Origin of the sequence: Novosphingobium panipatense, from assembly GCF_900182875.1 — a bacterium.
Classification (GTDB): Bacteria; Pseudomonadota; Alphaproteobacteria; order Sphingomonadales; family Sphingomonadaceae; genus Novosphingobium; species Novosphingobium panipatense.
Genome location: NZ_FXUI01000013.1, coordinates 1 through 88,205, shown reverse-complemented (window position 1 = coordinate 88,205; position 88,205 = coordinate 1). Strand labels below are relative to the sequence as shown.

The 88,205-nt window shown below is 63.5% G+C and carries 94 protein-coding genes and 6 pseudogenes; 49 read left to right on the top strand and 51 right to left on the bottom strand.

Features of this window, described 5'->3' with window-relative positions:
* Nucleotides 1–444: 444 nt before the first annotated feature.
* Nucleotides 445–774, bottom strand: coding sequence for a hypothetical protein (locus tag QOL62_RS15945; protein WP_010336417.1), 330 nt, complete (start codon nt 772–774; stop codon nt 445–447).
* A 47-nt stretch (nt 775–821) separates the two neighbouring features.
* A complete protein-coding gene (locus tag QOL62_RS15940; RefSeq protein ID WP_010336418.1) occupies nt 822–1,025 on the bottom strand; it encodes a hypothetical protein in 204 nt (67 codons plus the stop codon).
* Between the two features lie 621 nt (nt 1,026–1,646).
* On the opposite strand from QOL62_RS15940, the gene QOL62_RS15930 reads away from it, so the two are divergent.
* A complete protein-coding gene (locus tag QOL62_RS15930; protein ID WP_138984418.1) occupies nt 1,647–2,036 on the top strand; it encodes a hypothetical protein in 390 nt (129 codons plus the stop codon).
* 494 nt (nt 2,037–2,530) lie between these two features.
* Here the strand turns inward: QOL62_RS15930 and QOL62_RS15925 are convergent, their stop codons facing one another.
* The 3 genes from QOL62_RS15925 to QOL62_RS15915 all read right to left on the bottom strand — a co-directional run bounded on the left by QOL62_RS15925 (nt 2,531) and on the right by QOL62_RS15915 (nt 3,822).
* The gene (locus QOL62_RS15925; protein ID WP_010336420.1) at nt 2,531–2,785 is read right to left on the bottom strand and encodes an acyl carrier protein; all 255 of its coding nucleotides are present in this window, start codon (nt 2,783–2,785) and stop codon (nt 2,531–2,533) included.
* A 240-nt stretch (nt 2,786–3,025) separates the two neighbouring features.
* Nucleotides 3,026–3,382, bottom strand: a complete 357-nt coding sequence (locus tag QOL62_RS15920) for a hypothetical protein (RefSeq protein WP_010336421.1) — start codon at nt 3,380–3,382, stop codon at nt 3,026–3,028.
* Nucleotides 3,383–3,651: 269 nt separating this feature from the next.
* The gene (locus tag QOL62_RS15915) at nt 3,652–3,822 is read right to left on the bottom strand and encodes a hypothetical protein (protein ID WP_170065827.1); all 171 of its coding nucleotides are present in this window, start codon (nt 3,820–3,822) and stop codon (nt 3,652–3,654) included.
* An 86-nt stretch (nt 3,823–3,908) separates the two neighbouring features.
* Between QOL62_RS15915 and QOL62_RS15910 the strand changes: the two genes are divergently transcribed.
* On the top strand, nt 3,909–4,409 hold the full coding sequence (locus QOL62_RS15910) for a hypothetical protein (protein ID WP_240511553.1): 501 nt from the start codon (nt 3,909–3,911) through the stop codon (nt 4,407–4,409).
* A gap of 8 nt (nt 4,410–4,417) precedes the next feature.
* On the opposite strand, the gene QOL62_RS15905 is transcribed toward QOL62_RS15910, so the two are convergent.
* From QOL62_RS15905 to QOL62_RS15805, 21 genes and pseudogenes are all read right to left on the bottom strand, one after another.
* Nucleotides 4,418–8,161 carry a conjugal transfer protein TraG N-terminal domain-containing protein gene (locus QOL62_RS15905; protein WP_086493916.1) on the bottom strand — a complete coding sequence of 1,248 codons (3,744 nt, stop codon included), beginning with the start codon at nt 8,159–8,161 and terminating at the stop codon, nt 4,418–4,420.
* An 8-nt stretch (nt 8,162–8,169) separates the two neighbouring features.
* Nucleotides 8,170–9,609 carry a conjugal transfer protein TraH gene (locus QOL62_RS15900; RefSeq protein ID WP_010336424.1) on the bottom strand — a complete coding sequence of 480 codons (1,440 nt, stop codon included), beginning with the start codon at nt 9,607–9,609 and terminating at the stop codon, nt 8,170–8,172.
* Nucleotides 9,610–9,655: 46 nt separating this feature from the next.
* Nucleotides 9,656–10,252 carry a hypothetical protein gene (locus QOL62_RS15895; protein ID WP_086493917.1) on the bottom strand — a complete coding sequence of 199 codons (597 nt, stop codon included), beginning with the start codon at nt 10,250–10,252 and terminating at the stop codon, nt 9,656–9,658.
* Nucleotides 10,249–11,145, bottom strand: a complete 897-nt coding sequence (locus QOL62_RS15890; RefSeq protein WP_010336426.1) for a conjugal transfer protein TraF — start codon at nt 11,143–11,145, stop codon at nt 10,249–10,251. Before QOL62_RS15890 ends, QOL62_RS15895 begins: the two co-directional genes overlap by 4 nt.
* Nucleotides 11,142–11,738 carry a S26 family signal peptidase gene (locus QOL62_RS15885; RefSeq protein ID WP_283406937.1) on the bottom strand — a complete coding sequence of 199 codons (597 nt, stop codon included), beginning with the start codon at nt 11,736–11,738 and terminating at the stop codon, nt 11,142–11,144. Before QOL62_RS15885 ends, QOL62_RS15890 begins: the two co-directional genes overlap by 4 nt.
* Entirely contained in the window at nt 11,710–12,558 is an 849-nt protein-coding gene (locus tag QOL62_RS15880; protein WP_249258584.1) for a type-F conjugative transfer system pilin assembly protein TrbC, read from the bottom strand. Before QOL62_RS15880 ends, QOL62_RS15885 begins: the two co-directional genes overlap by 29 nt.
* A 13-nt stretch (nt 12,559–12,571) precedes the next feature.
* Nucleotides 12,572–13,666 (bottom strand): conjugal transfer protein TraN, encoded by a 1,095-nt coding sequence (traN, locus tag QOL62_RS15875; protein ID WP_283406936.1) that lies wholly within the window; start codon nt 13,664–13,666, stop codon nt 12,572–12,574.
* Nucleotides 13,663–15,594 carry a hypothetical protein gene (locus tag QOL62_RS15870; protein WP_086493918.1) on the bottom strand — a complete coding sequence of 644 codons (1,932 nt, stop codon included), beginning with the start codon at nt 15,592–15,594 and terminating at the stop codon, nt 13,663–13,665. Before QOL62_RS15870 ends, traN begins: the two co-directional genes overlap by 4 nt.
* Nucleotides 15,591–15,920: a hypothetical protein gene (locus QOL62_RS15865; RefSeq protein ID WP_086493919.1), complete on the bottom strand. Its 330-nt coding sequence runs from the start codon at nt 15,918–15,920 to the stop codon at nt 15,591–15,593. Before QOL62_RS15865 ends, QOL62_RS15870 begins: the two co-directional genes overlap by 4 nt.
* Nucleotides 15,917–16,930 carry a TraU family protein gene (locus QOL62_RS15860; RefSeq protein ID WP_029547514.1) on the bottom strand — a complete coding sequence of 338 codons (1,014 nt, stop codon included), beginning with the start codon at nt 16,928–16,930 and terminating at the stop codon, nt 15,917–15,919. Before QOL62_RS15860 ends, QOL62_RS15865 begins: the two co-directional genes overlap by 4 nt.
* A complete protein-coding gene (locus tag QOL62_RS15855; protein WP_029547515.1) occupies nt 16,927–17,571 on the bottom strand; it encodes a hypothetical protein in 645 nt (214 codons plus the stop codon). The genes QOL62_RS15860 and QOL62_RS15855 overlap by 4 nt, the downstream gene beginning before the upstream one ends.
* Nucleotides 17,561–17,797: a hypothetical protein gene (locus tag QOL62_RS15850; protein ID WP_010336434.1), complete on the bottom strand. Its 237-nt coding sequence runs from the start codon at nt 17,795–17,797 to the stop codon at nt 17,561–17,563. The genes QOL62_RS15855 and QOL62_RS15850 overlap by 11 nt, the downstream gene beginning before the upstream one ends.
* Nucleotides 17,794–18,123: a hypothetical protein gene (locus QOL62_RS15845; RefSeq protein WP_283406935.1), complete on the bottom strand. Its 330-nt coding sequence runs from the start codon at nt 18,121–18,123 to the stop codon at nt 17,794–17,796. Before QOL62_RS15845 ends, QOL62_RS15850 begins: the two co-directional genes overlap by 4 nt.
* Nucleotides 18,120–20,666, bottom strand: a complete 2,547-nt coding sequence (locus QOL62_RS15840; RefSeq protein ID WP_283406934.1) for a TraC family protein — start codon at nt 20,664–20,666, stop codon at nt 18,120–18,122. The genes QOL62_RS15845 and QOL62_RS15840 overlap by 4 nt, the downstream gene beginning before the upstream one ends.
* On the bottom strand, nt 20,663–21,313 hold the full coding sequence (gene traV / locus QOL62_RS15835) for a type IV conjugative transfer system lipoprotein TraV (RefSeq protein ID WP_283406933.1): 651 nt from the start codon (nt 21,311–21,313) through the stop codon (nt 20,663–20,665). The genes QOL62_RS15840 and traV overlap by 4 nt, the downstream gene beginning before the upstream one ends.
* A gap of 24 nt (nt 21,314–21,337) precedes the next feature.
* A pseudogene (locus QOL62_RS15830) lies at nt 21,338–22,683 on the bottom strand (TraB/VirB10 family protein).
* The gene (locus QOL62_RS15825; RefSeq protein WP_010336441.1) at nt 22,680–23,462 is read right to left on the bottom strand and encodes a type-F conjugative transfer system secretin TraK; all 783 of its coding nucleotides are present in this window, start codon (nt 23,460–23,462) and stop codon (nt 22,680–22,682) included. The pseudogene QOL62_RS15830 and the gene QOL62_RS15825 overlap by 4 nt, the downstream one beginning before the upstream one ends.
* Nucleotides 23,446–24,081 carry a TraE/TraK family type IV conjugative transfer system protein gene (locus QOL62_RS15820; protein WP_283406932.1) on the bottom strand — a complete coding sequence of 212 codons (636 nt, stop codon included), beginning with the start codon at nt 24,079–24,081 and terminating at the stop codon, nt 23,446–23,448. The genes QOL62_RS15825 and QOL62_RS15820 overlap by 17 nt, the downstream gene beginning before the upstream one ends.
* A gap of 5 nt (nt 24,082–24,086) precedes the next feature.
* On the bottom strand, nt 24,087–24,353 hold the full coding sequence (locus QOL62_RS15815) for a type IV conjugative transfer system protein TraL (RefSeq protein ID WP_008827576.1): 267 nt from the start codon (nt 24,351–24,353) through the stop codon (nt 24,087–24,089).
* Between the two features lie 132 nt (nt 24,354–24,485).
* Entirely contained in the window at nt 24,486–24,800 is a 315-nt protein-coding gene (locus QOL62_RS15810) for a hypothetical protein (protein ID WP_029547519.1), read from the bottom strand.
* A gap of 196 nt (nt 24,801–24,996) precedes the next feature.
* The gene (locus QOL62_RS15805) at nt 24,997–25,785 is read right to left on the bottom strand and encodes a DsbC family protein (RefSeq protein WP_051125371.1); all 789 of its coding nucleotides are present in this window, start codon (nt 25,783–25,785) and stop codon (nt 24,997–24,999) included.
* On the opposite strand from QOL62_RS15805, the gene QOL62_RS15800 reads away from it, so the two are divergent.
* The 7 genes from QOL62_RS15800 to QOL62_RS15770 all read left to right on the top strand — a co-directional run bounded on the left by QOL62_RS15800 (nt 25,784) and on the right by QOL62_RS15770 (nt 30,580).
* On the top strand, nt 25,784–26,086 hold the full coding sequence (locus tag QOL62_RS15800) for a hypothetical protein (RefSeq protein ID WP_143840504.1): 303 nt from the start codon (nt 25,784–25,786) through the stop codon (nt 26,084–26,086). The two genes, QOL62_RS15805 and QOL62_RS15800, sit on opposite strands and share 2 nt — an antisense overlap.
* Before the next feature lie 168 nt (nt 26,087–26,254).
* Nucleotides 26,255–26,677 (top strand): hypothetical protein, encoded by a 423-nt coding sequence (locus QOL62_RS15795; RefSeq protein WP_086493922.1) that lies wholly within the window; start codon nt 26,255–26,257, stop codon nt 26,675–26,677.
* A 141-nt stretch (nt 26,678–26,818) separates the two neighbouring features.
* Nucleotides 26,819–27,229, top strand: coding sequence for a helix-turn-helix domain-containing protein (locus tag QOL62_RS15790; RefSeq protein WP_010336447.1), 411 nt, complete (start codon nt 26,819–26,821; stop codon nt 27,227–27,229).
* Nucleotides 27,230–27,232: 3 nt separating this feature from the next.
* A complete protein-coding gene (locus tag QOL62_RS15785) occupies nt 27,233–27,871 on the top strand; it encodes a GntR family transcriptional regulator (RefSeq protein ID WP_240511557.1) in 639 nt (212 codons plus the stop codon).
* Nucleotides 27,872–28,031: 160 nt separating this feature from the next.
* Entirely contained in the window at nt 28,032–28,166 is a 135-nt protein-coding gene (locus QOL62_RS15780; protein ID WP_143840505.1) for a benenodin family lasso peptide, read from the top strand.
* 60 nt (nt 28,167–28,226) lie between these two features.
* The gene (locus QOL62_RS15775; RefSeq protein WP_086493923.1) at nt 28,227–28,898 is read left to right on the top strand and encodes a lasso peptide biosynthesis B2 protein; all 672 of its coding nucleotides are present in this window, start codon (nt 28,227–28,229) and stop codon (nt 28,896–28,898) included.
* Nucleotides 28,895–30,580 carry an asparagine synthase-related protein gene (locus QOL62_RS15770; RefSeq protein WP_086493924.1) on the top strand — a complete coding sequence of 562 codons (1,686 nt, stop codon included), beginning with the start codon at nt 28,895–28,897 and terminating at the stop codon, nt 30,578–30,580. Before QOL62_RS15775 ends, QOL62_RS15770 begins: the two co-directional genes overlap by 4 nt.
* Nucleotides 30,581–30,594: 14 nt before the next feature.
* Here the strand turns inward: QOL62_RS15770 and QOL62_RS15765 are convergent, their stop codons facing one another.
* From QOL62_RS15765 to QOL62_RS15750, 4 genes are read right to left on the bottom strand one after another with little or no spacing between them, the layout of a single operon-like run.
* Complete coding sequence (locus QOL62_RS15765; RefSeq protein ID WP_283406931.1) at nt 30,595–32,658, bottom strand: Atxe2 family lasso peptide isopeptidase; 2,064 nt, start codon at nt 32,656–32,658, stop codon at nt 30,595–30,597.
* Between the two features lie 11 nt (nt 32,659–32,669).
* Nucleotides 32,670–35,267: a TonB-dependent receptor gene (locus QOL62_RS15760; RefSeq protein WP_240511518.1), complete on the bottom strand. Its 2,598-nt coding sequence runs from the start codon at nt 35,265–35,267 to the stop codon at nt 32,670–32,672.
* A 43-nt stretch (nt 35,268–35,310) separates the two neighbouring features.
* Entirely contained in the window at nt 35,311–36,411 is a 1,101-nt protein-coding gene (locus QOL62_RS15755) for a FecR family protein (RefSeq protein ID WP_283406930.1), read from the bottom strand.
* Nucleotides 36,345–36,902 (bottom strand): RNA polymerase sigma factor, encoded by a 558-nt coding sequence (locus tag QOL62_RS15750; protein WP_283406929.1) that lies wholly within the window; start codon nt 36,900–36,902, stop codon nt 36,345–36,347. Before QOL62_RS15750 ends, QOL62_RS15755 begins: the two co-directional genes overlap by 67 nt.
* Before the next feature lie 171 nt (nt 36,903–37,073).
* Here QOL62_RS15750 and QOL62_RS15745 point away from each other — a divergent pair, with 171 nt between their 5' ends.
* Nucleotides 37,074–37,334 (top strand): helix-turn-helix domain-containing protein, encoded by a 261-nt coding sequence (locus tag QOL62_RS15745; protein WP_086493685.1) that lies wholly within the window; start codon nt 37,074–37,076, stop codon nt 37,332–37,334.
* A gap of 21 nt (nt 37,335–37,355) precedes the next feature.
* Here QOL62_RS15745 and QOL62_RS15740 read toward each other — a convergent pair whose 3' ends face one another.
* From QOL62_RS15740 to QOL62_RS15725, 4 genes are all read right to left on the bottom strand, one after another.
* The gene (locus tag QOL62_RS15740) at nt 37,356–37,700 is read right to left on the bottom strand and encodes a MarR family transcriptional regulator (protein WP_086493686.1); all 345 of its coding nucleotides are present in this window, start codon (nt 37,698–37,700) and stop codon (nt 37,356–37,358) included.
* A 5-nt stretch (nt 37,701–37,705) separates the two neighbouring features.
* Nucleotides 37,706–38,620, bottom strand: coding sequence for a phytanoyl-CoA dioxygenase family protein (locus QOL62_RS15735; RefSeq protein ID WP_086493687.1), 915 nt, complete (start codon nt 38,618–38,620; stop codon nt 37,706–37,708).
* Between the two features lie 12 nt (nt 38,621–38,632).
* Nucleotides 38,633–39,259 carry an acyl-homoserine-lactone synthase gene (locus QOL62_RS15730; RefSeq protein ID WP_086493727.1) on the bottom strand — a complete coding sequence of 209 codons (627 nt, stop codon included), beginning with the start codon at nt 39,257–39,259 and terminating at the stop codon, nt 38,633–38,635.
* Nucleotides 39,260–39,346: 87 nt separating this feature from the next.
* Nucleotides 39,347–40,102 (bottom strand): helix-turn-helix transcriptional regulator, encoded by a 756-nt coding sequence (locus QOL62_RS15725; protein WP_086493688.1) that lies wholly within the window; start codon nt 40,100–40,102, stop codon nt 39,347–39,349.
* Between the two features lie 173 nt (nt 40,103–40,275).
* Here QOL62_RS15725 and QOL62_RS15720 point away from each other — a divergent pair, with 173 nt between their 5' ends.
* Complete coding sequence (locus tag QOL62_RS15720) at nt 40,276–40,554, top strand: hypothetical protein (protein WP_143840488.1); 279 nt, start codon at nt 40,276–40,278, stop codon at nt 40,552–40,554.
* 137 nt (nt 40,555–40,691) lie between these two features.
* On the opposite strand, the gene QOL62_RS15715 is transcribed toward QOL62_RS15720, so the two are convergent.
* The 4 genes from QOL62_RS15715 to QOL62_RS15700 form a co-directional block, all read right to left on the bottom strand.
* Nucleotides 40,692–41,324 (bottom strand): JAB domain-containing protein, encoded by a 633-nt coding sequence (locus QOL62_RS15715; RefSeq protein ID WP_283406928.1) that lies wholly within the window; start codon nt 41,322–41,324, stop codon nt 40,692–40,694.
* Complete coding sequence (locus QOL62_RS15710; RefSeq protein WP_086493691.1) at nt 41,267–41,707, bottom strand: hypothetical protein; 441 nt, start codon at nt 41,705–41,707, stop codon at nt 41,267–41,269. The genes QOL62_RS15715 and QOL62_RS15710 overlap by 58 nt, the downstream gene beginning before the upstream one ends.
* 52 nt (nt 41,708–41,759) lie before the next feature.
* Nucleotides 41,760–42,104 (bottom strand): hypothetical protein, encoded by a 345-nt coding sequence (locus QOL62_RS15705; RefSeq protein ID WP_283406927.1) that lies wholly within the window; start codon nt 42,102–42,104, stop codon nt 41,760–41,762.
* Between the two features lie 62 nt (nt 42,105–42,166).
* Nucleotides 42,167–42,736 (bottom strand): LuxR C-terminal-related transcriptional regulator, encoded by a 570-nt coding sequence (locus tag QOL62_RS15700; protein WP_283406926.1) that lies wholly within the window; start codon nt 42,734–42,736, stop codon nt 42,167–42,169.
* Between the two features lie 417 nt (nt 42,737–43,153).
* Between QOL62_RS15700 and QOL62_RS15695 the strand changes: the two genes are divergently transcribed.
* A complete protein-coding gene (locus tag QOL62_RS15695; protein WP_283406925.1) occupies nt 43,154–44,032 on the top strand; it encodes a DUF7146 domain-containing protein in 879 nt (292 codons plus the stop codon).
* A gap of 57 nt (nt 44,033–44,089) precedes the next feature.
* Here QOL62_RS15695 and QOL62_RS15690 read toward each other — a convergent pair whose 3' ends face one another.
* Complete coding sequence (locus QOL62_RS15690; protein WP_086493695.1) at nt 44,090–44,365, bottom strand: HU family DNA-binding protein; 276 nt, start codon at nt 44,363–44,365, stop codon at nt 44,090–44,092.
* Between the two features lie 153 nt (nt 44,366–44,518).
* Here QOL62_RS15690 and QOL62_RS15685 point away from each other — a divergent pair, with 153 nt between their 5' ends.
* On the top strand, nt 44,519–46,555 hold the full coding sequence (locus QOL62_RS15685; RefSeq protein ID WP_086493696.1) for a ParB/RepB/Spo0J family partition protein: 2,037 nt from the start codon (nt 44,519–44,521) through the stop codon (nt 46,553–46,555).
* A 42-nt stretch (nt 46,556–46,597) separates the two neighbouring features.
* Here the strand turns inward: QOL62_RS15685 and QOL62_RS15680 are convergent, their stop codons facing one another.
* The gene (locus tag QOL62_RS15680; protein ID WP_283406924.1) at nt 46,598–47,263 is read right to left on the bottom strand and encodes a UPF0149 family protein; all 666 of its coding nucleotides are present in this window, start codon (nt 47,261–47,263) and stop codon (nt 46,598–46,600) included.
* A 118-nt stretch (nt 47,264–47,381) separates the two neighbouring features.
* Here QOL62_RS15680 and QOL62_RS15675 point away from each other — a divergent pair, with 118 nt between their 5' ends.
* A complete protein-coding gene (locus QOL62_RS15675; protein ID WP_086493698.1) occupies nt 47,382–51,677 on the top strand; it encodes a strawberry notch family protein in 4,296 nt (1,431 codons plus the stop codon).
* Nucleotides 51,678–51,771: 94 nt separating this feature from the next.
* Here the strand turns inward: QOL62_RS15675 and QOL62_RS15670 are convergent, their stop codons facing one another.
* Nucleotides 51,772–52,860 (bottom strand): Ros/MucR family transcriptional regulator, encoded by a 1,089-nt coding sequence (locus QOL62_RS15670; RefSeq protein ID WP_283406923.1) that lies wholly within the window; start codon nt 52,858–52,860, stop codon nt 51,772–51,774.
* A 192-nt stretch (nt 52,861–53,052) separates the two neighbouring features.
* Here QOL62_RS15670 and QOL62_RS15665 point away from each other — a divergent pair, with 192 nt between their 5' ends.
* The 5 genes from QOL62_RS15665 to QOL62_RS15645 all read left to right on the top strand — a co-directional run bounded on the left by QOL62_RS15665 (nt 53,053) and on the right by QOL62_RS15645 (nt 55,790).
* Nucleotides 53,053–53,538 (top strand): hypothetical protein, encoded by a 486-nt coding sequence (locus QOL62_RS15665; protein WP_086493700.1) that lies wholly within the window; start codon nt 53,053–53,055, stop codon nt 53,536–53,538.
* Nucleotides 53,531–54,145: a hypothetical protein gene (locus QOL62_RS15660; protein WP_086493701.1), complete on the top strand. Its 615-nt coding sequence runs from the start codon at nt 53,531–53,533 to the stop codon at nt 54,143–54,145. Before QOL62_RS15665 ends, QOL62_RS15660 begins: the two co-directional genes overlap by 8 nt.
* A 98-nt stretch (nt 54,146–54,243) precedes the next feature.
* Nucleotides 54,244–54,942 (top strand): hypothetical protein, encoded by a 699-nt coding sequence (locus QOL62_RS15655; protein WP_086493702.1) that lies wholly within the window; start codon nt 54,244–54,246, stop codon nt 54,940–54,942.
* Nucleotides 54,943–55,005: 63 nt separating this feature from the next.
* Nucleotides 55,006–55,485, top strand: coding sequence for an N-6 DNA methylase (locus QOL62_RS15650; protein ID WP_240511521.1), 480 nt, complete (start codon nt 55,006–55,008; stop codon nt 55,483–55,485).
* Nucleotides 55,482–55,790: a hypothetical protein gene (locus QOL62_RS15645; RefSeq protein WP_240511522.1), complete on the top strand. Its 309-nt coding sequence runs from the start codon at nt 55,482–55,484 to the stop codon at nt 55,788–55,790. The genes QOL62_RS15650 and QOL62_RS15645 overlap by 4 nt, the downstream gene beginning before the upstream one ends.
* Here QOL62_RS15645 and QOL62_RS15640 read toward each other — a convergent pair.
* Nucleotides 55,772–57,547 (bottom strand): ABC transporter ATP-binding protein, encoded by a 1,776-nt coding sequence (locus tag QOL62_RS15640; protein ID WP_283406922.1) that lies wholly within the window; start codon nt 57,545–57,547, stop codon nt 55,772–55,774. The two genes, QOL62_RS15645 and QOL62_RS15640, sit on opposite strands and share 19 nt — an antisense overlap.
* Before the next feature lie 184 nt (nt 57,548–57,731).
* Between QOL62_RS15640 and QOL62_RS15635 the strand changes: the two genes are divergently transcribed.
* The 15 genes from QOL62_RS15635 (at nt 57,732) to QOL62_RS15565 (ending at nt 69,695) form a co-directional block, all read left to right on the top strand.
* Nucleotides 57,732–58,928 carry a DUF932 domain-containing protein gene (locus tag QOL62_RS15635; RefSeq protein WP_086493704.1) on the top strand — a complete coding sequence of 399 codons (1,197 nt, stop codon included), beginning with the start codon at nt 57,732–57,734 and terminating at the stop codon, nt 58,926–58,928.
* An 84-nt stretch (nt 58,929–59,012) separates the two neighbouring features.
* Nucleotides 59,013–59,228 carry a hypothetical protein gene (locus QOL62_RS15630; RefSeq protein ID WP_086493705.1) on the top strand — a complete coding sequence of 72 codons (216 nt, stop codon included), beginning with the start codon at nt 59,013–59,015 and terminating at the stop codon, nt 59,226–59,228.
* A complete protein-coding gene (locus tag QOL62_RS15625) occupies nt 59,225–60,997 on the top strand; it encodes a PRTRC system ParB family protein (protein WP_240511524.1) in 1,773 nt (590 codons plus the stop codon). Before QOL62_RS15630 ends, QOL62_RS15625 begins: the two co-directional genes overlap by 4 nt.
* A gap of 34 nt (nt 60,998–61,031) precedes the next feature.
* Nucleotides 61,032–61,460, top strand: a complete 429-nt coding sequence (locus tag QOL62_RS15620) for a PRTRC system protein E (RefSeq protein ID WP_086493706.1) — start codon at nt 61,032–61,034, stop codon at nt 61,458–61,460.
* A gap of 53 nt (nt 61,461–61,513) precedes the next feature.
* Nucleotides 61,514–61,720, top strand: a complete 207-nt coding sequence (locus tag QOL62_RS15615) for a PRTRC system protein C (RefSeq protein ID WP_086493729.1) — start codon at nt 61,514–61,516, stop codon at nt 61,718–61,720.
* Between the two features lie 87 nt (nt 61,721–61,807).
* Complete coding sequence (locus QOL62_RS15610; protein ID WP_283406921.1) at nt 61,808–62,983, top strand: hypothetical protein; 1,176 nt, start codon at nt 61,808–61,810, stop codon at nt 62,981–62,983.
* On the top strand, nt 62,932–63,762 hold the full coding sequence (locus QOL62_RS15605) for a PRTRC system protein B (protein ID WP_086493730.1): 831 nt from the start codon (nt 62,932–62,934) through the stop codon (nt 63,760–63,762). The genes QOL62_RS15610 and QOL62_RS15605 overlap by 52 nt, the downstream gene beginning before the upstream one ends.
* Nucleotides 63,763–63,764: 2 nt before the next feature.
* Nucleotides 63,765–64,418: a PRTRC system protein A gene (locus QOL62_RS15600; protein ID WP_379511692.1), complete on the top strand. Its 654-nt coding sequence runs from the start codon at nt 63,765–63,767 to the stop codon at nt 64,416–64,418.
* Nucleotides 64,408–65,214, top strand: coding sequence for a PRTRC system ThiF family protein (locus QOL62_RS15595; protein ID WP_086493709.1), 807 nt, complete (start codon nt 64,408–64,410; stop codon nt 65,212–65,214). Before QOL62_RS15600 ends, QOL62_RS15595 begins: the two co-directional genes overlap by 11 nt.
* A 35-nt stretch (nt 65,215–65,249) precedes the next feature.
* On the top strand, nt 65,250–65,483 hold the full coding sequence (locus QOL62_RS15590) for an antitoxin (protein ID WP_010338822.1): 234 nt from the start codon (nt 65,250–65,252) through the stop codon (nt 65,481–65,483).
* A gap of 3 nt (nt 65,484–65,486) precedes the next feature.
* On the top strand, nt 65,487–65,888 hold the full coding sequence (locus QOL62_RS15585; RefSeq protein WP_048938827.1) for a type II toxin-antitoxin system VapC family toxin: 402 nt from the start codon (nt 65,487–65,489) through the stop codon (nt 65,886–65,888).
* 142 nt (nt 65,889–66,030) lie between these two features.
* Nucleotides 66,031–67,293, top strand: a complete 1,263-nt coding sequence (locus tag QOL62_RS15580; RefSeq protein WP_240511526.1) for a hypothetical protein — start codon at nt 66,031–66,033, stop codon at nt 67,291–67,293.
* A gap of 121 nt (nt 67,294–67,414) precedes the next feature.
* Complete coding sequence (locus QOL62_RS15575) at nt 67,415–67,960, top strand: hypothetical protein (RefSeq protein WP_240511527.1); 546 nt, start codon at nt 67,415–67,417, stop codon at nt 67,958–67,960.
* 174 nt (nt 67,961–68,134) lie between these two features.
* A complete protein-coding gene (locus tag QOL62_RS15570; protein ID WP_283406920.1) occupies nt 68,135–68,596 on the top strand; it encodes a hypothetical protein in 462 nt (153 codons plus the stop codon).
* Between the two features lie 16 nt (nt 68,597–68,612).
* Nucleotides 68,613–69,695 carry a DUF5983 family protein gene (locus QOL62_RS15565; RefSeq protein WP_086493711.1) on the top strand — a complete coding sequence of 361 codons (1,083 nt, stop codon included), beginning with the start codon at nt 68,613–68,615 and terminating at the stop codon, nt 69,693–69,695.
* Nucleotides 69,696–69,787: 92 nt separating this feature from the next.
* On the opposite strand, the gene QOL62_RS15560 is transcribed toward QOL62_RS15565, so the two are convergent.
* The gene (locus tag QOL62_RS15560; RefSeq protein ID WP_167381934.1) at nt 69,788–69,952 is read right to left on the bottom strand and encodes a hypothetical protein; all 165 of its coding nucleotides are present in this window, start codon (nt 69,950–69,952) and stop codon (nt 69,788–69,790) included.
* 141 nt (nt 69,953–70,093) lie between these two features.
* Between QOL62_RS15560 and QOL62_RS15555 the strand changes: the two genes are divergently transcribed.
* The 12 genes from QOL62_RS15555 (at nt 70,094) to QOL62_RS15500 (ending at nt 81,304) form a co-directional block, all read left to right on the top strand.
* Nucleotides 70,094–71,773 (top strand): sensor histidine kinase, encoded by a 1,680-nt coding sequence (locus QOL62_RS15555; RefSeq protein WP_240511529.1) that lies wholly within the window; start codon nt 70,094–70,096, stop codon nt 71,771–71,773.
* 76 nt (nt 71,774–71,849) lie between these two features.
* Entirely contained in the window at nt 71,850–73,052 is a 1,203-nt protein-coding gene (locus tag QOL62_RS15550; protein WP_086493713.1) for an ATP-binding protein, read from the top strand.
* A gap of 12 nt (nt 73,053–73,064) precedes the next feature.
* Nucleotides 73,065–74,363, top strand: coding sequence for a sigma-70 region 4 domain-containing protein (locus QOL62_RS15545; RefSeq protein WP_086493714.1), 1,299 nt, complete (start codon nt 73,065–73,067; stop codon nt 74,361–74,363).
* A gap of 31 nt (nt 74,364–74,394) precedes the next feature.
* Nucleotides 74,395–74,601, top strand: coding sequence for a hypothetical protein (locus tag QOL62_RS15540; protein WP_080993670.1), 207 nt, complete (start codon nt 74,395–74,397; stop codon nt 74,599–74,601).
* Nucleotides 74,598–75,473, top strand: a complete 876-nt coding sequence (locus tag QOL62_RS15535) for a hypothetical protein (protein ID WP_206046373.1) — start codon at nt 74,598–74,600, stop codon at nt 75,471–75,473. The genes QOL62_RS15540 and QOL62_RS15535 overlap by 4 nt, the downstream gene beginning before the upstream one ends.
* 655 nt (nt 75,474–76,128) lie before the next feature.
* On the top strand, nt 76,129–76,347 hold the full coding sequence (locus QOL62_RS15530; RefSeq protein ID WP_086493716.1) for a hypothetical protein: 219 nt from the start codon (nt 76,129–76,131) through the stop codon (nt 76,345–76,347).
* 85 nt (nt 76,348–76,432) lie between these two features.
* The gene (locus tag QOL62_RS15525) at nt 76,433–76,618 is read left to right on the top strand and encodes a ribosome modulation factor (protein WP_167381935.1); all 186 of its coding nucleotides are present in this window, start codon (nt 76,433–76,435) and stop codon (nt 76,616–76,618) included.
* Nucleotides 76,619–77,183: 565 nt separating this feature from the next.
* Complete coding sequence (locus QOL62_RS15520) at nt 77,184–77,651, top strand: DUF736 domain-containing protein (RefSeq protein ID WP_086493719.1); 468 nt, start codon at nt 77,184–77,186, stop codon at nt 77,649–77,651.
* An 84-nt stretch (nt 77,652–77,735) separates the two neighbouring features.
* Nucleotides 77,736–78,017, top strand: a complete 282-nt coding sequence (locus tag QOL62_RS15515; RefSeq protein WP_086493720.1) for a hypothetical protein — start codon at nt 77,736–77,738, stop codon at nt 78,015–78,017.
* Between the two features lie 85 nt (nt 78,018–78,102).
* Entirely contained in the window at nt 78,103–79,113 is a 1,011-nt protein-coding gene (locus QOL62_RS15510) for a DUF2493 domain-containing protein (RefSeq protein ID WP_283406919.1), read from the top strand.
* A 403-nt stretch (nt 79,114–79,516) separates the two neighbouring features.
* Complete coding sequence (locus QOL62_RS15505) at nt 79,517–80,500, top strand: DUF2493 domain-containing protein (protein WP_086493722.1); 984 nt, start codon at nt 79,517–79,519, stop codon at nt 80,498–80,500.
* A 282-nt stretch (nt 80,501–80,782) separates the two neighbouring features.
* Nucleotides 80,783–81,304, top strand: a complete 522-nt coding sequence (locus QOL62_RS15500; RefSeq protein WP_086493723.1) for a hypothetical protein — start codon at nt 80,783–80,785, stop codon at nt 81,302–81,304.
* Here QOL62_RS15500 and QOL62_RS15495 read toward each other — a convergent pair whose 3' ends face one another.
* A complete protein-coding gene (locus QOL62_RS15495; RefSeq protein WP_283406918.1) occupies nt 81,305–81,541 on the bottom strand; it encodes a hypothetical protein in 237 nt (78 codons plus the stop codon).
* A 209-nt stretch (nt 81,542–81,750) separates the two neighbouring features.
* Between QOL62_RS15495 and QOL62_RS15490 the strand changes: the two genes are divergently transcribed.
* The 3 genes from QOL62_RS15490 (at nt 81,751) to QOL62_RS15480 (ending at nt 83,437) form a co-directional block, all read left to right on the top strand.
* A complete protein-coding gene (locus QOL62_RS15490; RefSeq protein ID WP_086493724.1) occupies nt 81,751–82,098 on the top strand; it encodes a hypothetical protein in 348 nt (115 codons plus the stop codon).
* Nucleotides 82,099–82,436: 338 nt separating this feature from the next.
* Nucleotides 82,437–82,994 (top strand): tyrosine-type recombinase/integrase, encoded by a 558-nt coding sequence (locus QOL62_RS15485; RefSeq protein WP_230588603.1) that lies wholly within the window; start codon nt 82,437–82,439, stop codon nt 82,992–82,994.
* The gene (locus tag QOL62_RS15480; protein ID WP_206046375.1) at nt 82,994–83,437 is read left to right on the top strand and encodes a site-specific integrase; all 444 of its coding nucleotides are present in this window, start codon (nt 82,994–82,996) and stop codon (nt 83,435–83,437) included. The genes QOL62_RS15485 and QOL62_RS15480 overlap by 1 nt, the downstream gene beginning before the upstream one ends.
* On the opposite strand, the pseudogene QOL62_RS19915 reads toward QOL62_RS15480, so the two are convergent.
* The 7 genes and pseudogenes from QOL62_RS19915 to QOL62_RS15450 all read right to left on the bottom strand — a co-directional run.
* Nucleotides 83,412–83,534: pseudogene (locus QOL62_RS19915) on the bottom strand (IS91 family transposase); the annotation flags it as partial. The gene QOL62_RS15480 and the pseudogene QOL62_RS19915 overlap by 26 nt on opposite strands.
* A 9-nt stretch (nt 83,535–83,543) precedes the next feature.
* The gene (locus QOL62_RS15475) at nt 83,544–84,161 is read right to left on the bottom strand and encodes a tyrosine-type recombinase/integrase (RefSeq protein WP_230588604.1); all 618 of its coding nucleotides are present in this window, start codon (nt 84,159–84,161) and stop codon (nt 83,544–83,546) included.
* Nucleotides 84,162–84,164: 3 nt separating this feature from the next.
* Nucleotides 84,165–84,413: a phage integrase N-terminal SAM-like domain-containing protein gene (locus tag QOL62_RS15470; RefSeq protein WP_230588605.1), complete on the bottom strand. Its 249-nt coding sequence runs from the start codon at nt 84,411–84,413 to the stop codon at nt 84,165–84,167.
* Nucleotides 84,414–84,805: 392 nt separating this feature from the next.
* Nucleotides 84,806–85,836, bottom strand: a pseudogene (locus QOL62_RS15465) (IS110 family RNA-guided transposase).
* 244 nt (nt 85,837–86,080) lie between these two features.
* Nucleotides 86,081–86,194, bottom strand: a pseudogene (locus QOL62_RS15460) (IS5/IS1182 family transposase); the annotation flags it as partial.
* Between the two features lie 299 nt (nt 86,195–86,493).
* A pseudogene (locus QOL62_RS15455) lies at nt 86,494–87,649 on the bottom strand (IS110 family RNA-guided transposase).
* A 79-nt stretch (nt 87,650–87,728) separates the two neighbouring features.
* Nucleotides 87,729–88,043, bottom strand: a pseudogene (locus QOL62_RS15450) (transposase); the annotation flags it as partial.
* Nucleotides 88,044–88,205: the final 162 nt, after the last annotated feature.

Below are 88,205 nucleotides of genomic sequence, written 5' to 3'. Positions count from 1 at the left end.
GTGAACGATATTCCTGTGCGCATGCGCCAGACTCGCATGCGAACGCAACAAAGGGAATCCCGAACCGGACTCTTATGTCAGGCGGAAACCACTAGGAGTAGCCAAATATGTCGATAACCGGTGAATGAAGCTGTCGATAACCTGTGATCGGCGGGGTGATAGGGCTGGGATTAGGAACCGCGCGTCAGTCGCCGCCCGCGACGCTGGACCATCCGAACCCTCCACGTGGGTAAGAAATTAAGGGCGATCACTTGAGGCCATCGACCCGCTTATCCCCAATGTCCCCAGCAGGCAGCCGACTCCACGCGCCCACCCAATTGCAACATCAAGGCGCTCTTTCCGATGCCGTCGACTTCGTCGTGATTCAGCTGACCTCAAGATCCGATCGCCTTGTCGTTGACAAAGCTGAAGCGCCGAATTGGCTGGAGAAACAAGCAGACGCGCCTACTGCAAGCGCGTTTCGGCACCCAGCGAATAAGAATCCCTGGATGGCCGATCATACAGCGAAATCGGCTCCGGCGTGGTTAGCGCCTGCGGTCCCCACATCGTCACGCTCGGAACGCAGGGAAAGACCTGCGGCAGCACCTGCGTGAACCTTGCCCAGATCCGATCCGCTTCAGTGACGATGACAAGGCGCGCGCTCCATTCCCTGTCGATGTCCGCCGCCAAAGCTAGGTGCCACACCTCGTTGTCCATCCGAACGCGTCCCGCGCTGATGCCCTGGACAGCACCCCAGGGCACTTCAAATCGCATGTCTTCATTCGCGACAACCATGCCTGCAAGCGTGACGGCTGAAGGACGAAACCAACTGGAATTACCGTTCAGCACAGGGGCACACCCTCACTAAGGATATCGTCGACGGTGATCCTGGCGCTGCCCTGGCCGGTGATCCTTTCGATGCGGCCGCGCGGCGTCTGGATGGATGCGCCGGGAAAGGCGATTTCAATGACATGGGCATCGGGAACCAGCTGTCCCGTGGCATCGAGGACATGGATACGAGGCATGAGTTTGACGCGGTAGTCCATCGGGTCGATCTAGCGCGGCGTCTCCAGGTGATAAAGACGGGCCATGTCGGAAAGGCATAGCAGGGACACCGCGACATTCGTAATCGCAAGCCGGCCTGTCATCAGCTTCGCTTCCCCGATCGCCCGTTCAGGGCCGCCAGCAGCGCCCGAAAATCGTCGGGCCGAATGATGCGTTCGAACTGGAAGCCGCTGCGATCGCCATGAACCCAGACGAGATGGGCTTCGATACGCCCTATGACTGGTAGGCGGATCTCAATTCTTTCCCCGCGTTAGATTTCCACTTCATTCGCGCACATGAAGCCCTGATCGGAGATGTTGATGATCTCTAGCGTCAACTCACCCAGGCGGCGTCTGCCGCGACGCATTTCAATCATGGAATACTGTTCCAAAGGTCGGAACCGGCACCCGCACCCAGGCCCTTCCAGCGGCCCTCAAGCAACAGCAATCCGGTTAATTTTCGGTAAAATCCACCGCTGAATCCGCAGTTTTGCGACACCGATCTCCCCACCGCCGTTGTCCCATGGTGACGAGTCAAGTTTGCCTCAGAGGGCCGATTTGTATGCGGCCAGGCAAATCGATTACAGTGCGCCGGGCCTGCAACTGGTTCAGGGAATTTTGAGGATGACATCGCGAGACGACATGGTCGCGACGTGGCTCGCGGCAATAGAGCAATTTCGCAAGACTCGCCACACCTTCACCGAGTGGCGGGCGAGCACGCCCTGTCCAGATCCTAATCTCACTCCCGAAGACTATGACAAAGCCTGTGCGAGGGTACGCAAATGGGAGCGAACCGACGCCAGTTTCGCCGTCCCCTACGAGACAGCGGTCCAAACCCTCCTATCCCTCCCGGCGCCCAATATCGAAGCGGCAATCGTCAAGCTGAAACTGGCGCGTGAAGCGCTGCGCGATCAGGACGTGGAGGAAATCATCGTCCCGATCCTGCAAACCATCGAGCAGGATCTCCATCGCCTTGCCGACGACGAGAATGGCCCCGAGGCTGAGCCCAACTAGGCGAGCCTACCAAATCCCGCCATCTACCCTGCACGCCCGGTCCTCGAGCGACAAAAATTGAGCCTTCCACGCAGATACGCCCGGAAGGCTCCAGTCATGAGCGCCGCCTCACCGGCGGCGTCCTTCGGGTCGCTGCCGGTGATTATCTCACGTAGGCCGTCAAATCGCATTACAATATTGCAAGATCGACCTCTCGGATGTGGGACGGAGAAACGCCGGCCAGCCTCGCTCCTACGTGCCGCCGACACGGCACCAGCCACCACCGCAACAATCTGGTTCTCAGCGGGACTTCGTGAGACACCATGCGAAAAAGAAGCTGGCCGCCAGGGCCAGCCTTTGAAAGTCAGGGTGAGGATGCCCCAAAAGGCAAAAGATGGCTGCGCTTGTTGGGAATCGGGCGCAACATCACATTTTGCATGAGAGCGTACGATAAATCAGAACGCCACCGGCTCCGAACTCGACAGATGAGGCGCCTATTCTGAAATGCCCTCGATTTAAGCGCGGGCCGGACGCGCTTGTTGGGCCGTCTCGATGTAACTGATCGCATCCTGCACCGTGACTATGGTGTCGATATCTGCGTCGGCAATCGTCACGCCGAATTCATCTTCGAATGCCATCACCAGTTCCACCACGTCGAGACTGTCGCCACCAAGATCCTCGATGAACCTCGCTTCGGGCGTGACCTGATCGGCGTAGACGCCCATATGTTCGATCACGATGCTGGTTACTCGTGCGGCGACGTCGTCCATGGAGCCCAACCCCTGCTGATACCGAGCCCCCAACGATATCCGGATCGTTGACACCGATCGGTGCAGAAACGCTGCCGGAGCGAGGGCCTGTCTTCGCATGGTCGCTTCATCCGCCTCGGCTCGTCAAGAGAGGAACTGTAGCCGAGACGGGCTGCTTCACCAGCAGATCGTGCCGCAGACACGCCAATCCAACGTCGATAGGAATGGATCAGTCGGAAACCTGCCTCAGAAGCGCTGCCATTATAGCGGCAAGTGCTTCGTTCCCGATCGCCGAGGGTCGACCGAACGAGGTTTCCCGCCGCCAAGGACGTGTGCAGCAGGATCGATGATGGTGACGCCATCGTGTGAGCTGCTCGCGATGGCATCGGCCATGCCAAACAGTTCCACCCGTCCGCCGTCGTTATAGATGTGCCCGGCGACGGTTCCGCGCACGACCGCGCGGGCATCTTTCTCCACCCGCAGATCGCCGGCGATCGTGCCATGCAGGATGAATCGCTTGCCGCTGCGAACTGTCGCGCCCCCGGAAATCCTGCCGTAGAGCGCGATATCCTCGTCGAGCGCGAGAGGGCCATCGATGTTGCCGTGAACTGCCTTCACTTCAGCTACTCAAAATATCCGTACCATACCCGCGCCGGCAATATGCCGCGCCGGGAGGCATCCATGCCAAACGGCACTCATCTGCGAGGATCATATGCGAAGCTTGCCCATACTGTTTATAGCGTCGGGAGTCAGTACGCCGTGGAGCCATTCGTCGCTGAAGCGGGTGAAACCAGCGCTCAATGCAGCTGCACGGCCCGGCCCATCCGCGTCTTCCGACGAGATTCCCGAAGGCCGGATAAACTCCTCATGCTGATAGCGTGCCACCGTTATGGCTGTCTTGCCGGATCATCCTTCTGTTCCCTCTGCCGGTTCTGCTCTTCATGCAGTTCCCGCGCGATCTGGCGGCCAAGAAGCTCCGCCAGACGCATGATGGCAGCCTCGGCTCGCGGCGACAGAGCAGGGCAAGGCTCGGGATCGCGCCGCTTCCGCTTCGTCACAGTGACCTCCGGGACGGCAGCGGCCGTCTCGCCCGAAAATCAATCGGTGAGCATTGGCGTGGAGGGTGGGGAGGGAGGAAAGTGAGGTGGGTGAAGGCGGCGATGGTTCGCCTCGCCTTTCCCCCCGACCCATCGCACCAGGTTTTTCTGCCATCGAAACCTGTGCTATTCTCCTCTTCGGAAAGGCTCTGCACATGCAGGATGTTGATCACGTCGAATCCGCAGAAAAGGCGCCCCCGCCATCTCCGCGCGCGGCCGACTGGTTCTGGCGCCCCTGGTATGCCAAAATCTACCTTGCACTGGCGCTGCTCTACTGGATCGGCCTCGAACTGATGATGGCCATCCCCTTCGACCGGTTGAACATCTATCTTGCTAACACGATGGTCCTGCTGATCTTCGTGTTCAATCCGGTCACAGTGGCTGCGATCCTGGGATATGGCTTCCTTAAGGCCAAGGTTGGCTGTGGGGAATGGGTGATTACGCCGGGGCCTCCTTCCCAAAGGCCGACTATCGATCCCTATACAGACCCGTTCGATGCTCGATCCGGCCTTCGGCACCTTCGACACATTGGCGTGATCAAAGACTGAGACTGAGATCACGGATCCCGCCGTTCTTTGAAGCTGGGATCACCATCCGCCAAGCCATTGTCACGATCAAATAGCAGTCGACCTGAACTAAGGATCGATGATTGCTCCATCGAAGCGATAGGCCCTGTGACATCAAAAATGCCGCGGCCCGCGTCGGCTTGCCTCAGGTAACGGTTGCGCAAACCATCATTGCCAAGCACTTGCTCACTCAGATGTTTGGCAAAAGCCTCTTCTGGGCGGCCGCTGCGAGAAGCGGTCTTTTCGGCTGAGGCGATTGCTTCCCGAACGTCGTAATTTACGATATCGATCGATGATTGCGCAGATACTCCAGCACTGCCACGATCTACGATATCCATTCCGATCTTGCCGGTCAGCGAACCCGTGGCGCTTCCTCCGCCATCGCTTTTGTCGTCACTCTTTTCCTTTCCGGCCGCAACGCCCCGCGAAGCCGAAGCGGTAAGATCTGCAGATATGATCTGATTGTCCGTGGTCTGATGCTCAGCCGATCGCGAAAGCGACCTTTGCCATCCCGTCTGCGCGATGATCGCGGTGACATCGCGTTCCAGCGTATCGGCCACCTGCGGCTTCAGCCGCCAGTTGCCGCGCCGGTCCATCTCGAACCCGCCACGCAGCCAGTTGGCCATGGCCGCCTGCCCTTCCTTGCCGCTGCCTAGGAAGTGCTCGATGGTATCGGGCCCCGCCTGCTTGCTGGCCTCGAAGCGCGTGCTGGTGTCATTGCGCGCGGACTGGCTGAAGCCGGTACTGCTGGAGACGAGCAGATCGTTGTGCGCAAAACTGAAGCGCGCATGCCCGCCATTGGCGATGGCGCCAAGCTGGCTCTCGTTGATGAGACCGCCCCGCCACATCTGCGCTGCGAGTTCGGGCGTCAGATTAAGACTGAGGTCCCCATTCTGGTCCATCGCGATCTGGCGCTTCGACATCTCGACCCCATGCGCGCGTAGCAGCGCCTGGGTGCGGGTGAGGCGCTCCCGCTCGACGATCCCGGTCAGGCGCTCGTTGCGCGCGCGATCGGCGATGCCTTCCGCGCCGCCCTCGGCCATGTCGACCTGGTTACCGGCGGTACCGGCAAGCGCGCGAATGAAGGAATCGAGACGCGCGGCTTCTCGCACGGAAACGCCTGCAGCCGCGGCCCCTTCGGCAAAGCCGGCATTATCCGCCTGCCGCCGCTGTTCACCGATCTGCGCGTTGCTGCGCACCCCGTCGGGCCCGATTTCGCGCTGGGCGTCGAGCTTGCCCGATCGCTCTGCGAAGTCGTAGCCCGCAGCTTCGCGCGTGCGTCCATAGACACTCGCGCCCTCGCGCGCCGCCTCGGCGCTCGCACCATCGGCGGTCCCGACCTGTACCGCGGCATTGTAGCTCTCCAGTGCGCGCAGCACCTGAGCCTCGCTCCGCCCGGTCGCGCGGGAAAGCTGGCTGATCGCCGTCGATCGCGCCTCGCCCGAGAGAGCATTGATGAAGCCGATGCGCCGGCTGGTTTCGGTGACCGAGAGACCCAGCATGGCGGCTGCCTGGCGCTGACCCTGATTGCCGCCGGTGCGATGCGCCTGCTCGGTCGCGACATTGCCGCGCTCGACGGCAGCGACCCGATTCCCCGCGTAGTCGCGCCGTCCCTCCATCGCGCCGACCTGCGTGTCAGCCGCGGTGAGGTCGTTGCGCAGCATCTGGTCCTGCTCGAAGGCGTTGGCGGTCAGCTTGGCGAAAGTCGGATCGGCCCCTGCCTGGGCAATGACGGTGGAAGCCTTGAGCGCGGCATCCTTTGGGTCATAGCCGCTGCGCTCGAAATGCCGCTGCGCGCCCGACTGCATCATCTCGTAAGCGCGCTGGTCGCCGAACGCCTTCCACTGTACCATGTTCTGCGCGAAGGCTGCAAAAGCTCGCTCGCCCGACTGGCCTTCCCCGAAATACGTCGTGCCCAGCTTTCGCAAGGCATCGCCCTGGGCGAAGTTATGGATGGCCGATGTCGCTGCGTTGGCGCGAACGACGCGGGCCGTCGCCGGGTCGCTGAGGTCCCGTCCAACGAGGGCAGGGGAGAGACCGCCCAGTTCGCGTGCGGCGTCGGTTCGGCCGAGCCCGAACGCAGCAGTCCCGCTCGCCCCGCCGCCCTGTTCGCCGAGTACGGCTGCGGAGGAGGCGAAGGCCCGGTCCAGACCGAAACTGCTGCGCTCGCCGAAGTCGCCGAACCCGGAGGACGCCGATCGCCGCGCAGCCGTGCCGCTCGCCGACGCCTGCGCTTCAAGCGCCGAGGCGTAGCCCTCGCTGGTCCCGACAGTGGCCGCTGCCATGCTGCCCTGGCCCTGGACCCCGAGCATGCCCGAGGTGAAGGCGGTGAACATGTTGCCCGAGAAGCGGAACACCGTGAACACGAACGCGCCCGCCAGGCCAGCGGCAGCCGTGCGGAACGAGCCGAAGATGGCGAGCGCCTTCATTGCCGCCGAGGGCGCGAGTATCCAGCTGTCGGCGGCGACACTGGTCGCGCGCAGTTCGGCCAGAACATCCATCGCCCGCCCCAGGGTCAGCTGGTAGATGCCGGCATCGATCACGCCCCACAGAGCGACGAAGACGAAGAGGCCGAGCGCGAAACTCGCGACCCTCAGATTGATCGGCGTCAGGATGAAGAGCAGCGCGATCGGCATCATCATCAGCATGATCGCGAAGACCGAGGCGCGGATGGTCGGCATCCATTCGTTGGCGGTCGAGAGCGTGGCAAGCCCGTTGGACTCGATCGCGCGATTGGCCATCACCCGTGCGGTCGCCGCCGGCGAATCCTCGAACAGGACGTCGCCCACTGTCTGGCCGAGCAGGATGTTGGTGAGGAACTTCTGCCGGCTCATCGCCTGCCCCAGCATCATCTCGCCCAGGCCGTCGATCTGCTGGCGGCAGCGGTCACGCTGGGCCGTCTGGGTCACGTCGAAGCCGGTGCGTGCGCAGACCTGGTCGCTGTAGGCATCGAACAGGGTGGAATCCGACAGACGCTCGGAAATGTGGCTCCATGCCGCCTCGCAGCTCACCGTCGTTCCCGCCTTGTCGCTCGCCGTGAACACGGTCGAGAAGGTGGCCGGTCCAGCCATCGCCGCGAAAGAGGCGGGAAGGTCGGTCGAGGTCCGGAAGAGCTGATCGTCGTCGACGCCATAGGCCGGGGAGACGCGCGCGACCGGATAGCACTGGCGCACATAGTCCTTCACCGTCGCATCGAGGAAGGTATCCACCATCGGGCTGCGCGGAGACACCGCGTTCAGGAACAGGTCGAACGCGTGGCCACCCGCTCCGAACTCGAGCTTGGCATTGGGATCGGTGGTATTATCGTCGATCGTCTCGGCAAGCGCCCGTTCCATGAGGTTGGTGACGCCCGCGACCAGCACGATGAGATTGGGGACATCGCCCACCGGCTGGTAGGCGTTGCGAACCCGGTCGTAGACATGGACCGTGCCGGTCGTGGCGATCATCCCGGCGAACAGGCCGATGCCGACCAGCATCTGGAAGCCAAAGGCGACGAGCCCCATGCCCGAGCCCCGGATGCTGGCGATCACCGCGCCGAAGGCGATGCCCGCCACCGCGATGATCACCACCAGCGTCTCGTAGCGCGGATCGCCAAAGATCATCGCGATCAGGTGGAAGGCATCGACGGTCTCGGAAAAGCCGTCCCAGGTGTAATAGCTGGAATCGATCGCCAGCGCCGGCGTCGCGACAAGCGAGCCGGCGAGGGCAATCAGCAGGCGAAGAAAGGAGCGCATGGCGGGCCTCACCGGTTACGATTGGCGTTGGCGCCCGCGGCATCGCGGGCGTCGCGGTCGCGCTGGCGCACGACCCCGGCATAGCTGGCCGAGAGGTTCGCCTGGTTCATCGCGGCCATGTAGGACTGGCGCATCTGCGCGCGCTGGCGCAGCACTTCGTCCCGGAGCTCGCGAAGCTGCTCGATGCCCTTGGTGAGGATGCGCGTCTGGCACACGTTCGTATTCGCCGAGTCCGCCGCGCCCGCCGTGGTGACGCCGCGCTCGGCGTTCTGGAGGGCGAAGTCGATCGAGCGGGTCAGGTCATTGAGCATCTGGTAGGCGAGGGTGAGCGCCACCAGCTCGTCGGTGTCGGCGATCACGCTGTCGGTAAGGCCCTGGCGCACGCCCCATTCAAGCAGGCGATAGACCGGCAGGGTCCGCACGTTGGCGACAAACTGCTTCTCCTCGCTCGTCAGCGCCGAGCGGGTGCGGATCTTCGCGGCGACCGATTCCATCTTTTCGCGCGCCAGCACCAGCGCGCCGCGCCCGCTGCCGTTCACCGAACAGTCCGAGGCGGTGGCGGGAATGTTGAGCGCACGGGTCGGCACGCGGCCGGTCAGGAAATCGTCCGCGCTTTCGGTGTCCTGGTGCGGGCAGGCGGGAATGGCCGAGAACACCGGCACCTTGTCGTTCGCATCCCAGCGCATGTAGACGTCGCCGACCCGGGCCCGCATGACGCCCGCCCAGTCCGAAGCGCCGACCCGGGCGGCGGCATGCGCGAGGAGCGAGCCGGTCTTGAAGATCTCGGTCACTTCCGCCGGGCAATTCTCGAGCGCGTCCTTCAGGTCCTCGGTCGGATTGCCCTTGTTCGCCTGGATCTTCTCGCGGCTCTGCTGCCAGCTGTTGGCATAACCCTCGCGGATAGACTTGTAGCCGGTCATCTCCTCGAGGATCCCCGACATGTTGTCGTCGCCCCTGGCGATCTGGACCATGCGATTGGCGAGGCGGCAGTCGTTCACCTGGATCGAGTTCAGGTAATTGGTCGCGGCCTCCATCTTTGAAATTATATTCCCCATCTTCTCGTCGAGGGTTTCCAGCAGATACTGGAAGGCGACCGCTGGCGCGGCCTGAAGGATGGTCTCCAGCTTCTCGACGAGATATTCCGGATCGAGGAACGACATTCCGCCTAGGAACATGTCGATGCCGCCGCAGCCCGCCTTCACCTTGGGCAGCGTCAGGCTCATGAGATAGTCGTCATGGACGTCGACCCGGCCCGACATCCCGCCCGCGGTCACATAGCCGCGGGTCTGGTCCTCGAAACTTCCGGGCGATGTGTAGGTGACATTGTCGAACCAGCTTTCTGTCCAGCTCTGCGCATGGGCGGGAACCGCGTGGCCGCACGATGCGACCACCAGGAAGAGCACGAAGGCCGGAGCGCGACGATTCAGGCGGCGTGGATTACATTCCATGGCGGGCATCCCAGTGAAGTGGAAAGGTGACGCGGCCCCGCCATGATCAGCGTCCCTTCCGGTTTGAGGAGGTCGGCGCCCTCACGCCGACGATCCCGGTGAATTTGGACATGGCGCGCACGCCGACAGCGGTCCGCGCCCCGGTCAGCATCCGGGCCGCGAGCCAGGCGTTACGCGCGATGTTCGCTCCATGGTCCGTGCCAATGGCGATGGGCACCATGCGGTTCGGGTCCGTGGCCGCGCGAACCCAAGCGACCGGGCTACCGACCCAGGGAAGTCCCAGACGCCCCGAGCGCAGCATCGCCTCCTCGGCGCCGATGATGCGAACCTGCCAGCCATAGCGGGCGCGGAATGCGAGCAGCTTCGACCACAGATCGGCACAGGGCAGGCAGCCGGGCGCGGTGCTCATCTCGATCACATAGAGCGAGGCCTGGTCACGTAGCATGGTCTCGAAGTCGGGAGGAAAGGCGCGCGTCACCGGAACGCGCGATAGCCACAGGTGCATGTCGGAGGCGGTCGATACCGGGTGAATGGCGGCCCGCCTGGCGATGTCCCTGTTCGCCTGCTGCGCGGCAGCTTGGTTCGCCGCGCAAAATCCTGCGGTGATCAGCAGGGCGTATCCAAGACGCACGCGCAGCCTCATGGTTTAGGCTCCCGCACATCGATAAGATCGCCGCCGATCACGCGCGGATCGGTCGAGGAGACCGGGCCATTGGCGAGCGCATCGAAGAAGCCGTCTTCCTCGCCCGCGCCGGTCAGCCACTGCTCGGGCCGGATATCGCCGCTGAGCAGCCGCACCGCCTGGTAGGCCATCTGCGCGATGTTGGGATAGGTCTCGACCCCGGCGGCGATGACCATGCGCTGCTGGCTGTTCCGGCGGATGACCATGGTCGTGGGTGTCACCTCCACCCCGAAGCGCTGCCCAAGTTCGGGTTTCCGGTCGAGATCCATGAGGCTGACTTGCCAGCCCATCTCGTCCTGGAAGCGCTGAACGATCGGCCACTGCACCCGGCAATAGCCGCAGGACCCGCGCGCGAACATGACGAGCGCGAATTCTCCCGCTTTCGAGCGCAGATACTGCCGGCGCAGCTGGTCCTTCTGCGCGCCGAGCACATCGCGCGCCTCGCCGACCATCGGGTTTGCCGCCCTCGCATTGAGCTCGGGATGCGTGAGCATGGCGAGCTGGGTGACGCCTGCGAAGGCGCGGGCCTTGCGCCGCGCGAAGTCCTGCAGCCGCCAGAAGTCCGATACGGCCTCGACGGTAAGCACCGTCGCGGCATAGTCGCGCTGCTGTTCGATCAGCGTGCGTATCTTCGGCGGCGTCCAGGTCGCCAGTTCCGCCATCGGCGGGATCACCGGCTTCACCAGCGCGTCCGGATCGGGCTTCTCCTCCTTGGCCTTCTCCACCTCGGGCGACGCCTGATACCACCAGTAGCCGCGGCTGCCACTTTGCGGGCTGGTGCGCCCGGCCGCCTGCGCCAGCGCTACCTGGGTGGGCAGCAACAGGGCCGCGGCAAAGGCAAGCCGCCGCCTCACAGCAGCTTCTCCATCCGCGTCAGACGATCGATCGCGACCGGCCCGTAATAGCGGCTGTCATATCCATCGGGATGCTTCGAGCCGACGAAGATCATGCTATCGGGAATGTGCGTGACGCCCGGGCGCCAGTGCGTCAGCGCCTTGCCGCCGCGGCCGACCGGCTTGCTGGCGCCCATCAGGCGGCCGTTGCAATAGTACCATCCATTGCCGGGCTGCCCGAGGCGACCGGCCTTCTCGATCATGACGATCCGCTCGCCCGGCATGCACAGCGCATATTTGGTAACGTTGACCGCCCTCGGACCCGCCACCGGGTCAGACAGCATGAACGATACGAGATCGCCGCGCCCGATCGGCCCGGGCGCGCGGTGCACCACCCAGGCGTCGATCGACGGGGTCATCACCAGCGTCATGTGCGGCATCGCCCACCAGGCGAAGAGACCGATCGGGAGAACGATACCGTAAGCCTTGAACAGCTGCGCGGGGCGCGCCGGCTGGCCAAGGCCACTGGCGCCGAGCGCCACGGCGGCGCGCAGCGGCAGATCCATGGCCTCGCGCCAGAGCCGCTTACCGGCGCGCCAGGCGAGCGAGAGCATCCCGCACCTCCTCTCCGCCGCCGAGGCGGCCATATTCCTCGAGCAGCCCGGTAAGCGCCGCGTCGCCGAACACGAGATGCGGCGCGCGCAGGAGCACCTCGTCGCGCTCGCAATAGGGCTGGGTGGGATCGCCGGGGACCATCGCCAACGCCGGCACCCGGGTGACGCCATGCTGGCGGAAGACCAGCGGATCGACGATCAGCTGCACATCGCGCATGGCGCAGGCGGGACCGTCGCACCCCGGATCGATGCGCAGGATCGCCGCCGACAGGCTTGCCATCGGCGCGACCTGCCGCATCCCGCCAGGCATTCCCCGAAACGCCATGACGCCGCCGGCCCGCTCGAGTTGGCCCGCGTAGGTCCGCAGTGTCGCGACCGGCATCGCGGACGACACGAACAGCACCGGCACCCAGCGCGTCTCACCACCAGCGGAGACCACGCCGGCCAGCGCCGCGGCTTCGGGCTGTTCCAGTCCCAGCGCCTGCGCGACCCGGCGACTGGCCGCTTCGCGCTCGGCGGCGAGCGCTTCGCGCGCGGCCGCGACGTCTCCTTCCGCGCGTTTGACCATGGCGGGATCCGTCTTGCGGCGGCGAAGCCCTTCGAAAGCGCGCCGCTGCGTGGCGGTGTCCGGCTTCGTCGGCAGAACGGGCGAGGGGATGGTGCGGTCCTTCGCCTTGCCGGCGGCGCGCTTTACGCGCTCCATCGCTTCCGCACCCTGGTCCTCGATCCGCGTGCGGGCGTTCTCCGGCTGTGCCTGCCCGGTCGCGGCCGGCGGCTCGCTTGCACCTGCCCCTATGGGGACACAGGCGAGGCAAGCCATGAGGAGGGCGCGGCTAGTTGCTGATCGTCTGCATATAGGCATCGATCTTGTCCTTCATGTCGATCTGGATTTCGCTCTGGGCGCGCGCTTCGATCTCCTCGTAATATTCCGAGAGGTCCATTCTGCTGAAATCGAGCGCCTGGAATTCTTCCGCGGTGAACCCGCGGCAATAAGGGTTCTTCGCCGTGCCCCAGCCCTTCGCGACGAAGCTCTTGAGCTGCGGGCGTCCCTGTTCCTGGATGATGCGGCCGAGTTTGGTGTTGAAGCAGCAGTGGCCTTTCGCCTTCTGCACGCAGATGCCCAGGATCTTCGACGAGCAATAGCTGCCTACCTCGTGGCACATCCCCGAGCCGCGCAGCATGCCCACTTCCATGTCCTCCTGGTCGCAGCCCTGCAGCAGCACCTCGATCATGAAATTGACGGCAAGGCTGATCGCGATCGAGGTGGGATCGATGCCGACGATGATCGCATTGGCGCCCGCGCTCGCCGCCTGGTTCGCGGTCGCTCCTGCCTTGAAGGCGGTGTAGGCCGCCTTGAGGCCCGTGAAGACGCCCTTGGCGACGGCGATCTTGGTCGAGATCGACGAGATCGAACTGCCCATGCCGTCCTTGACGATCTTGCCCTTGTCCTTGCAGCAGTTCTGAAATGTGGTGCTGAGACCTGCGGGACGACAGCGCGCGGCGCGGCCCGAGAATATCTCGATCGTGCCCAGGCAATTGCCGTCGGCATCGACGTCGTCGTCGGCCTCGACACCGGGATCGTCGAGCGCCGCTTCCACGATGACGGGATTGGCGCTGGTGTCGATGCAGGTGTTGGCCGAACAGGCGGCCGCGCCGCCGCTCGCGGGAACCGCGCAGGCATATTGATCGCCGAGCGGGCAGTGCAGCGCGCCTGCCGTGTCCGCCTCGCACGTCGTCTGGCCGATCGGGCACATCCATCCACCCGAAGCGGTCAGATGGCAGGTGGCTGTCTCGCCTTCGTCGGCCGCATCGCCGTTGCCGTCGAGATCAACGGCGCAAAGCTGCTGCGCGGCGGCCCCTTCTGGAAGCGCCAGCACGCCGGTCATGAGCAGCATCGCCGCTGCAAGGAGGGACCGCACGGCGCTCATCGCACACTGCTCGTGCAGACCATGTCCGCCCCGCCGAGGCGTACCGTCTGCATCATCACTGCGGCCTCGGGAAAATCATCGAGACAGCCGCAGCCCTCGACGAGCTCCTCGCCGTCCCCGGCCGGGCAGACGTTGCTGTCCTGGCAGGTGCGGTAGTAATAGTCCCAGCCTGTCGGATCGGTCTGCTTCGATCCGGTTACGCCATCGGGGGCGACGGCCGTGATCGCCTGCGCCTTGCGGGTCTTGCAGATCGGCTCGCAGGCGCTGACGCTGCCGCGATCGGGCATGGAGAAGCTGCGGGTGGTGAGGCTGTAGCTGCCGTCGGCGTTCGCCACCCGGTCGGCGAGCAGCGTCTCGGTCGAGTGGTCGATGATATAGGCGCCGCGCGAGAGATCGGGCTGGGCCGCCGCTCCCAGATCGACGGTGCATCGGTAAGTCCGCTCGCGCAGGAAGAAGTCGCGAGCGATCTGCGCGGTGCAGGCGCCGGTTCCGAACACCCGCGTCTGGGGCAGCGGTGAGAGGCCGGTGTTGACCCCGCTGCGAAACGTCGTGACCCCGTCGACCACTTCATCCTGCAGCCGGCAGGCCTCGTTTGCCCCATAGCCGGAACAGGTATCGACGAGCTGCTCGCTCGTCTTGCATCCGGTATCGACGCTCGCATCGATCGCGGCATAGGCTTCGCCGCCTTCGGCCACCGCAACGCGCAGCCAGATGTCATGATCGCCTTGTGTCATCCGCGAGGTCAGATCGAGCGCGGGGTTCAGGTAGAAAGCGCCCTTCTTCTCGCATTTGCCCGGCGGCAATCCGGTCCCGGTCCAGCTCTGCGGCCCGGAACCCAGCAGTTCGCCGTCGATGCGGATCTGCGCCCAGTCATCGGCGCCGAAGCGGGTGAGGAGCACCTGGCGCAGGCGGTCGCTGTCCTTGATCCGCAGTGTCATGTGGAAATCGAAGATCGAGCAGGATCCGCCCGAGAGGCTGTTGTCGGACGGCGAGCCCATGAGGAAGGTGACGTTCTGGGAGCCCGTGACAGAGGTCGCATAGCCACCCGCGACCCGGTCGATGATCTTCTCGATGGTGATTTCTTTCTGGGTGATCTGCCGGGTAATGGTGCAACTGCGGCTGACTTCGGACGTGCCGGTGCCGGTCGAGGAGGCGGCGAGCGCCTGGAACACGCTGCTGGCCTGCGCGGCGGCGGAGGCGTCGCTCGAGATGGCGCCGGGATTGCTCTTGTACGCGGTGGCGCCGACAGCGGACTGCGCTGTGCACGAGGTGGTCTGGGCGCCGGTGTAGCGGATGACCGGCCCATCGATCGCCGCTTGCGAAATGGCGATGCGCGCGTCCGACGTGGTGAGCGCGCCGACGACGCCGCCGCCGAGGTCCTTCAGCACCGAGGCGATGTTGCCCCACACCAGGTTGTTGCCGCAGCTGTTGTTGACGCAGTAACAGCCGGCAAGCTCGGTCAGCTCGACTTCGCTGAGCTTGAGCGCCCCCGAAGCCGCGGTGTCCCAGCGGAAGAACCGGCAGGCATCCCACGTCCCCGGCGTACACGAAATGATCCCGTTCGCGCAGATGCCCGAGGTCACGACGGGCACCGTCAGCGCCTCGTCGAAGCTGCCGTCGAGATCGCTGTCCCGCGAAATGCTGAGCGTGCCGATATCGCCGGTGGCATTCGGCTGCGCGATCAGTTCCAGATAAGTCGCGGTCTTCTGGCAGGAAAGATCGGGCGTGAACGCTTTGGATGAGTCTATCGTGGTGATGCTCTGACCCGCCATCCCCGGCGTCACGTAGTTATCCAGCAGCGCATCGCTGTCCGCGCTTTTGGCGCGCGCGGCGGCGGCCGCGGCGCGGGCGCGGTCCTCCGGCGTCTGCGCGTACAGCGGCACGGACAGCCCGAGCACCGCGGCGAGGAAGAGGGCGCGGGTCTTCATGGCTGGATCTCGCCTGGAACCAGCCCACGCGACCCGCGCCGCAAACGGAACAGCAGGACGCCGCCCTCGCTGTGCGACCTTTCGGCCCTGAACACGGCCTGCCCCTCGAAGACGGTCAGCGTGGCCACGACGACAAACGGCGAGGAGGGGCGCACCGTCTGTCCATCGTCTGTATCCAAGGCCACGCCGACCGCCCGACCGACACCGGAGGGGGGAAACGGCGCCCGTCTGACCGCGATGGGAACGCCCGGGCTGATGGGCTGACGGGCAGGCCACCGGCTGATCCCGGGCGCTTTCACGCGGTTGTCGGAGGGCGACCTGCTCACGGCGTCGATACCCCGGCGCAGCAGATCGTCTTTTCAAAGAGCATGAACTGGGCGTTGTCCTTGCCTGGTGCGTGCTTCGCGCTGGTCCAGAGCGCACCGGGCCGGCCGACATTGACGCAGCTGCCGCCCTTGACCGGCTCCATCAGCTGGAACTTGTAGCGGCTCTTGGTCCACACCGGCTGCGGGATGAAGGAGCAGCCGTCGGCCGAACTGATGGTGAGCGCGCCGAGCCGACCCATCATGAACAGGCCGCGCGCGGCAAGACCGGCCCAGGCCTCGACGCTGTCCCCGAAATGAATGTCGCCCGCGACTGGATAGGTCGCGCCCCACGAACCCATGCACCAGAACAGCGGATCGACGACCTTGCCCGCGGCTGCCGCCGCGCTGTCGGCCATGCAGGCAAGCCCCGCCGCCGGATTGCCGAACAGGATCGCCTCGGGCTGGATGATCGCGCCCAGCGTTGCCGATTGCCAGGTCGGCAGGACTTCGGTGATGAGGGCGACGTCGAAGCCGTCGTCCTCGATGCACGGCAGGTCGGTGAACATGTCGAGCATCTTCCAGACCGGCGAGATGTAGTAGTGCATCTGCGCGAACATCTTGCGCGTGTTGGTGCCGTCGGCGAGGCTGCTCTGGCTTCCCTGCAGTTTGCCTCCGGTCGGCATGATGTCCGCGCCGAGCGCCATCATGCAGCCCGGTTCGGTCACGACATCGACCATGCGGTTCGGCGACCAGAAACTGACTTTCACCCCGAACCAGAAGGTCACGCCCTTGCGGCAGGCGCAGAGCGGCTTGGACGCCGACTGGGCGTCGAGCGCCTTGCCGAGCGGTTCGCTGGGGCCGACCTTCACCCCGCCGATGGTGATCGGGAAGATGCAGTTCCAGCGCACCTTGGTGATCGGGTTGAACACCGTGCCCGCTTCGCATTTGGACGCATGGGCGGGAGCCGCGACCGCCAGTGCGGCAAAGCCGCAACTCAGCGCGAGCAATCTGCGAAGCGACAATAGTTTCATCGCACTGCCCTCCGGTCGGTTTTGCGCCTGTCGACTTCGGCAAGCACGAGCTTCTGGCCGTCCTGCGCGACGATCACCGGCGCGACGGTCAGGCCGAGCCGCGCCTTGACGCGTTCTTCGAGCAGGAACAGCGCGCGGCCGTGCCGTTCGCCCAGGGTGATCGCATCGGCATCACCGGGGCTGCCCTCCGCGAGCAGGATGAAGTCGGCGGGCCTTGCGGTGCGCAGCGCCCAGTCGAGTTCGCGCGGATGCACGACGATCAGCCGCTGGGGCAGTGACACATAGGCGAGCGGGTTGAAGCTGTAGCCCTTGGCATAGAGCAGCTTGCCCTCTGGCAGGCGGATATCCTGGTCGAGCGTATAGAAAGGGACCACCGTGCGGGTCCGATCCGCGCGGGCAATTCCGAGCGATGCCGCCTTCATTGCCGACCAGCGCTTGCGCGGCCCGAAGGCCGTCGTCATATCGGGAACGCGCGCGGCCCGGCCCTCGATCTCGCTCAGTGCGTCGGGTTCGGCGATGGGCCAGGTGCGACCGATGGTGCTGGTCCCCGCAAGGGCCGCTGTCGAGGTCGCGAAGGGAAGGGACAGCGTCGCCAGCGCGGACAAAACCTGGGCGAGGCAATGTGTAGACCTAGCGACCATGACGACGCCTCCATCCAGCCTGGCCGCCATTGCGATCCTCGCCGATCGCCGCGCTGATCACGGCAACGGTGGCAATGATCGCGGTGATGACGACGAGCAGGCGGAACCGACCGGGCACGGCGGGCAACTGGCAGGCGATGCAGGACTGAACCAGCAGCAGGCCCTGGCTGCCGACTAGCAGGCGGATAGGCCCTGGGGCCGGCGTCGAGGAGAAGATCCCGTTCACCGATGCCTCCCCTGCCGCAGGTGCGACATCAGCTTGCCGCAGGCGCCGGAAAGACCGATCAGCAGCATGCCGCTCGCAAAGCAGGCGGCGGCGACGATGATCCCGGCGCGCAGCGCGGGCAGGACCGGCTGGCGAAGCGCGAGGCCGGCGATCGTCACGAGTGCGCCCATCATGGAGGTTTCGATAGCGACGAGCCGCAACCGCCAGCGAAAGGCGGCCGCTTCCGCCCGCTGGGCGACGCGCGCTTCGATGGCGGCCTGCACGGCCGGGTCCTGCTCCCAGTCGAGCAGCAGCTGGTCGGGATGCGGGGAGGGTGCGCGCGTCATGCCGAGGCGCCATCCGATTGACCATCCCAACTGCGCTCCCGGCCGCCGGTATCACCCAGGATCTGTACGGGATCGATACCGGCGAGTTCACACACGGCTTCCAGCGGGCTGCGCCCGGCGCGCAGCAGCGCCTCGAAGGCGGCGACCTCTCCCGGCGCTGATGTGTTGATCCAATAGCTGAAAGGATCGACGACCAGCCTCGCGATGCCGAGGCCAAGCGGCGAATCTATGAACACCTCGGAATAGTTCGGCTTGGCGTTGCGGACCGATTTGAGGAGGTCGAGGACGAAGCCCGAATAGTCGAGGATCTTGTTGTCGACTGCCTTGTCGTAGGTCGAACCCTGCAGCAGGAACTTCGTCGCCGCGTTCTCGAGGATGACCTGGCCGGTGCCGCCGAAAAGCGTCAGATCGTTCATGCTCTGAAGGACGATGCCGAAGCTGCCCTGGTATTTGCGCGCCCGCCGATAGCCCTGACCGAAGGCCTCGGCGAGCCGCGAGAGATCCTGCCCGTCGCTGCGCGTCATGAACTGGGCGGCCTCGTCGCACAGCACGAAGCGGGGACGGCCGCGATCGGAGAGATAAAGCTCCTGGGTAACGGCGTTGACCACGACCATGACGATGACGTTGAAGAGGTCGGGCAGCGCCTTCAACCGTTCGAGCTCGAGCACGACGAACTCGTCGCTGCGGATATCGAAGGTCGAGGGGCCGTTGAAGAAATGACCGTAGGCGCCCCCAGACCCGAAATCGCGCAGGTTGAAGGCGAGCTCGCGCGCGACGGGCACGAGATGGTCGACGCGGTCGAGGTCCGAGACGGCGTTCTCGGGATAGCGCCCCAGCCATTCGCGCACCGCATCGATGCCGTCCTCGCCGCGCCCGCCATCGACGGTCCACTGCACGGCGGACTTGAGGAGATTCCACTGCGAGGTGGTAACGGGTTTGCGGGTGGCGGCATTGGCCATTTCCGCGACGATCGCGACCGCCATGGCGATCGCCGACTGCTTGTCCTCGCCGTCGAGCGCGAGCCCCATGTCGAAGGGGTTGAGGACAAGGCGTTCCTCGCCGATGTCGATGTAGCGGCCCGAGCAAAGGGTGCAGAGCTTGCGATAGCTGCCGCCGATATCGATGATCCGGATGAGCGCGCCTTGCGCGTAATATTGCTGACACAGGTTGTTGAGCAGGAAGCTCTTGCCCGCGCCGGACTCGGCCGAGACGATAAAGTTGTAGTTGTTGATCCTGGGATCGAAGAGGTCGAGCGTGATCAGCTGACCCTTGCGGCCGACGTAGAGGAGCGCCGGGCGCCCGCCCCCGCGAAAATCGGTCTGCACCGGCGCCATCAGCGTCGCGGTTTTCACCGGCATCCGGAAATCGCGCTCGAGCAGCTTCATCGTGCGCTTTTCAGGATAGAGCCCGAAAGGCAGGCTGGCGGCGAGCAGCACCGGTAGCAGATAGCTCTCCTCCTGGACCATGAAGGGTAGCGGTTCGGACTCCCACAGCCGCTTGGCGCGCGCCGCCATGTCGCGCGCCTGCGCGCTGTCGCGGCCCAGCACCCACATTGTCGGGATCACCGAGACAAACCGGCTGTTCGAGGCCTCGTCGAGGATCCAGCCGATCTCCTCGATCTGCTTGCCGACCTCGACCGCGAAGCTGCCCGCTGCCTTCTGCGCGGAAAGAATCTGCGCGCGCTTGTGGATCTCGAACTGCGAATGGTCGAACAGCACCGAGAGGCAGGAGAGGAACGGGCCGCCGATCTGGTCGCTGTCTTCGGCGCTCCCGCGCATGCCGCCCATGAGACGGTTCGCGCGCTCGGCGGTGATGCGCCGCGCGGGCGCCTTGGGCGTCAGGCAGCGTGCGACCTGGTTGCCGAGGAAAACTTCCGGCCCCTCGAAAAAGAGGTCCGGCCCTGCCTCGATGATCTGGCGCGCAACCGAGGGCGCGGGCATCCCGCCGACGCTGTCCTGCAGGAATACGCCGGGCGCGGGCGCGAACACACCGTTGAAGATCCGCCGGTAGAAACTGACAAGCTCCGATGGCGGCAGACGGCGGATGCCCATCTTCGCCAGCTGTTCCTCGACCTGCCGGCGCAGATCGGCGCCCAGCTTCACTCGCGTCTTCACCGCGAGGAGCAGGCGGAAGTCGCGCACCGGGATACCGTGCAGGGAATCGAGCCCGCGGGTTCCGGCGCGCAAATAGTCTGCGGTCCGCCGCGCCGAGGCCTGCACCAGCGGATCGGGCCGGACCTTGAGGTCGAGGTAAGCATCGAGCGCGGGATCGATCAGCGGATCTGCAAAGGTGATGAGCTGCAGCACCGTGCCTTCGGGGAAGTGGATATTGAGCAGCCCAAGCAGCGCCTGCTGGACATGGGCGAACATGTAGGCGGCGGGAACGAGCTCCCAGGCCTGGCCCCAGCCATCGTCGATGCACAGGAACGCCTCTTCCTCCTCGACCCAGGCCAGCATTGGCAGGAAGTCGGAATAGGCATCGCGCGTCACCGCCGCGCGCAGGCGCTGGTAGCTGAGGCCGCCCCGGGCATCCCGCGCGCTCATGGCCGGCTCTCCGGTTCGAGGGTGCCGCGGCGTGCACCGGTGGCCGGCTCAGCGGTTCCTGCCGGATCGCTCTCGCGCGTGGTGCGCAGCACCGGCGGCGCGGGAATTCGGCCGCCGGGTTCGACGAGATAGTCGCCGACGACCCATGCGGGCCTGTCGACGATTGAATAGATGTAGCGCGGCATATAGAGGCGACCCGGCCGCTGCTTGTCGGCATAAGGCAGGATCAGCGTGCGCACCGTTCGCGAGGGTCGCAGCATCGGCGAGGAAGGGCTCTCGACCACTGCGCCAATGTTGGGCTGTGCGGGTCGGGCGGCGGCAGGAAGCTTCGTACCCCTGCGGTTGGAGGCAAGCGCCGCTGGGGCGGGTTGAGCAGCGGGTGGGGTGCGCTCGTCCATGGGGTGCGCCTTGTCGTGGACAAGCAACTTGCGATCGTTGGTGACGGCCGGATCCGATTTGGACGGCCTTCCGGCCAGCGCGTCGGCATAGGCCTGGTCGGGATGGATGCACTGGCCATGGTCGCTGTTCTTGCAGGAGAACTTCTCGCGATAGGGCGACATCACCGAGCCGACCGCCGCGCAGCCTGTCAGGCACAGGCCAATGAGGGGTAGGGGGAGAGCCAGCAATGCGGGACGTGGCATGGTCATGTTCTTGTCTCCGGTTGGCGAGGGTTAGAACTTGGCAGTGGCGCCGGGTTTGATCTCGAGGGTGACACCCTCCTGGATCACCACGACGACGTCCTTGGCGGCGCCGACTTCGACGATGGGCCCCGCTTGCCGGGCGAGATCGAGGTAGAAGTCGGTGAGCTTGTCCGAGGACTTGGAAAGGCCCCCGGCGATGCCGGTCTTGGCGGCGTCCGCGGCATCGAGCGTGCGCACCGAGCCCAGTGCGGAGGTCGACGTGCTGCCGAAGGTGCTTTCGACCGATTGCGAAATGCCGCTGATGGTGCCGGCGATAAAAGCACGGGCGAGCGTCGCGCCGGCACGGGTCACCACCTTGCCCGACAGGCCTTTCTTGCCGTCGGTGTCGACGAAGAAGCCTTTGACCGGCTGATCGACCACCGAATGCTCGTCGAAATCGACGCAGGACAGCGAGACGAGCTGGATTTCCACCCGCTCCTTGGCGAGGCTGCCGGTGGCGTTGCCGATGACGAAGCAGCCGGCAAGGTTGGCCTTCACCTCATTTGGCAGCACCGCGGGCGCCTGGACCCTCGCGATGATCGGCTCCGGATTGCTCGTGGCGTCCCGGCTCGCCAGCGCGTCAATCCCGGTCAGGAGCCGCGCCTTCATGAAACCAGGCGGTAAATAGATCGTCCGATTCTTTTTTTTGGACGAGGCCGAGACGTCGGCCGCGCCCTGCGGGCCGCCCGTGCCATGACCGCGCCGGTCGCCGAGCCGATCGCGCCGATCGTCTTCTCGACTGGCGGTGCGGGCGGCGCCACAGATACGGGCCCCGTCGGCGGTGCAGGCAATCTGTCGGCGTCTGCCGAGATGTCGCCCGTCTCGGGAGGATAGGGCAGGGCCGGAACGGTATCCGGCAGTGCGGGCGGCAGATCGCCATCGCTGCCCTGGGAAGCCGTAGGCGACTTGCTGCCGGGAACCACCTTGCCTTCCTCGATGGCGCTGACCCGGTCTCCGAGCAGCTGCTGGCCGTCGAGCACTTTCTTGAGGTCGCCGCGCAGCTTCACCTCGAGGCTGTCGCCGCGTAGGCCCGCGCCCATGTTGAGCGAGGCGGCGGGATCGGCGCTCTTCACCTCTTCCTTGCGCCCGGAAGCCATATAGAGCGCGAACCCCAATGCACCGACGGTGGCGGCGACCGCGAGCTGGCGCGCGCGCAGCTTCTGCTTCGCGGACAGCCGGTCCCACTGTGCTTTCCAGTCGGGGAGACCAAAAGCTGTGCCAATCCCGGCACGGGCCAGCGCATCCTCGCCTTCGCGCGCGGCCTGTTCGGCCAGGTGCGCCTGGTAGGCCGAACGCGGCTCAGGGGTGCCCGTGGCCTTGTCGTCCGGCCCGTTCATTGAACCGCTCCCCGGCGTACGACCACGAGGCGGGCGGTTTCTCCTGCGGCCAGGCGCACACGATCGAGGGTGATCGCGAAGATACGCTCCCCGAGACCGGCATCGACCAGCTGGCGTTCGTCGAGCACGATGGGCACAGCGGCCTGCAGCCGATATTCCGAGGCGGAGAGCCCGGTGCCTTCGATGGCGATCCGGCGCTGCTCGGTCAGCGAAAGGGCGGGCAGAGACGCAAACCGTATCGCCACGCCCGATGGCGCGACCTCGCTGAAGGTCGCCGGGACATGATCGTCGAGGAGCGCCATCGTCACCGAAACCGCGCGGTCCTCGTCGGCGAGCGCGGCGAGCAGGTCGCTGTTGGCCTGCGCGCGCTGGCGGGCGCCCGGCACAAGCAGCACGGTCTGCGCCGGGATTTCGGCCGGCTCGGCATAGAGCGGATAGGTCGCGCCGTTGCAGGTGACGAAGAATTCCGCAGGCTGGGTCACATAGGTCCGCGTGACCTGGCCGGCATCGTCGACCTCGCGCGTCAGGAACTTGATCCAGGCGTCCGCGCCGCCCTTCTCCACGGCGAGGCCCTTCTCGGCCGAGAACTTGACGTCCTCGATCTCGCCGCCCTCGCACACGACATGATTGATGTCGCGGTTGGAGAGGCGGATATGGCTGGTCTGGTCCGGTAGGGCCTGGATACCCTGTGCCGATGCCGATGCCGGCGCTGCCAGGAGCAGCAGGCAGAGCATCGGGGCGCGGCGCAGCGACGCGCCGGGATCAGCGTGTTTCAGCATCGAACTGTTCCTCGGAAAGACGGGTCAGCCAGAAGCGGCCATTCTCGATCCGGTAACCGATCCGCAGAACGCCCCGGAACTTGCGGATCACCCCGCCGATGACGCGGACTTTCTCGACCGGCACGAGGATCTCATGCGGCGTCCAGCGCACAGGCTGGTCACCCCGGATGTAAGTCGCGATCGACAGCGTCGGGTTATCGGCGAGCTCGTCGAGCACACCGTTCAGGCTGTCGCGCATCGCGCCGTAGGCGGACGGATGGACCAGCCCGAGAAGCTCCTGGAACTGGCGGTCGGCCGAATAGGCCGACCAGGTTCCCGACAGCGCGACGATGTTGCGCGTCATCGCGACGAGGTACGCTTCGGACGGCTTGCTGCCCGAGACGTAGAGGTCACCGGACGCGCCAAAGGGAACGACTACGGTGCGCGCGTTCTGGTTGGTCGTGTAAATGACCGCTCCCAGCACCACCGTGACGCCGAACATGCCGGCCACCGCGACCTTGAGCAGCCGGTTCTCCTCGAAGAGGTTGGCCGAACCCTGCAGATAGCGATGGATGCCGAAACTCGCCGGTTTGCCCAGCAGCGGATCTTCGGCCTTTCGCTTGCGTGAGAGGATACCCATCGCGCCTACTCGAAGAAGCGGGTCTGCGTCGGACCCGGATAGTGGGGGAAGGAGACCAGGCCCCAGCGCCAGGCGAGGTGGGACAGGTAGCCCCTGGGCTTGCTCCGCTTCCACGGGATGAAAAGGAGAAGGGCGGCGATGAGCGCCCAGCCGACAAATCCGCCCACGATCGCGGCCACGAAAACGCTCGAGGTCGCGAGCAGGAACTCGTCCGATCCGAACCAAAGGATCTGGACCGGTCGATGCAGATATTGCGGAAGGCGCTCGTCCATGTGCCCTTCTCCTCCTGCTTCATGACACCTTGCGAAGGTGTCGGTTTCCGGGGACCGACCATCGGCCCCCAGCACGGTGCCGGCGCGGGGCGGGCCTGGCGGATCAGCCAGGTGCGCTCCGCGCCCGGCGTCTCAGACGACCATCCCGAAAGTCTGGAGGATGGAATCCGCCTTGATCAGGCAGACGGCCGCGACGATGGTCGGGATGCCGATCATGATGTTCGAGAAGAGGCGCGAGACGCCGAACAGGAAGGCGGCGACGCCGCCCACGAAGCCCAGCGGGCCCTTCACGCCCTTGTTCACGACGATATCGTAGATGTCGTAGCCGAGATCGCCCTGGGCCGGCGCCGAGAAGGCATGGGCCGGGCCGGCGATCAGGGCCATCACGCCCAAAGGGAGGCCGATATTCGCCGCCGCGAGAGCCTTGTTACCGAATGTACGCATCATGGCATTGCTCCAAAGAGGAGCCGTCCGGACATTCGCCTGCCGGCATCGACGGGGATCGGTGTCGGCCGGGGCGTCGGTGGACGGCTCCATGAGCCCGCCGCCGCCGGCATCCTGGTTCACCCGCCCCGCCGGGATCGGCGCAGGCTGGATGCCCTCCGGAAAGAGATCGTCGCTATCTGCGACGGTGCGTGCGAGCTCAGCGCGGCGCATCGGTCGCGGCCTTCGCCAGCGCGGGCTTCGTGTGCCGGTCGAGAAACGCCTCGAGCTCGGCCTGTTGGAAGCCCGAGATGAGCTTGCCGTCCGCGATGAGGGTCGGCGTTCCCGAGACGCCCACCTTGGCGACCAGTTCGGCGTCTGCGGCGACCTTGTCGCGACCTGCCGCGCACTGGCGCAGAACCGGCGGGGTCTGGCCCGAATAGGCGGCCCTGAACGCTGCCTCGCGATCGGGCGAGCACAGGATATGCTCTGCCTTGGCCGCTGCGGTCGGGTGGATGCCGCTCACGAAGAAGATGAGCCGCCGGACCGGCTTGCCTTCGGCTGCCTTGGCGTTCCAGTAGCGGTCGAGCGCCTGGCAGTAGGGGCAGTCGGGATCGGTGAACTCGATCACCGTCGGCGCGTCCACCGGACCGACCGCCAGCGCCTTGGCCGGATCGATCGCCTTCAGGCGCCGGCTCGCGCCCTGTTCCTGGGCAAGTGCGGTCAGATTGACGCCATTGCGATCGTAGACCGTGGCAAACAGCAGGTGTTCGCTCTGCGGCGCGAAATAGATGATCTTGCCGCCCGCGGTGGCCTGATAGAGCGGTCCTTCGACCGGTGCGGGACCGAAGTCCTCGAAGCGCAGGTTGGTGAAGGTCTGGTGTAACTGCTGCTCGGCTTCAGCCTGTGCGTTGGCCAGCGGGTCACCGTGAGCCTGCGTTCGCGCAGCATCTTGGGGCTCGGCCGCGACATGTTCCCGTGCACCGGCATGGATGGGGACAGCCGACATGAACGCCAGCGCTGCGGCACCAGCCACGCTACCAAATAAACCCGGCCGCTTCGGCCATGACGAAGTCGTGGCTGAGTCTTTCCGCCGCGCCGTAGCGCGCCCGTTTCCGGACACGAGATGTAGCCTGACGGTCATCGCCAATTCACGAGGATTGTGGAACATTGGCACACGCCTCCTTCTTCCGGCGCGTGCGATTCCGCGCGCCGGCTTTCGTCATGCGGTTCTGGCTGGGAGCGTGATTTGGGCTGCGCTCGCCTTCCCCGTGGTGATCGGATGGATGAAGGATGAAGCGAAGAAATAACCCGCACAATAGGCAGGGTACTGAGATGCCGGTTCGGAAATACAGTGCCGAAATCGGCACGTCAGTTCCGCTTTTCGTGCCCTACGACGTGGATTTTACCGTCTTGTCTGTGGGAGCGCTGTCGCACGACGGTTCGCTTCGATTGCGAATCAGCCAGGGAGCCTCGGCATGAGGACTTCGAGAACATACAAGCTGCAGCTCTCAGGGCAGGGCATCGATCAGTTCCTCGCCTGCCATTGCCGGGTTGCGCGCCTGGCGAAGGAATTCATCCCCTATGGCATGACGCTCTATGTCGCCATGAGCCTGCTCGATGCGAGCGACCCGGCCGATATCGCTGCCGAGCTGGAATCCCCAGTGTGCAATGCCCTCGGTGGTTCCTCGAACCGCTTCGTGGGAACGACGTCACACCTTGCCGATCTTGTTGAGCAGGTTGGCGCGCGCCTTGCTGATAGTGGCCATTGTGGTCGATCCATAGCGACATGGCGCCTTTATAATGCCGGGCTCAGTCTGCTGCTGAGTTCCGAGGACGGGGAGCTACAGGCAGCCTTTCGAAAAGCCGCCCAGACCATTCCGGTCCGGCGATCGCGCTGATACCGACTATCTGTAGGGATTATTTGAATAATGCTTTCACCATGAAAGCATTACCGGATTGACGTTTGGCGTAACGAACAACATTTTCTCTGAACTGGGCTGTGCACGGGAGCTTTGAGCCATTGGCAGGGAGATCTTGTCATGCCGCTTCAGGCGATGCCCACTGCACGCGATCCCTCGGTGCTTGCGACGATCAAGCTGATGTCGGGGAGACGGATAGAAATGCAACGGCGTACCGAAAAGATTACGCAGGAAGACTTCGCCGCTCGTGTCGGAATCGGCGCGCGCTGGCTGCGCGAGATCGAGGCCGGCAACCCCAAGTCGCGGCTCGACGATCACTTCCGCTGCGCGCATGCCCTCGGACTTTCCACCGGGCATCTCGTCATTCCGCTGCTGTTCATGGAACATCAGCGGGTCTTTCCCCGCGGCTTACTCGAAGGAGACCTCTCGAAGCTCGAAACCGTCTGCATAGATGCCATTGCCCGGCATAACCTCGACACGCTCTCGCACCAGCTCTTCGCACGCGATGCCGACCACACGCCTGACGACTGAACGATGATGTCGCCGGGAACGCGCCAGGGTGAGAAAGTCTATGCGGACCTTAAGGAAGCCGTGCTTTCGGGGCGCTATGCGTCCGACATGGAGCTATCGATAGCGGCTATAGCCGACGATATCGGGGCCAGCGGCTCACCGGTCCGCGACGGCTTGCATCGTCTTTATGGTGAGCGGCTCCTGCTGATGGGCCCGCATCGGGGATTTAGAGTGCCCAGTTGGAGTGCCGATGCGCTGCGGGACTGCTACACATGGCACGGTCATCTCATCCGCATGGCCATCAAGGCGATTGGGCCAAAGGCGCTCCGCGAACCTGTGGCGCCCGAGGGCTGGCTGACCGATTACACCGCTCCCGATCGCATCGTCACGACCGCGGAGCGCATGTTTCTCACGCTGGCGAACAGGTCCTCTTCCAACGAGCTCGTGGCCGCTGTCATCAACAGAGGTGAACGCCTGCGCACCATCCGACTCGTCGAAACGGAACGCTGGTCGGACTGCGGTGACGAGCTTGTCTCTGCCAATGTATTGGCAAGATTTGAGCCCGGAAGCAGGCTTCTGGAGGCCCTTTGGAACTATCACCGTCGCCGAATTCGGGCTGCCAATATGCTTTCTGAAGCGCTGAAATCGCGGTTACACAGCTGAAATCACTGCATTAAATGACGACCGGTGCATGTGAAAGATTATTTCATGATATAGTTCGTTTATTAGTTTCACCATGAAAGCAAAAGTGGCTGAATATATTAGGGTTCCGGCATAGCCTTTCTGTCGCCACGAACAGTGTGGCGAATAGAAGGAGGTAAGTATGGAACGCGAATACGAAGCCACCGATGACGGCGTGATCGAACTCGGTGTCGCCAGCCACGTGACCAATGGCAGTGGAGACTTTCTGACGGACAATCCGCAGGGTCGCCAGCAGCCGGGCATTCTCGAGGACTGACAGCAACGAACTTGGCCCGACCTTTACAAGGCCGGGCCAGGTGACAGTCGGACATTGACTATGCGCGATGTCGTTCTCAAACCCCGGGTCGGTTTTTGCGCTACCGGGCAGCATCTGGTTTTCCTGGATGCCGAGCGGGACCGCTACTGCATGTTGGCGCCCCGATTGGAAGCTTATGTGAGGGATTGGGCGACTGGCAATGTCCTCGAACAGGCCATCCTCGCGGACTTAGTTGCCACGGGTCTGTTTGAGCCCGTGGCAAACGGTCGAACGGCCTCCGAACAATGTAGCATTCCGCGCTGCACGGATACCCTATGCGGCTCGCATCCAACGGCAGACCGAAACCCTAAATATTGGATTCGCTTTATATGGGCCTGTTTGTTGCTTGCGTTCTTCAATGCCTTGACGGGTACTCTTCCCCTGAAGGGCCTGTTGGCGATTTCAGGCTCGCCACGCACTAAGAAAAGGAATTCTTCCACTCCGAAGGATCTTAGTCCTCTTGTCGAATCGTTCGTCGAGGCAGCCCTATTTTTCCCCCGCAAAGACCGCTGTCTCCCCGATGCGCTCGCCCTGCGCACATTTCTTGCTTGGCATTCATGTCCGACCAGGATCGTGTTCGGCGTTCAATCCGAGCCCTTTCAGGCGCATTGCTGGGTCCAGTTCGACAACATTCTCGTCGGTCAGGATCTCGAAACCGTCATGCCCTTCAGCCCGATCCTCGCGCTACCATGAACTGCGAATATGCAATCCTCCTCAAATACGGAGAAACCGCTGGTTCTGATTCCACCGGTAAACGTGCGGTGCGTGTTACGGCCAGCGCCGACCTCAATGTGCGTCATCTCCCGGACGGCGGCATTGTGGTTGGTGATTGCTTTCCCCAACACGATACGGGGGAGGGCCTGGATGCCTTCGACACCGCCGACCCGATCGACTTCGTGCGTAAATTCGCGCGACGAAACTGGGGACGGCACATCGTTGTCGCCATCGGCTCCGAGCCCCGTAGAACTGTCATCTACAGAGACCCTTCTGGTATGATCCCATGCTATTATCTCAGTAGCCATGGGCGTATCGCGATTGGCACAAGTGCTTCCGATATTTTACGGACAATGCGCTCGCCCGCCTCAATTGACTGGACAAGCGTGGCCAATGTCCTGCTTGCTCCTGATCGGCGCCGCCGGGAAACCTGTCTAAAGGGAATCAGCGAGGTGCTCCCGGGAGAGATGGCGGTTATCGACGAGCATGGCAGCTGCCACCAACTTGTCTGGGACCCCTCGCATTTTTGCGGAGCGAACATCGAATGCGAGTTCGAGGACGCGGTCGAACGTCTTCGGGATACCTTGATAGATGTAACAAAGGCATGGAGCGGGCGATACCCTCGGGCGGTGATATCCATCTCGGGCGGGTTTGACTCATCCGCGATCGCTGCCTTGGCTTCGCAGGCGGGCCACATCGGTCTCGCACATTTCTACACGACGTCTCCGCTCGCAGATGAACGGGAATATGCCATGGCTGTGGCGGACCATATCTCTCAACCGATGGCTTGCCACCTGGCATCAACTGCCGATATCGATGTCCGTACCAATCTCTCTCGTCATCGCCCGAGGCCTTCGGCGCGATCCTTCACCCAGGCGTTCGACCGAATTTGTGCCGGGGAAGCCGATGCCCAGGCAGCCAACGCTCATCTCAATGGAGGAGGAGGCGACAATATATTCGGCTTGCTCCACTCCGCCTATCCGCTGGTGGATCAATTCAAGCAAATCGGTCTATCGGCGGAGTTGTGGGCAACGGCAAGAAACATCTGTGTTGTAACCGGAACGTCGCTGCCAATGGTTTTACGACAGGCCGTGAAAGCGGCATGGAAACGGGACCTATTGGTCAACTGGCCGGTAAATACCGATATATTGACGCCATACGCACGCTCACTGCTCGATCCGGAGCCGCATCCGTGGCTTGTCGCGACACGGACATGTGCGCCGGGCCAAAAGCAGCATGTCAGGAGCGTCGCCAGGGCGACTGCGTCGACAGACTATATCAACATCGCTGACAGTCGGCCCACGATCTACCCACTTCTGTCGCGCCCGCTTGTCGAGCTTTGCCTCTCCTACCCGACTTGGTTCTGGTTTAGGGGTGGCCGCGATCGCGCGTTGGCGCGGGCGGCTACGCAGCCATTTCTACCCGAACTGGTAACGAACCGTCTCGGGAAAGCCGCTTTCGACGGCTTTTTGTATCGGGTATGGACCCGTTCTCGCCACGAGATCATCGACGATCTGAAGGACGGCTGCCTTGCCGATCACAATCTCATCGACGGCAGCGCAATCGCTGGTCTCCAAGATGTATCGAACAACTTGCTCAGCAAACCGACGCGCATCCTCCATCTGCACGAAGTGGAGATGTGGTGCAGAACATGGGCGTGATCCGGTGTTCGTAGCTACCGCTTCCTAGAACCCGACAGGTCCAAATGGTGGTCGAGCCAATCGATGTTTCGATTGTAGATCGCCAAGCGATGCGAGGGGTGCAGCTTCACGTGACCTTCGTCAGGATAGACATAGAACTCGATAGGCCATCCACGGCGCTTGAGTTCGCGGTAGGTAGCAAGGCTCATGCGAAATTCACTGGAGGCTGCCTGTATCAACAGCGGGACTGGTTTGGCCCCTTCCGCCTCAGCGAGCGAGCCCTGACGCCAGAATTCCCTGCCGGCTGCGTGGTTCGCCGGATAACCCATGCGGACATAAAAATCATCGTAGCTCTCCCCCGATTGTTGCAACATGGCCTCGCCCTCACAGCATGTGCTTAGGATCGCAGCTGAGAAGAGCCTTGTATTTGCGAGTGCGAAGGTGGCCGTCACGGCGCCGTCGCTCTGCCCAGTGATTGCGACACGCGCAGGATCGATCACTCTGTCGCGATCCAGTTGCCTGATGATCGCCGTCAGTGACGAGAGGATATTCCTTCTGTCGGCAAAGTCTTCCATGCTCAAACGAAGATACTCATCTTCTCCGACGGGATGATCGACATTGGGTTGCCAAGGTGTGCGATTAAAACTCAGCACGGCGAACCCATTCGCCGCAAGCGCCTGAATCGGATATTCGTCGCCGGTGCCGCCGCGGAGAAATCCGCGGGATTCATACTGAACGATCACCAAGGGCAAACGGCGATCGCCCCGATATTGCCGCGGCAGCACGAGATCACCATAGGTCTTAACGCCCGCCGAATTAGCCCATTCGAGCCGGCGGACGATCCCTGCCTCAGCGGCCGGATAATCCGGATTGGGATCAAAGATGATGCGCCTCGATCCATCCCGTGCCGAAACAGCGACGAGATGCCGCGGAGTGACCGACGTCTCCTGCGCGCAAACGATCTCCTCACCACTTTCACGACACCCGAAAAGCGCATCTGTCGTGCCCAGTAGTAGGCGAGGACGGTCGCGTCCTGGCGTCCACGCGTAAAATTGGGTCAGACTGCCGTCGACTCCGGCTCGCCTCTGAAAAACGAGTGTCCCTTGTGGTTGCCACCAGAGATTGGCCACTCCGCTACACGCCTCGTAGGTGCAGGGCACCGCCTTTGGCCCGACTTGCACGTGCAGCCTCCCTGCGGAGAAAAGACCGTCATCGGACGGTGCACTCCAAGCTGTAGCGTCGCCAAGCCTAGCGAACGCAGTGCTGCGTGCAGGTCGCTCATCATTCGGATGTAGCGCGGCTTTATCCGCCTCTTGCAACGTTTCCTCAGCCCCACTCGACGGATCGATCGCTCGTGTGACAAGCGGACTGTCGGCCGGCGGCATCGGAACGTCGCTTGAAAGTGGCCAGAAACGGCTGTCGAACCGAAAACCGCCCAATCCCTCGGTCGCAATTACCTTGCGCGCGGCCGTCAGTCCCGGGCGGCTTTCATAAAGAAGCTTCCTGCCGTCTACCGACCATTCCATCCTCTCGATATCGACATCGCTGACCAGATTTCGCCTGGAAACATGACGGGCGAAATCATGAATCCAGATCTCGGATCGGTCCGAAAAGAACTTCGTGTAGGCAAGGAACCTGCCGTCGGGGCTCCATCTTATGATCGCCTGCTTGGGAATGCCCAACGGCAGTCCGCTGATGCCGTACCGACTGGACGTGGCTGCAATGACCTCTCCGCCATCGTCGAGCACCCTCGCGTTTACCGTACCGGCCGTCGGCACGACCAGAACGGCGGTACAGTAAGTGTTGCTTGACGGTTCAGCCTGACGCAGTTGTAATGCGGCTGCGCGTCCATCGGGGGAGAGAACGAAGGGCTCGGACCGAGCGCCAAGTCCCGCGCCACCAAAATCCCGGATGCGCATTAAGTCGTCGGTGTTGATCGGACCTGGAATGCGCTTTGCAGCCAATCCGATGAAGGAACATCGTAGACCTTCCGCTCGGACGCTTGGTGCAAGCAGCAAAAATGAAACAGCAAGACAAATCCGCACGGTATATCGGGACGCCGTGCGGACTTGAAATGCGCCTTTTATACGAGCGCGCATGTCCGCCGTCCCTACCAATCCTTCGAGATCGTGAAGCTGATGAAGCGACCAATTGGTGAGAAGTTGGTTGAATCATAGTTCACATAATAGCTGTAGGCACCACTTGGAGCCGCATAGGGTGGGCGCTGGTTAAAAACATTCTGCGCGCTAATCTGTAATGCCAGCCCGCCGAGGACCGTTCTTTCTTTGGGGAATGTCAGCCGCGCCGAAAGATCGAGAGTCGTCATCGGATGGATTTTTACGGATGGTGAGGAACGATTGTCTTCGAGACCCGCGATATGGTTCAAATAGGTGCCGAGTGTCCATTTCCGGTCCGACCAGATGATGCTTCCGCGTGCTCGAAGGCGCGGCGGATTAAAAATGGTCCCCGCGAGTTGGAGCTCACCCATATCCGCATTGATCACCTGCCGCGACCAAAGCAAGGACGCATTGCCGTTGATCGTCAACGAGGAGGCGTCTCTCAAATCAAATCGATATTCGGCCGACAGGTCTACACCATGAATGTTTTGCCGGGCAGCATTTACATACCGATCGTACAGGATGGCGATTGTCTGACTGGTCCCGCTCCCCCCGCTATAGTCATAATATTTCGAGGATGAGGCTATGAGTTGCTGCACTTGCTCCGCCGTCGGATCGTAACTGACGAAGGCGGCATAAATGGGATTGGAGAGGGCACTGAAAAGCGCTGCACCCGACACCGGCTGGACAATGCGATCCTTATAGGCAACTTCGAAATAGCTGACCGATGCTCTGAAGTTCTTCAGCCAAGACGGGTGAATGTCGAGCGTCGCAGACCAGTTCCCGGCTCGCTCGGGCTTAAGATCAACGTTACCGCCATAATCTATCAAGACCGTCGAGCCCGTCGGGTAACCAGAAGCACCCACCCAGGTGGCTGGATACTGATATGTTACGTGCGGCGCAAACTGTTGGGATAGTATTGGTACTTTGAACGATCGTCCCCAGCTAGCCTTGATGTCGAAATCGGAGCTTGGTGCGTAAATGAGACCGAGCTTCGGGACGGCGACCGACGCCGTGCCTGGATAATATTCGTAACGCACCGCGGCGCTGACCTTGAGCTTATATGCCCATGAAAGATGATCCTCCGGTTCAATAAGTGGCAGCGCCGCTTCCCCAAAACCGTAATAGCTTTTGACAGAACCCCGCCTCAAAAGCACATTTTTCGACTCTTCCTCATACATGTTGTAGCGGTAACCGCCGCCAAGCACGAGTTCGATCGGCCGGGCGGCGAGGCCTTTTAGACTTCCCGAGAGGTATCCTTCCGCCGTGACTAGCCTATTGAAGTAACTCCCAACCGCATTATAAGTTAGTTCATCATTATCGAATTCACGCTCGTCATATTTGGAGTTACTCTCTCCGTAAGTTGCGGAGATATTCAGGTTCCAGTCCGATACCATGCCTACGCGAAGCGACGGCGTGATGGAGTAAGACGTGACATCCGGTCGTTGTTCATATTTTAGGCCATAATCGGTTAGCTGGTTTATAAAGGATGTTCGTCGGCTATAGCTTCCATCGATATGCATCTCGACGCTGGCCCCTAGAACTTGCCTCAGGCTGGCAACCACGCTGTCTTGATGAGTCTGCGGATAGAGCGTACTCTCACCGGGCATTTGAGACGAATACGCACGATCACCCGCATAGATTGCACTGTTGGTTTTACGCTCATATGTCGCAGTTAAGCTACCTGAGGTCCAGCGCTTCCCTACCGCTGCACTGTACTGCTGAAGAAAATCGCCTCCATCAGTGGCTCCGCCCAGAGTAGCTGCCAGCGAAGCGCCGTCGTAATCCTGTTTCAGAATGATGTTGACTACGCCGCCGACCGCGTCGGATCCGTAAATAGCTGATGCGCCATCGGCGACGATTTCCATTCGATCCACGGCAGCTAGAGGGATCGCCCCGAGATCGACCGCTTGAACGAATGAGCCGTATGACAAGCGATGGCCATTGAGCAAAGTCAGAGTTGCATCGCCGCCCAACCCACGAAGATTGGCAGTAGAACTGGAATCCATGTTTTGATTTGTGACACCGCTGGCGCCCCAGCCCACGCCGGGGTTCTGCCCACCTCCAAAGTTTTGTGAAACAGAACGGATCGCTTCGCCCAAGTCGGTTTGACCGGCCAGTTTGATAGAATCCGCATCGAGCCGGATCGTTGGTGAGGCTGTTTCAGCTGATTTTATGTGGGATCCAGTGACGATGATTTCATCGCCGTTTCCCGACATGTTCGCATCCGCCGACATACCTCCAACCCTGACGATCAGCGCGCCGTCGATAACTTCGGCGGTCAGCCTTGTGCCTTTCAGCAATCGCTTTGCTGCCTGTGCCGGTGAAAATTGACCCTTGAGAGGCTTAGAGGTCTTTCCCCGCAGTGGATCGGCCGGGGCAGAAAATTCCAAACCACTTTGGCGGGCAACGGCTCGCAGTGCCTCGGTTAGAGACTGGGCGGGTAAATCGAAATTTCGAACCTGATCGGCTTGCGCCATTGCAGGTGTGGCGCTGATCAACGCGCAAGCGCAAACACCGACGAAAAAGCCGTTACGAACCACTCGCATTTCATCCCCCATTGCCTGGATGGCGCGTTGCGTGACGCGCATACAAAGCTTGACGGGAGAAATTCAGCGGCGAGCATTCCGCCGATTATTTTGTCAGTACGAGCCTGTCCGACCCTTGATTCTCAACGGTGAGGCCGAGCGCGCGGGCAAGATGTTTCGCCACACTTTCGGGGTTGCGGATATGCAACTCCGCACTCACCCGCATCGCGGCAACTTCTGGAGAAGCTGCCACCAGCTTGACGTCGGAATAGAGGTTCACCTCGGCGAGGATCACATTAACGGCCTCATCGTCATAGCTCTTCACGCCGATTGTCCATTGCTCGTCGTTGGCCGGCGCCGGTTCGGTGACAGCATTGCCGGTTACCGTGGGTGTGCCAGAGTAGCGTATCCGTTCGCCTGGTTGAAGGTAGCTCTTCGCTGCCGACGCCGATGGCTTGCGTGTCTCGCATGGCGGAGTGACTGCGATACGCCCTTCGTACAATACCACATTCATCTGGCAATGCGCGCGCCGTTCCACACCGAACCGCGTGCCGAGCGCTGTGGTAGTGCCGCCATCCGCGGTGACGGTGAAAGGGCGTGAAACATCATGAGCAACGGCGAAGATGGCGCGGCCATGATCGAGCGTGACGTCCCGGCGGTCCCTATGCATCCGGACGAGCAAGCGGCTATCGGTATCGAGCGTCACGACCGAGCCATCCGCAAGCGTGATATTTCTGACCTCACCTTTCCGGGTCGTGAAGATAAGCGGCGCGTCGTCATACTTCCCGTCGGAGGATGTAATCGGCGTAGGTGCGGAGGGCGAACGCAAATTCTGGCCGAGCACAAAATGAGCTCCCAGCAGAAGGATGGCGGCGAGCGATGCGGCGATCGCCAACTTTGCCCAGGGCCTTCGGGGACGGCTGTCGCTTTTGTGACTGTTTTGACGTTCGCGAAATCTCGCAGATGCGGGATCAACGATGTTCGATATCGCGGCGTCGGCGACGTCGAATGCGGCCTGGTGCTCGGGCGACTGCGCGCACCAATTCCTAGCAGCAGGCTTTCGTGCCGGGTTCTCGCGGACCGCCATCGCCCAGCGGCGTGCCTGCTGGCTGAGGGTGAGCAAGCCCGGTTCTTCGTCCGTCATTGGCCTTCCATCCCGTCCAACAGATGGTCCAACACCTTGAATATCTTTCTCTTCACCGCCCACTCATTCAGCCCCATGCGCCGCCCGATCTCGCGAAAACTATACCCTTCCACTCGGTTGAGAAGAAACAGTTCGCGATCGAAGGGGTCAAGTTCCTCCAGCAGCCTCTCACAAAGAGCGATGTCCTGGCGAGCAGTCAAAATTCGAAGCGGATCGAATGGGGCAGGGATGTCGTCAGCATCCGACAAAGGACTTTTCCTATTATCCACGCGGGTTGCAGAGAGATCTGCGCGGTCGCGCAGCAGATTGATAGCAATACGGCGTAGATAGGCTTGGGGCGTCGTGAGAATTTTAACTGCGCCACTTCGAATAAACCGAACGAACGTCTCTTGGGTAAGCTCATCGGCTTCCGCTGCGGATATTGAATTGGGATAGAAGTATCGCGTTAGCCACCGACTTTCTTCACAGTAGAGTTGGACGATTACATCGTGGCTCGCGCTATCAATCGTACCATCTGTTTCGTCTGCACCGCTAAGAGATTGACCGTCATCCACTTCCACCGCCTCACGCTGGGAAGCTCCTGAGTTACAAGCGACTGGACCCGCTTTTGGCGCTCAAATGCCTCCTTATCGTTACATGATAACCACCTAGAGCCCCATGACGCAATCACAAATGGCACGATTAAGGGACAGACATGGGTTGGCGAGTATCGCCATCTCCATTTCATGGAGTTGGTTCGTATCCTCGCCCGAAATGTGAAGCATCATCGCAAGCTGCAGGGAATGACCCAGGAGCAGCTTGCCTTATCGATCGAAATGAAGCGGAGCTATGTCAGCGGGATTGAATGCGCAAATCGTAACCCGTCAGTGAAAGCGCTGGAGCGGCTAGCGAGCGCCTTAAATATCAACCCAAGTGAGCTCTTTGTCCCTCTGGATAAATATCCTGATGATCAATACCCGCCTATCCCAAGGGGCCGACGGGTCTGATATTCGTCGCTTGCGTGCCAGTCAGTTTTTCAAAATATCTCCCAACTCATCCATAATGTGATCCATCCGGCATCGGGTCCTGTCCGATAGCGAAACAAGGCTTCGCCTCCGGTCCTCTGGATCGGCCTTACGGTCCAACATGCCCGCATCGATCATCTCCACCGTGCGGCGGAAGGCCGTCGCGGTTGAGAGCCCGGATGTCGCGGCGAGTGCCTTGAACCCCTCTCTCATCCCCTGCTCCCTCGCGCGATAGAGATCGATCACCATGAGCCATTCGGGCCATTGCCGCCTTGCGAGCCCGAGCTTGAGCTCAGCGAGGCGGTGCTGCTGCTTGAGCGCTTCGCAGATGCGCTGTCGCTGATCCATGGCGCTTACCCAGCCCTGGTCCGAAGCGGGGCGGGAGCGACCGGCAGGAGCCCCGACCGATAGTCGGCGATCAGCGCCTCCTGATCCGGGCGAAGCATGTCGATTGCGCCCACCGGGCCGTTCTGCGCTTCATCCAGCAGCAGCGAGGGACAGCGGCCCTCGTAAGTTCCGAGGTTGGGCCGATGGGCGCGGTAGCCGGCAAGGCCCATCACATCGCGCGGCAGTGTGCGAGCGACATGTGGCGGATAGGCGAGCCACGGCAGTTCGTAAGGCTTGAGCCAGCCGAGGCTGTAACTGATGATCATCCCACGCCGCGGCGTCGTGGTCACGTTCGCTCCGCCTGCATGAAGGGTGGATCCGAGGAACAGCAGGGCATCGCCCGGCTGCATTTCGGCAGGAACTGCCTCCTCCATGCCGATGAAGATTTCGTCCTGGCGCCGATGGCTGCCCGGCCAGACCAGCGTTGCGCCATTCTCGGCCGTGTAAGCAGAAAAAGGCCACATGACGTTGAGAAGATATTCGACGCCGGGCGCATGGATGGGCCACATGTCCTGGTCCCGGTGCGGGGGCTGGGGGAGACCGCCCGGTTCGATCTCGATCGCCTGGGTGAGGTTGAGCTGGATCGTATCGCACCAGGGCCGGAGAATTCGCTCGGCAAGACCGTGGATCAGGGGATCGAGAACGAAACCGGCAGTGCGCGGTGAGCGGTGCAGAAGCCCATGAAACCGCCGCGTCGTGTCGCCGTAGAAGGGCCCCTGCGAGAGCGGTGTGGTTTCGAAACCGGCCCGCAGATCATCGCCCAGCTTTTCCACCAGAAGCCGCGGCGCTGCACCGCGGACGATGCAATAGCCGTCCCGGTCGAGCTGATCGCCATAGTGCTCGATGTCCCGCTGCAGGCTGTCGATAGCAATGAGGGTCACGACTATCTCCCTTCAGGCGGCTTTGTGATCGATCGCGGTGGTGGGAAGGATGCGCATCGGAACGTGGATTCCGGCCGCCCGCAGCTTGTCAGGCGTGTCGGCATCGATTTCGATGAGGAGGGCGCCGGTCGGCAGACCCGCGATCATCTGCGGTATACCCAGTGGCCGAACCGTCCAGCCCAGCGAAAGGATCTGGCTGAGCCAGCTGGAATCGGCAACGCAGCTATAACCGGCGATGCCGCGCTGGAGGGCGAACTGAACCACGGCTGTCGCGAGCGCATTGCGGACTTCCAGCCTCCTGGCGGCCCGCAGGCCGCGCGAAAGGCATAGCCGGCTCAGTTCGAAGATTTGCGGGCCAACCGGCACGCTTGTGTCGCATAGCGAAGGGAAGATCGTCCCCAGCACATGCGGACGGTTGCTGGGCAACAAGCGGATGGATCCCTCATGGGCGCCGCTGTCGTCGCTGGCGACGATGTAGATCGCGTGGCCATCATCGAACTGGTCGATTTCGAACGCTTCGGCGACCACCGGGACGTCCCAGCCTAGCAGGTCCACGAACACTTGCTTGCGCGCATGATGCATGGCGTCGAGAACCGGGTTGGCGCCGGGCGGTTCGTGTCCTTCGAAAATCCGGATCATGGTGATGCTCCCTGTCTGGCCGGAATCGGCAGGGAGCATCATCGGTGTGAGGGACACCGCGAGTCTGTACCCGGAACTGGGACTTGATCAGTGCATCGACAGCAACTCGGGGTACGTGACGATGCCGTCGAACAGAGCGCGGGCGATGAGGTTGTTGCGCTGGATATTCCCGTAGGCCCGCATGATGCGCTTGGCATATTCATGCGTCGTATGTTCCGAGAGGTGCAGGATGTCCGCGATCTCGCCATAGGTCTTGCCGCGCCCGAGCAGGATCAACACTTCTCGCTCTCGGGGTTTGAGCTTGGGCGGCGCTGGGAGTTCAAGACCTGCCCGGAGCCTTACGACCCGCCGCATCGCTTCAAAGGCAAAGGACACCGCGAAGAAGGCGGCAGGCATCGCCTCGGATGGCACTGTGTCAAGCCGCGATGTGGCGAAGGTGCAACTTCCGGCATATTCGCCGGGGAGGTGCATCGGTACCGTGTAACCGCCGCGCAGGTTCCGCTTCGCACCCTGTTCGAAGATGTAGCGCTGACGCGGCGTGAGCGTTTCCAGCATCCGGGGATTGGGCCAGAGGAAGCCGGTGTTTCGCCCGTCGCACGAGATCTGGACCGGGTCATCGAGGAAATACTGCCCGCTTAAGATCTCATTCAGCCAGTCGCTGTCGTAATTGGTGAGACCATAAGCGCCGACCGGCGGGTGCAGCAGATCGACATGATGGCTGATCGCGAACCGATCGAATCCCAAAACGAATGTCAGGCGTTCAAGGGCCTCATAGACCCGGTTATCGTCTGACGTCTCCCCCAGAATACTGACTATCTGCTTGTAGTCGTCCCTGTCGAACATCGTATGCCTCCTTAATTCATGTTCGGAAATTTCCTTTCAGGCATCCATTGGTCGCGCCATGTTCGGCGTTATGTTTGAGGGCGAACGTAATATTTTCGGCGTCTCGCGAAGTGGAGCGGGAGGAGGAAGACAGATGATCTGTAGTTTTCCTCATCTTCAGCGTGGAGCCCGCCATGCCCACCCAAAAAGTCCTGACCGCGTTTCGCGAACTTCTTCTTCGTGCGCGTGGTGCGCATGCCCGTTGGCAACGCAAGCGGCGGCTTGCGCGCCATACCCGCAAGCTTGAAGCGATACTGCGCGAAGAGCCGCCCTATGTAGCCGAGGCCGTCGACCTCTTTTTCCGCCAGAAACAGCCTGTCCCCGTCATTGCGGAGACACTCGGCGTCGACGCCGAAGAGGTCCGGGACGCGCTTCTTCGTATTGTCGAACACTTCGAAGCGGACGTGCATTGATATGTCCATCTGCTTTCCGGGTTCTGGAGCAAGGCTCAGCCAATCCGCCGGACCAGCGTATCGCGCAGCGACGCTCCTGATTGCGGATTGTCCAGCCCCCGGCCCGTAGAGCGCGCAGCGGATTGGAGAGATGAGCATCATTTCAACCACCCCGCCTCGCGAAAGCTCACAATCCCGCGGCGCGCGACGACGAGATGATCGTGCACGACGATACCGAAGAATCGGGCTGCGTTCGCGATCTTCTCTGTAAGATCCCGATCCGCCCGCGACGGTGCGGGCGACCCTGACGGATGATTATGCGCGAGAAGAATAGCCGTCGCATTCAGGTCGAGGCACCGCTTGAGGATTTCACGTGGCCAGACCTGAACACCGGAAACAGACCCGATCCCCATGACCTCGTCGGCGATCAGTTCGTTACCTGCGTTCAAAAACAACACGCGAAAATGCTCGACCCGCTCATAGGCCATGTTGCCGCGCAGATAGTCGTGAAGGGTCTGATCGCTCGACAATATCGGTCGCCGGATCAGGGCGGACCACAGCATCTGCTTCAGCACGCGCTGGAAGCAGCGGAATGTTCGCTCGACATCCATGGCGTGGTCGAGCAGCTCAATCCGCTCGGCCGGACACGCCGCCAGCGCGCCACCCAGTGACCCGAACCGGGTGAAGAGGCGATCGGACAGTTCGCGGGCCCGGTCCGGGCGGGTGAGCCCGATCAGCTCTTCCAGGGCGCGTCGGCACCCCGGCGCTTCAGTCGGTCCTGATGACGCCATGTCGCGGCGATCAGGACGATCTGCGCCAGCCAGCTCCATACCGCTATCGCATGCATATAAGCGCGCGGCACGACATTCGGCACTGTCTGCAGCATGACATGGACGATGACCTCGTCCGCCAGCATCGCTGCAACCCACATCGGCCAGAAGCGATTGCTCCGAAGGGATAGCCATAGGAATATTCCCAGGATAGCCAGGTCGGTCAGAAGAATACCTGTCTCGACGTTCTCGAAGCGGTGTATTGCGGGCGATGCAGCCAGAACGCTGAGACCCGCGCCTCCAAGCAGGGTTGCCGCCCCGATCTGCTCGGGACGGCCCCCTTTCACGAACGCATAGCCGCTGCTGACGACCAGCAGAGCGGAGAACAGGATTTGTCTCGTCATGACCCATGGCAACATGATTTGTGAAAGCTCGTCAATCACGAGACGCGGGCGATCAAACCGCCCGCAGGTGCTGGCCGGCGGGCTCCGAGATAGTGCCCCTGACCTTGAGCAGGTCGCCATAGCTCACCTCGGTCAGGCCCATGTCGTCGCTGGCCTGTTTGAGATTGGCATGGGTCGCGACGATCCTTTCGCGCGTTTCGGCCACGAGCACCAGGGCCGAGGCGGAACTGGCAAAGGCGTCCTGGCCGATGGCCGCCGATAGACGGGCATCCAGGCGAGCCAGGGGGAGGGCCGCATTCAGTTCGGCAATCCGGGCGGCTGCGATATCGAGGGCCGCTTCAGCGGCGAAGAGACGTTCAGCAACGTTTCGGGCGATGGATTGGCGTTGAGCGCGCATGGTTGCTCCTTCCCATCCTCACGGACAGGTTCAAGAATATGGGTTTTGGGATAAAAGCTGCCCTACTGGCTCACGAGAGTGTTGAGCGCCGAGAGCAGCGACACTGCGGAACCTATGATGACGAGCAGCGCCGCCATCAGGAACACAAAGATGATCAGCGTATAAGATCCGGTCAGGTCATTGTCTTGCCTCCCTGCTGTACGGACGGGAGCCAGATCACGCAGGGCGCGTAACGAGCGAGCGCGGTTTCCATTGGCCAAAAGCCGTTGTTCCTCCGCGAAGCTGTCGACTGCCTGTGCTACTTGCGTCTGTGTGTCCGTAGGTTCGTCAACACGCACATCAGGGCAGGAATCGCGGTTCTCGCCTAGGGGCAATAAATGAGGGGGCAAAAAATGTTGGAATTCTGATGGGGCATTTTGTGCCTCCCAGGCCACGAACATCTGGGCTGCGACCCTGCGGGAAACCCCGCCCAATATCTGGCGCGCCTCGAATATGAGATTGTTCACGGTGCTGGGCGACAGACCCAAAATCAGGCCGATTTCCTTGGCGGAATAGCTCTTTGCCGCCTCGCGCAAGCAGTCGCCATGCCGCCGGCTGAGAAGCTTCATCTTGTCCGAATGGTCTGTAACCAAGGGCATTTCCCGTCGCCCTCCTCGGGCAATATGAAGTCGCACCTTTCCTGCTGCGCGTCGTATCCGATCTTCCGGCTATGCCTGCCGGTATCGGTGTCGAATTCGATCACATGCCACTTCAGACTATACCTCTCCGATCCGCCTGGTGACAGGTCAAACAGGCGATTGGTCAAGGGAATCAATGATATGTAGCCTTAAGGCAACGGTAGACGGTTAAAATCTATTAACCCGGCTCGTACGGGCGACGACTCGCTTTTTACGCCGACGTCAATTCGAGTCGGGCGCGAGCGGGATGCGGCGAAAGGGAGGGGGAGGGCGAATGGCGAACGAAACGAGGTATCGCCATGCGAAGCTTCCACTGGATGTCGCCCATTGTCGACATCCGCATATCCCCCGCCCATGCAGAAAGCGAGCATCGTGGCCCCAGCACCTGACCTCGAGATCGAGGGCCAGCGGCTGTGCCGACGGCTCGGCGGCAGATGGACGAATGGGCAGGGGCTCTGCCTGTGTCCTGCCCATGACGACCACGATCCCAGCCTGTCCATCCGCGTCGGTCACTGTGCCCTGCTGTTCAAATGCTTTGCAGGCTGTGACACGATCGCCGTCCTCCATGCGATCCGCCGCCTGCATCTGCCTCTTCCCCGCCCGGCTCCCGACGTTCCATTATCGCGCTCGAACCAGACCGCTACGCGACCGGGGCCTGCCCTGCGTGCATGGGAGGCATCTGTTCCGCTCATCGGTACGCCGGCCGAAGCCTACCTGTCCGGGCGCCTGCTTCAGCCGCCGCGGCAAGACCTGCGCTATAACGCGCGCGCACCGCTCGGACGCGGCCGCAACGTGGTATTCCGTCCGGCGCTGATCGCCGCAGTGCGCGAGAGACACCGGGTCGTCGCTGTCCACCGGTCCTTCCTCGATCCGGTGTCATCCACTCTCGCGAACGACTTGACCGATCCTCGCATGATGCTGGGACGTCCCGGTCGCGGCGCTGTCCAGCTGGCGCCGGCGAACGACATTCTGGGTCTCGCTGAAGGGATCGAGACCGCGCTTGCGGCCATGCGGCTGCACCGGCTTCCGGTATGGGCCACGCTGGGCGCCGAGCGCGCCGGGCATATCCTCTTGCCGGAAAGTCTCGAACGGCTCGTGCTCCTGTTCGACAGGGATGCGGCCGGGTGGTCCGCGCACCAGCGCGCTCTGGAAGCTTATGCTCGGCCTGACCTCGAGATCCGCAGTATCTGGCCGCCTGCAGGGCATAACGACTGGGCCGATGTGCTCGCCACCCGCCTGCGGGCGGCCTGACGAGATGCCTACGAGAGGAGGCTGCCCCGCGTCACGAGACGCGGGGCAGCGAACCCATCAGCCGTTGAGGCGATCCTTCACCGCCTTGGCCGGAGCGAAGCTCAGCTTCTTCGAGGCCTTGATTGCGATGGTCTCGCCGGTCGCCGGATTGCGGCCCTCGCGCGCCGGGGAATCCTTGACCTTGAACTTGCCGAAGCCGTTCAGCGAAATCTCCTCGCCCTTCGCGGCGGCATCGGTGATCAGATCGAAGACGCTGTCGACGGCCTGGCGTGCATCGGCTTTCGTGAGGCCGAGCGCCACCGCCAGCGCTTCTGCGAGTTCGGAATTGTTCATGAAGAGACTCCTGGAAAATGGCGAAGCCCGTGTCCTTAGCCGCGCAGTAGCCCATGGTCACGACCCAAAAAGGCACGACCGGAAAGGAGAGGGGGAAGGGGGCAGGGCGCGCGGCCTGATTGTGCGGGCCGTCTCTGCTCCAGGAGTTATCCTATGATCAAACCAGCCCTGCTCATCCCCGCGAGCCATCTCGCCAAGTCGCCCATCAACGTGCGCAAGCGGACCGATCCGCGCGGCGATGCCGAGCTCGAAGCCAGCATCGCCGCGCACGGCCTCCTTCAGAACCTCGTCGGCGTGCCGGTGTCCCGAAAGAAGGGGCATTACCGCATCACCGCCGGTGGCCGGCGCCTCGACGCGATCCACCGCCTGATCGAGAAGGGCCGGCTGCGGCCCGATCATGAAGTGCCTGTCCTGGTCCTTTCCAATACGAAGGACGGTCGCGAGATCAGCCTCGTCGAGAACTTCGAAAGGCAGGCTCTTTCTCCTGCCGAAGATTGCCTCGCTTTCCGCGATCTTATCGAGGTGGAAAAGCTGAGTCCTGCGGACATTGCCCGGCGTTTCGGCATCGAGGAACGCTTCGTGCTCGGCCGCCTGCGCCTGGCCAATCTCGCCGATCCGATCTTCGCCGCGCTCGAGGGCGAGGAGATCACGCTCGACGTCGCCAAGGCCTATGCCACGACCGCAGATACGGGCCGGCAGATGGCGGTGTGGGAATCGCTGCGGGCCGGCTTTTCGCGCGATAACGTCAACGAGATCCGGCGGGCGCTCAAGACCTACAGCTACCGCGCCGATGATCCCAGGGCACTGCTGGTCGGTCGCGACGCCTATATCGCCGCCGGTGGGCGTGTCGAAGACCAGGATCTGTTTTCCACCGCTACCGATGAGCGCTGGATCGATACCCATATCCTCGATGACCTCGCCGCAGAAAAGCTCGCCGTGCAGGCCGGGGCGATCCGTCAGCGTGAGGGGCTGGGCGAGGTGCGGGTGGTTGCTGCCGAGCACGTTCCCTACATGGCGACCTTCGCGCTGCAACCGCTGCGCGGAACTGTCGAGCCCCTCACCGGCGACCAGGAAGCGCGTAAACAGGAGATCGAAGCGGAAATCGCCGCGATCGACCTTCCCGCGGGAGATGAAACCTATGAGCCCGAAGGCGATGAGGCGCAGCGCTATGCCGACCTCCAGGCTGAACTGGATGCGATCACCGAACGTGAACCCGTGATCGATGCCGAGCAGAAAGCCTCCGCGCTCGGCTATGTGGTGTTGAAACCCGATGGAACCCCGCAGATCCATCATCAGCTCTACCTCGCACCCACAGCCGACACGGGTGCCGACGAGAGCGATGACGAAGACGCCGAACCTGCCGACGGGCTCAGCGGCTCCGGTGCGGCGATCGATACCGCGCCCGCCATGAGCCAGCGCCTGCGGGAGATGCTGGCGATGATGAAGACCGAGCTCCTCGCCGTCCATGTCGCCAGCGACCCGGCATTCGCGCTCGATCTCGGTACCTTCCTCATGGTCGAGCGGGAATGCCGGCATATGCCCTGCATCGTGCCGAGCGATCTATATGCCACGGCGCCCCAACCGTTGCTTGCCGATTTCAAGCCCGAGACCGCGGCTGCGGCAGAATGGCGCAGGCTGGAAGAGGCGCTCGACCGCAGCTGGACCGGCTACTCGGGGTTAGAGGAGCGCTACGATGCCTTCTGCGCGCTTGACGATGAAGCGCGAGCGGCCTGGCTCGGATGGGCGATCGCGCGCACGCTCCATGCCGTTCCCGATGGGCGCGAGGGCACCGACCTCCTCAACCATCTCGGTCGCAAGCTCGGCATCGACGTCGCCGCCTGGTGGCGCCCCACTGCACTGACCTTCTTCGACAAGCTGACCAGGCCCGGCATCCTCGCTCTCTTCGAGGGGATCGGCGGCGAGGAATTGCGCGTGCGCTATACGGGTTCGAAGAAGCACGACCTTGCCGCATCGGCCGAGCGGCTGTTTGGCGGCGACGTGGTCATCGAGCCCGAGATCCAGGAACGGGCGCTCGCCTGGCTGCCCGAGCAGATGCGATTTGGCCCTGCCGAAGGGGAAGCCGAAGCCGATGCCGATGCTAAAGTGGCGAATGCCGATGCGGACATGCCCGTCCGGTCGATCGACGCATCCGATAACACAACAGGCGAAACTCTGCCGCGCGCCGCGTGAAGATCGCAGGGACCGGGCTTGTCCCGGTCCCGCCTTGTCCCATCAGTTCAGGCCACAGCACTTCTTGTACTTGCGCCCCGATCCACAGGGGCAAGGATCGTTTCTGCCAATCTTCTGGCGTTTGATGCTGGACGGCCGGTGTGGATCATTCTCCAGCCGCCACTGATGGAGCATCTCGACCCAGATGGGGATCAGATCGGGCGCTTCGGTATCCCAGCGATCCTCCTCGGCGCGCGTGAGCTTCCGCGTCCCGTCGGCAAAGGCGCGCAATGTCCGGATGCCCTCGATCGCCGCCCGGCATCCGGCGTCATCGTCGGCCAGAACCCGTAGCCACCCTGCAGGCGAGAGATCCATCGCCTGCCCGAAACCCCCGATCCACATCTCCCACAGCGTCTCGTCGGTCCGGGTGTCGATTTCCAGCACCGGCTCGAACGTGCCGGGCTGCGCCAGCGATGCGAGGATTTCATGGTAGCGATGCATCACCAGATCGATGAAATGCTGCATGCCGCCGGCATCGGCGAAGGTGGGAATGCCCTCGCCGTCGTCTCCCGCCCAGACCATCTTCAGCCATTGGCTGGGCACGATGAGATCCGGACTGACGATGACGCCGGTGAGGAAGCCGTCGAGCTGGGTGAGCAGCATGCAGTCGTCGCCCTGCGCGAGCAGCAGCTGATCGAGCTCATCGAGATAGTCGAACGAGAAAGCCATTTCCCTTCCTAGCCCGCCTTCGCCCGCTCGTCATCGTTCGGGACATCTCCCCACAATTCCTGGCATCCGCACCGGGACCAGCGCGCAAGGACCGGAGGGAGGGGGAAGGGAGCGATGAATGATCGTGTTATCTGCCGAGGTGCCCAAGCATATGTCCCAACTCGCCTTCGCCACCATGGATGCACCAGCATCCTTGCATTGCGTCGCCATCTTGATCGCCCAGCACATGCGCCGCGGCGCGCAGATTACGCGACAGGCTCTCAAGCGCTTCATGCTGGAGGCATTCGGGGCCGACGACGCCGATGGCGCCTGGACCATGCGCGATGCCTACGATGCACTCGAAGCCGCGCAGGTGATGCTGCTCCAGGATGCGGACTGCCCGCTCCTGCGGGGAGAACCACGGCAGATGTTCGCGGCACTGCGGGCGTTCGAGCACGCGCTCCCCACCCAGACCTATCGTTCGGAGCGGCAGATTGAATTCCAGCAGTTCAGCACGCCGCTGAGCCTCGCCTGGCTCGCAGGCCTTGCCGGGCAGATCCGGCAGGATGACCTCGTGCTCGAGCCGTCGGCGGGCACGGGGATGCTCGCGGTCCTTGCATGGCGAGCGGGTGCGGGCCTGCAACTCAATGAATTAGATCCGAAACGGGCCGACCTGCTCGGCCGGATCTTCGATCGAACCGTTACTCGCCATGACGGCGAACATATCGGCGATCTGCTCGCGGGCGCTCCAAGTCCGACGCTGGTGCTGATCAATCCACCCTTCAGCCGCAGTGCCGGGCGCGGTGTCGATCGCCACGCCGGCGCCCGCCATCTGCGCGCCGCGCTGACCCGCCTCGCCCACGGCGGCCGCTGCGTTGCCATCATGCCCCCGAACTTCGCGGCCGATGGCACCGCTTCGCTCGGCTACACTGCCGTTGCCGAGCTGGCGCCGCCGCGCGCCGAGATCACCATCCGCGGAAACCCCTATGCCAAGCATGGCACCGGTATCGATGTGCGCCTCCTCGTTTACGACAAGGGATGGACGGGAGAAGCCCAGCGTCATGTCGCGGACACGATCGAGGCGGCTCTCGATATCGTGCTGGCTCTTCCCTCCCGGCTTGATCCTTTCGATCCAGCCCCGGCGCCCGCACCAATGGCCAGGCCCCGTCCCGTCCCTGAACCCAAGCCAACGCTCACCGCTCCCCTGATAACGCGGCCGTCACGGAAAATAGCGCCGCCAGTCCGAATTCCCGCGAGCGAACTGCCCGAGCCGGTATCGTACAACGTACGCAATACACCGCTCGCACCGGGACAGGCGATCGGCATCTATTCCCGGTGGCAACCCACTCGGCTTGTGTTCGACGACGCCTGCGCGCATCCGGACGAGCTTGTCGAATCCGTCGCGATGGCATCCGTCTCGCTTCCGGCGCCTCGCTACCACCCCCGTCTCCAGAAGCGTGCCTTCAAGGCGCTCTCCGACGCGCAGCTTGAGACCATCATCCATGCAGGCGAAGCGCACGAACGCGATCTTCCCGGGCGCTTCTCGACGAATCTAGCCGGTGATCGCCTGCTCGAGGACGAGGAGGGCAGCACCTACCGGACCGGCTTCTTCGTTGCCGACGGGACCGGCGTCGGGAAAGGGCGTGAGGCGGCAGGCATCATTCTCGATCAATGGAACCGCGGCAATCGCCGCGCGATCTGGATTTCACTGGCCGATCTCATCGAGGACGCGCGCCGTGACTGGACGGCGCTTGGCGGCCTTGCCATCGATATCCAGCCGGTCGCGAACTTTGCGCTGGGCACACCGATCACGATGGAAAGCGGCATCGTCTTCCTGACCTACGCTGCGCTGCGTTCGAGCCGCCATGATACGGCATCGCGCCTGCAGCAGCTGCTGGACTGGACCGGTAAGGATTTCTCCGGAGTGATCGTCTTCGACGAATCCCACGCCATGGCCCACGCAGCCGGGACCGAGACGGACTTCGGGAAGGCGCACGGCTCGGAACAGGGGCTCGCCGGCGTCCGGCTGCAAAATGCGCTGCCACGTGCCCGCGTCCTCTATATGTCGGCAACCGGCGCGGCCCGGCCTGAAAACCTCGCCTATGCCGTTCGTCTCGGGCTATGGGGAGCCGGTACGGCCTTCGCCACGCGCGACATGTTCATGAAGGCCATGGAAGAGGGCGGCATCGCCGCACTCGAAGTCGTTTGTCGCGATCTCAAGGCGATGGGTCTCTACACCGCGCGCGCCTTGAGCTTCGCCGGCGTCGAGTATGAACCGCTGGAGCATGCGCTCACGCCGGACCAGATCTCGGTATACGATGCCTACGCGGACAGTTGGGGGATCATCCATCGAGGCCTGCGAGACGTTCTCGCCGAGATCGGCGTAGTCGACCGCATTTCCGGCAAGACCCAGAACGGCCAGGCGCGCGGGTCAGCGCTCAGCTCCTTCGAGGGGGCGAAGTTGCGGTTTTTCTCCAGCCTGCTCGTGAGCCTGAAGATCCCGACGCTCATCGCGGCCATCGAGCAGGAACTGGCGGCGGGTAATGCCGTGCTGGTGCAGCTGGCGAGCACGGGCGAAGCCATCATGGACCGGCGACTGTCCGAACTCTCGCCGGAGGAACGGGCGATGATGGATGTCCAGGTCTCTCCCAAGGAGACCCTCGTCGATTATCTGAAAAATGCCTTCCCGGTGCGCCAGATGCGGGTCTTTCGCGCCGATGACGGCACGGTTCGCTCGGAACCGATGAGTGACGCCCAAGGCAATCCCGTGCTCTGCAGGCAGGCAATTGCTTCTCGCGACGAACTGATCGAGGACCTGTGCGCTCTGCCTGCCATTCCGACCGCGCTCGACGCGCTGATCGCACATTTTGGTACGGAGCGGGTCGCCGAGATCACGGGCCGTTCCCGGCGCATCGTCACCGACAGTACGGGCCGGCAGAAGATCGAGAGGCGCGGCGCCCGCGCCAATGTCCTCGAGGTCCAGGCCTTTCAGAACGGCAATAAATCGATCGCTGCCTTCTCTCTCGCGGGGAGCACCGGCCGGTCCATGCATTCGGATCGGAACTGCCCGACCGCGCATTGTCGCCGGACCCATTTTCTCCTCGAACTGGGATTTCGCATCCTTTCGGCAGTACAGGGCTTCGGTCGCAGCCACCGCACCAACCAGGTGACGCCGCCGGTCTATCGCCCGCTCACGACCGATTGCCGCGGCGAGCGCCGGTTCCTTAGCACGATCATCCGGGGCCTAGAATCGCTGGGCGCGCTGACCCGCGGCCAACGTCAGGCCGGATCGCAGAATCTTTTCGACCCATCCGACAGTCTGGAATCCGAGTTCGCGCGCGATGCGCTCGTCCAGTGGTTCCATCTTCTTTATGAGGGCAAGCTGCGCAGTGTGACGCTCGCCGATTTCCAGGAGATCACCGGATTGGAACTGTGCGACGAGGGCGGGGAACTGAAGGAGCGCCTGCCGCCGATCCACCGCTGGCTCAATCGCATCCTCGCCCTGCGCATCGCCACGCAGAACCGCATCTTCGAAGAATTCCTGGGACTGGTCGAGGATCGCGTCGAGGCAGCGCGGGCCGCCGGAACGCTCGACCTTGGGATCGAGACGATCCGCGCCGAACGTGTGCATGTCCTGTCCGACCAGCTTCTGCGCGCCGACCCTATGACGGGCGCCGAAACGAGGCTGTTACGGCTCGAACTTCATCGAAGACCGCCGGTCACCAGTTGGGCCGCGTTGCAGTACGAGTTGCGCGGGTCGGGCGAGGTGCGGTGGCTGCACAATACGCGCTCGGGTCGGGTGGCGCTCTATGTGCCGACATGGCCGGGGCAGGACGAGGACGGCCAATGGATCGAACGCTGTTATCTCATACGCCCTGGTGGCCGGGCGCGAATGGACGTCGCGGCACTTGCCGGCAGCCACTGGGAGGAGATCGGGCGTGACAGCTTCCAGGCGCTCTGGGACGCGGAGGCCTGCGAAGCCGGAGAAAAGCTTGTGGTCGAAACGATCACGCTGGCGACGGGCCTGCTCCTGCCCGTGTGGAACAGGCTTCCCGCCGATGACATGCGCGTATGGCGGATCGACAACGGCACCGGCATGTCCATCCTCGGGCGTATCATCCATCCTGGCGCCCTCGAACGGCTCGAACAGGCATTCGGGCTTGCTGGCGGCGTGATTCTCGGGCCTGACGAGATCATCGCCGGCGCACGCATGCCCGGCGGCGTAGCGATCCCGGGCCTGGGCCCAGCCAGGCTGGTTCGGGTCCAGGTCAACGATAGTCCCCGCCTCGAGATCCGCGATTATCGGCCGGAGGATCGCACCTGGCTCAAGTCCTGCGGGGCATTCTCGGAGGTCTTGAGCTTCAGGACCAGGCTGTTTCTGCCACCCGATCGCGCATGCGCCATATTGACGAGGATCATCGAGGATCGGAGTTGATCCACCGCTGCCGCGCGAGGCTATGCCGCTCCAGTTCCCACTATATTGCGAAGGAAGGGGGAAGCGCGGCGGCATCGCACTTCATCCCTTCTAATCATTCCGCGGATGCCGGTGTATCAACCTTGGCTGCGTCCTTCTTCGGGGCATTCGTACGCTTGCTGGGTGTCTTGGCTTTCGGCGATGCGGCGAACTTAGCGCCGGTGACGATCCCGAGCTTCTTCTTCCTGAGGGCAGGCGCGGACGATTCCGCTTTCGCCGCTTCAGGAGTCAGGGTTTCCGGAGTGGTCGACGGGGCGGCAGCTTCCTTGGCAGCGGCGGGCTTCTTCGCACCGCTGGATGTTTTTGGGGATGCCTTCTTCGCCGCCGGTTTCTTTGCGACTGACTTTGTGGCTGCGCCCTTCGCCTTTCTGGGTGCGGGTGCGGGTGCGGGTGCGGGTGCGGGTGCGGGTGCGGGTGCGGGGGCGGGTGCGGCCGCAGCCGAGACACCCGGTGTGGCCGATGCCATGGGTGCGGCTTCCGGCGTCTCGACGGCGATCACGGGAGCCTCGGTCGCGGGCTTGGCGTCAGGCGCCTTTGCGCGCGAGCGCTTGGGCTTTTCCGGCACCTGAGCCGGTGTGGATTCCGGCGTTTGCGCCAAGCCAATGCCGGCAACCTCATCGGCGGGCGTCGCCGTATTGGCTTTTCTGCTCGTGCGTTTCGGCTTCTGCTCCATCACCGGGGCGTGCGTCGGAGCGGCTTCCTGTACGGCCTGTTCGGCGACGGGCGCCTCCTTCTGTACTGTTTCGCTCGCCTTTCTTCCGAGGCCCAGCTTGGCAGCGACGGCACGGCGGTGTTCAGAATAAGCGGGAGCCACCATGGGATAGTCCCGCGGGAGCTTATAGCGCTCGCGATATTCGGCCGGGGTCAGGCCGTTGGTCGCCAGATGCCGCTTCAGTGTCTTGTACGGCTTGCCGTCGATCATGCTGATGATGTGCTCGCGCGAGCCCAGGCTCTTGCGCACCGATACGGCAGGAACATGCTCGACTGGCGCGGGCGCTTCGGCTTCGCCCTTTCCTTCGAGCGCGCCGCGTGTCGCTTCGATGATCCCGGCGATGTCGCCGGCCGGCACCTGGTTGTTCGAGAAATAGGCGCTCAGTAACTGCACCGTCATTGCAGTGAGATCGGGCTGCTCGGTATCGGCCACGCAAAAACTCCAGGCTAAGGGAAGACAACAGGGAAGTTGGCTCTTGCCGAAAAAGAATTGCCGGAAAGCTAAGCCTGTTCCCACGCCTCATGCAAGTCGTCAGTGAAACAAGTCCGTCAGCCCGCAGAAAGGGAAGGGGGAGGAGTAGAGCAGAAAACCAGCTCGAGGTCTCGCTAATCCATGAGGTGCAACATGACGAACTGCGTATCCGCGCACATCCTGATCGGCGGCAGACTCGCCCGATCCCGATATCCCGAACTGATCGAGGCGATCAAAGCCGATAATCCGGCTGTCGATTGGGACGGCACGCCGTTCGATCCCGACGATATCCCGGCCGGTAAGCCGCTCGCGCTCATGGATCATGATGTGGCCAACGGCTGTTTCGAAGAGATCGAGGGAATCTGTCACCGGCACGGTCTCTACTATGTTCGCTGGTCTGGCGCTTCTCCCGGAAGCTTCCCGTCGGTTCGCATCGTTTACACGGGTAACGGCGAGCCACAGCCGGTCCTGACCACCGAGGAAGACGAGCAGGTCTTCTCCATCGAGCGCATCCGGAAACTGGGAAGCATGGAAACAATCGAAGCGGACTACCAGCGCGCACGCAGGAATCCGCCTCCCCTGGTTATCGTGGAAGACCAGCCAACCGATGTCGTCATCTCGGAGATCACCCATGGCTGATCACTATGTTCAGGGCTCGGTCGCCTTCACCTGTACGGCGCAGGAAGCCGCACTGATCGAAGAGGCGTGGCAGCATGCCGCTGACCTCGACAACGAGCTGGCGCCGGGCGACCCGAGCGCAGAATTCCTCACGGCTTTCCCGCCGGTCGAACTGGGCAACCCTTTCAATGGCCTGCTCGACATCTTCGACGATCCTCGGTTTCCCCGGTTCTGTGCCGAGATCCAGATCACCCGAGCCGATCCGTGCAGGGTGTCGATCTCTGGTGACAGCGATTTTCAACCCGACGCCATCGCCGCGCTGATCCAGCGCTGCTGCCGACAGACGCTGGGTGAAGCACCGATCGGCTTTACGTGGAGCTATGGCTCCTCGCGTCCCCGGCCCGAGGACACGGGGGGCGGTTGGTGCGCCATCTTTGCCGACCGGATCGAATTCGGCGAGACTGCCGAGGGACTGTCGAAGGCGCTGCAGCCCGCTGCCGATCCCTGGAGCGATCACCTGGTCCATGCCGCGTCCGACTGGAAAACCGAAGTCGCCAATGACGAGACCCGCCTCGGCTATCTCGACTGGATCGCCGCACGGCAAAGCTCGGTCGGTGCGGCACCTTAAACTCGATCGCCTCGTCAGTCGCATGACGTGAAGCGACCTGTGGCGAGGACGCCGCCACGTCCCGCCGCGCCATTCTTCCGCAAAACAAGGATAGACCCATGACCGACGTCACCGCGCCGGGTGCGCCCGCGCGCCTCTATAGCCAGACCGACTACGACGAACGCGGCAATTTCCAGTACCAGGGAGACCTGTACCGCCCTGGCGAGGATCTGCCTTCCCTTGCGTCACGAATGGGCCGGCATCTCGCCGACCAGTTCACGCATGCGCGCTTCTCGATCACCACGAGTAAATTTGCGGGCGGCCGGAAGATCACCGCCGAAATCCTCGATACGCCTGCCGACCTTACCGAGCGCGATAGGCAGAACGCGTTTATCGTGGAAGTGCGCGACCAGATGGAGCGGTTCGGTTTCACGTGCGCCAATGTGCTCCAGGGCTTCCACAGTTGCTCCTTCTTCTGCGAAGCGAGGATCGGGCGGGCCTATTGGGCGGCGCTTGCGCAGAGGCGCGGTCCCAGGAATCCGGTCGAAGCGTTGGTATCGCTCGCCGCGTTCAAGAAGCGGGTGAAGCCGGGCGACAGCCTGAAACTCATCGATGCGCCGGCGGGCCACCGATCGCTGGGAACGACCCGCACGATAACCAGGGTACGGTCGGGCGACCTCATCCTCGAAGGCAGGAGCCATCTCGATTTCCCGCGCGCCGCTGCCTTCGCCTGCGACGGCAAGCTGGTGCGCATTTCCATCGGCTCTGATCACGACCCGGATGCCCATCTGCTGTATGAATGGCGAGCAGCGGCCTGAACGATGGTAGCCTCATCGTTTGCTTCGGATGCGTCCGCAGCCCATGCCCCGCATCTCAAGGCCATGCGGAAGCTCCTCGAGCGCTGCCAGCCGCGCCACGATATCTACACCGTGTTCGGGCATTGCATGGAGGCGATCGCGATCGCGATCGCCAACAGCGTCGACCTGCGCGAGCGTGCGCGGCGCGAAGCCCGTTACCTAGACATTATCGGGCGCTACGGCGCCGACGTCGTCGAAAGCTTCCCACGGGTCATGGCCGAACTTGCCCTGGCGCTGGAAGCGGGAATGAGCGACGTGCTCGGCGCGCTGTTCCATGATCTCGAATTGCACAACAAGGCGAAGGGCCAGTTCTTCACGCCCTATTCGCTCAGCAGAGCGATGGCGGACATGCTGATCGGCGATCCCGCCACCCTTCGGGAAAGCATAGAAACTCGCGGACATCTTACCGCCATGGAGCCGGCATGCGGGTCCGGTAGCATGGTCATCGCGCTTACCGACGTCCTGCGTCGCAAGGTATCAATTACCAGCGCCACCTCCATGTGACCGCGATCGATATCGATCCCCGCGCAGTCCACATGGCCTATGCGCAATTGTCGCTGCTGCATGTTCCCGCGCGGCTGATCGTCGGCAATGCCCTTTCCGGTGAGATCCGCGAACAGTGGTTCACACCGGCGCATATCCTGGGTGGTTGGACGGCCCGGCTTGCGTCAACGCCCGAGGGCAAAACTCCGATCGATATGATCCCGCTCGTCGACGCTGCGAGCACGGTCTGCTCGCGTAGGGAAACTACCCGCGCGCCCGACTGCAACAAACCAGCGCCGATATCACGTCAACTCAGCCTCTTCTGATCCGGCCATTGAGCATCAGGCAACTTCGCCGAGCGTTCCTCCAACCACAATTGCCGGTATGATCGGTGACGATCCATAAGTTCCCGATGCGTGCCGCATCCTGCCAACCGTCCGCCCTCCATGAACAGGACCTGGTCCGCGGACTGCGCCGTCGCCACCCGATGTGTGATCATGATGAGCGTGGTTGTCCCGCCGGCTCTGCCTCGCAATTTCGCGATCGCGTTCGCCTCGCTGCGCGGATCGAGCGCGGAGGTGCTTTCATCGAGGATCAGCACCGGCACGTCCACGCCTGCCAGCCGTGCGAGTTCCAGCTTCTGGACCTGGCCTCCCGAAAGACGCTCGCCCTGTTCCCCGAGTTCCATCTCGAAGTCGATCGACCTGCCGGGCTCGTGGAAACGCCAAAGGTGCAGCAATTCCTCGACATCGCCGATCGACTGGTTCGCCGGGGGATAAAGGATGTTCTCGCGCAGGGACCGGTTGAACAGACCGATGAACTGCGGCGCATAGAGGATATGGCGATGCCGATCCGCCCAGGGGATCGTCGCGATATCTATCCCGCCCACCGCGATCCTGCCGGAAGAGGGGGTAAGCACGCCTGCGAGAAGCTGGGCCAGCGTGGACTTGCCCGAACCGTTGGGACCGACGATCGCGACGAAAGAACCAGCCGGCACATGCACCGATATCCCGGCCACGCCGGGCATGCTCTCGCCGTAGCGGAAGCTCACATTCTCGGCGACAAGATCTGACGACGCTGTAAGACCAGGGACCGGGGCGCTGTCCTCTTCTTCGACCGTCGAAAACGTCAGGACGTCGCGGATGTTGGCGATCGCCACCCCCGCTTGCGCGAGGATATAGCCAAGCGAACTGAGCGGCACGGTCAGCCGGAAGGCGTACGTCTGGAGCAGGACGAAATCGCCCGCACTCATGCGCCCCTGGCCGACATCGAGACCGGCGAGCAGCAGCAGCGCCACGAGGCCGAGCCCTACCACGCAGAATTGCAGCGCGGCCATGAGCGTGAGCGAACGGTACATGCCGGCCGCCGCGTACCGTTTCGAACCGAGGGCAGCGCCGGTATGCCGCAGCTCGCGGTCGAGCGCGCCGTTCAGCACCACGCGGCGGGCGTTGCGCACGATATCGCCGATGGTGCGCGAGACATGCGATGCCGCCGTATTCGTCGCATCGGCGTGAATGCGGTGACGCCTGGCGCCGAGCCAGGTCGCGGCGAGGAAACCCACCAGCGTCAGCGCCAGGATCAGGACATAACAGGGCCGGATCAGGCCGGCGATCACCACGAGACTGGCGAGGGCCTGGAGCATCACTGGCCCGAGCCGCCAGATCAGCCCCTCGACGACCAGCGTCAGGCTATAAGGCAGGCGCTCCAGCATGCCGGGAACGCGGCCACTGCGGCTGTCGCGCGCCGCGGTGATCTCGGGCAGGGCCGCGGCGAGCGCGCGGATGGTGTAATGCCGCGCCAGCGCATCGACCATTTTCGCGGTGCACGACAGCCTCGCGGTTTCGAGGATCGATGCGCCTGCCCAGCATCCCACGAACAGCATCACGGTGACGAACAGATACAGGCGCGATTCCGAGGAAGCTGCCAGCATGTCGATCAGGAGTTTGAGGGCGTAGGGTCCGGCAACGCCCATCGCGATCACGAGGGCTTCGAGGGTGAAGGCCTCGAACAGGCTTCGCCTTGCACCCAGGCCGGCCGACAGCATCAGCTGCGTCAACCGCGCCAATATTCCAAATGTCGTCACTGTACAGACCTCCTGGCGATCGATGAGCCAGAAGGAGGATTTGGAACGCGGTCGCTATCCTAGCGCCAAATCAGGCCCTTTGGAATGCGCGATCCCATGACGCGGAAAGGGGGGAAGGGGGTGCGGGGAGGTGACGGGAGACGTGGATCGTCCCGTTACCCTCAAGCTCAAGGAGAAGGTTCCCATGGCGAGCATGGCCCGCATGACCGACACGCCCCCCGTGTCCGCTCCCTATCGCATCGACGTCTCGCGCGGCGGCCGCAGCGGCCGCGTATCCTCGGAATGGTTCTCCAGGCCCGACGACGAAAAATTCCTCTCGCTCTCCAGCCTCTACGACAGCGTGCGAGCCCGCGCCGATCGCTCGACCACCCGGACCGTCGAAAGCCGCGCGATCCGGGTCGAGGCGAGAAGCGATGATCCCGAACGGCTCACGCTGATCGCCCCTGGCGACGAGCGTCCGCTCACACCGACCAACTGGTCCTTCGGCCAGGTCGCGAGCCTCGTCGGCGCCCCCGCCTCCTATCTGCGCCAGCTGCCCGCGGCGCTCGCCGGTCTCAATCTCCAGCACGGACTTGTCACGCACAGAGGCGAACAGGTCAAAATATTGCAGACCGACGATGGCCGAACAGAACTGCGGGCTGCGACCGGAAGTCAGTATGGCAGGGTGTACGACTGGGAACTGATACAGGCCATCATGGCATTCGCCGGGGACGGCGTTGGCGATACACGATGGAAAGTCCCAGGAACGATCGATTGGGGAAGCATGAGCTATAACCCCTATGTCGATATAACGAAGGAGACGACCACGCTCTACGCTTCGGACAGGGATGTCTTCGTATTTCTGGTCGATGATACCCATCCGATCGAGGCCGGTAAACTGCCGAACGGCGATCCCGACCTCTATTTTCGCGGATTTTATGCCTGGAATTCCGAGGTCGGCTCCAAAACCCTCGGCATCGCGACATTCTATCTCCGGGGCGTGTGCGCGAACAGGTGCCTGTGGGGCGTGGAGAATTTCGAGGAAGTGAACATCCGCCACTCGAAGTTCGCCGGCGCCCGCTTCGCGCACCAGGCCGCCCCGGCGCTCGAGCACTTCGCGAACTCCTCCCCGCAGCACTTCATCACCGGCATCAACGCCGCGCGCGAACGTATCGTCGCGCGCAAGGACGAGGATCGCGACGACTTCCTGCGGCGGCGCGGCTTCTCGAAAACCGAGACTACGAAGATCATCCAGACGGTCCTCGCCGAGGAAGGGCATCCGCCCACGAGCGTCTATGATTTCGTGCAGGGCATCACCGCGCTGGCCCGCACGAGGCCGCATCAGGACAGCCGCCTCGAACTCGAAGGCAAGGCCCGAAAGCTGCTCGAACAGGCGCTCTGAGGCGCACTTCCCGATCCGAATTTCCCCTCCATCGCTCGCTCCGGTCTTCCACCGGGGCGGCTTTGCTCATGAAAGGATAAGGCCATGCGTGCCCCGTCCGATGTTTTCCTTTCCGATTTCACCGTGGACGTCGCCTTCTTCAGCGACGGCGAGCATTATGCCACCCAGAGCTACACAGTCACCGCCTCGACCTGGTTCAGCGCCCGCCAGCAGGCGCTGCAGATGTCGGTAAGCAGCGTCTATGACGACCCGCGCATTCCCGGGCTCAGCCGCAGCGCCACCCTGCGGTCCGGCTCATGACCCGCGCTCGTACCCGCCGCCTCGGCACGGGAATCTCCGCGCTGATCGCCGCATCGCCCCCGCCCGCCACCACGCTGCCGCTCGCCAGCATCAGCGCCGGATATAATCCGCGCCGCTATTTCGACAGCCGAAAGCATGACCAACTCGTGGCATCGCTGCGGCTGCGCGGAATGCTCCAGCCGATACTCGTTCGTCCCGCCACGGAGACAGGCGATGGCTATCTCATCGTCGCCGGGGGGCGTCGCTACCGTGCGGCGCTCGAGGCCTTTGGGCCCGAGGGCGAAGTCCCCGTCATCATCCGCGAGATGACTGACCAGGAGGCCCTCGAGGCGGCGATCGACGAGAACGACGTGCGCGACGATGCTTCGGAAACCGAGCAGGCCGATGCGGCGGTCCGCGTTCTTGCCGCCTGCCAGGACGATCGCGGCGAAGCCGCTCGCCGGCTCGGGTGGTCGAAAACCAAGCTCGATCGCCGTCTCGCGCTCGCTGGCCTCTGCGAGCCGGTCAAGCACGCGCTCGACGAGCGCCGGATCAAGCTGGGTCATGCCGAACTGCTCGCCGCCGTTCCCGCCGACAAGCAGGAGAAAGCGCTGGAGACGATCCTCGCCTCCGGTCTCGACGTCGGGAAGACCCGCGACCTGCTGATGCGGGTCACCCAGGATCTCGCCCATGCCTGCTTCGATAAGAGCGAGTGCCTGGCCTGCCCGTTCAACTCCGCGGCGCAGCGCGCCCTGTTCGAGACGCATATCGAGGACGGGCATTGCACCAATGCCGGGTGTTTCGAACTCAAGACCCAGACCGCCGAAATGATCCGCTTCGAACAGGAGGAATGCGCTGAAAAGGCCGCACGGACTGCGAAGGTTTCCGCTGACGACGATACCTGTGGTGATGAGGCCGAGGACGAGATCGACGCTATCGAAGGTCCGGATATCGAAGCCGATGCCGATGCCGATGCTGCTGACGCTGCCGATGGTGATGACGACGACCACAGCGAGATTAGCGGTGCGCCCTCCCTCCATCTCCAGGATGAGCAAGCGGCATCTTCTATGAATGATGCCGGGAATCAAGCGGTGCCGGTCGCCGCGAGCGATACTGGCGCCAGGAAGCCGGACACGCCGAAGTCCCCCGTCACCGCCCGGTCGATCGCCATCCGTAGCAGGGAACTGCGCGAGGCGACCTGGCGCACCGCGCTCGCTCGCGCGCTCGCCGCTAATCCCGCCCATGCCCAGGCCACGATCCTGGTCGCCGCGATGTCAGGCACGCTCCCGCAGATCAAGGCGGAGACATTGCGCGGGCGGGCCGGGCTGCTGGTTGGTAGGTCCTTCCCCGATCTCGATTTCAGCCAGCAGATTGCCGCGATCCTAGAGCTGCCGGAGCCGCAGGCCGCGACAGTGCTATCCGCCATCGGCGCGGCCTATGCGAAGGATGTCACCAGTTTCGATCATGTCGCCGACCTGGCGCGGGTCTTCGCAGTCGATCTCCGCGATGCCTGGCACGTCGATAAGACTTTCCTCGAACGCTACTTGAAGGACGAACTCAGGTTCATTGCACGCGAATGCGGGCTGATCGCACACATCGGCGAGAAGGCGTTCGCGAAACTGCTGGGCCAGAAGAAGACCGATCTCATCGCCGGCATGCTCCACGCACTCGGCTTCGAGTGGGCAGGGCGTCTGCCGAGCGCCATGACCCTCGACGGCGCATATGGGCCACCGCCTGCGTGCCCAGTCGCACCCGCGAGCGAGGTTCCGATCACGGACCTCGCCGCCTGAACGCTCCCTCGCTCTCCCGGAAGGATGTCTCCCTATGCTGATAACCAGCCTGCTCCCGCTGCTCGCCCGCTATTCGCTGGGCTGCGATCTTGTCGCCGGGCCCGAGGGCATGGTGACGCTCACCATCATCCCGCGCATGATCGAAGGCGGCCACAAGCCTGACGCCGGCGAACTCCGGCCGATCTCGCTCACCGCGAGCGCCGCCGAGATCGATGCCGAACTTGCGCGCGGCGAGGATGGCGCGCTCGGCCAGCTCATCGCCGGTCGCAAGGCGCTCGCCGACCAACTGGAAGAGCAGCGCCAGGCGACGCAAGCCGCTCGCGCTGCCGCGGCCGCGAAGGCCAAGGCGGCGACACCGACACCGAAACCGACGCCGAAACCGGTGGCCGCTGGCGCGACCGCGCACGCTTCCGGCAGTCCGCCGGCCGACGCCAAGCCCGAAGAGCCCGCCAGCCTTTGGTGAATTACGGCGCGGAAACCTCGCTCCATCTCTCCTTCTATCTCCCGGAGACAGTCATGCAGATCGATCATCTCACCCGAACCTATCGCTATGACGGCATCGACCTGCCCGTCCCGCCGCATCTCGCGCAGGACCCGGCCGCGCTGCGCGCCTATCATGCGACGCTCTACCCGGCGATCCTCAACGCCGAGACGGTCGATGCCGGGATCATGGGCGGCGCGCATGTCACCGAATATCGCCGCGCCGTCGGCACCAAGGGCTGATCCCGGTGCCGACGGCGCCGCGACGCCGCGGCGCGACCATCCCGCCAGCGCTGCGCAAAACCCTCCTGGACTGGATCGAGACGGACGATGGCGACACTGCCGGTTTCACCCCGCCAGCCTGTAGCGCTCAGGCCCGAGCCCTCCATGCGCGGATCGTCGACGACAAGCCGGGCGGGGCGGGCGAGTTCCGAGAACCGCTCCAGCCGCCGACCGGACTTCGCCTCCCGCCGCTTGGCTGATCTCGCGAGTGATCTTGCGGGCGACCTTGCGGGCAGGGCCGTCGCGCTATCACCCGATGTCCCGGCGATCTTCGACGCGCCGCTGGCGCCGCATCACCGGGTGATCGGACGCTGGGCCGCGTCCCGGGCACAGGATGCGAGCGCCCGTACGCGGTTCGAAGCTCGCCGCCACATCGAGGCGGTGTTCGATGCCGCCGTGCGTGAAATCCTGGACCCGATCGATATCATCGATCTGCGCATCGCCGTGCTCAACAGCGAGGCCGATGGGCCGCCCGCGATTGCCATCATCTGCGACAGCATGGGACAGCTTGACCTTGGATGGATCGAAACCGGCGATGCGCCCACCGCCTGGCGCGCCGCCGCCTACCGGGCGCTCGAGCAGACGCTGGGGCGCGTGCTGCCGGTTTTTAGCTACCAGGATCTCTTCGACGAGATGTCCATGTACTACTGGGAGGGGGAAATCGATGACGAAGCGGCCCGCCGCAGCCTGATCGCATGTCACGGCGCGGACGCCGTGGATCTCGACGGACACATGCTCCCTTCGCAGTTGAACGAGCGCCGCCCGGGCTGGATGATCGCAGCGAACGCGGCGCCGCCGAGCCGGCTTCCTGCTGCCCTGCGTCGCAAGCTGGCGGATGTGCGTGCTGCGCGGGAGGTGCTTGGCACACTCTTGCCCGAAGCCGGCGCCTGGCACTTCGATTTCGAGGTCGCGAGCGCATATCTTCCCGGCATCGAAGAATGCGCCTCGCTCCCGCCGCTGACGCTGGTTCCCTTCGTGCCGTTCGCCCGCGAACTCGACGATGTCATGCGCAGCGGCATGGAAATGGGGTTCACGGACATCGCCGGTATCTGCCCGCTGCCGGATGTAGCCTGCATCGATGACTGGTTTGCCTCGCTGCGGCTCGGCGCACAGTTCCTCCTCACGGTCCAGAACCTCATCCGCTTCGATCCACCCAAGGCCAGGAGCCACCCATGTCCGACCATAGCACCCACTTCGAAGCGAGCGGCGGCGGTCTCGTCCTGACGAACGCCATCCTGCTCTATGCGAATCAGGCACCGCGGCATCTCAAAGCCTGCGGCGCCTCTTCGATCGATACGGCTGCCTTCGCCAGCATCCATGCCGTGGAACTCGGTGGCGATGGCCCGCCGACGATCGCGGCCGGGAGCCCGCTGACGCGCGCGCATCTGCGGCAGTGGTCACAGGCGCTTGGCCGTACCGCCCAGCCCGAGCTTCTCCCCGAGCATGTGCTGGTCGCTCATCCCGACATGCTGGCCTGGTGGGTGCCGGCTGAGGTGCGCCCGGCTCATTTCGCGCTGTCGGATCCTCCTGCCGATCTCCATGCGCTGGCGGCGCGAACGACGCTGCCGGTTCCCTATCCGCCTCATCTCCTGATCGCCACGCGCCATGGGCTTGGCGTCTATGCGCTCCCGGCAAATGAACGCCCTGGCGCCGAGACGCCGGTTCTGCACTCGCCGATCCTCAACGTCTTCGCCGACGGGCGTCTCTGCTGGGGCAACATCCCGAAACCCAGGGCGCTCAGCATCGCCTCCATTCCCGCCTATGAAAGCGCGCTGTTCGACTCCTGGTCGACGCATCCCAATCCCGGGCAGGACCGGACGATACGCGGGAAGGGCGGGCTGGTGCGGCTCTGGGACGATCTGGCGGCGCGCGGCGCGCGCCGGTTTCCGGTGAGCCGTCTCAAGCCTTTCGGCGCCGGCACGGCCGGGCAGGGGAGAGGCCAGCGAAGGCCCGCCGCCTGCGCGGTGACGGTAGGCCGCCTCATCGCACGCTCACGGGTATGACGATGCTCGCCGATGATGCGACGGCAGCGGCGGTGCTTGACGCCATGCCCTGCTATCCGGTGCCGCCCTTCGGCAGGTCGCCCGTCATCGAGGCGCTGCGCGCTTCTCGCATCGGGCATGGTCTCGCCATCGGCCATGACGGTGTGATGCTGATCCTGCGCCGCCCGTGGCTGGCGCTGGACGTGCCGATTGCGTCCCCCATCGCGGGCTATGTTCCTTATGGCAGCATCGGAGCATCGCGGGCCGATCTACGCTGCGGCCTCATACCCCGGCGTTATTTCGTGCAGATATTGGAATTTCTGAAGGCAGCCCTGCCGAATGAGGCCGCCGCATTCATCCTGTGGAACGAGGCGAGCCGTGAATTTGCCGTCGAGTTCCCCGATATCGATGAAGCGACGCCGACACGACTGGTCTATCGCATGCCCAGGCTGCCGCCTGACTGGCACATGGTCTGTGACATCCACAGCCACGCGCGCGGCCGTGCATTCTTCAGCGCCACCGACGACGCCGATGATGCCCATGCCACCAAGATAGCGATCGTCTTCGGACGTCTCGATCATCCCGATGGTCCCACCATGGCTGCACGGCTCTGTGCGGGCGGTATGTTCCTGCCCTTGCCGCGCTGTCCCTTTGCAGGAGTTCCCGATGCAGACTGATCAGGCCCGGCGGCACTATCTTCCTGCCGGCTTTGACGATCGTGCGATCACGATCCTGCTGGTCGGATGCGGTGGGAACGGAGCGCAAATGCTGATGGGTCTCGCCGCGCTTGATACGGCGCTACGCGCGATCTCCTCGCGCTCGCTCGACGTCACCGTGGTCGATGACGATATCGTCACCGAGGCGAACCTTGGGCGTCAGCCTTTCTACCGCTGCGATATCGGCCATTCCAAGGCGCGTACGCTGACCGAGCGCATCAATCTCGCGCATGGCCTTGCCTGGGAGGCGGTTCACGGACGCGCTCCTGAAGCGATCGGGATCGACGGCTTCGACATGCTGATCAGCTGCGTCGATACCGCTGCGGCCCGCCGGGCGCTGGGGGCGGCTCTGCAGACCGGCAGAAATCCGCCCGTCTACTGGATGGACCTCGGCAACCGTGCCGGCGACGGCCAATACCTGATCGGCTGTCCGCGGCGCACCAGTCACAGCGATCGCCCCCGTCTTCCCACCGTGCTCGAAGCCTTTCCGGAACTCGCCGACGACAGCGTGGCTGAAGACAATGCGCCATCCTGTTCGGTCGCCGAGGCGCTCGAGCGTCAGTCGCTGTTCGTCAATCGCGTCCTGGCTAGCCATGCGCTCGCGCTGCTCTTCGATCTTCTCGGGCGCGGCTCGATCGGGCATGCCGGGGCCTTCATCAATCTGGCCAGCGGTCAGACCGTTCCGATCCCGCTTCCTTTCGCGAATGGCGCATCACTTGAGGCAGCAGCTGGACACGCAAACATCTCGCATTCGTAGACTGTATAGGCTATGTCATATGCCAAGGAGTCGCCATGAACCTCGAGCGTCACGTCAAACTGTTCAAGAACGGCCGTAGCCAGGCGGTCCGCATTCCCCGTGAGTTCGAACTTCCGGGCGAGGACGCCATTATCCGCAAGGAAGGCTCCCGCCTGATCATCGAACCCGCCCGTCCGCGCTCCCTCCTTGCCGTTCTCAAGACATGGGAGCCGCTCGATGAAGAGATCGGCCCGATCGAGGACCTGCCCGCAGAACCGGTCGACATCTGATCCATGTTCCTGCTCGATACGAATATCCTGTCGGACCTGATCCGACAGCCCGATGGCATGGTCGCCCACGCTATCGCCGATGTCGGCGAGGATGCGGTTGCGACCAGCATCATCGTTGCCGGCGAACTGCGCTATGGCGCAGAAAAGCGCGGATCGCCGCGCCTGAAAAGCAAGATCGAGGATTTGCTGTCTCTCATTGCAGTGCTGCCGCTCAAGGACGATGCCGACGCCTGCTATGGGCGTCTGCGTGCCGACCTCGAGCGCCGTGGCACGCCGATTGGCGCTAACGACATGCTGATCGCCGCCCATGCGCTTGCAATCGGCGCGACCCTCGTTACCGACAACATCCGCGAATTCGAGCGGGTCGATGGCCTGCAGCTGGTGAACTGGCTTCGAACGACCTGACGCCAGGTTCGCACGGCGTTCCCGGGGTTCTCGTGGTCAGCGAGCATGAAGAAGGGAAGGGAGAGGGCAGAAGGGTGATCCCAGGGAGATCGCCCCATGCTCACCTCGTACTGTCAGCGCCGGCAGCCCTGCCACTTGTGGCGTGACGATCGATCCTGCCGCCTTCGATCCTGCAAGCGCGGCTTGCTGGATCGCGCATGGCCGCCGCCCGGAGCATGCCGATGTACTGGCATCGGTATGGACGGACTATCCGGACCTTCCTTCCGAAGCACCGCTGCATGAACGTATGGCGCGCAGCCGCGCGCGCGTCGCCGCGCTCCGCCCGTTCAACGACGCGATCCGTGAGGAAGCCGAACGCGAGCGACAGCGCGCAAACTTTGCCTGCGTCGAGAGGCGCGTAGCAAGCGGCCAGATCAGGCCCTTCGATCAGGCCATCCTCCAGGCACGCTCCCAGCATGGCTATAACTGGGACGCTGCAGTCCTCTATGCCCAGGGGCGATACGCCGCGGAGGCTGGCTGGGAGCCTCGCGATTTTTCCGCGCCGCCGGGTGAAACCTCGCCCGCTTACGCCCAGGGCTTCCGCGACGGCGGTGGCTGCTTCGACGATCTGTTCGACGTGGCCAGGCGTTCCTTCGCGGCTACCGCGCGAACCGGAGACCCATTGCCGATTTCCGCAACGCCCCGGGTTGCAAGGCCGGCTCCGAGCAGTTGGCCGTCTCCGACAGACGCGCCGCGTCCCGCATTATGGTCGAAACGCACCGTGATCATCGGTGCCGCCACTGCATCGAATGCCGCAGCAGGCTTGATGACCATGCTCCAGGCACAGCCCCGGCATGAAATGGCGCATATCATCATAGCCGACGTCGGTCGGGGCTTTCGTGCGTGGCGCAGTGCGGACCTTCACCAGATCGGGGATCCAGCCGATCAGTTACGCGCCATGTTTGCCGGGATCGAACCGGACGACCTGCTGATCATCGCCGACGGCGAAGATCTCGCCTGGATAGACCGACATGCCGGCATGCTTCCGCTCTGCCGAACCATGGAGCGCACGCGTAATTCGGCGATCCAGCAGCGCGCGCAATTGCGCGCCTGGCTCGAGCGCGGACTATGCGAGGGCGAGGTCCTCGCCGGCGGCCATATCCGCTGGACCAAGCTCGCGCAGGGGCTGTCCGGCCGCCTCGGCGAATTCGTCGCCCGTTATGCCGGTAAAGCCCAGCCACGCGGACACCGCATCGTTATCGAACTACGCGATGGCGATCCCGCAATCGGCTTCATGACGCCGCAGGGCAAACTACTAAGCCCCGAAGCGATCATTACGAACAAGGACCATATGCGCAGGCACATGGCGGGGATGCTGCGCCGGTTTGCATCTGCCATCCCGCATCATCGCGACGCGGCGGCCTGACCGCGCCGCCCACTGCACGACCAGACAAACTGGGAGGATCCCATGCACGAGATGCCCAACTTTCCCGCCATGTCCGCCAAAAACGCGCAAACGACAATACTTCAGCCGGCGCCAATCGACGATGACCGCTGAACCGGGCAGAGCGCAGGCTGACTGCCCGAGATCGACCCGTGCCGAAGTCCGCAACCCGGTCCTCGCGCTTCCCGCGGCGCGCATCCTTGCGACTATCGACCTCGATACGCGCGCGCTTCTGGCGCTTCTTTTCAGCGACCTTCAGCAGGAAGCTCGCGCGAGAGCGCACCAGAACTGGAACAGGCACAAGGCCGTGATGGCGGCCTATTGGTCGGCTGTCGCTACTTATGCAGGGCACGTCCGGCGAACCCTTTATGGTCCTGCCGGTAATCGCAACCGAACGCCCCTGCTGTTGCGGCAACCGGGTTATTCGCCGATCCCGGTGCGCGACTGGGCTGAGGCGTCGCGCTGTTACTGCCAGCGCCGTGACCGCAGTGGTCTTGGTGCGAGGGACTTTGCCGAAGCCGAGCTGACCATCGGCGACACGGTTATTGCCAGGATCAGCTATAACGGTCGCATCTGGCTCGCAGGCGACTGGCAGCCCGGAGATACGCCACTCTACGACAATGCGGCGATCAGCTCTGCGGCAAACTGATCGAGGCAACCGCCCCTTACATCCCGACAACTTACGTCTCCCGTAGCATAGCCGCCGATTTCCGACGCGTATCATGGAGGGTGTGCGCGGGCGGGGGAGCGGAGCGGGGAGGAGGGCTGGGGCGACGGACCCGGGGCGGTCGATTGCCCCTTCCGTGCCACAGGAGGTTATCCCATGGATGTGATCGTTTCCCGCACCCGCATTGCCGGGTGCGCGCCTCTCTATTCCTACCGTGCGCTGGTTCCACTGGAAGGCGTCGCTCCCGATCGGCGACACCGCGTTGCGGTCCTGCATGTCCAGACCGTGACCATCCGTGCGGCATGCACGCGGATCGCCGACACGATCGCGCCGCATCGTTGGTTCGAACAGGATATGGCCGTCTCCTTCGGTCTTGCCGCCCAGCTCGGCCTCGCCGCGCGGCGCATCGAAGTGCTTCTGCTGCAGTCGGTGTTTCCCGAGATGACCACCTGGTTGGCGCCGATCGCGCTTCGGCTCGACCATGATCCGGGAAGCGCGTCCTATCGCGTCGCGACCATCGATCTCAATGCCGCTTTTGATGCCATCGCCCCGCACATCGACACGCTGACCGCCGCCGAGCTTGCGCCGCCTCGGTTTACCGATCGCCGCGTCGCCTGATCCAGGAACCCCGCACATGATACATTACACACTCTCCCATCTCGAAGCGGCCGCCTCCCTCTGGGAAGCGGTTCTCGACCTGCGCGACCATCCGGCCGCCGAACCCGACGCTCTCGTTCGTGCGCTGGCGATCCGCAAATCGTTCGAGGCGATGGGGACCTGCGCCATGCGCATCATTGTCGTGGGCTGGATCGATGCGGTCGATGCCGCTTGGTACAGGAACCAAGAGACCTGCCCCTTCTGTTTCGACTGGTCCTTTGTGAAGCAGTGGGTCATCGACACCATCGACTGGTCCGACCCCGATAATCCGGCCATCCGGATAGATGCTTCGGGCACCGACATCACAGACAACGTGACTACGGCCGCCCAAGCGGGGGCGAAGTCGCCCGGGCCAGCGGGGCCACAAATCACCCGGCACGACCATGTCGCCCTGCTTGCCCGCGCGCGCGCCGCCCTGGAGAAGCCGGACAGCCTCGATGCCGCAGCACTCGCCACATTGACCGGGGTGATAGGCGCCAGCGAAAGCGGGCTCAGGGTTTGTGCGCTACCCTGGCCGATCGATATGCATCTGGGCATCATCGAGCACCGTCATGGCATCAATTTCTACGCAGGCCTGAACCATGACGTTCTCGTCGCGGAGATGGCGGAATATGCGCGCGAATGGTGGAAGGAGATCGGCGACAGGCGCGATCCGCATACACTGCCAGATGACGAGGTCATGGCCGCCTATTTCGACGATCACCCTTCGGAAAGCTATTCGACCGAGATTCTGCGCCTGGAGCCTCTCCCGGCGGTCCGCTCAGTCTCTTCGATCGAAAGCGGCGCCTACTGCGTGCTCTCGACTGCGCACCTGACGGTGCAGACGGCCGGACTTCTCGACAAATGGGCCTGCTGGCCTCCGAGCGACCGTCCCATCGACATCGCCGCCTCCGTCTATGGCTGGTTCGTGCCGACGCGGCCGCTTCCCGGTGACCGCCGAGCGCAGATCCCAGATGATCTCCAGGAAATCATCGCGTTCGGACGTGATCGCGGCTTCCAGTTCCTCCTCCTCGACTGCGATGCAGACCGCGCCGCCGATCTACCCGTCCACGACTGGTGATCAGGTTGAGAAAAGGGCTCTCTGGCCACAACGAGAGTACGCTGATTGTCCGCCGAGGATTTCTCCACCGGCGCAGCAGTCCGCTGTTTTAATCACGGAGCGCCGACGCCGGCCTCCAGCAGCGGCAGTAGCATTGCATGGAGGGCATCCTCCGCGCGCTCACGCCGAGGTGCATCGCTCGAGGCCAGGTCCTTGCGCATCCAGTCGGGCAGGCGCCGCACGAGGTCCAGCAGTTTCACATCGTTTGAATCGCTCATCGCCTCCTCTTTGCAGGACGCTCACCGCGACGACAACTGTCTTGGCGCTTTGCGTCGGCAGAGCGTCAAGCCGGGACGAAAGGGAAGGGGGCGGGGTAGGGAAGACGGCCGGATGGTCCGTCGCCGAGACAGGAGATGATCATGCTTCTTCCCGCCACGATCGAGATCGCGGTCAGCCAGGACGCCATTCGCTGCGCATCCCGCCTTGTCGCGAGCAGCGCGCTCGCTGCGATTCACGAAATCCTGCAGAATTGCCGCCGGGCCGGCGCGCAGAACATCATGATCAACCTTGTCGAGGAAGACGGCCGCGCCTTTCTCGATATCCACGATGACGGCTGCGGCATCGACGATCCCGCTGCGCTCCTGACTCTCGGTTTATCCGGTTGGGGCGACGATATCATGCGGCGTGAGGATCCGACCGGCATCGACCTGTTCAGCCTTGCCGGCCATGGCATCGAGATCCACGCCTTCTCGCCCGCGATGGGAGAAGGCTGGAAGGTCCGGATTCCCGCTGAAGCCTGGAATGGCGACAGGGCGCTTGAACCCGAGCGGTGCGACCTCGGCTGGGGAACGATGGTCCGCATCGAGATATCCGGCAACTGGAAGATGGGCATTTGTTCGACCATTGCTGAGGCCGCCCGTTACTATCCCTTGCCGGTGACGCTGGACGGTGCTTTGCTGCCCCGGGAGGATTTTCTCAAGGATGCGCTGCTGATCGAAGAGGCCTGCGGTTGCCGTATCGGCGTCTATAAAGGCAATTCGGTTCGGCAGGATGGCCCCTGCATCAACTTCCATGGTTTGGCCGTCCCGTGCTCTCTTCCCAATGTATTTGAATTGAAGAGGCAGGACTGCCGCTGGTCCGTTCGCATCGATGTGATCGACGCGCCTGGAATTCGCCTCGCCCTGCCGGCCCGCAACGCGGTGATCACGAATGAGGCGATGAAAGCGCTGCGCATCGCCGCCGAACGCGCCATATATACCGGCATCGCCGCCCAGGAGGATCATCGCCTCCCCTTCGCCTTATGGCTGCGGGCTCAGAAATTCGGTGTGACGCTGCCCGCGGTACGGCCAGGGCTCTCGATCTGGAATCCACTGTCCGGCGATGAACATCAAAGGGCCGCCAATGCGAAAACTGCCCCTGAGACTGCCTCTGGGGGCGCATTGATGCTTGTCCCGCCGCTGCGCTCCGAGATCGCGCAGGCGCTGGCGCCCGCCCGCCATCAGCCACCGCTTCAGGATTTCGTGCTGGTGGAGGAGGAACGCTGGCTCGAGGGCTATGACTGGTACGACGCTCTGCCGATCATCCTCTATGTTTCCTTCCGGATTTACCGGGACGGCATCGAACATCCTTATGGTGAAGACGATCGCCTTCCATGCGGCTTCGCTTCAGGTTTCGTCGACAGGATCGTTGCCGACCTGGAGATTGCCGAGACCGGGCATGAGGATGCGCCGCGACACGTCCATTCCATTGAAATCCCGGCCCTGGTCTGTCCCACTGGCAGTTGGGATATCGAGGAGGCCGTGGTCCTTGTGACCCGCGACGGCGGTATCGACCCGGATTGCCTGGGATGCATGATCCACGCGACGCTGTTCTCTGTGCGCGACGATGCTGACGCCGATAGCTGGGAGACCCAGTCCCGCGCCTTCGCGCGCGAAGCCCGGCAGGTGGCGACCGGCGTTCTTCTGGGGGATAACGCCGCCACCCTCGAGGCCATTGTCATGGAGGCGCGGCAGCATCTCGCCTGTCTGATCCCGAAGGATCGCCGGATTGTCATCCACGCGGATCGCTCCGGCATCACCGCCGATTTTATGCCGGGCTGAGACGCCGCCGCCCGAACCTATCCCCTGAGCATCAGATCCGGCGTCCGCACACGATGCCGACCGAAGGAGCACGCCCATGACGATCGCCACTCATGACTTCACCCGCGATGCGAAAGTTCCGCTCGGTCACTGTTCGGCCGGCACGCTGGAACTGGATCTCGGCAAACTGATGTCGGGCCGCTGCCTGATCCAGGGATCGTCGGGCGCGGGCAAGAGCCAGACGCTGCGCCGGATCATCGAGGAAGCCTTCGATTATCTGACCACCATCATCGTCGATCCTGAAGGCGAGTTCGCCAATCTTGCCGCGCATATCGGCGCCACCACCGTCGTCGCACGCGACTACGCCAATGACGGTCTTACCGCGCTGGCGCTGCGCACCCGCCAGCACCGTATTGCCCTGCACCTCGATCTCACCGATCTGGAGCCCGATCACCGCATCGAGAAGGCCGCCGCCTTCTTCGCAGGCCTCCTATCGGCGCCGCGCGAGCATTGGGCGCACACGGTGCTGGTCTGCATCGATGAAGCGCATCTGCTCGCGCCGCATATGGCGGCCTCGGCCCGCGATGCCGAAACCCGCCGCCTTGGCGTCGCCACGCTCACCGACATGTGCGCGCGGGGGCGCAAGCGCGGGATCGGCACGATCATCGCCACGCAGCGTCTCGCCAAGCTTGCCAGTTCGGTGGTTTCCGAATTGCATAATCACCTGATCGGGCTCAACGTCTTCGACCGCGACGTGGCGCGTGCCGCCGACCTGCTCGGTTTCGGCGGCGATCAGGCGGCGCTGCTCCGGCAATTGCCACCGGGAGAGTTTTTCGCCTTCGGTCCCGCGCTTTCGGCGTTGCCGGTACTGGCGAAGATCGACACGACGATCACACCGCATATCGGCCGTACACCCGATCTGGTCGCCGCCGCCGACCTCGCCCCGGACGAGAGCCGCAGCCTGCTCGACCTCGACACCTTACGCGAGGTCGCACCAGCCAGGACCACCCATGCCGTCATGCGCGGCCAACGCTCGCTCGATGCTTTCCTGCTCGATCCCGCCGCGCCCGCCGCCGCGCGCATTGTCGGCGCGCTGGGCCGCATCGCGCCCAACGCCACCACCGCAGACGACCTCGCGCGTCATCTCGCGCTCCCCGCCAATGACGTCGCTGCCGGTCTCGATCTGCTCGCCGCGATCGGCGCCTCGGACACCATGCCGCGCGGGGATACGCGTATCGCGCGCCTGTCGGCCCGGTTGCGCCTGCGCGTGGTCGACACCCCAGTCGTCGGCCTGGCGTGAAGGAAGCCCACCATGACCCAGACCAGCTTCGATCTCGACGCCGATATCGTCGAACTGACCCCGTTCGTCCCCGTGACCGAGACCGTGCCGACCATTCCTCTTTCTGAACTGGCTTTCCGCGCGGATGCATGGCTTCCCGATGAGACGGCCCGTCTCCGCGCGGCATTTATCGACGATTGCACGATCGAGGAAATCGCCGCCCGGCTTGGGCGGTCCCGAGCCGCTGTCGCTACCCGGATCCATGACCTTGGCGTGCGCCGTAATTCGCGGCGAGCATGGAGCGACTGGGACGACGCGGAACTGGCGCGCTGCTATGCCCACGAGCCGACGGCGACGTTGGCGGCGCGGCTGGGCCGCGGCGTGAGCGCACTCTATGCCCGCGCCCGGCTGCTCGGCCTCTCCGAGCCCGGATCCCCGCCGTACAGTGGCTGGGAGGACGCGCAGCTGCGCGCCGGCTACGCGAAAGGCGTTCCTGTCGCGCAGATCGCGAGCCTGATCGGGCGACCCTTCGCCGGTGTCATCTCGCGCGCTTCGGCGCTGGGGCTGCGCCATGCCTGCCAGCCGGACGACTGGAGCGATGCGGAAATGAACCGCGCCCTAGAACTCGCGGCAACCGGCGCACGATATGTCGCCATCGCCGAGGTTCTGTTGGCCGAAGGCTTCCCGGCCCGGAACAGTCGCAGCCTCGGTCAGCGCCTGCGTAAGCTGGGCTATGGCAGGGGCTGGGGCCGCCCGTGGATCGCTGAGGAGGACGCGCTTCTCCGCCATGCTTACGCGACAGGCGCGAGCCTGACACCGCTACGGGAGCGGCTTGGCCGCACGCCTCACTCGATCCGCTGGCGGGCCGAGGCGCTGGGGCTCAGGGGCTCGCATGTTCGCCGGGACGGATTTCGGCAGGGACCGGTGTGGACGCCCGAGGAAGAAGCGCGATTGCGGGCAGACTATGGCAAGGTCCCGACCCGCCAGATCGCCGAAGCGCTGGGCCGCGGCGTGCGCGCTGTTCTCTACCATGCGAACCACATGGGGCTGGTGCACGGGTTCATGCGCGCATTCAGCGCCGACGAAGACAGGGCGATTCGCAACGCTTGGGCATATGGCGTCTCGATGGTCGATGTCGCGCAGGCCCTTGGCCGCGATCCCGCCGTCATCGGCAAGCATGCCGCGCGTCTCGGCTGCCGGTTCAATGATCCGGCGCGGCCCACGCGCGGGCCGAAGACGCGGCGGGCGAACCGGCCACCTGTCACGCTCCACAGCCTGCTGGCGCTCGATACCGCTGTTCCGACCGGTGTCGATCTTCCGATCGCTGCCTGATCCCGGCCGCCGCTTCATTTCCGGAGGTTTCATGTCCACGCCTGTCCCGCCCAGCAGCCTGTCGTCTCTGCGGCGGCAACTCTCCAGCTTCGATCACGCGCTCAGAACGGCCCAGCAGCTGCGGCGTGCGACCGGTGTGCCGCACTATGTCGTGCACGGCGTCGCGCCGCTTCAGGCGTTCAGGGTTACGATGCGGCCGCCGGCCTGGCCCGATCGCTGGCTGGCGATGGTCGCATGACGATGCCATCTGCCAACTACCCGGTCGTGGCGGCCTGGGGCATGGGCGTAAACAGCACCGCCATGATTATCGAATGGGTGGCGAGGGGCCGAAGGCTGGATGCCGTATTGACAGCGGATACTGGCGCCGAAAAGCCCCAGAGTTACGCCTACCTTCCAATTTTTCAGAAATGGATGGATGATAGAGGCATATTCCACCATATTGTTCGATATGAGCCAAAGAAATTCAAGCATTGGCCGCCGTACTTCACAATATTGGAGAATTGCCTGACGAACTCGACTTTGCCATCTGCCTCATTTGGTAGAAAATCTTGTTCAGTCAAATGGAAGATACAGCCTAAAGAACTTTGGGTGTCAAAATGGCAACTTGCAAAGAATATATGGCAGGTTGGCGGTAAGGTTGTCAAGCTGATCGGGTATGACGCTTCACCTGCCGACAGCCGGCGTTATGCAAACCGCGAAGGCATCGTGGATGCCCGATACGACTATCTTTATCCGCTTCTGCACGAATGGCATTGGGACCGCGACGCCTGCATCCGGCGAATTGAGGCGGAAGGCCTGCCGGTTCCCCCGAAATCGAGTTGCGTCATCTGTGCGCATATGCGTTCCGAGGAAGTCGTGCAATTGCCGCGCTGGGTACTTCGATTGATCGTGTTGGTTGAGGCGCGGGCCGCGCCACGCCTGCGCAATGTCGAGGGATTGTGGCGTCGGGCGACAAAAGCCCGTCCCGGCTCCATGACCATGTTCATCCGGCAGCGAGGGCTTCTTGATCCCGACGAGATCGACGCCATCGTCGCAGGCGCACCTGTCGATCTTATTGATTTCCAGCGTGTCGCTGCGGCCATTCCCGTGGACCGGCGGCCCCATATATGAGAATGGATCGATCGCTTCAATGAAGGTGTCGATAAGCTCGCCGCCTGATTACCTCACCCGCATGGGACGTGATGTTCATTTAGCCAGCCTCGCGCACTGGCTATCCGCAAGGGCGACCGCTCGTTCCGTTGGAACCTGCGGGATGACGCCGCCCTTGACTCTTCGCGCGTGCAGCATTCACAATCTGTCCGGCCTTGAGATCTGGCCGCCCCTGCGGTCAAATGTCCCAATCTTCAAGGCCACCTGCGCACCCGAGGGGCAGGCGGGTTATTTCATCGTCAGGGCCGCGATGGCGCAGGAAGGCCCACCGCATAGGGGCATCGCAGTCCTGGAGAACGGCTTATGATCTCTTTGGTGTGGCGCTTCGTTTTTTGTCCGCTCGATCGTCATAAATCGTTCCGGAGAGATATGTGGTGGAACGGGGATCATTACATCGGAACCTGCCAATACTGCGGCTGCGCGATCCGGAACGATGGGCCGCGTAGGTGGCGCCGCATCCTTGCCTAGCGGATGGGCCGGGTCAGGGGGCGGTGACCGATGCAGGCGCAACCCCTTGATCACAGGCCAATGTGGGCACTTCGCTCCAGCTGCTGTTTCTGGTGCTGTCGCCCGGCCGCGGCACCGTGATTCCCAAATCTTCCATGAGGCTTCGACCATGTCTAAGGTTCGCATCGGTGAGTGGAATATCGATCTGGCCCAGGCCACCGCGTCGAAAGGCGACATCGAGGTGAGGATCTTCACGCATGAAGACGGCACCTACACCATCGCGTATTCCGGCCTCGAGAGCAGCGAAACCGCCCGCCTTCTGGGACCGGAGGTTCTTGACGCTTTCCAACGAGCAGGGGCCAAAGCCTTCGAGCAGGGGCCTGAGTAGAAACGCGAGACATTCCAACTGAAGCTCTGGACTATCTGTGGCCCGCATGTTGCAATGCAATATTCCCGCGAATCAGGAGGCTTTCTTGAAAGAATTCTCGATGATCCGCCACCTCGGTTTCGTGGCGGCACGACGCGGCGAGCCCACATCGGCTAATCCCTACAGGACATATCTCGAACGGATAGCCTGGATAGGCGGTTACTCCGAAGGCCGCGTGTCCCAAGCGTTCGGCACGATGCTGACGTCCTACGATACGGCACGTAAGCGGTAGCCGAAACACTGGCTCCAACCTTTACGCTCTCGCCATTTCCCAGATTGGCCGATCACGATGTTACATCAATTTCAATCCCCAACTCCCGACGGGCTGGGGTTTTGAGCGGTCGTACCCTCCTTCTTTCGAAGGCCAGTCTTTCCGCCGCGCGGCCCGCCCCTATCTTTCGCTCGCTCCCGATACCGGGACCGCACCTGCCGGTGCCGCCGACCACGCCGCTCCCGCAGTGTCTGCGATGACCGCCGGTTCACGCCGCTGCCCCTCGCTACGGCGACTCCCGCCAGCGTAGCACCCGCGCGGCTACCGCCGCGCCCCCGGCGTCGCGCCCCAATCCACCCTCGCCATCCCTCGCGCCGCGCCTCTGCCCCTGATCGTGCCGTGTGGCGCGCGGAGTTGCGGGCGGCCGGGGCGTTGCGTGTGGACCGCAGCGGCGTCGCGCTGGTGGAGGCGGTGCGCCTCGCGGCGGGCGGGCGGCGCGGGGGGTGAGGGCGGGATAGAGAGGAGAGAAGGGCCGGTGAGGGTGTCGCCGAGAATGGTTTCGAGCGACATTCGAAAGGTAAAGACGATGAACATCGGTGAAATCTTTAATCGGAACGGCCGTCTGAAGGGCTCGATCGCCACCCGCACCATCGATCTGCCCAGCGTCGGGCTGCGCAAGGTCGTGAGCGATAATCCGAAGGCTCCGGTCTACGAGATCCTCGCGCTTAACATCGCCCGCCGCTACGTCCAGATCGGCGCGCTGTGGGAGGCCGTGTCGAAGCAGGGGGATGTGTTCCTCGCCGGGAACATCGACGACCCCAGCCTTCCCGAGCCGCTGCCGATCGCGCTCTTCCCGGCCGATCATGGCGGCTACATGGTCGCCTGGCGTCGCGACACCATGCGCTCCGATTTCGGTGGCGGCATGGGCGCGAGCAGCGGCCGGTACGACGATCGCGGCCCGGGCGATCAGGGCGGCTTCGGCGACAGCACCGTGGGTGCCGGCGGCGAACGGTCGGGTTCGGACACCTCGTTCGAGGAGGAAGACCCGTTCTGATCACACGCTGATCAGTCCCATCGGGCCGGGGAGGCGTCAGGCTTCCCCGGCCCCTTTCATTTTTCGCTCATGAGGAGACATCCCATGCGCCGCTCTTCATTGCATTCTTCCGCCCCGCTGACCGACCTTGCCGCGCTCTCCGCGGCGATCATGGCCAGCCCCTCGATCCGCGACCTGCTCGCGCGGCATGTCGAGGGTGCGTCTCCCGTGCCGGACATCCCGGCGGGCATCACCTGCGGCGAAATCATCGCCGCCATCTACGACCTGCTCGAGAATACGCCGCTCGCGCCGCACGCGGCCGGGATCGTCGATGCCGTCCTGACACGCGCGGCATTCGTCGCGTCCGCCCGGGCCAGCAGGCACTGACCCGGCACGACACCCATGCAGGGCCGCGACGCCACCCTCGCGTTCGCGGCCTTTTTCCTTTGCCCCCCTGACAGGGAGAAGTTCCATGAGCCACGACCATTCGCGCAGCATCAGCCGCTTCGCTGATCTGCCCGCGCTGTTCGCCGAAGTGACCGCGACCCCGGAATTCCAGCGCGCTTTCGGCGATCCGATCCCCCTCTCGATCATCAGCCCGGGGGATGAACCGGGCGAACACGACATGCCCGAGCCGCTCCACGCACAGGCCGATTGCGCCGGGGTCATCGCCACCATCTTCGACCTGCTGACCGACACCCGCCTCGATGCACTTGCCCCCGAGATCGCATGGGGCATGGTGAACAGCTTTCATTTCGTCGCCGGAAAGCTCGAACGGCAGGAAGACCTGCTGGCCGACGAACTGCGCGACATGATGCGCCGCTCCGACCTTTCCGAGGTGTTTAATACCGAGCTCGAGGAGAAGCAGCTGCTGTGCCAGTCGCTGTCCGAACAGCGCGAAGCGGTCGAGTGCATGCGCGACTATGCGGCCGACACCTTCCGCGTGCTTTCGGGCCGTCCCTGGTCGCCCGCACGCGGTTCGCGGGTCTCGAAGGTCGCCACCGCCACGCAGGTCGCGATACAGGACGTCCTGCGCGCCCGGGAACTCGCCGAGCGCGAGCGGTACCGCCCGCGTGGCCCGATCGTCGTCGCCTCGGGCCATGCCGAATGGCACGACTGGCAGATCCTGTGGGACCGGCTCGACGCGATCCTCGCGCGGATCCCGCACATGACGCTGGTGACCACCGCGCAGCGTAAGGGCTTCGATGCGATCGTGGCCTCGTGGGCGGGGAGCCGCGAGGTCCAGCTCGTCACCTACTCGCTGATGGGCGCGGGGCGCGGCGCGCCCTTTGCCCGTAATCGCAAGCTGGTCGAACTGAAACCCGTCGAAGCCGTGCTGGGCGAGGGGTCGGGCATCCAGGCGAACCTCTATCAGGCGCTGCGAAAGGTCGGGGTTCCGATCCATGCCTTCCGAAAGGCCGATCAGGCACCTGCCGAGAAGATCACCGCGCTTCCGCGGGGCCGCGTTCGCCGGGTAGCCTGACACCGAAGTCTCAGTGCATTTTTCGAGGGACGGCGCGCCGCGCCGTCCCCCTTTTTTGCGCAAGGGGCGTGCAGGGTCGTGAGGTCGCGGGCGCTCCACTGAGAGGTAAGCGCCTGGAGGCACCCGTTGCGAATCAGGGGCATCGAGCCCCAGATTCGCAAAGCCTCTTCTCTCTCTCAAGAATTCCAATCGTGGCACGGGACCGCGTCGGCCTCAAGGACGACGGGGCCCCACCATTTTTCCGGGCGGGTCGGGCGTCATGCTTCCATTCGGGCATTCTGGCCGCCCGGAAAAATCGTGACCCCCATCGCCGGCTGCGCCGGTCGCGTTCCGCGATCCTTGACCCCGCCGCTCGGAGCCCGTGCCCAGGGGGGAACCTCTTTCGTTTCTACAGGAGGTTCCCATGACGAAGATCCACCGCAGCGTCCGCCCGTTCTCCGACATCGCCGAATTCATCGCGCAGGAGACGATGGCGGGCACCACCGACGACTTCCACGCCGCCTTCTCCTCCGATCTCGACGGGGTCCGCATCGGGCGCGGCGAGGAGGAGATGGCGACCGACATGCCCGATCCTCGCGAAGCCCAGCTTGCCGTCGAACTGATCGTCACGACCCTCTTCGACCTGCTGCGCGACACGCGGCTGCAGCCTGCCGCCGAGCGCCTCGCATGGGGCATCGTGAACAGTTTCCATCACGTCGCCGACCAGTGGCAGGGGCAGGCCGATAAGGCGACGCGCGACGTCCAGGACCTGCTGCGGCGCGCCGACGGCAGCGAAATCCACGGCGTCGAACTCGAGCAGGCACAGGGCGAACTCGAATTCCTCGACGAAGCCACCGACGCGCTGCGCTGCATGCGCGACCATGCCGCCGACGTCTTCCACACCGAAACCGGGCGGCCGTGGTCGGCACCGAAGGGATCGCTGGTCTCGAGTAAGCGCACCGCCTCGGTGATCGCCGCTACCGATTTCCTTGCCGCCCGCCGCCAGCGCCGCACCGACGCGCATAACCCGCAGGGGCCCATCGTGATCTTCTCCGGCGGCGCGGACTGCTGGTTTGACGACCGCCTGATCTGGGAGAAACTCGACGACGCGAAATCCCGGAACCCGGCGATGGTGCTGGCGACCACCGCACAGGATAAGGGATGCGACGCGATGGCTGCAGCGTGGGCCGCCTCGCGGAAGGTGAAGCTCATCACGTTCCGCCTCAGCGCGAAGCTGGGGAAGAGGGCGGGGTTCGTCCGGAACGAGCAGATGGTCGGACTGCGACCCGTTGAGGCGCTGGTCTGCGAAGGATCGGGCCTGCAGTCCCACCTCGCGCGCCTCGTGAAGGAGAAGCGTATCCCGGCGCGGTTCGTCAGGCTCAGCGATCAGGGATGGGAGGCGCAGTGAGGTTCCGCCAGAGGATCGGTCCGGTTCGCCGGGCCGGTCCTCATTTCCTTTTATCAAGCGTAGCTCTCGCCCCCGCTCAGGGACCCGCAGGCGGGTCCGTCGCGGGCGCGATGCGGGACCGCCAGACGGTCCCGGCCTCCTGCGCGCGGCTTCGCCGTGCTCGTCGCAGGGACACCCTTCGGGTGCGGTCTGGGCGGGATTGGCTGAGGGGGCGAGGCCCGCGTCCTGCCACCAGAGGAGAGGAGGGCAGAGAGGGGTGGCTCATTCGAGGAGATTAAAGCCATGTCCGAGCATCTGCACCTTTCTAATTCGGCCGTCTTCGTTTCCGGGTCGCTGTCCATTACCGCGCTTCCCGAACCCGTCATCGAACGCATCGAGGGTATCCTGTACCGCGCACTTCCCATCCTGATCGGGGACGCGCGCGGCGTGGATCGATTGGTCCAGCGCCATCTTTCCGATCGCGAGATCGCTGCTGTCAGGGTCTACTGTTCCGGAGAGGAACCGCGTCATAATCTGGGCGACTGGCCCGTCCGGCGCATTCCTACTTCCGGCAGAAAGGGCACCGCCGCCTTCCATGCCGCGAAGGATGCGGCGATGGCGCGCGATGCCGCCCTGGGTCTCGTGATCTGGGATGGTCGCAGCCGGGGCAGCCTTGCGAATATCCACCGGTTGGCGGCGCAGCGGCGCTTCATCATGATCTGGTTCGGGCCCGAAGCGCGGTTCATCACCCTGAGATCTGATTCCGACAGGGACAGCTTTCTCGAGGCGCATCCCTGCCGGAACCTGGTGATGACCAGCGCGTGATCAGATCGCTGCCGGCAGTCCCTTAATCGCCGTCAGCGCCGCGCCGCCGCCTACCCGGACCGCCTGTGTGAGAAGCTCGCGAAACTCCCTTTCCGTGAGCTTCTCCACCGGCATCTCCGCGATCATCGCGGCATATCTGCCCCGCAGCGCACGGCGCGCGATTTCCAGTTCATCGTTCATCTTGCGCTGACGCGCTTCGAGATCGGCGAGCCGATCCCTTTCCGTCATCTTCGGCATTTCCATCGTCCTTCCCCGATGGCCTGCCCGTCGCTTGCGACTGTGCCACATCGGCGGATCGGCGCAAGCGGGGATTGCCGCTTCCTGCGGAACCGGCGGGGCTTCGCGCCTGGCCGCCCTGTCGGTCCGTCACCGACCACATCCCATCCCATCCCATCCATCGCCCTGCGGTGCCTGTCGTCCGCGGACACCCCCATGAGGAGGCTTTCATGCTCACCATCGAACCCGATTACGACCGTTTCGTCGAAACCCATGAACCGCACTATTTCTCTGCGCAGGCGAGGGGGTTCGCTCTCATTCGCCAGATCGAACGCCACCTCAAACGGGCTAATTCCTACGCGGGCCAGTACTATGGTTACACCGATCACGAGACCGGCGACTTCGTGATCACCGACGAGTGCGACGAGGAATACGAGGCGGAATGGAACCGGGCTTCGGAGCTCGCCCGGATAGCTGCCCGCTCCAATGCGTATCGGATCATCCGGGCGCAGGGCCGTGACGACGAGGCGGCCATGCTCATCCTTGAAGCGCGCACGTTGGTCGCCCAGCAGGGCTGATCACATACTCCGGGGACCGGGCCTGACGCCCGGTCCCCTTTTTTGCTTTCGGGGAGACCCCACCCATGAACGCCATCCCTCAAACCTCCTCGCCACGCACCACCGCGCAACTGCAGCAAGGGTGCCCCGCCCCTGCCGGTACGAGGCTGCGCAGCGCAAGCGCGCTGCGTAAGGCGGGACGCACGGCGCGAGGCCGTTTTGTAATGGACCCTACGCACGGGTGCAGCGGGCGTATTAGCCTGTAGAAACAAGGTCATATTGCCGTAAGACCCGTATGACCCGGTTCCAGGGGAGCGTCGTACGCGGACCACGACGCCGACGAGGTCGGCCCTATCCCGTTGAGTTACCTTGAAATAATTTGTGGTACGCGTCAGACGCGGTTTCAGGATCTGTTCGACCGCCACCTTCATGAAAAGGGCTGGACTCGCTGGTGCATCGGACTGCGGGCCGGCGACGTGGCGCAGCTCCGCCTCACCGATATCGAGTGGCAGGCGGGTTCGCTGCGGATTACGGGCAAGTCGCGCCATGAAGTTCGCTTGCCGCTGCCCCAGGACGTCGGGGATGCGGTCGCGGCCTATCTCGAATGCCGACCGTCTTTCTGCCGAAGTGATCGCGTGTTCCTGAGCACGATCGCGCCCAGTCGCCCGTTCCTAAACGGTGACGCCGTCTCTTCGGTGGTCAGGCGCATCATGAAGCGGGCTGGCCTCGTGACACCGTTCAAGGGTGCGCACGTCCTGCGGCACACCGCGGCGACCGAGATGCTGCGCCACGGGGTGCCGCTCGACAAGATCGGTCTGGTCCTCCGGCATAGTGGCATCGACACTACGGCCCACTACGCCAAAGCCGATGTCACTCTTCTGAAGCAGGTGGCGCAGCCATGGCCGGAGGCGCTCTGATGTTGAAGACCATCGAGACCTATCTCGCACTGCGTCGTGCCACGGGCTTTGCGATGTCGAATGCCGAGTATTTGCTCAAAAGCTTCGCCGGCTTCGCGACTGAGCGCGGACAGGCGTATGTTCAAACGCAAACAGCCATCGATTGGGCCGCACTGGGACCGTCGATTGCGCAACGCGACGCGCGACTGAAAGCCGTCTGCCGCTTCGCACGCCATATCCGCGTCGAAGACGTGCGGCACGAGTTGCCCCCGCGCAATCACTTCGGTGCCCAAAAAAGGCGCCGGCCACCGCACATTTACTCGGGCACGGAGATCGCTCGCCTGATCGAAGCCGCTAGCCAGCTTAGACCTCAAGGAGGCCTGCGCCCGCTGACTTATGCGACCTTGATAGCCCTACTCGCGGTCACGGGGTTGCGCATCGGCACAGCTCGACCGCCGACATGACGCGGCGTTCGACGCGACCGAGATGGCCGTCATGGGCCAGGCGAAAAGCAGCACCGTGGCGGCGGAAAATATCCGCCACCTCCAGATCGGACCGCACGGGGTCGGCTCAGGCGGGCGGCACCACCTCGATGGTCAAACGATCGAGTGGGCTCTGCGTGCTTGCGATCGTCGTCGTCGCCACATGCGTGTAGCGCGCCGTCGTCGACAGGCTGTTGTGCCCGAGCAAGACCTGGATGATCCGGATGTCGACGCCGCTCTCGAGCAGATGGGTAGCGAAGCTGTGCCGCAGCGTGTGCACGCTGACCTTCTTGGTCAATCCCGCCGCCTTGGTCGCGGACCGGCAGGCCGAATGGAGCACGGAAACGTTGATCGGCTTGTCGCCGCGACCCGGAAACAGCCAGTCGCTCGGCCGCGCCAGGCGCCAGTAGGTCCGCAAGATACCGAGCAGTTGTGGAGAGAGCATGACCGTCCGGTCCTTGCCGCCCTTGCCGTGACGGACCTGGATAACCATGCGCGCGCTGTCGATATCAGCAACCTTCAGGTTCACCGCTTCCGAAACGCGCAAACCCGCGGCATAGGCCGTGGTCAGCGCCGTGCGTGCCTTCAGGGACGGCACCGCCTCAAGCAGGCGCACGATCTCGTCGGCGCTCAAGATCACCGGCAGCTTGCGGGGCGTGCGCGCATAGGCGATCCGCTCGGGAATCTCCGCCCGGTTCAGCGTCACGCCTTAGAAGAAGCGCAGCGCGCAGACAGTCTGGTTCAGCGCCGGCCAGGAAATGCCCTGCGACACCAGATACACTTGAAACGCGCGGACATCCTCCAGCCCCAGGCGGTCCGGCGAAGGGCCGAAATAACGGCTGAACTTCGTCACGGCATGGAGGTAGGATCGCTGCGTGGCTGGCGACAGGTTGCGAAGCATCATGTCGTCGATCATGCGACGGCGCAGCGGGCTCACCGCTGCCAAGGTGTCGGTCATGGATGGTCTCCTGATCAGGGGTTGGTCTTCAGCAACCAAACCTTCCCATCAGGAGGCCATTCCAGCCAGCGAACAACCCAGTGCCGCGTCAGCGGGTCGTCTAATCGCCCCTCGGTCAAGTCCAACGAATTGATCGTTCATAAAGATGCGCCGCGTGTGCCGGGTACAGGGTCGTCTACGCGGTCGATACAAATTTGATCGCCGCAGGATGGGTTCCGTAGCCGAGATCTTCCTATGTTCGTGACGCAATCTGCTCGCAAGGGGCAGTTGCTTCCCGCTTCGCGGAATGATCCCAACCGCGTCCCGGCAGGGACGGCTCGGCACGCCCCGAACGGGCGCTAACTGATGAAACGATAGATGATGCTGGTTCCGGCGCTTTTTCCTCCTATTGGTCAGGCCGGGGCAGTGGCTCCGGCATTTGGATCAAACAGCTCACCCGTCTTCAGCATCGAGTGCATGATTACCGCCAGTTTGCGCGCAAGGGCGACAGCGGCCCGCTTGAATCCCAAACGCTCTTTCAGCGCGAGTGCCCATGTTCGCAACGCGCTGGTCTCCGACGACCTGTTCAAATCACCGAGGCCGCGTCGTACAACAACGTGCGTAGCTTAGCGTCACCACGACGCGAGATGTGACCTTCATAGTCAACCTCGCCTGACTGATATCGCTTCGGGGTCAGCCCGACCCAGGCGCCCACCGCGCGCGAGTTCTTGAAGTTGATCGAATCCTCCACTGCTGCTGCAAAGGCCGTGGCGGTGACCGTACCCACGCCAGGTACCGAGGCGAGTAGGCGGCAGCGTTGATCCGTGCCGGCCATAACAACCAGCTGCTTGGTCAACTCCGCCACGCGAAGCCGAATATCGCCCCAGGCCTTAAGCAGTGGTAGGATGATGCGCGCCAAATTGTCTTCGTCTTCCAGAAGCGTAACTACGTTGCGCTCAAAGACGCTGCCTGCGCCTTTGGGTATTACGAGACCGAACGTCTTCATCAGCCCGCGTATCTGGTTCGACATCTGCACCCGCATCTTCATAAGTTGGCGTCGTGCTGCAATCAGCGTCCTCATTAACATGCTGTCGAAGCCTTTGACGCGGATCTCCCGAAAGAAACCTACCTCGGCCAAATGCGCCAGACCGTCAGCGTCGTTCGCGTCTGTCTTGTTCGCGGCCATGTCGAGAGCCGCCTTGGCATGGCGCGCGTCTATGCAGATCGCTGGCAAACCCTCCGCAGTCAGCGCATGAAAAAACCAAACCGAAAGAGGCCCTGTCTCGAACACCACGCGCTTTGCATTCGGCGCGCGTTTGCGGATCACTTCTGCGAGCAGCTTCGGATCCGACGGACACTTGCCACGCCAAACGCGCTTGCCATCCTGACGAATCGAAATCGAAGTGTCTTTCAGGGAAACATCGAGTCCTATATGCTGGTCCACGGTTGTCCTCCATCTGATGCTGGGCCCGGTCCAAAATCGTGAGCCCGTTCTTCATCTAGCGGGGGGCAACCAACCTTCCAGTAATCTCGAGCCCCTTGCCCATGGCCGGCGCTCCCGCGATTACGTCATGTTCGTTCGTTCAATCAATCATAACCGACTCATCCGATTCAACAATTTTCGACAACTACTTGATAAGTGATTCAAAAACTTATGGGTAATCGCAAGCCTCCCCGGATGCGTACGCTTCGCCCCCGGTCAGCGCCACCGCTATGGGCAGGCCCAACGCATTGATGCGGAGATGGATCTTGGTCGTAAAGCCACCTTTTGAGCGGCCAAGACCCTGACGCGGAGTCCCCCTCATATGATGAGTTGAAGGTCAAGGGGATATCTCGTCGTTTCGTATCTCCCGGTCGGCATCGGCATCCAGCTGAGCCCGTTCACGAGTACCGGCGGGTGTGCCTCGCCTGTACCACCTCATATCCGGTCGCCGCTCGGGACGGCTGCACCATAATCCCGCATTCGGGGACGCGGCTCAGGAGAACGGAACCCTTCTTTTGAGCGGCGTTGGAAGCCATGGGGGGGCTTCGGTCCGTTCGCCTGGATCCGTCAGGACCGATCAGGTCCTGAGGATTGGAGTGTATCGCGAGCAGCCCTTCGCTACGCTGCGGTCATGGCGACTCCCTCGATCACGACCCCTGCGGTCACGTAATTCCACAAGGCAACGAGCAGCTTGCGCGCCAGCGCGACGATCGCGACCTTTCGACCTCGCCCGCCGCTGTGGCTTGCCCGTTTCATGGAACCAGCGTGTGAGAGCCGCGTCCGGCTGATAGCGCAGCCATAGCCATGCCAGCTGGATCATCGTCGTGCGCAGTCGTGGATTGCCTGCTTTCGAGACGCCCTGTTCACGATCGATCGAGCCGCTTCGCCAAGGCGAGGGTGCAAGCCCTGCATAGGCCGCGACCTGGCGCCGATTGTCGAACTGTCGGAATAGTCCCTCGCTCGTGAGGATGTTGGCGGATTCCGCGCCGATACCCTTGATCCCCGTCAGCATCGCTTGAGGCGAGGTCTCATGGGCTTGGGAGCACAGGGCATCGCGTTCGGCTTCGACGGCCTTGATCTGTCCGTCCAATAGCTCGAGCCGGTCCAGTTCACGACAAAGCTGTGCCTTGAGATGGGTAGGCAATGGGCGGCCGTCGCCGGTTCGCAGTTCTTCCAGGCGCTCACGGCGGTCGCGACGAACAGGCTCATAATGCCGGATGCCGACGCCAAAGAGCAGCCCCTTGATCCGGTTGACGTGCCGTTTGCGTTCCTCGATCAGCGCCTTGCGCTCTCGGCCAATCCGGCGGCGATCCTCATCCTCGACTGCAGGCACACGGACCATCGTGCAGACGCGAGGCTCACCGCGCATCCATGCCATCAGCGTGCGGACCAGCGTCTCTCCGTCGATGCGATCGGTCTTCGCCTGGCGATGCCGGCGTGACACCGCGATCGATGCGGCATCCACGACATGGCTTGCGATCCAACCTTCCGCCTCAAGCGCGCGATGGATCCAGAAGCCATCAAGCCCCGCTTCCTGGATGACCACTACACGATAGAGCCTGCCCTCCCGGGCCCGTGTCTTCTCACGCAAGGCACCCAAGCAGGCCAGCAATGCGGGCAGGTCGCCGCCCGGCACCCAGTGACGCGACATCCGCTCGCTGCCAGGCGATAGCGAGGTCGCCAGCCAGGTCGATTTCGACAGTTCCAGCGAAACGAAAATTGCGCCAAGGTCAACCCAGATGGCGGCAGGCGGCGAGATTGATTCTGCTGACATGGCAAATCCTTTCAGAGAGGTTGGTAGCAAACCGACTCTGATCTCCCTCAGGCCGCTGTCCACTTCTCATCATGGGATCTTTTGCGCGGGCTGAACAGTGGTGCGCCCGGATTATTGTGCTGTCGATCATCTGTAGGCTGGGGTTGCCGCCCCCGCTTTCGTTGAAGGCTTCGAGCAGCAACTCCCACAAGCCTGACAGCGTCCAGCGCCAGAACTGGCGGTAAACCGATGACCATTTGCCAAAATGCTCGTGCAGGTCGCGCCGGGCCACGCCCGTCCGTGCGATCCAGAAAATCCCATCGAGGACGAGGCGGTGATCTCGCGGGCGCCGCCCGCTGCGCGCCCTGCGCTCGATCACAAACGGCTCAAGACACGTCCATTCCTCGTCGCTCATCAAACCCCGGATCAAGACAGCCTCCCACTTGGCTACCTTCGAGACGCCGGCCCATTACGGCATCTAGCTAGTGGTTTCCGCCTGACATAAGAGTCCGGTTCGGGATTCCCTTTGTTGCGTTCGCATGCGAGTCTGGCGCATGCGCACAGGAATATCGTTCAC

Bases quoted from the DNA above. Each gene is read 5' to 3' on its own strand.
- QOL62_RS15535 (WP_206046373.1), top strand. From the start codon at position 74,598: ATGACGATGCCATCTGCCAACTACCCGGTCGTGGCGGCCTGGGGCATG.
- QOL62_RS15725 (WP_086493688.1), bottom strand. From the start codon at position 40,102: ATGTTCGACAGGGACGACTACAAGCAGATAGTCAGTATTCTGGGGGAG.
- QOL62_RS15775 (WP_086493923.1), top strand. From the start codon at position 28,227: ATGCGCGATGTCGTTCTCAAACCCCGGGTCGGTTTTTGCGCTACCGGG.
- QOL62_RS15615 (WP_086493729.1), top strand. From the start codon at position 61,514: ATGCAGATCGATCATCTCACCCGAACCTATCGCTATGACGGCATCGAC.
- QOL62_RS15520 (WP_086493719.1), top strand. From the start codon at position 77,184: ATGAACATCGGTGAAATCTTTAATCGGAACGGCCGTCTGAAGGGCTCG.
- QOL62_RS15505 (WP_086493722.1), top strand. From the start codon at position 79,517: ATGACGAAGATCCACCGCAGCGTCCGCCCGTTCTCCGACATCGCCGAA.
- QOL62_RS15685 (WP_086493696.1), top strand. From the start codon at position 44,519: ATGATCAAACCAGCCCTGCTCATCCCCGCGAGCCATCTCGCCAAGTCG.
- QOL62_RS15880 (WP_249258584.1), bottom strand. From the start codon at position 12,558: ATGGCTTGCCTCGCCTGTGTCCCCATAGGGGCAGGTGCAAGCGAGCCG.
- QOL62_RS15510 (WP_283406919.1), top strand. From the start codon at position 78,103: ATGAGCCACGACCATTCGCGCAGCATCAGCCGCTTCGCTGATCTGCCC.
- QOL62_RS15655 (WP_086493702.1), top strand. From the start codon at position 54,244: ATGACCGACGTCACCGCGCCGGGTGCGCCCGCGCGCCTCTATAGCCAG.
- QOL62_RS15800 (WP_143840504.1), top strand. From the start codon at position 25,784: ATGAACGCCAGCGCTGCGGCACCAGCCACGCTACCAAATAAACCCGGC.
- QOL62_RS15630 (WP_086493705.1), top strand. From the start codon at position 59,013: ATGCGTGCCCCGTCCGATGTTTTCCTTTCCGATTTCACCGTGGACGTC.
- QOL62_RS15600 (WP_379511692.1), top strand. From the start codon at position 63,765: ATGCTCGCCGATGATGCGACGGCAGCGGCGGTGCTTGACGCCATGCCC.
- QOL62_RS15825 (WP_010336441.1), bottom strand. From the start codon at position 23,462: ATGCTGAAACACGCTGATCCCGGCGCGTCGCTGCGCCGCGCCCCGATG.
- QOL62_RS15770 (WP_086493924.1), top strand. From the start codon at position 28,895: ATGAACTGCGAATATGCAATCCTCCTCAAATACGGAGAAACCGCTGGT.
- QOL62_RS15765 (WP_283406931.1), bottom strand. From the start codon at position 32,658: ATGCGCGCTCGTATAAAAGGCGCATTTCAAGTCCGCACGGCGTCCCGA.
- QOL62_RS15945 (WP_010336417.1), bottom strand. From the start codon at position 774: ATGGTTGTCGCGAATGAAGACATGCGATTTGAAGTGCCCTGGGGTGCT.
- QOL62_RS15855 (WP_029547515.1), bottom strand. From the start codon at position 17,571: ATGGTCGCTAGGTCTACACATTGCCTCGCCCAGGTTTTGTCCGCGCTG.
- QOL62_RS15620 (WP_086493706.1), top strand. From the start codon at position 61,032: ATGCTGATAACCAGCCTGCTCCCGCTGCTCGCCCGCTATTCGCTGGGC.
- QOL62_RS15940 (WP_010336418.1), bottom strand. From the start codon at position 1,025: ATGGACTACCGCGTCAAACTCATGCCTCGTATCCATGTCCTCGATGCC.
- QOL62_RS15660 (WP_086493701.1), top strand. From the start codon at position 53,531: ATGGCTGATCACTATGTTCAGGGCTCGGTCGCCTTCACCTGTACGGCG.
- QOL62_RS15565 (WP_086493711.1), top strand. From the start codon at position 68,613: ATGATACATTACACACTCTCCCATCTCGAAGCGGCCGCCTCCCTCTGG.
- QOL62_RS15490 (WP_086493724.1), top strand. From the start codon at position 81,751: ATGCTCACCATCGAACCCGATTACGACCGTTTCGTCGAAACCCATGAA.
- QOL62_RS15555 (WP_240511529.1), top strand. From the start codon at position 70,094: ATGCTTCTTCCCGCCACGATCGAGATCGCGGTCAGCCAGGACGCCATT.
- QOL62_RS15815 (WP_008827576.1), bottom strand. From the start codon at position 24,353: ATGGACGAGCGCCTTCCGCAATATCTGCATCGACCGGTCCAGATCCTT.
- QOL62_RS15820 (WP_283406932.1), bottom strand. From the start codon at position 24,081: ATGGGTATCCTCTCACGCAAGCGAAAGGCCGAAGATCCGCTGCTGGGC.
- QOL62_RS15680 (WP_283406924.1), bottom strand. From the start codon at position 47,263: ATGGCTTTCTCGTTCGACTATCTCGATGAGCTCGATCAGCTGCTGCTC.
- QOL62_RS15530 (WP_086493716.1), top strand. From the start codon at position 76,129: ATGTCTAAGGTTCGCATCGGTGAGTGGAATATCGATCTGGCCCAGGCC.
- QOL62_RS15870 (WP_086493918.1), bottom strand. From the start codon at position 15,594: ATGAAGACCCGCGCCCTCTTCCTCGCCGCGGTGCTCGGGCTGTCCGTG.
- QOL62_RS15495 (WP_283406918.1), bottom strand. From the start codon at position 81,541: ATGCCGAAGATGACGGAAAGGGATCGGCTCGCCGATCTCGAAGCGCGT.
- QOL62_RS15745 (WP_086493685.1), top strand. From the start codon at position 37,074: ATGGAGTTGGTTCGTATCCTCGCCCGAAATGTGAAGCATCATCGCAAG.
- QOL62_RS15590 (WP_010338822.1), top strand. From the start codon at position 65,250: ATGAACCTCGAGCGTCACGTCAAACTGTTCAAGAACGGCCGTAGCCAG.
- QOL62_RS15780 (WP_143840505.1), top strand. From the start codon at position 28,032: ATGGAACGCGAATACGAAGCCACCGATGACGGCGTGATCGAACTCGGT.
- QOL62_RS15905 (WP_086493916.1), bottom strand. From the start codon at position 8,161: ATGCGCTCCTTTCTTCGCCTGCTGATTGCCCTCGCCGGCTCGCTTGTC.
- QOL62_RS15690 (WP_086493695.1), bottom strand. From the start codon at position 44,365: ATGAACAATTCCGAACTCGCAGAAGCGCTGGCGGTGGCGCTCGGCCTC.
- QOL62_RS15545 (WP_086493714.1), top strand. From the start codon at position 73,065: ATGACCCAGACCAGCTTCGATCTCGACGCCGATATCGTCGAACTGACC.
- QOL62_RS15605 (WP_086493730.1), top strand. From the start codon at position 62,932: ATGTCCGACCATAGCACCCACTTCGAAGCGAGCGGCGGCGGTCTCGTC.
- QOL62_RS15610 (WP_283406921.1), top strand. From the start codon at position 61,808: ATGGCGACACTGCCGGTTTCACCCCGCCAGCCTGTAGCGCTCAGGCCC.
- QOL62_RS15550 (WP_086493713.1), top strand. From the start codon at position 71,850: ATGACGATCGCCACTCATGACTTCACCCGCGATGCGAAAGTTCCGCTC.
- QOL62_RS15515 (WP_086493720.1), top strand. From the start codon at position 77,736: ATGCGCCGCTCTTCATTGCATTCTTCCGCCCCGCTGACCGACCTTGCC.
- QOL62_RS15665 (WP_086493700.1), top strand. From the start codon at position 53,053: ATGACGAACTGCGTATCCGCGCACATCCTGATCGGCGGCAGACTCGCC.
- QOL62_RS15675 (WP_086493698.1), top strand. From the start codon at position 47,382: ATGATCGTGTTATCTGCCGAGGTGCCCAAGCATATGTCCCAACTCGCC.
- QOL62_RS15575 (WP_240511527.1), top strand. From the start codon at position 67,415: ATGACCGCTGAACCGGGCAGAGCGCAGGCTGACTGCCCGAGATCGACC.
- QOL62_RS15635 (WP_086493704.1), top strand. From the start codon at position 57,732: ATGGCGAGCATGGCCCGCATGACCGACACGCCCCCCGTGTCCGCTCCC.
- QOL62_RS15730 (WP_086493727.1), bottom strand. From the start codon at position 39,259: ATGATCCGGATTTTCGAAGGACACGAACCGCCCGGCGCCAACCCGGTT.
- QOL62_RS15895 (WP_086493917.1), bottom strand. From the start codon at position 10,252: ATGAGGCTGCGCGTGCGTCTTGGATACGCCCTGCTGATCACCGCAGGA.
- QOL62_RS15540 (WP_080993670.1), top strand. From the start codon at position 74,395: ATGTCCACGCCTGTCCCGCCCAGCAGCCTGTCGTCTCTGCGGCGGCAA.
- QOL62_RS15595 (WP_086493709.1), top strand. From the start codon at position 64,408: ATGCAGACTGATCAGGCCCGGCGGCACTATCTTCCTGCCGGCTTTGAC.
- QOL62_RS15560 (WP_167381934.1), bottom strand. From the start codon at position 69,952: ATGAGCGATTCAAACGATGTGAAACTGCTGGACCTCGTGCGGCGCCTG.
- QOL62_RS15740 (WP_086493686.1), bottom strand. From the start codon at position 37,700: ATGGATCAGCGACAGCGCATCTGCGAAGCGCTCAAGCAGCAGCACCGC.
- QOL62_RS15625 (WP_240511524.1), top strand. From the start codon at position 59,225: ATGACCCGCGCTCGTACCCGCCGCCTCGGCACGGGAATCTCCGCGCTG.
- QOL62_RS15500 (WP_086493723.1), top strand. From the start codon at position 80,783: ATGTCCGAGCATCTGCACCTTTCTAATTCGGCCGTCTTCGTTTCCGGG.
- QOL62_RS15650 (WP_240511521.1), top strand. From the start codon at position 55,006: ATGCGGAAGCTCCTCGAGCGCTGCCAGCCGCGCCACGATATCTACACC.
- QOL62_RS15715 (WP_283406928.1), bottom strand. From the start codon at position 41,324: ATGGCGTCATCAGGACCGACTGAAGCGCCGGGGTGCCGACGCGCCCTG.
- QOL62_RS15705 (WP_283406927.1), bottom strand. From the start codon at position 42,104: ATGCGCGCTCAACGCCAATCCATCGCCCGAAACGTTGCTGAACGTCTC.
- QOL62_RS15860 (WP_029547514.1), bottom strand. From the start codon at position 16,930: ATGAAACTATTGTCGCTTCGCAGATTGCTCGCGCTGAGTTGCGGCTTT.
- QOL62_RS15570 (WP_283406920.1), top strand. From the start codon at position 68,135: ATGGATGTGATCGTTTCCCGCACCCGCATTGCCGGGTGCGCGCCTCTC.
- traN (WP_283406936.1), bottom strand. From the start codon at position 13,666: ATGAGCGCCGTGCGGTCCCTCCTTGCAGCGGCGATGCTGCTCATGACC.
- QOL62_RS15790 (WP_010336447.1), top strand. From the start codon at position 26,819: ATGCCGCTTCAGGCGATGCCCACTGCACGCGATCCCTCGGTGCTTGCG.
- QOL62_RS15805 (WP_051125371.1), bottom strand. From the start codon at position 25,785: ATGTCGGCTGTCCCCATCCATGCCGGTGCACGGGAACATGTCGCGGCC.
- QOL62_RS15885 (WP_283406937.1), bottom strand. From the start codon at position 11,738: ATGCTCTCGCTCGCCTGGCGCGCCGGTAAGCGGCTCTGGCGCGAGGCC.
- QOL62_RS15930 (WP_138984418.1), top strand. From the start codon at position 1,647: ATGACATCGCGAGACGACATGGTCGCGACGTGGCTCGCGGCAATAGAG.
- QOL62_RS15720 (WP_143840488.1), top strand. From the start codon at position 40,276: ATGCCCACCCAAAAAGTCCTGACCGCGTTTCGCGAACTTCTTCTTCGT.
- traV (WP_283406933.1), bottom strand. From the start codon at position 21,313: ATGACCATGCCACGTCCCGCATTGCTGGCTCTCCCCCTACCCCTCATT.
- QOL62_RS15760 (WP_240511518.1), bottom strand. From the start codon at position 35,267: ATGCGCGTCACGCAACGCGCCATCCAGGCAATGGGGGATGAAATGCGA.
- QOL62_RS15845 (WP_283406935.1), bottom strand. From the start codon at position 18,123: ATGACGCGCGCACCCTCCCCGCATCCCGACCAGCTGCTGCTCGACTGG.
- QOL62_RS15585 (WP_048938827.1), top strand. From the start codon at position 65,487: ATGTTCCTGCTCGATACGAATATCCTGTCGGACCTGATCCGACAGCCC.
- QOL62_RS15470 (WP_230588605.1), bottom strand. From the start codon at position 84,413: ATGACCGACACCTTGGCAGCGGTGAGCCCGCTGCGCCGTCGCATGATC.
- QOL62_RS15810 (WP_029547519.1), bottom strand. From the start codon at position 24,800: ATGATGCGTACATTCGGTAACAAGGCTCTCGCGGCGGCGAATATCGGC.
- QOL62_RS15480 (WP_206046375.1), top strand. From the start codon at position 82,994: ATGTTGAAGACCATCGAGACCTATCTCGCACTGCGTCGTGCCACGGGC.
- QOL62_RS15795 (WP_086493922.1), top strand. From the start codon at position 26,255: ATGAGGACTTCGAGAACATACAAGCTGCAGCTCTCAGGGCAGGGCATC.
- QOL62_RS15710 (WP_086493691.1), bottom strand. From the start codon at position 41,707: ATGACGAGACAAATCCTGTTCTCCGCTCTGCTGGTCGTCAGCAGCGGC.
- QOL62_RS15840 (WP_283406934.1), bottom strand. From the start codon at position 20,666: ATGAGCGCGCGGGATGCCCGGGGCGGCCTCAGCTACCAGCGCCTGCGC.
- QOL62_RS15925 (WP_010336420.1), bottom strand. From the start codon at position 2,785: ATGGACGACGTCGCCGCACGAGTAACCAGCATCGTGATCGAACATATG.
- QOL62_RS15900 (WP_010336424.1), bottom strand. From the start codon at position 9,609: ATGGAATGTAATCCACGCCGCCTGAATCGTCGCGCTCCGGCCTTCGTG.
- QOL62_RS15785 (WP_240511557.1), top strand. From the start codon at position 27,233: ATGATGTCGCCGGGAACGCGCCAGGGTGAGAAAGTCTATGCGGACCTT.